A 115,343-nucleotide genomic window follows, 5' to 3' on the forward strand; every position below is an offset into this window, starting at 1 on the left:
CTTCTAATAGCACAAAGTCTTTTTCTGTTTGTTGCTGTCCCTCAGATCCTTTTTCGAAAATCGCTTTTTTAACGATATCTTCGACGGCACGGGCATTCCCAAATGATTGATCAATTTCTAATCGACCAATCTCCGCCTTCACTTTTTGCAATGCTGGTTTTGTAAACACAAAATCAAATTGAAGCGCCTTTTTCTCAGCAATTTGCAAAAGCTCCTCCTCCTTATAGTTTGGTAAATCAAAATGGTTTTGTTCAGGAAATCGACTTGACAATCCAGGGTTCGCTCGGATAAATTCACGCATTTCATTCGGGTAACCTGCAAGAATTACCGCAAATTTCCCTGCATACGCTTCACTTGTCATGGCTGAAACGAGTGTATCGATAACAGCTTGTCCATAATCATTTCCAGACTGACCTTCCCGCTTTAAGCTATACGCTTCATCAATGAACAACACGCCTCCTACAGCTCGGTCAATCGCATTCAGTGTTTGTTCTTCTGTTTGACCAACATACCCTGCCACTAACGATGCCCGGTCTACTTCATAAACAGTCGGCTTCTCTAAAATTCCTAACTCATAATAAATAGAAGCTAACAAACGGGCAATCGAGGTCTTACCGGTTCCAGGATTCCCAGTTACCACCATATTTAAATTTAACAAATTCTCCGTTGAGAGACCGATTTCTTCGCGCTCTCGCTGATATTTTAAAAAGGAGTAAAGCTTTTTCACCCGTGTTTTTACGTGCTCAAGACCAATCATTTCATCTAATTGTTCCAGCGCATTCGGTGCTTTTTGTCCAATCGCCTCATCAATTTCTTTATTAAACTGCGCTTGATGTTCATTGACTTGATCGATCATTTCTTTTAGTTGAGCGAATTGACTCTTCGAATAATAAGTGCCTTGGAAGCTATCCAAAAATTGTTGGCACAACGTGTGCAATTCTTTTAACCGATGGATTAGCGCGTGAACATGACTACTGGCAAGATCTTGCTCTTTTCCTTCCACACGTTCTAACCATTCCATAATCCGCGCTTCCATTTCCTCAACTTTTTGCTTTTTCACACGTGCTTGATCCGTTTCTCTTATTTGCGTCCATGAACTTCGAATCCATTCATCATATGCCCACGTTATAAGGGTTTGCTTTTGAGTTAGCTCATCCAAAAACGATTCAAACCCTTGATAAGATTCAAGTTCCTGCTTCCATTTCTCTGTAAATAGATCAACTTTTTCTTTGCGCTCAAACCGTAGTGACACTAGTTGAGCCAGCTGGGCTGCATCTTCTTTCGTAGATACAGCCTCTGTGCCTTTTTCTAATCGTTCTCTCCACAGGTTGGTTTCTTTCAACATGTGATCAATCGTTGTTGCTGTCATATGTCTTTCCTCCTAGTGAACGTGCCCCTCATGAACAAATTGGCGTTTTTCAACTGTGCGAACAACGTCTCCATTTGCATCAAGCAACTCGTATTCATGTGCTTCCTCAAGGGTCTGATTCATACTCTGTACGTAGAAAAAGACTTGATCTTCTACCGGCACTTCCACCGTCTCATGGGAAAAACGAATCCGCACGTCCTCGATTTCTTCTGTTACATATCCTAACGTGACATAGGTACTTATGGTTTCTACATCTACCCAGTCATTTTCAATAAACATAAATGTATCCATAAATTGATCGCCACCTGTTAAAAAGCCATTTTCGATCTCGACTTCAGCATCTAAATATTTCCGATACCCGTCAGGCTCTTCTTTTAACCGTTCAGCGACAAGATGGCGTTCATTTTCCATAAAGATGACGGCAAAGGAATCCTCTGTTAATGGCCACGTCGTCATAATCTCTAACTCCTCATCTTCACGATTGACGTTTACCGCTTCCTCAATCGTGTCATGAACGGTTAAATTTACAGGAATGTCGCCAGGTCCGGTGCTTGTCATTAAGCCGACATAGAAACTTATGACAAAGGCAATCGCTACAACTGCTGTCACCCACGTTCGCTTAAACCACCAGGCGACAAACAGACCGACAAAGAATAGTAACACTGCAGCACCTAATAGGAGCCCAGACCACACGGAAGGGGAAAATGCAATCAGTTGATTTTCAATTAAAGGTTCCGTTAAAAAGACATTCATGATTGGACTAAATGGTTCATTTTGTAAGGTGCGCAGTACATTATGAGGAGGCTCACTTTCTGTTAACATCGCCGTTACGATAAATACTGCTAATACAAAAATAGATTCAAATCGAAAAGACCGTTGTCTCTCCTCAATTGATAAGGTCGCCCTTTTCGCCCCTTTCCCACTTAACGTAAGTAAGTGTCGAAAACCAAAAATGAGTAAAGGAGCAATAAGAATGTGCTTCATAACAAGAAGCTGACCATACGTTAGCATCCAGCTGTTTACGTATTCAGGTGCGATTTCTCCCATCATGACAAACCCACTTGTGGATACAAGCAATAAACTGAATACCGCAAGCGCTGAAAACCATTGATGAAACTTCTTTCCGTTTGTTAAATGCTTTGCATACAGACTGACAATAAATAAAGGGCCTGTCCATAAGGCCATCGAGAGAAGATGAATCGCATTTGAAATAGCGCCTGATACATATCCGTCTGTTAAAGACGCACTGTGACTAGACAGACTTACCGCAAAAATGATACCTAAAAACAAAATGATCTGCAGACTCGCTCGAATAATTCGGTTAAGTTTTCGTGTGATGATAATGAGAATTAAAATAAGCACCGCAAACAGCAAGACAAGGAAAAAACTTGTTCCTAATATATGCTCCCCCATTGCTGTTGCAACCCCATCAAGCAAAGAGATCGAAAAGAAATTTGCGTACGTTCTCCCTAACCCAATTAAGTACCCTAATTGAATAAGCGGTATGAGCATTGTCACAATGAGCATAAATCGATTCGGTATGACTCGATCTAACCCACGTTCTGTTGGTACCATTTGAATAATAATCAAACCAGCTAACAAAGCCAGACATATATACATAAAACTATTTAAAACAATCTCCAGCATGATCTTCTCCTCTTAAAAACGATAATCACTCTTATCCTAACAGGCGAAGCATGATTTGAATATGGTTTTGCTTAAATGACAAAAAACCGTCGAGAACTCGACGGTTTATCCTTTGGGAGGAATATAATCAGGTTGACGATTTGATTTATTCGCCACTTTCTTCCCGTTGTTTCGGTTCGATTTTCGTGGCTGCGTTCCTAAATGATCCGGTGTATATTGGGCAAATCGATTTTTCTCACTCATGAACACCCCTCCTCTGTCTTACTATCCCACAAAAAAGGGTTTTTACTTTAGTTTATTTTGGAAGCGCATGCTTTTGTTCAAAACGCTCCTCTAAACGGTTCACTTCTGTCTGATCTTGGGTTAAACGCTCTTTATTTTGCTTAACTAATTCACTAAAAGGCAATCGTCCGACTCGTCTCATAGTTTTTTCACCTCGTTTTTACTTCTAGTATTTCACCAATTTAAATAGTTTAAACCTTCTTTCTCTACTAAAAGATGAATATTCAACAAATTTTGCACATAGTTTTTATAAAAGGAGTGAGCTGAATGACAGAAAGCCAATTAGTTAAAGAATTTGAAAAGGGATTAAAGCGACCACTTAAAGAAAAGGAGCGCCAACTTTTAAAGTGGATAACCCAACAACAACAACGCACTAGCTAAAAAAGCCCTCTTCGGTTTTTGTCCGAAGAGGGCTTTTAATCACTTACTGCTTATCGTCATCTTTCTTTGTTCTTGAAACAATGGAATCAAGCAATTCAACAATTTCATCTCGGCTTAATTCTGTTTTACCTTTTGCCTGAGAAGACGAGTTTTCTTCATCGTTTGCTTGCTCATTTGCATGACCAACATCTTCTTTAGATTCATACACTTCATCTGAAATCTGTTCGTTTTCTTCACCTTCTGGCAATGCTTTTACAGCTTGATTGTTTTCGTCTACTTCATAGTATTCACCATCAATCGTAACCATTTGCGGTGTGCCTTTCTTTGAACGTGTTTCCTTGTCAAATAGGCTATAAAGAACAGGAATGAAGATTAACGTTAGCGCCGTACTACTAATAAGTCCGCCGATAACCGCAATCGCCATTGGTTGCTGAAGTTCAGCACCTTCACCAAATCCTAAAGCAATTGGGAACATACCCAAAATGGATGTCAAGGACGTCATAATAATTGGACGCGTTCTTAACTGAACGGATTCCACTAAAGCATTGTAGGTTGACATCCCTTTTTTCTTTTGCTGATTAACGAAATCAAGCATCACAATTCCATTGTTTGTCACGATCCCAACTAAGATAATGATCCCAATAAAGGTTGTCACACCAATCGCTGTCTGCGTAAGCGTGAGAGCGAGTGTTACTCCAATCAAAACAAGTGGTACCGTCATAATCATGATAAATGGCAATTTAAAGGATTCAAATTGAGCTGCCATGATCAAGTAAATGAAGATAATCGCCAAGACAAGCGCTAGAACCATACTTCCAATCGCATCTTCAAGAATTTCTTGTTCTCCTCCAAAGGAGAATTGTGCACCATCTGGTAGTTCTATTTCATCCACAGAGTCCTCAATTAAAGTAGAAACTTCACTTAAATTTGTACCCGCTGTGTAACCAACTGTAAATTCAACTGCTTCTTCTTGATCAGCACGTTGAATCGCAGCAGGTGACTCCCCTTCTGAGATCTCAGCGACTTCGTTTAAAGCTACCGTTGCGCCTTCTTGTGAAACGATTTGCAGATTCTCAAGTTCCTCAATCGTTTCTGTAAATTCAGGAGCGAGTCCTACTTGCACCTCATAAAATTGTGCTTCTTCATCATCACTAGACAACTGAACAGTCATAGCGGTTTCGCCTCGCGTAGCCTCGTTCACTTGTGACGCAATTTCAGCAGGAGTTAGTCCAAATTCTCTTGCCTCCTCTGCATTTACATCAACAGCAATTTCTGGCACTTGATCTTCAATACTTAATTGTACTTCTCGAATAAGCGAAGAATCGAGAAGCTCTTCCTCAAGTTCGTAGACAGTGTCATAAAGCGTACCTCGGTCTGAATGTGTAATCGTAAATGGAACCGTATTGGCTTCTCCGCCCATCGCAGCTGTTTGGGTGAAAGCTCGAACATCAGCAGCGTCATCTGCACGTTCTAAATCACGCTCAATTGACTCAATAAACTCTGAAGTAGAAATTGAGCGATCTTCTAGAGGCGTCATTGCTACTGTAATTTGTGCCGTATGTGAGCCACCCGTTGCACCAGGTTGACCATTGGACCCAATCACACTGACATAATCATTTACTTCTTGATAATCTGACAGCACGTCTTCAATTTCCACTACTGCATCGGTTGTTCTGGATAAACTCGTGCCTGTTTCCATCTCAACTTCTACTGTAAACGAACCTTGATCACTTTCTGGAATAAGCTCAAGTCCAACTGTCGTTAAACCAATTCCGCCGATTAGCAGTAAACCAAATGTACTTGCAATGACGGTTTTTCGATGGCCAAGTGACCAATGCGTCATTTTTTCCAACCCACGCATCGTCTTTGTTTCACGACGTTTTGATTCATTTATAGCTTGTGATGGTTTTAATACACGACTTGCAATCATTGGAACAACAGTTATCGCAACAAGCAAGGAAGAAAGTAAACTGAATGAAACCGTTAATGCAAGTTCTCTAAACAAGTTTCCGACGATTCCACTAATAAAGACAATCGGTAGGAATACAGAAATGGTTGTTAACGTTGATGCAAAAATAGCTGCCATGACTTCTTTTGTACCGTCAGAAGCTGCTTGTTTCGCACTTTTTCCTTTTGATAAGTGTCGGTATATATTCTCAATAACAACAATGGCGTTATCAACGACTAGACCAATACCGAGCGCTAGACCACCTAGCGTCATAATATTTAAACCTATATCAAGGAAAAACATAAAGGCAAATGTAACAATGACAGAAAATGGTATCGCTAAGCCAATAATTAGCGGCGTTTTAAGATTTCTTAAAAAGAAGAATAAAACGACCATGGCTAATGCACCACCGATTACTAATGCGGTAGCAACGCTTTGAATGGCTGAATTAATAAAGTCTCCTTCATCATAAAGAACCACAAGATCCAAGTCTTCATAATCAGCATCATCTTGTAAATCATTCAAGCGCTCGTTAACCGCATTTGATGTTTGGGTCGTATTAGCACTTGATTCTTGCATAACCGATAAACTAATAGCTGGTTCTTGATTCGCTCTTGTTAACGTTTCTAATTCTTCCGAGTCAATTGCTACGTCAGCAATGCTATCTAGCGTAATGTCATCACCAGTTTGTGGATTAGCACCGACAACGAGCTCTTCAATCTCCTCAAGACTTGTTAATTCATGTATAATCCGCGTTGTTAAACTTAAATCATCTTGTTCGACTACGCCACCTGGTACAGTTACATTATTTGCTTGTAACGCACTCACTATGGTTTCTTGATTCACACCAGCGTCAATCATCGCGTCTTGATCAAGTTTAATTGACACTATTTCAGTAACCGTTCCAGATTCATTCACACTTGCTACGCCTGGAACCTGTAAAATTTCTTGTTCAAGGTCCATGACATCGTCTTGAAACGCTTCAATTTCGTCATTTGACGTGACAGCAAGCTGCATCATAGGGAACATGGACGGATCAAACTTCAGAAAGCTTGGCTCGCCAGCACCGTCTGGTAAATCAATTTGCTGTAAGGCGTTTATAATATCTAACTCAACGTCTTCAATTGAGCTACTCCAATCAAATTCAAGAAGCACAATAGATGAACCTTCTTGGGAATTTGATGTCATGTTTTGCAAGCCAGATAAACTTGCCATTTGATTCTCAACCGGAATCGTAATTTGGTCTTCAACTTCTTGCGGATTTACGTTTGGATAACTCGTTGCAATTGCCGCAACAGGCGGGTCAATCTCCGGCAAGAGTTGTAGTGGCAATCGTGTTAACGAAACAATCCCCATAATGATAAAGAAAATCATTCCGACAATCGTAAACACGGGCCGGCGAATCGAAAAATTTGTCACGTTGGTTCCTCCATCATCCCAAGTCTATTTATTTTGCTATACACACCTTACACAAAACGAAGGTTAAAAAGCAAGCAAAAACAATTTAGACCTCTAAACTATTTTCCTAAAAGAAAAACTTGCCTGATTCACATCAAGCAAGTTTCATTATGCGGTTTACGCTGGCTGTAGTTTATCTCTAAGCACCATTTGTAAGATACCGCCGTGACGATAGTAATCAACATCAACATCACTATCAAAACGTACTAATACGTCAAACTCTGTTTTTGTTCCATCTTCAGCTACAGCTGTCACTTTTACATGATCACGAGGTTTTACAGAATCATCGATTGCAACAGAAATGCTTTCTTTTCCAGTTAATCCAAGAGATTCTGCACTTTCTCCAGCTTTAAATTGAAGTGGCAACACACCCATTAAGACAAGGTTAGAACGGTGAATACGCTCATAGCTTTCTGCGATAACCGTTTTAATGCCGAGTAGGTTTGTTCCTTTTGCAGCCCAGTCACGAGATGAACCCATTCCGTAATCTTGACCAGCAAGAACAACAAGTCCCGTTTGGTCTTCCTTGTACTTCATTGCTGCATCATAGATGGACATCACTTCACCAGTTGGCCAGTAAGTCGTAAAGCCGCCTTCTGTTCCTGGAGCGATCTGGTTACGGATACGAATATTCGCAAACGTCCCTCTCATCATCACGTCATGGTTTCCTCGACGAGAACCGTAGGAGTTAAAGTCTCTAGGCGCAACACCTTTTTCAATTAAGAATTTGCCTGCTGGGGTATTCTTGCCGATGGCCCCTGCTGGTGAAATGTGGTCAGTCGTAACAGAGTCACCAAACTTCCCAACAACACGAAGATCTGAAAGTGGTTTAACCGCTTCTGGATCTTTCGCAAGTCCTTCAAAGAACGGTGGGTTTGCAATATAAGTGGATTCATCATCCCATTTATAAAGCGCATCATCTGTTGTATCAATTTGATTCCATCGCTCGTTACTAGTAAAGACATCTTGATACTCACGACGGAATAGTTCTGGTGTGACAGTTTTGTCCACAATCGCACGAACTTCTTCCGTAGAAGGCCAGATATCTTTAAAGAATACAGGCTTACCATCTTTATCTGTTGTAATCGGATCATTCAACAAGTCAACATTGACTGTTCCTGCAAGTGCATATGCGACAACAAGTGGTGGAGATGCAAGATAGTTTGCTTTGACAAGCGGGTGAATACGACCTTCAAAGTTACGGTTACCAGATAAAACAGATGTTACAGTTAAATCATTTTCTGCAATTGCATCTTCAATTTCCTCTTCTAATGGACCAGAGTTTCCGATACAAGTCGTACACCCATAACCTACAAGATGGAAGCCCATGTCCTCAAGGTAAGGCATTAACCCTGAGTCGTTCAAGTAACCTGTAACAACTTTTGAACCTGGTGCAAGAGATGTTTTTACATACTCAGGCACTTTAAGCCCTAGTTCACTTGCTTTCTTTGCAACTAGACCAGCCGCCACAAGCACGTATGGGTTAGACGTGTTCGTACAGCTCGTAATCGCTGCAATCGCCACTGCACCTGTTTTCATGCTTGTTTTACGTCCATCTTTATACGTAACGTTAACAGTCTTGTTGAACTCAGACTGATCAAGTCCAAGACCTTGGTTGCCTGCTGGTGCTACAACAGCTTCTTGGAAAGATTTTTGCATTTTCGGAAGTTCAATTAAATCTTGCGGGCGTTTTGGACCAGAAAGATTTGCATGAATTTGCGATAAGTCAACTTCAACCACATCTGTATACGATGGATCTGGCGTTTCGCCTGGAACATACCATAATCCATTTGCTTGACAGTAAGCACGAACTAAATCGATTTGCTCTTCAGAACGACCTGTTAAGCGCATGTAGTTCATTGCTTCCTCGTCTACTGGGAAGAACCCGCACGTTGCACCGTATTCAGGCGCCATGTTTGAAATCGTTGCTCGATCTGCAAGCGGCATATCTGCTAAACCTGGACCGAAATACTCAACAAATTTCCCAACAACGTTCTTTTGGCGAAGTACTTGTGTTACTTTAAGCGCCACATCAGTTGCCGTTGTTCCACTTGGTAGAGAGCCTGTAAATTTCAATCCGATGACTTCTGGCACTGGGAAGTAAGAAGGCTGACCAAGCATTCCAGCTTCTGCTTCAATACCACCAACACCCCAACCTAGTACACCAAGGCCGTTAATCATCGTTGTATGAGAATCCGTACCTACGAGTGAATCAGGGAACGTTAACAGTTCGCCATCTTTCTCTACAGCGTGGACTACATTTGCTATGTACTCCAAGTTTACTTGGTGAACAATTCCTGTTGCTGGTGGCACAGCGTTATAATTATCAAACGCTTTCTTAGCCCAGCTTAAAAATTCATAACGTTCACCGTTTCGCTCAAACTCACGGTTCATGTTATAAAGCAAGGAATCATCTGTACCGAATTTATCAACTTGTACAGAGTGATCGATCACTAAATCTACAGGAATCTCTGGATTAATTTGATCCGGATCTCCACCTAAATCAGCCATCGCTTTTCTTAATGCTGCCAAGTCAACAACTGCTGGCACCCCTGTGAAATCTTGAAGAATAACACGAGATGGTTTGAATGGAACATCAATTTCTTTTTGTTCAGCAGTTCCCCACTTCGCTAAATTTTCAACGTGCTCTTTTTTAATAACATAATCATCATATTGACGTAAAACTGACTCTAGCAATACCTTTACAGAGTATGGTAGTTTACTAACTTTCCCATAACCTGCTTTCTCTAACGCATCAAGTGCATAATAATGATACGTTTTTCCATTTGACTCAAAAGAAGACCGCGCTTTAAACACATCTAAGTTTTTTGACATCTAAGACCCTCCTTATCAACTTCATCATATCGCATTGTTCCCAACTTGTCTAAGGAACGCACTTGAGTAAGCGCTTTTAATGTAAGCGATATAATTGCCCTTCATTAGAATAGCAAAAGTTGACGAAAGTTTAAATCTTTTTTCGACATATTTTTAAAAAAGGATAAGAAAAAGTGGATTCCATATACTGAAGAATGAAAGCGAGGTGGACGAAAAATGAAGGGAAATTCTAAGGCGAGACGCAATCAACCCCAGCATCCTGAAAGCAATCAACCACAGAAACAAAGTGGTTCTCATAAAACAAAAAAAGCCAACCATGTTAGCCAAACGAACGGAGAAGGCTAAATAGCCCAAACCTTTTTGGAGCCATCGCATAGACTGTAATCATACCGGAACAAAAGGAGGTTACACAATGAGCGGTGGATTCGGAACAGGCGGAGGTTTCGCTTTAATTGTTGTTCTATTTATTCTTTTAGTAATTGTTGGAGCAAGCTGGTTCTAAAAGAAGGACTGCATCGCAGTCCTTTTTTCTTTTTTTATGAGACGTTTTTGTGAGTGCTGTCATTCAGCTACATAAGGTAGCGACTATATTTCAACAGAAACATGGCGCCAATGCTAATAGCAAGAATGAGGCTAGCTTTTCTCAACGGTTCTTCCGCGTTTTCATCACCCTTTTTCATCAGGCGAAGTGACTTACTTGTAATTCCTAAGCTTACGCCAATAACAAGTGTTAAAGCAACAACACCCCAAGTCCACCAAGACCCCCAATTAAAGACAAGCGGAATCCCTGTAGCAATCAACATTAGTAAACCGATATGTGCGAATACAAACAGGACTCGATAGAAGTTTATTAATCCTTCTTTGAATCGTCCGCCTTCTTCAAGCCTTGCAGCATAATATAAAAACGGGAACGGCATACATAGAAATAAAACAATGGAACTAAACATATGAGTCGCAAAAAGAATAATTTGAGACACCTTTTTCTCCCCCTCCATAGAAACCCTTCTCATTTTATGCTAAAGTAACAGCTAAGAACAAGTGAAAAGGAGGGCTGAATGTGGGTGACTGGTTTATGAACCTGATTGTCATGTGGACATTTATTTTGCTCGGATTGATGTTTATTGGTGGCTTTTTTATGTTTCGAAAATTTCTTAAACGAATGCCTAAAGAAGACGGCAAATCGATCTTAGATTGGCAAGATTACTACATAAATCAAGCGCTTCCTTTATGGCAAGATGAGCAGCGACAATTACTTAATGAACTTGTCGAGCCTGTACCTGAGCTCTTTCGCGATGTCGCTAAAGAAAAAATTGCTGGAAAGATTAGTGAGATTGCGTTAAGAGAAAATGCGTCTAGCCTAACACTCGATACGATTATCCGTGGATATATAACGGCAACCCCTAAAAAGGACCATCGTTTTCTCATAAAAAAATTAAAGCAAAAACAGATTGATTTAACACCGTACGAGCATTTGCTCGATCGACAATCAAAATCCCGTAGCAAAAAAGAGTTTCAAGAAGCAGTTGAGAAAAAGAAAACGATCTAAAAAGATGCTCCCTTCAACGTAGACACTTTTAAAAAGTGAATACAATGAAAGGAGCATTTTTTGTCAGGCAAGATGATCGCAGCAGGTAACAAGGATGTCTAGCGCTCATCCTCTCTTCGTTGACACATTCAATCGCATTAGAAGATGTTAAGACTTATGCAAAAAAAACGTATTTGAAAAGGGAAGATATTCATTTAGGCAAAGCGATTGGATCTCTTAAACGAAAAAAAGCTTGCATAGTCGGCTTTCGCCTACTAAACCAGCTTTCTTTGTCCTTGTCATGATGCTGTAGTTTGTTCTCTTGCTTGTAGCAAGTACATTTTATGATACAATCCTTCGCGCTTGAGCAAGCTTTCGTGGGTGCCACTTTCGACTACTTCACCTTGGTGGAGCACTAAAATAAGTTGAGCATGTTTAATCGTCGACAACCGATGCGCAATTGCGATTGTCGTTCGATTTTGCTGCATTTTTTCTAACGCCCTTTGAATGGTTTCCTCCGTTTCAGTGTCAATACTAGCTGTTGCCTCATCTAAAACGAGAATATCCGGGTTTCCGAGCATGGTTCTTGCAAATGAGAGTAACTGGCGTTCTCCACTTGAAAAGGTTGTACCTCGTTCCCCCATCACCGTATCGTAGCCATTAGGTAATGCTTCTATAAAGCGATCCGCACCAACAAATTCACAAGCGGCTCGGACATCATCTCTTGTGAAGCCTTCACGGCCTAACGTAATATTGCTGGCAACCGTTCCGCTATATAAAAAAGAATCTTGTAACACAAGCCCTACTCGCTCTCTTAGTGTATCCTCTCGAAACGAATAGAGGGATCGACCGTCTATATAGATTTCCCCATGCTTTAATGGATAAAAGCGCATGAGCAAGTTAATAATTGAGCTTTTCCCACTTCCAGTATGCCCTACTAGCGCAATCGTTTCACCCCGGGATGCTTGAAAGGAAATGTTATGAAGCACGTTTGTCGTACCATCGTACGAAAACGAAACATCTTTAAATGCAATTGAACCACCTAGTTCTTCAGCGCGTTCACTTTCGTCAAATGTGGCTCCTGGCGCGTACTCTTCACGATCCATTAAACGAAAAACTCTTCCAGCCGAAACAATTGCTTGCTGAAACAACGATAACCGTTGCATGATTTGATTCACAGGTTCAAAAAAACGGTCAAGCAAATTAACAAACGCATAAAGTACTCCGAATTCAATAGGTCCTGCAAAAGATTGAAAGCCAAAATACAGCAAGACAATTGAAATAGCCATTAAACTTAAAATATCAACAATCGGCCTTAACAACAGCGCATCTGCTTTCATCGCTTTCATACCAGCTTGATAATGAGCTTCATTAATTTCGGCAAATTCTTTTTTCATTCGTTTTTCCTGCCGAAAGGCTTGTATGATTCGCATTCCTTGTACAGATTCACTCATTTTCGCATTGATTTCACTTACTTTTGCACTGACAGTTTCATAGAATGAGGAGCTTATTTTTCGATAAACTCGAAAAACAAGAAATAAAAATGGCAGAAAGATGAGACAGTAGAGTGCTAATGTTGCATTTAAATAAAACATGGCGACAAAGGTGCCAATCATGAATATTCCATTTTGAACAAATACGGCCAGCACTGTTACATACAATTCTTTGATTGATTCTGTATCATTTGTAATACGTGATACAAGTCCACCACCGGGCATTTTATCAAAAAAAGACAGTCCAAGCTTCTGCACATTTTTAAAGACATCTACCCGTAATGTTTGAATGATTCGCAAAGCAACTTTTTGAAAAAAAAGACTTTGTATATATTGACTAATGATTGCAACGATTAAGAGGGAAATAAAAATCGACACTAGCCATGTCAGCGGTTCAGTTGGGAAGTTTCCTGCTGTTAAATACGTATCAATAAAGTGCGCAATCAAAATTGGCTGAAGCAACTCTGCTGTTGCAGCGATCATCATAATAATAAATGCTACAATCAACATTTTCTTGTGACCTTTTGCATATCGTAACAGCCGTAGGAAAATGGCACGCTGCTGCTTTCCTGAAAGTACTTCATCTGTATGTTTCAATCCCTAGCCCCCTTGCTCCACAATCGTTTCTAGCTGTTGGCGTTCGTACATTTCTTTGTACCAACCACCTTGCTCCATCAACGTTCGATGCGTGCCTCTTTGCTTTATTGTCCCTTCATCAAGGACAAGGATGAGGTCTGCATGACTCACTGCGCTTAATCGATGCGCACTCATAATCAACCCTTGATTCGCCTGTTTTTCCTTCAGTCCAGATAAGATGGCTTCTTCTGTTTTCGCATCAACTGCCGATAATGAATCATCGAGCAATAATACATTCGGTTGGCTTAAGATCGCTCGCGCTATTGAAATACGCTGTTTTTGACCACCTGAAAGGGTTACGCCTCGTTCTCCGACAATTGTTTCATAGCCTTCGGGAAATCGATTAATATCGTCATGTACACATGCAATCTGGCAGGCTCTGACAACATCTATGAACGAGGCGCTCGGATTTGTAAATGCAACGTTCTCTGCAATCGTTGCGGAAAACAAGAAATGATCTTGCGGCACAAACCCAAACAACTCTTTTATACACGTAGGATCTAGTTGCCTACTTTCTATACCGTCGAAGCTAATTGAGCCTTTTGTAACATCTACCTCTCTTTGTAACAAAGACATCAAAGTTGATTTTCCACTTCCAGTTTTTCCTACTAAAGCGATCGTTTCTCCTTGCTTAACTTGAAAATAGATGTGCTCCAGCGTTCGTTTAGAAGTCGTTTCGTATTGAAATTCGTCAATGGACACGTCTATTTCTCCTGTTAACGTTTGTTTTACCGGTTGATTAACTGGCTGTAAACTTGAATCTGTATGTAAAAGCGCCATAATCCGTTCATACGAGGCTCGCCCTCTTTCCACAACATTAAAAAACATTCCTAGTGCCAGCATCGGCCAAATTAATAAACCTAAATAAAACACAAAGGTGGTTAACTGTCCGAGAGTCATGGTTTCGTCAATAACAAAAGTTGCGCCAAATGATACGGCAAGTAGATAACACAATCCAATTACACCTGTAATCGTTGGATCAAATAACGCATCAATTTTTGCGACACGAATATTTTTCTCAACAACCACAGCGGATTGATTCTGAAATTTTTGATTTTCTTCCTCCTCTTGACCGAATGCTTTCGTCACTTTTATGCCGTTAATAGTTTCTTGAACCGTTTGATTTAAAGAACTGAACGCCGCTTGGGCATACCCAAACCGTTTATGCAGCATTGCTCCGTAAAGGCTAGTTAAAATTGCCATTAGCGGAAGAGGAATCAATGTAATGAGCGTTAATTCCCAACTAAGCGTTAGCGCCATCGTCCCAACGACCATTCCACCGAGCAGCACAGCATCCACAATGGTTAAGACGCCTTCCCCTGCTGTTGCCTGAACAGCACGGACATCATTTGTTGATATGGCCATAAGATCGCCTGTTGACCGTTTTTGATAAAACGATACTGGCATGGTCGTATAATGGTGATACAGCTGATTACGTAGCTGTCGAGCAAGTTTAAACGATGCACCATAAATGAGTAGTCGCCACAAAAACCGTAGCACATATAAAATGAGACCAATGATTAAAATAACAGCTATGTAACGGATTAATATCGCTTGAGTTAACGTATCTGTTTGAATGAAATCGACAACACGACCAATGATTTGCGGTGGGACAAGAGATAATAAAGATACAATCGCTAAGATGAGCGAACCCCCGACATATGCTTTCCAATGGGTTTTAAAAAACCATGCTAAATCAATAAAAATCCGCATATCTTTCCCTCTCTTATCAATCGAAAAAATTTTCTAACAATAATGAACAGTTTAACAGGCACTCCGCTTCTAACGAAGTGCCTGTACTTATTTAGACTGTTGCTTTTGCATCGCTTTCATCATTTGAGTGATTTTCTTTTGTGATGGGTTTTGCCCCATTTGCTGCATCATCACGCGTAGCATTTGCTCATTAATCGGTGGGTTCTTTTTCAAATAAGACATCATCGTTTTACGAGCAATAAAAAAGCCAATTGCTACACCTGCTAAAACTGCAACGGTGTACCCTATAATATGCCAGATCAATGTTAAACCTCCTTCTCACACGTTCTACTTCTACTGAACCTTATCTATTATACACGAGCAAGCTTTGATTTTAAAGCACTTAAAAAAGCATGCTTTACAGCACGCTTTGTTTTTCATACGGTTTTAACCATCCAAAACGGCGATCATGAATATTTACTGCAAAGAAAAATCCCTCTACATCACGGAGCGCATCAAAAACATCGGTCTCTGCTTGTAAATCGCCTTCTGCTTCTAAACAGATTTTCTTTGCATCAATCATTAAGGCACATTGATTATCTGGATTACTTTTTGAGGCAGCTACATACCGATTCGACGCTTTTTCTTTATACTTTTCCATGAACAACTGCTTAATTTGTTCTTCTGGCATAGAAGTCGTAATATAATTAATTTGGCGATCGTAAATCGGCTGAGTATGTGCCCTTGCTTTTTCCCGTTCTTCAAATAGCTGAAACAACTTCATTTCCTTTCCAAGGTAAGAGGATGCAACATCTTCCGTAACATTAAAAAGTTCATAGTATCTCATCTATCTTCTCCTCCGGCAAATGAACATTAGGAAATATTTAGTTTTATTATACCCATTTTTTAAAAATATACTGTCAATTCATCGGGGAGAAGCTCACTAGTTTTGTCGAATTCGGTGAAAAACAGCTTTTTTTTAATTAATTGCCCTTTTCAGTACAAAAATTTCCGTCAAGTCCACATCTCTGTGTAAAATCACAATACACTGCTTTTATCATTTGATTAGGTCTGTCTAAAAACGGTCATCCTTTATCCAAAAATGGGAACGTTCAATTCAAATGATGTTCATCACTTGTCGCGCGGACGGACGCTTTCACCACAGGCATAAGCGCGACATCCGTTTGCGCTACGTTATCACTTGCGCTCACGGTGTCTTCTTTGCCGTGGGCAACGCCTCAACTCCTTCGATAACATCACTCTTTGATTTTCGGACTGTTGCTTTTCCCGTCGGAGTCGCCACCTGCGCTAATGAGTGAGCCAGGAGAGAAAATAAGGTTTACATATACGCTAGTGCCATTCACTATATTTTCTAGTAGAATCAAGCCCGTATTCGTGGATGTCCATAAGCAGTGCACTGATCAAACGATTGGCGGATTCCTTGTCTTAAAAATACGAATGACTCCTTCTCAACGTCTGACTTCTTCATTGTTGGGCTAGTTATATTGAGCTTTTTTACACAATGATATGGAATCTATCAAAAAAATTCAGTCTATATGTAGGGTTATTGGTTATCTTACTATAAAAAACTAATTTCAGACGATCAAAAAACACGTTGACGCGGCTCTTCATCATCCGTTTCACAAATGAGGCTATTTAAAGCGCCATTGCTTACCGATGGAAAACCCTCGTCACACGTGTTTCATGGATGTTCCCTTATTTCCAGCTTACGCAAATTACTTTAGCAAAGCTTTGACTTTGTTCACGACATTCTCAACGGTGAAGCCATACTCAGCAATAATTTGATCTCCTGCGCCAGAAGCACCGAACGTATCAATTGTTAACGTATCGCCTTCATCGCCAACGTACTTCGCCCATCCCAATGAAGCACCCATTTCGATTGCAAGGCGCGCTTTCACGTTTTTAGGGATGACCGCGTCTTTATATTCTTTCGGTTGAGCTTCAAAGCGATCCCAGCTTGGCATGCTCACAACAGATACATCAATCTTTTCTTTAGATAAGGCTTCTTTTGCTTTCATAGCAAGCTGGACTTCTGAACCTGTAGCAATTAAAACCGCATCTGGCTCGCCATTTGCTTGAGAAAGAACATAAGCACCTTTTTTCACGCCTTCATAAGCTTTCGTCGTTGTTTCTTCTTGCGTATCAACATTTTGACGGCTTAATACAAGTGCAGTTGGTTCTTTTTGTGATTCAAGAGACAGCTTCCATGCAGCAGCCGTTTCATTTCCATCACCAGGACGAATAACTGATAAGCCAGGCATCGCACGTAATGCAGCCAATTGTTCAACTGGCTCGTGGGTTGGACCATCTTCCCCTACAGCAATACTATCGTGAGTTAATACGTATGTGACAGGAACGCCCATTAACGCTGATAGACGAATCGCTGGTCTTACATAATCAGAGAATACAAAGAATGTTCCTCCAAATACTTTTAAGCCACCATGAAGCGCCATTCCGTTTAATGCACAACCCATCGCAAACTCACGAACACCAAACCAGATATTGCGACCAGCATAGTTGTCTCGACCAAAGTTGCTTTCGTTATTTAAATTGGTTTTATTTGAACCAGCCAGGTCTGCAGATCCACCAAATAATTCAGGAACATGTTTTGCAAGCGCATTTAATGCTTCTCCAGAAGATGCACGAGTTGCTAGACTTTTTCCAGCTTCAAAAGTTGGCAATGCTTGGTCAAAATCTGCTGGTAAATCTCCTGAGAATGCACGCTCATACTGTTTTGCTAGCTCTGGATTGGCTTTCTTATAAGCAGCAAAAAGTTCGTTCCACTCATCTTCTTTTTTCTGGCCTTGTTCCTTAACAGATGTAAAGAATTCACTTACTTCTTCAGGAATATGGAAATCTTTTTCATACGTCCACTTATACGCTTCTTTTGTAAGAGCTACTTCATCAGATCCAAGCGGCGCACCATGGGATGCAGATTTGGCTGATTTATTTGGTGAACCGAAGCCGATCACTGTTTTCACTTCAATTAATGTCGGGCGATCAGACGTTTTCGCTTTCGTAATCGCTTTATTAATTTCAGCTAGATTCGTCCCATCTTCAACAAAAATGACGTTCCAGCCATAAGCTTTAAAACGATCTTCAACACTTTCTGAAAACGACTCATGTAAATCTCCATCTAAAGAGATATCATTTGAATCATAAAGAACAACAAGACGGTTTAATTTTAAGTGACCCGCAAGTGACGCTGCTTCTGCAGACACACCTTCCATTAAATCGCCGTCTCCACAAATCGCATACGTGAAATGATCAACAATCTCGTGGTCAACTGTATTGTACGTCGCAGCTAAATGACGCTCCGCCATTGCCATCCCTACTGCCATTGCAACCCCTTGCCCAAGTGGACCTGTCGTTGCTTCAACGCCGGCTGTATGACCGTATTCAGGGTGTCCAGGCGTACGACTTCCTAACTGACGAAATGATTTCAAATCATCCAACGTCACATCATAACCTGTCAAATGAAGAAGGCTATATAAAAGCATGGAACCATGTCCAGCTGATAAGACAAAACGATCTCGGTTTGTCCACTCAGGGTTTGCTGGGTTATGATTCATGTGATTCGCCCATAAATCTAACGCCATTGGCGCTGCGCCCATTGGCATCCCCGGGTGACCTGAATTGGCTTTTTCAATGCTATCAATTGAAAGTGTTCGAATGGTATTTACCGCTAATTCTTCAATATTGTTTTTCATTTGTTACACCCTTTCATTCTTCGTACGTTTCCATCATAAACAAAATAAAAAAAATGTACAAGCCTGACGGGAGCTTGTACATTTAGTGAGGTGGGTTTTGTTTTTGTGCTTTACTATCTTTTAGCTTTTGTGGGGTCACATCTGTGCCCTCTTCATCAACAACTTTAACGGAATGCAGTTGATTTTTAAATGTGGAACGGAACGTATTTAAATATTCTTTTCGAAGCGCTTGCTGTTCGTCTTTTTGCTGCTTCGTTAATCCTGATGTCTTCGCTAGTTGAGACAGTTCATTGATTCGGTCTAATTTTGATTTTGATAACAACGACATTCACCTATCCTTTGGTTGTCATCATAGCATCTTCATTTCATTAGATCAACTCATCTGATTTCGTTTGCTCGTACTGCTGAAAACGCCGATGTACCGTTGCTTTTGAACAATGATAACCTAACCCATTTAACGTTACTGCAATGTCATGAAACGTTAGCTTTTTCTCTCGTAATCTAACAATTTCTTCGATCGGAAGGTCTTTTTTACTCCGTCCTCCACTACCCGTATCTTTTAAGTTACGCTCTGGATGAAACCCTTTTTCAATCGCCCTTCTCATCCCGCGTTTGATCTTCAAGTTATGTAATTTCCGCTGGTACTCTTCCACGATGGCTACGATTTCAAAAACCATCTCGTCTGCTTCTGATAAATGTAACGCACCATCGTTATGACATGTATAAATCGTAATGCCATACTTTTGAAGTTGATATAGAATAGCAGTCCTCGCTCTTCCCCTACCAATCCTCGTCTCGTCTGTTACTAGCAAATGCGTGAACGTTTGTTTCTTTGCTTGATCTAAAAGGAATAGAAGATTATCGCGGTCCAATTCATACCCACTAGCAACCTCAGAAAGACAATCGCTCACTTCTATTCCATGTTGCTGAGCCATTTTCACTAATTCATCTTCTTGACGAGCTAACGACGTTTGTTGACTCTCTTTATCCGTACTGACTCGACAATACAAAATGGCTTTATTTCGTTTCATACTGTGCCTCCCACTGCAATGTTTCAGCGACTAACGATCATTTAAAAGGATTACGTGACTGTCTGTATTGCTGCTTCGATCCTCTACCTGCTCGTTCTCATCACTATCAAAGGATAACAAACTACTAAACATAAATAAAACAGTAATAATACCAGCAATAATAATCCCTTTTTCTTGACTCTTCTTCATCATCGATCACCCGTTCGCAAGAATATTTGTTCTTACTTTAAGATACTTCGAACTTTTGTTCGTGTCAAGCATTTTTAGAACTTATGTTTGCGTTCGTATGTTCGATGTGCTAAAGTAAAGATAACGAATACATAGATAAAGCAGGTGAAGAGGAGTGTCTAAATTATCTACTAGACAAGAAGAGATTTTATTATTTATTAAAGATGAAGTAAAAAAGAAAGGCTATCCGCCTTCCGTACGTGAAATTGGGGAAGCAGTAGGTTTAGCATCAAGCTCAACCGTACATGGTCATCTTGCTCGTCTTGAAAAGAAAGGATACATTCGTCGCGATCCTACGAAACCTCGAGCAATTGAAGTACTTTCGCTTGAAGAAGCGCTGGACGAGCCTTCCATTATTCGTGAACGCGCACGCTATATTCCTGTAATTGGTAAGGTTACAGCAGGTAGTCCAATTACAGCGATTGAAAATATCGACGACTACCTCCCCCTTCCAGATCATATGTCTGGTCATGAACAAGTGTATGCCTTAGTTATTCAAGGTGAAAGTATGATCGAAGCGGGCATTTTCGATGGGGACCAAGTCATTGTGAAGCAGCAGCAAAGTGCTGATAATGGTGACATTATCGTTGCAATGACTGATGAAAACGAAGCCACAGTCAAACGATTTTTCCGAGAAAAGAACTACATTCGCCTTCAGCCTGAAAATTCAACAATGAAGCCGATTATACTCGACAATTGTACGATTCTAGGAAAAGTCATTGGTGTTTTCCGAACGATCCATTAACCATAAAGAAAGAGCACCGGAAAACCCAGTGCTCTTTTTTTGCGCCTTTATTGATGGTGGACTTGACTGTCAGCCTCATTCTCTTCTTTTTTTCTTTCGCTATTTAACATGATTTTTAAGACAATTGCAGTAAGAAGAAATAAGACGCCTGCACTAATAAATACGTAAGGAATACCAAAGCTCGCTGCAATTAAACCGCCTGAGACCGGTCCTAATACATTTCCTAAAAAACGAAAACTCTGATTATAACCGAGTACTTCCCCTTGCATCGATACTGGACACGCTTGACGAATAAACGCTGTCGTGCAGGGAATTAACCCTCCGACCGCTAATCCAAAGACAAAACGCAATACAATTAATTGCCAGAGTGAATCAACGAATGCTTGCGGAATAAAAAACACACCAGACAAAATAAGTAAAATGAGCATTACCTTTTCGTGGCCCATTCGGTCACCTAACTGCCCCCATTTTCGAGTTGATAATAAGTTCCCTAAACCCGTAATCGAGAATGCTAAACCAGCTAAAAAAGCCATATTTTCAACTGGCCCGACTAAATCATTAACAAATAGAGCTAAAAGTGGCTGGACGCTAAACAATGCCATTTGAATAATGAGCGCCACAACCATTACCATTATTAACATAGGCGAACGTACAATAAATGCCAATACCTCTTTTGCTGCATACCGTCGCTTTTTCTCACCTTTTTCCTCATAAATCACTTCTTTTACCCCAAAAACAACAAGTAGAGATGCAAGGGTTAAGATTGACGCAGTCAATACAAACGTTAATTCCATTCCAACAGTATCTGCAATCAAACCGCCAAATAATGGCCCTAGCAAACCTCCAGAAACAGTACCTGTCTGCAAAGTTCCGAGGGTTTCTCCAGCTGTACGCTTACTACTTTGTGCTGCTATTAATGCCATTGAAGCCGGGATAAACCCTGTTGCGAGCCCCATGAAAGCGCGCAGAATAAACAATGCCTCAACAGATTGAACATATCCCATAAGAAAAACCGAGATGGCAATCCCAAAACCAGTCCCAATGAGGACCTTTTTTCGTCCGTAACGATCGCCAATTCGTCCCCAAATCGGCGCAACGAGAAAAGCAACTAAGAAAGAAATACCGAAAACAAAGCCAGACCACCTTTGAACATCTTCACCTGAATATTGTCCGAATGATTCAATGTAAAGAGATAAAAATGGAATCACCATTGTCATACTTGCACCAACAAACAAGTTGGCAAACCACATAATCATTAAATTACGCTTTTCCGCTTTTATACTGATCACCTTCGTTGTCTAAAGATCTTCCTTTTTATTTCGCAACTCTAAATATATGCGAAAAAAAAACAGCCGTCAAACGCTCTCTCCTAGCTAAATCTGTAAAAAAAGAGTCTAAACAGCCCGTTTTCTTTCATTTCATTCTATTTTCACACATCCGAAAAAATTTCATAGGATGACTATAACCAATACATAGGAGGCGAATGGAATGAATCTTTCAGATGAAATGGTATTGCTTATCACCATTCTTGTACTGTTTTTGTTACTCGTCATTGTAGGGATTATTTTGTTTTATCTTTAAATCGCTTCAAAAAAGCGAAAGTGTTTGGTACCGAATTTCGACTAAATTCGTTACACTTAACCCAAGCAAACGAACGTGGCGACGAATCTCTCCATATTCAAACCACAATTCTTGCACATACTGAAACAACGCTTCACTGGTGTGAACGTAATCTGGTAAACTAATTCGCCTCGTTATCGTCTCAAACGATCGATAGCGAATCTTCAAGACAATGGTTTTCCCTTGTTTTTTTACTCGTTCAAGGGAACCTTGCACTTCATCTGCTAGACGTCTTAGTTTAAATAAAACATCTTCATCGGTCACAAGTGGTTGTGCATACGTGTGTTCTTTTCCAACCGACTTTCGATCACGATGCAATTTCAACTGGTTGTTATCAATTCCTCTTGCTCGTTTATAATAAGATAAACCAGCTTTACCGAAATGATGAACAAGGTCAAGCTGACTCATCTTGTATAAATCATCGCCTACATAGATATTCAAACGATGCATTTTTTCAGCAGTTTTTGGGCCGATACCCGGAAACTTTTCTACGGCTAGTTCTTTAATAAACGTCAGTGCTTTATCTGGTGGAATTACAGTGAGTCCAGCAGGCTTCTTTACATCGGATGCGATTTTAGCTAAAAATTTATTATAGGAAACGCCAGCAGAACTTGTTAGTCCCGTTTTTCTCCAAATATCAAACTGAATTTGACGGGCTAATTTACTCGCACTTTTTTCATTGTAATGATTATCCGTCACATCTAAATAGGCTTCATCAATGGACATTGGTTCTACTAAATCTGTATAAGTGAACATAATTTTTCGTATAGCGAGAGAAGCTTTTTGATAAGCTTTGTAGTTGCCTGATAGAAAAATCCCTTCAGGACAACGTTTGTACGCTTCATACGCACTCATTGCAGAGTGAATGCCATATTTTCTCGCTTCATAGTTAGCGGTGGAAACAATCCCTTTTCCACCAGTTGTTCGAGGATGCTTTGCGATAATAACCGGTTTGCCTTTTAGCGCCGGATTATCTCGTTCTTCTACTGACGAAAAAAAGGCATCCATATCAATGTGAATGATTTTACGAGTGGTGTCTCGATTCGGTTCAGGAAGCTTAAAATCTTGCTCATCCATAAAAACGACGCCTCTTTCATTCTCCTTGTATATATTCCTAGTGTATACGAACGTATGATCGAAGTCAATAAAACAACCTGATTTTACGAGGCTTTTATACCCGCTCTTATTGTAAATAGGTTCATTTAAACGTTTTTTACTTACACCTACCGTATTTGAGGTAATGCATTCCACTTAGCTGTTTTGATCATAAAAAAACCTTTTAGAACACGTACCTAACAAGCTCTAGGTGAATACACTGGTTTTAGAAAAAGGAGTGAAAGAGATGAATACTTATTCTAATGGGTATTTTCCTCAATACCCCTATCAAATGGGCATGCCGCACTATCATTCGAATCGACATTCACATGAAGCAATAAATGGGTTTAATGAATTCATTCCTCACCAAACAAATGAAAGTCAGCAGATGCATCACATGCAGCAAAATAACAATGATTACTCTTCTCTACAGTCGAATCAACATTCATATGTTCAAGCGAATAGCCAGCATCTTCATGGAAATATGAAAAATCAATGTCAACAAATGAAAGATCACCATGTCGAATTAAAAATGACTGATGGCCAAACTTTGGACGGCATCTTAACAGAAGTTCGCGAGGATGGCATTACGCTGTTGATTGGCGAAGACATTCATCAAGAAGAAGCTCGACAATTTGGTGGTTGGAGATACCGTCGCTATCGACCAAGATTTTTCCCGTATGGAAGGTTTGGCGGTATAGGCTTTTTCCCGTACTTTTATCCACCTTTCTTCTTCTAAAAAATTAAGAAGTGTATTGCGCTACAAGAGGAATTTTTCGTGTGCGTGACTCATCACATCTACTTTGTAGATTTCCCCTTGAAACCTCGCTAAAAAGCGGGGTTTTACAATTAAATAAAGTTATTTCTGAAAGGCGTCACTCAAAAGCTTCCTCTTTTTACAGTCGAATCTCTGTAACTGCTTTTAACGTGTATTTTGTCCCGTCCCCCAAAACAAAAAAACCCTCAACACAAAATGTGTCAAGGGCTTCCTCTTTTAGTAGTTCTGCATGAATTGTTCGCGTTCCCACGGGTGGACTTGCGTACGGAACATATCCCATTCAATTTCTTTCGCTTCAATAAAGTGTTCAACTGCGTGCTCGCCTAATGCTTTCACAAGGACCTCATCTTTTACAAGGCTCTCAAGTGCCTCGCCAAGTGATGCCGGTAGAGCTTTAATGCCTTCTTCAACACGTTCTTCTTTACTCATCACATAAATATTGCGATCGGTCGCTTCTGGAGGCGTCATTTTCCGCTTGATGCCATCTAGACCAGACGCAAGCATCACCGCCATCGCAAGATAAGGGTTAGCAGAAGGATCTGGACTACGAACTTCAACACGTGTTGACACACCGCGTGAAGATGGAATCCGAATAAGCGGTGAACGATTACGCATCGACCATGCGATGTAAACAGGTGCTTCATAACCTGGCACTAAACGCTTGTACGAATTCACGATTGGATTTGTAATTGCTGTGAACCCTTCCGCATGTTCCAAAATGCCGCTTAAGAACTGCATCGCTGTTTTACTTAATTGACTTTCCGTTTTCTCATCGTAAAACGCATTGCCATCTTTTGTGAACAACGACATGTTTAGGTGCATACCCGATCCATTAACGCCAAATAAAGGTTTTGGCATGAATGTTGCGTGAAGACCGTGCTTACGTGCAATCGTTTTGACAACAAGTTTAAACGTTTGAATATTGTCACATGCTGTAATGGCATCTGCATATTTGAAGTCAATTTCATGCTGTCCTGGAGCAACCTCGTGGTGTGAAGCTTCAATATCAAAACCCATGTCTTCTAATTCTAAAACGATGTCACGTCGACAATTTTCTCCAAGATCTGTTGGAGCTAAGTCGAAATAGCCACCTTTATCATTTAGTTCTAACGTTGGTTCACCTTTCTCGTCATTTTTAAACAAGAAAAATTCAGGCTCTGGTCCGATGTTAAAACCAGTAAATCCAAGCTCTTCAGCTTGCTTAAGCACGGACTTTAAAATTCCACGTGGATCCCCTTCAAATGGTGTTGGCTCTTCCCCAGGTTTTCCAGGCTGGTAAATATCACAAATGAGTCGAGCGACTTTCCCTTTTTCTGGTGTCCAAGGAAAAATAACCCATGTATCTAAATCTGGATAAAGATACATATCCGATTCTTCAATTCGAACAAATCCCTCAATGGAAGAACCGTCAAACATCATTTTGTTATCAAGTGCTTTTGACAATTGATCCACTGGGATCTCAACGTTTTTAATCGTTCCGAGTAAATCGGTGAACTGTAAACGAATAAAACGTACGTTTTCATCTTGTGCAATACGCACAATATCTTCTCTTGTATAATTTGGCAACGTAACTTGCTCCTCTCACTCTGTTTGTCTATGTAATAAGGAATAAAATCCTTTTCACATGATGAATTACGATTACTATGTAAATATCGTACTAAAGGCTTTTTTGTACGTCAAGAAAAGTCCTTATTCTTTATCTTCCTCTTCTTCTTGATTCATAAACGTCTTTTGTACAGCTTTTGTGACAGCGAGCTTCACATGTTCATACGTAAGCCCTCCTTGCACGTAAGCTGTATATGGTGGACGTAGTGGTCCGTCCGCTGTTAATTCAATACTCGCACCTTGCACAAACGTGCCAGCTGCCATAATGACATCATCTTCATAACCTGGCATGTAGCTCGGCATTGGTTTAACGTGAGCGTTCACTGGGGAAGATTGTTGAATTGATTGACAAAAAGCAACCATTTGTTCTGCTGTTTGAAAATAGACAGCTTGAATTAAATCTGTACGGGTTTCATTCCATTTCGGCGATGTGTGCATCCCTACTTCTTCAAGCAGCGAAGCAGTGTAATGTGCCCCTTTTACACTTTGTGCGACGACGTGAGGAGCCAAAAAGAATCCTTGGTACATGTCGGTCAATGTTCCAAGCGTCGCGCCCCCTTCTGCGCCAATTCCTGGTGCAGCAAGTCGGTAAGACGCAAGCTCAACGTATTCTTGTTTTCCAACGATATATCCACCTGATTTTGCAATGCCGCCACCTGGATTTTTAATTAATGAGCCTGCCATTAAATCAGCGCCAACGTGACAGGGTTCCCTTGTTTCCACAAATTCCCCATAGCAATTATCGACAAAAACAACCACGTCTTCTTTAATTGATTTAACAAACGAAATGATTTCCTCTAGCTCAGCAATTGTAAAAGATGGACGATCGCCATAGCCACGAGATCGTTGAATCCCAATGACTTTTGTTCGCTCATGAATGGCAGCACGTATACCAGCCTTGTCCATTTTCCCATCTACAAGATCGACTTTTTGATAATCAATTTGATAATCACGCAGAGAGCCTTTGCCATTGCCACGAATCCCTACAATCTCTTCAAGAGTATCGTACGGTGTTCCGCTAATATACAAAAGCTCATCTCCAGGACGCAAGACGCCAAATAAGGCGACGGCAATCGCATGTGTACCCGAGACGATTTGATGTCGCACTAAACTTGCTTCTCCACCGAAAACGTCTGCATAAATCGCCTCAAGTGTATCTCTTCCAGTATCGTCATAGCCGTACCCGGTTGTTGGCGTAAAATGAAAATCAGCAACCTGGTGGTCTGAAAAACTCTCCATCACACGATTTTGATTCATTAATGCAATCTGATCGACTTTTTGATGAATGGTGTAGATTTTTTCTTCTGCGCGTTCTACAAGTTGGCGCATTTCTGTTGAAAAAAGTGATTCCATGTTTTGCGTCTCTCCTAGTTATATTCAATCTGTTCTAGCTTATCACGTCAGAAAAAAGAAAGAAATAAGATGAGTCCTTTGCCTCACTTTATTTCTTAAAAGTAAAATCTTCTTTTCGTAACGTTTCTAGTTCCGATTTAGTGAATTTATCTTCTTTTAACACTCGAACCGCTTGTAATCGAATCGCTTCTTCAATCATGTTCCGCATGTAGCGTCCATTACTAAATGAATAAGCTTCTTCAGCCAAAACATGCTTAATTTGGTCTCGACATCGATTCAACGCATCTTTTTCAATGATGTAATCGCGTTCTTTCGCCATACCAATTAACATTTCAATTAGCTCTTCTACGGCATAATTTGGGAAGGTGATGGAAATAGGAAACCTCGAAGGTAGACCTGGATTTAGCGACATAAAAAAATCCATTTCTTTCGAATAGCCTGCTAGGATCAACACGAATTCATTCGCATGATTTTCCATTCCACGAACAAGGGTATCAATTGCTTCTTTTCCAAAATCTTTCTCTCCGCCTCTAGAGAGAGAGTAAGCTTCATCAATAAATAGCACGCCACCCTGAGCCTGCTTTAAGACATCTCTTGTTTTTTGCGCAGTATGACCAATGTATTCACCAACGAGATCAGCTCGCTCCATTTCAATGAAATGCCCTTTTGATAGCACATTCATTTCATGTAAAAAAGAGGCAATCAATCGAGCAACGGTTGTCTTCCCAGTCCCCGGGTTGCCTTTAAAAATCATGTGCAGCACTTGTTTAGGAGACTTTAATCCTACCTCTTTACGTCGCTCACTTATATAAATCCATGCGTACAATTCTTTTACAAGTGATTTAATTTCTTTTAAGCCAATGTAGTTTGCTAATTTATTTTCAAAACGTACGAGAATCTCATGTTTTTCTTTCTCTTCAACAGAAACAAACCAATCCGTGCTCGCACGCTTTTCAGGAGATTTATTTAATACGACGCTTATCCGCGCATTATTTTTAGTATGATGATTCGACATGGCTAGTGAGACCTCCCTCTAAACCCTTATCACTTTTACTATACGTGTAAGAAGAGAAAACGTGATAAACACCCAGATCTACATTCTTCTTATCTATCTTATGGTTCATCGTTAAAAACCATTCCTCGATGTCTTGATTTGATTACGATGGACAATCTCACTATTTTTGATAGAATTTAATGAAGAGGAGGGCGTTTATGGAACAGAACCAGCTAAAAGATGCGTTTTTAAACCAACTCATTCTCAAAGGTCGTAAGGCTACAACGATTAAACGCTATCACTATGATTTGAACGACTTTTTTCAATGGTTAAACGATCGTTCATTCATCCATTTAACGACGGAAGAGATTGAATCGTTTTATCAACATTTAATGGTCACACGCTCGTATCAAGTTCGTACCATTCGACGAATTTCTTCTGTTCTTCGTCGCTTTACGCTATTTTTATTTGAAGAGAACGTCCTTCAAGACCATCCATTGCTCCATCATGAACCACCCTTACTCACTCTTGAGCCATTAACCCGGGAAGAGTGGATTAGTAAGCGTGAAATGGACATTCTTTTACAGACAACACATTCAGAAAAAGGTTTAACAGAAAATCAACTTATGGCTCGTCCTTACTTAACAGAACGAAATTATGCCATCCTATTACTTTTGACCGAATATGGAATCACATTAAGTGAAGCATGTGAAATAACAATGAATGATACGTCATTCGTACAGCAAACCATTCAGATTAAAGATAGCGTCGAGCGAACCTTAGTGCTCGAATCAGCTCATTCGCAACAGCTTTACGTTTACTGGAGTAGTATCCCTGAGGCAGTTCGCCCAAGACTTCACACAAGCGATCCGTTGTTCGTTGCATTTGATTTTACTAGAAGAACGTATCACTGGTCCTATGAAAAGGATGCGCCAAAAACGTTAACAGCCATTGCTTTGCAAAAAATGATTCGGACGGAAGTCGCACGATCCGGTTTACGCAAAGGCATTTCAGCGCAACACTTCCGAAATGCTTATTTACTACGTACACTGCTAGATCCACTCGGCGAACATGATCTGCAACAACATCTAGGATTAAAAAGTCCATTATCCTTGCGGAGGTATGCCTTAACCCTCGCCCATTTAACAAAAAAAGATCAACAAGCTTTACTCGTCTCGTCCATATAAAAAGATCTCGTAACCGAATGGTCGCGAGATCTTTTTTTCTTCTATACGTCTGTTTCGCTTTTTAGCTGCACGTTTTTTTGCGGTGCAAACGTTGAGATTGCATGCTTATAAACAAGCTGTTGCTTTCCCTCCGTCTCAATAATAACCGTAAAGTTATCAAACCCTTTTATTGTGCCACGAAGCTGAAATCCATTTAATAAAAACATCGTGACGGGAATCGATTCCTTCCTTAATTGATTTAAAAATTGATCTTGAATGTTCACAGTTGACTTCATGACGATAGCCCCTCTCTCTCTAAGTGTTTCTACTCTTAATTATTCGAGTTCACTTTTAAATTTCCTGCAAGAAAAATCGACGACTTTCGTTAAGATTTCATCCATTGATTGACTCGTTACATCAAACCATTCCACATCACTTTTATTTTTAAACCATGTAATTTGTCTTTTTGCATATTGTCTCGATCGGGCTTTAATTCGTTCAACGGCTTCAGCTAATGATACGTCCCCATCAAAGTACTCATATAATTCTTTATACCCGATCGCTTGGATGGCTTGTCCGGTGATGCCTGCATGATACAGTTTCTCCACTTCGTCCACTAAGCCTTGCTCCATCATATGCTCAACCCGTTGATTGATTCGCTCATACAGCATTTTCCGATCCATATTCAATCCAATCATGACATAGTTAAAACGGGGAATTGATTGTTCTTGCTCTCGTTCCGAAAACCGTTTTCCAGTTGTATGAAGGACTTCAAGGGCACGAATGACGCGGCGCTCATTATTTGGATGAATGGATTCCGCCGCTACAGGATCACGTTCTTTTAACTGATGATACAAAGCATCCGCCCCTAATTCCTGTGCAAGATGCTCTAATGTAAGGCGATAAGCCGTGTCAGTTTCTGCATTTGAAAAAGAAAGCTGATGGGTAACAGCTTGAACATAAAGCCCCGTTCCCCCAACCATAATTGGCATTTTTTCTCTAGCTTTTAAATCGGCGATCGTTTGCAACGCTTTTTCTTGGAAACTAGAGACTGTCCACGGTTCTGATGGCGGCAAGAGATCTATTAAGTGGTGCGGCACTTGCTGTCTTTCATCAATTGACGGTTTAGCCGTTCCAATTGACATCTCTTTGTACACTTGCATCGAATCCGCGTTAATGATTTCACCGTTTAGTTTTTTAGCTAATCGAATGCTTAACTCTGTTTTTCCAACTGCAGTTGGTCCAACAACAGCGATAATTGGATCTTTCTTCACCATGTTTCTTCCTTCCAAGCTTTATAAATTCTTTTGAATGATCCCATATTGAAAGGATGCATGTGGTCGATAGTGGACAGAGAATCCCAAACGAGCAAACAATGGACTGGATGACTGATTTTTGAGGACAATTTTCTGTTTGGCCACTCGTTTGGCTTCTTCCACCACTTCTTCTGTTAACGGTTGGTAAGATGCAAACTGTTTTAAACCAGCAAGTCCTGGAGAGTGCATACTCACCTCAAACATTGGGTCAAAATAAACGACATCGACGCTTTCAGATGGGCACTCTTTTAAATAAGCCAAATTCTCTGTTTGAACAACGTGAATGTTTTGAAGGGATGTCGTAAACTGATCGTCGCCTTCTGCCCAGTTTGCTAAACCATGCTTCACAATAAAAGCAATGTAGGGATTGGCCTCCAACCCTGTCACACTTCCAGAACTACCAACAGCGACTTGGGCTAGTATGGCATCAGCACCCATCCCTAACGTTGCATCGATCATTGACTCTCCTTCTGATAATCCAACAACTGATAAAAATGGGTCATGTCCTGTTTTTTTCCACTGCTTATACCTCAGCAGTGCCGCATTTGGATGGTAATAAAATGGTGCTGCATGGGCATCTCGATGCAGAATCAACTTATCTTTCGCTACAATTAACAGTGGTTGTTCACCGAACTCACGGTAAAAATCTTCAATAGAACGCTGCTGTCGCTCAATAAAAACACCATTAAACTGCGCGACATAGGCTTGCGCTTTTTCTTTTAATCGATCCACTTGTTTTCTTGCGGTGGTTACAATCACGTTTGTTGCTCCTCTACATCACACGTTTGAACATTTTTTCTAATTCATAAGTGGTAAAATGGATAATAATTGGGCGTCCATGCGGACATGTATACGGTTCTTCACATCTTCTTAACGTTTCTAACAGCTCAAACATTTCGTCGTGGCGCAAGTGGCGATTTGCTTTAATGGCAGCTTTGCAACTCATTAAAATGGCAGCTTCTTCTCGTAAGTTGTAAAGATTAATTTGTTTTGTTTGTAGCAACTGGTCTATGATCTCGCGAATGGACGATTCCTCGTCTCCCTTTGGAAACCAAGTTGGATGAGAACGTACCATATACGTATGAATGCCGAAAGGCTCGAGGATCAGCCCAACCGCCTCTAATTTTCCCGTCGATTCTTCAATCACTGCCGCTTCCCTTGCAGTGAATTCGAGTGTTAACGGCACAAGTAAATCTTGTATCGTTGAGATTGGTTCGTGCAGTTTTTTTCGGAAATACTCATACTTAATGCGCTCTTGCGCCGCATGTTGATCAATGAGATACATGCCATTCTCGTTTTGCGCAACGATATACGTCCCGTGCATTTGCCCTACGGGGTAAAGAGGCGGGACAGTTGATACATGCTCTTCTACTTTCACAGCCACCTGATGCACATCTTCAATAGATAAGTCTGTTGTTTGATCTTGTTTCTCCAAAGTCTCTTGACCCGAGTCATTTCCTTTATTAGGCTCTTCACGCTCTCCAACTTCGCTTTGAACTGTTTCTTTCAGCGAAGCCACTTTAGGCTGATCGTTTTCCACATAGTTCGGTGTTGGTTCGTAAATCACCGGTGCTTCCGGCTCTGTAAAGCGCTCCTCTTTAGGTTGGGCCGGATAATTGAGCGAAAACGAAAGTTGCTCGGACGGCTTTTTATCAGCGTCTGGTTGCTTCGTTGATTGAGGAATAAGTGTTTCCTTCGCGAAGACATCTTTAATGGAACGGGTAATGACTTCTGCTAACGCTTCTTCTTTACTTAAACGCACTTCAAGTTTTGCAGGATGGACGTTGACATCAATTAACGTTGGATCCATTTGTAATTTAAGGATGGCTAACGGATACCGACCAATTGGTAACAGTGTATGAAAGCCTTGTTGAATCGCTTGCGCTAACTTGTAATTTCGAATATAGCGACCGTTGATAAAGATAGACATGTACTGACGACTCGCTCTTGTTAATTCAGGCTTTGCCACATATCCTGTTAATTGATAATCGAGGGATTCGCCCTCTACTGAAACCATCGTGGATGCGGTTTGTCGACCGTACACTTCTGCGATCACCTGCAGCAATCGATCGTTTCCAGTCGTTTTAAGAACCGTCTTTCCATCACTCGTATAGTGAAACGCGATAGATGGATAAGCAAGCGCCATTCGATTAACCACATCACTCACATGTCCGGATTCTGTCAGTTTCGTCTTTAAATATTTTAACCGCGCTGGCGTATTGTAAAACAAATCTTTAATGAAGATGCTTGTCCCTTTTTTTGCGCTTGAAGGCTGACGTTCCACCACTTCTCCTCCATGAAGTGTAAGTTCAACTCCCTGATTTCCTGTACTCGTTTGCATGGTCACCGTTGAAACGGAAGCAATACTTGGTAACGCCTCCCCTCGAAATCCTAATGTGCGGATGGAAAATAGATCGCGATCATGCTGTAATTTTGAAGTGGCGTGGCGTAAAAATGCGGTTTCTACTTCATCTGCTTTAATGCCATGTCCATTGTCAACGATTCGAATGGACTCCATACCACCTTCTACGATCTCAATTAATAATTGAGTTGCTCCAGCGTCAACTGCGTTTTCTATTAATTCTTTCACAATTGATGCAGGTCGCTCTACGACTTCTCCAGCAGCAATTTTATTTGATAATGAATCATGGAGCTGTCGTATCGTTTGCATGTGATTCACCTCATTTTCGTTTTAGTTCCATTTGCCATTCATTCATTTTTTGAATGGCTTCAAAAGGCGTCATATTCATAAGATCGACGTCTTGAATAGCTTTCATGATGGCTTGCTCTTTTTTGGAGGTATTCTGCTTTTTTTCATCAGCTACATGAAACAGACTTAATTGTTCTGCCTCTTCGCGAATCGCTGCTACTTCTTTTTTCGCAACCGATTCCGGTGTGGCTTCACTCGTTTCTTTCGACTCGAACGTTTCTAATAGGACATTCGCTCGATCCGTAACCGATTTTGGCAAACCTGCTAACTCTGCCACATATACACCGTAACTTCGATCTGCTGCACCTTCTATAATCTGGTGTAAAAAAACCACTGTGCCATCTTCTTCTGCTGCAGAAACATGCACATTTCTCAATGTCTTGATCGTGTTCGCTAGCGCCGTTAATTCATGATAATGCGTGGAAAACAATGTTTTCGCACCGATCGATTCATGAATATACTCAATGATTGCTTGCGCCAAAGCCATCCCATCATAAGTGGACGTCCCTCGACCAATTTCATCTAAGATAATTAAGCTGTTCGCCGTTGCTTTTGTTAACGCATCTTTTGTTTCCATCATTTCAACCATAAACGTACTTTGACCGCTCGCTAAATCATCCGCAGCACCAATTCTCGTAAAAATACGGTCAAAAATAGGCATCGTTGCCCGTTCAGCCGGAACAAAGCTACCAATTTGTGTTAAAATGGCGCATAATGCGAGCTGGCGCATATACGTTGATTTCCCGCCCATATTCGGTCCTGTAATAAGCAACATATCTCTGTCTTTTGTTAAATCAATGTCATTCTCCACAAAGGTTCCACGTTGAATAACGGTTTCCACCACTGGGTGGCGACCTTGGACGATATCAATATCGCGTGTTTCTGTCACTGTTGGCTTCACATAGCTTTGAGTTTCAGCGACTGTCGCAAAACTTGCCAACACATCCATTTCACTAATTTCAGTAGCTAGTTTCTGTAAGGAAGGTACAAAGTTTTGGACGATCGTGCGAATCGCAATAAACAGTTCATACTCTAACGCGGTTAAGGACTCTTCCGCTTCCAAAATAAGCGCTTCTTTTTCTTTTAAATCAGGCGTAATGTAGCGTTCTGCGTTCGTTAACGTTTGTTTTCGTTCGTACCTTCCCTCTGGAAGCAAATGGGTATTCGCTCGCGATACTTCGATATAATAGCCAAATACTTTATTGTAGCCAACTTTTAATGAGCGAATACCAGTATACGAGCGTTCCTGCTGCTCAAGTTCAGCAATCCATTGCTTGCCATTTCGACTCGCATCACGGAAGCGATCAAGTTCTTCGTGATAACCATCTACAAGAATGCCTCCATCGGTGAGCGATAAAGGTGGATCTTCCACAATACTTTTTGATAAAAGCGTTACAAGCTCGTCATAAGAATCAATTGCGGATAGCCAGCTTTTTTTTATGTTCATTTCTTCTAACTGCTCTTTAATGGCTGGTAGCTTCGTTAGAGACCGTTTTAACTGAACGAGCTCACGGGCATTGACACTCCCGTATGCAATTCGGGCTGCAAGGCGTTCAATATCATAAACTTCTTTTAACAAATCTCGTAAAGCTTCGCGCTGAAAGAAAGCATCGTAGAATTGCGTCACAAGCTGTTGGCGGGCTCGAATCTCATGGGCATGTACTAAAGGACGGTCCATCCATTGACGTAATAAACGTCCACCCATTGACGTGACAGTTTGGTCAATAACCGATAATAATGACCCTTGTTTTTTCTTTTCTCGTAATGTCTCCACTAACTCTAAGTTGCGCTTAGCGTGGATATCAAGTTTTAAATAGTCGTCCGTAGAAAGATAAACGGCTTCTTGAATATGATGGAGCGACTGTTTTTGTGTTTCCACTAAATAATGAAGCAAACGATAATACGCTTTACATAATACCTCGTGCTGAATTGATTGTAGGAGATGTGTATATTCTGGCAGCGGTTCTTCTTCCTGACGATACGAAACGAGAAATGATTTGTTGGCATCTAACATCGTTTTAAGTTTCTCATCAACATCGACTGGCGCGACAATCTCTTTTGACTGACTTGTGACGATTTCTTGCATTAATTCATCGAGAGAACCATTTATAAGCGTGACATCACTCTCACCTGTTGATAAATCACAGCGTGCAAACCCGTAAGTGTCCCCTTCTGCTGCAATTGCAAGTAAGTAGTTGTTTTCTCGCTCAGCCAGAAGTTTGCTATTCATTAACGTTCCAGGAGTCAACAGTTTTGTCACTTCTCGCTTGACAACGCCTTTTACCATCTTCGGGTCTTCCACTTGTTCACAGATTGCAACTTTGTACCCTTTATCAATTAATTGCGTCATATAGCTTTCAGCAGAGTGGTGGGGAACGCCACACATCGGAATGCGGTCCTCTCCTTGCCCTCTCCCTGTTAACGTTATTTCCAGTTCTTTTGCAGCGGTTTGTGCATCATCAAAGAACATTTCATAAAAATCCCCTAAACGAAAAAAGAGAATCGCATCTTTATAGTTTTCTTTTATAGCTAAATATTGTTTCATCATTGGCGTAATACTCATAATTGCCTCCGTTAATCCTAAAATCTTACGTTATTATATCATAGGAAAGCCCTCTCCTTCATTCAAGAAAAAAAAGCCAGCTGTACAATTCAGCATGGCTTACGATTTATCAACTTCTTCTTGTAAAAAATTCGGATCAATTTGCTCATAATCGTCATCTGATAGATCACCTGAAATGGCGTCCAATGGGTATTCTTCAATAACACCATCAGGGTTAACAGCGACAGCGACTTTTGTTTCACCAATACACTCGACAACAAACTCTCTTTCTACTTGCACATCAACAGAGTGTCCGTTTTCACTAATAACGGCTTCTAACGTGTTTGGTTGTTGCACCGCTTTTGCCACAACATCAAGTTCTTCTGAAATAACGTTTTCGTCTTTCATTGTTAAAGGCACAATATCCGTATAGGAAACGGTCTGTGTGGCCACTTCTGTCTTTGTATTGTTTCCGTAAGAATACCACACATTAATGTCATACGTGCCGCTTACTTCAATCGTATCTCCTCGTTTTTTCGCACTATACGTATGATTAATAATCCAACAACCTAAGATACTTGACGGACGTTCTGTTGGTCGAATATGATGAGTCGCTTCCGAAAATTTCCGCCCTTTTCCACAGACTGCTTTCGTAATAATTTCACGATAACTCCTTGGATCAGCCATCCTGTTCCCTCCATTCACAATTCACCTAATCAAATAGGCAAACGTCCTAATTCCACACCGTATGCACATGGCAATAAAAAGGTGCAAGGCTTTCAGTAGACGCTTCTCTATTAAGCTATGTGATGTAGAACTTGTTTAGACCACAAAAAACACGCCTATGTCAGAACGAATCTAACATAGAGCGTGCCTGTTATTAGCAGCTATGGAAAGGACTTTTGGACGTGGTTCCACGCATAACGTCGCCATCCATTGAACGGACGACTTCATCTGTCACGCGCTTTGATACGGTATTCGTAACAATTTGCAGCAACTCATTTACTTCTACTTGGCTTCGCTTAAACTCTTGAACGAGTGGAATCTCATCAATCTCGTTATGAAGCGCATCAATTTTGGCTTCTACTTCTTTTAATGCTTCCATTTTGCCGTAGTGTCGCAAATTAACGGCTTCTTTTTGATGTCTTTTAATTTCTGCAATCATTTCTTGTACACGTAAATGTTCATTAATTTGCTTCTCTGCTTTTTTAAAGAAATCCACTTCTTCCGTTTGCGCAAGCATTGTTGCTAATTCTTTCGCTTTTGCACGGATATCCTTTTTTGTGTATAGTGTGCTCATTAAGCACGCACCTCCGCCGTTTCCACAATTTTTCCATTTAGTGACCATGTTCTTGCTTCGGTTACTTGTACATAAATAATTTCGCCAATAACTGACTTTGGTCCAACAAAGTTTACCAGTCGATTGGTACGTGTTCGTCCAGCTAATACGTCTGGATTCTTTTTACTCTCACCTTCAACAAGCACTTCCACAATTTTATCTTGATAATCTAAGTTCCGTTTTTCCGAAATCTCGTTTACAAGTGCATTTAAACGAGCCAAACGCTTTTTCTTCACTTCCATTGGTACATTATCTTCCATCCGCGCTGCTGGAGTTCCTTCGCGTGGAGAATAGATATACGTGAATGCAGCATCAAACTGCATCTCTTCCACTAATGTGAGCATGTCTTCAAATTGCTCATCCGTTTCATTTGGAAAGCCGACAATTAAATCGGTTGTAAACGAAGCATTCGGAATAGCAGTTTTAATTTTCTTCGCCAGGATTTCATACTCTTCACGAGAATATTTTCTACCCATTAATTTCAAAACATCACTATTTCCGTGTTGTACAGGTAAATGAATATGCTCGACAAGATTTCCACCTTGCGCAAGCACGTCAATTAAGTGATCGTCAAAATCGCGCGGATGGCTTGTTGTAAAACGAACGCGAGGAATGTCAATTTTATGAATAGCATCCATTAGTTCACCAAGGCCACCGTAGTCACCAGGAAGATCTTTGCCATATGCATTGACATTTTGACCAAGTAACGTTACTTCTTTATAACCTTGACGAGCTAAATCACGCACTTCATGAATGATGTCTTCCGGTAAACGACTGCGCTCTTTTCCTCGTGTATAAGGCACAATACAATACGTACAGAACTTATCACAGCCGTACATAATATTTACCCAAGCTTGGGTTTTATTTTGACGTTTTCTCGGCATGTTTTCTACTACGTCGCCTTCTTTAGACCATACTTCAACGACCATTTCTTTTCCAAAAATGGCTCCTTCTAGAAGGTTCGGCAAACGGTGAATATTGTGCGTGCCAAAGATTAAGTCAATATGATGGTGCTTTTGTAAAATGCGATTTACAACCGACTCTTCTTGCGACATACATCCACAAACACCAATAATCAGTTCGGGTTTTTCAAGCTTTAGTGGTTTAAGATGGCCAATCTCACCAAAGACTTTGTTCTCCGCGTTCTCACGAATGGCACATGTGTTTAAAAGAATGACATCTGCTTCTGTTGTTTCTGTCGTTTCTTCAAACCCCATCTCTAGCAACATACCTGACATGTTCTCAGAGTCATGTACATTCATCTGACATCCATATGTACGTATCATAAATTTCTTCCCTGCACCAAGATTAGCTAATTCGTCAGGAACAATTTTATCGGGACGTATCACTTGAACGTCTTCACGCTTTCGCTTTCGACCTGACCGATAGTTCGGCTGGTCGTAAATCGCAATTTCACGGCCTTTTATTTTCACGACTTGCTTTTCATCGTCTTCTGAAACAATTCGTGCATCACTAAAATCAAAGTAATGGCTGTAATCTTTCGCCTTCTTTTGATCAGTCATATTCAATTAATCTCCTTCCTTGCAAACAATCCATACCCTTCATATTATACGTGGCTCAGCAGTAGAACACAATGACAACGCGCATTTTCATCTGCTCCTATTGTTCATGCGCATAATTCCTGCATTTCTATCATTGATTAGTAGTAATCTTTCTTACCGCATTGGAGGGAACATCATGATTACGATTGGGGGAGACCCGCTAGACGCAACAACTTTACCAGCTTTATCGACAGTGGAAACAGCTATTATTCAAAGTTTAGCAGCTCAAAACGTAACGTACGACTACTCAAGCATTCGCGATTTAAGCTTTGAACTAGCCCTACGTAAGCATACCATCCAAGCTTCGATTCAATTGTTACAAAGTGGCGCGCGTTTTGAATCATTTATGCGCTCTTATTGCAATCCTCATTATTGGAACCGAATGCCTAACGGCGCGTTTCAATTAAAGCCTTACGTGAGCCCATCTGATGCGATTGACGATATTTTTCGCAATGGGCAACTTTATGGATTTGAGTGCGCAACGGCGATTATTATGATTTTTTATAAAGCTGTTAAAGACTCCATTGACCAACAATCGTTTGATCAGCTATTTCAACAACTCTATTTATATTCGTGGGAACATGATGAAGATTTACAGCTGGAGACCCGACCAGGTACCGATTATGTGATTGGCGACTGTCTCTATTTTGACAACCCTGATTTCGCACCGCAACATTCTGTTTGGCGCGGAGAGAACGTCATTAAACTTGATCAAAATTTATATTATGGTCACGGGATTGCGGTTCGAACAGCAGAAGAAATTATATATCATTTAAATCGATTACGTCGCCCTGGCTCGAGAAGGCCTGCTCATTTGCTTCCCCAAGTAACACGATTAAACTTTAGACTCGTGCGAACATTCTCACGTAGTGGCTATACCCCACGCACGTCACTTGATTCCGCGATACACGTTCGTCATAGCGGGCGGTCCCACTTAACGTAAAAAAAGAGAGAAGATGTCGTTGGGACACCTTCTCTCTTTTTATCTTGGTTCAATAATTAATTTAATGGCTGTTCGTTCTTCTCCTTCAATCTCTATATCCGTAAATGCTGGAACACAAATGAGATCAATTCCGCTTGGGGCAACGAACCCTCGGGCGATCGCAATTGCTTTTATGGATTGATTTAGTGCGCCTGCACCGATGGCTTGAATCTCTGCAGCTCCTCGCTCACGAATAACGCCTGCCAAAGCTCCTGCTACTGAATTTGGTGTCGACTTTGCTGATACTTTTAACACTTCCATTTCTACCCCTCCTTTAGCAAATAACAGTTCAATCACTTCAAAAATGAATGCTTGATAGCAATCAGGCGATTTGCCTTATTACATCTATATTTACGGAGAGGGACAGATATGCCTTAATAAATGACTTGCTCGTCTGTACGTGTGATTCGTGAGAGCTGAGTGGCTTTATGTGTTTTATCATTAATTGTAATCAGACAGGCATTTAGCTGCCTTTTTCCTTCTGCTACCTCAAACTTTGCTGGGAGGCTTGTTAAAAATTTATGCAGCACAGCTTGACGATCCATTCCTAAAATGCCGTCAAGAGGACCAGTCATTCCGACATCCGATAAAAAAGCGGTCCCACCAGGTAAAATACGCTCATCCGCTGTTTGAACATGAGTGTGCGTCCCAATTACCGCGCTCACTCGCCCATCTAAATACCAGCCCATCGCTTGTTTTTCACTCGTCGTTTCAGCATGAAAATCAACAAAAATCACATCTGCTTGACCATCAATTTCTTCTAAAATGTCGTCTGCCTTTTGAAACGGACAATTAACAGGATTCATAAATGTTCTGCCTAGCAAATTAATAACAGCCAATTTCACTTGATTAATATTAATAATACGATAGCCAACACCAGGCGTCCCTTCTGGGTAGTTTGCTGGTCGGACAAGCGATGTTGCGTCATCAATAAAGGAGAAAATTTCCCGCTTATCCCACGTGTGGTTTCCAAGCGTCACCATTTGTGCACCTTGAGCTAAAAAGCCTTTATAAATTTTTTCCGTAATGCCTTTACCATGCGCCGCATTTTCACCATTGATGATCGTGACTGTTGGTTTATATTCTTGCTTTAACTGTTTAATATGCTCGGTAATCATGTCTCTTCCTGGAGAGCCAACCACATCGCCGATAAATAAAATTTTCAAAAAACCCCTACTTTCTATTCATTTAAAACTCGTTCTCATTCCGTCAATTTGCGTTCATTATCGTATGAAACCTCAAAAAAATAAAGTGGCTTTCGCCACTTTATTTTGCATATTCAACTGCACGAGTTTCGCGAATAACCGTAACGCGTATATGACCTGGATAATCTAGTTCTTGCTCTATTTTTTTCGTAATATCTCTTGCCAGACTATGAGCAAGTGTATCATCTACTACGTCAGGCCTTACCATAATGCGAACTTCTCGACCTGCTTGAATCGCAAACGTCTTTTCAACACCATCAAATGACTCAGAAATTTCTTCTAGTTTCTCAAGTCTACGAATGTATGTTTCAAGAGTTTCACGTCTTGCACCAGGTCGTGCAGCGGATAATGCATCTGCTGCTGCAACAAGTGTCGAGATAATAGACGTTGCTTCTACATCACCGTGGTGGGAAGCAATCGCGTTCACGACAACTGGGTGTTCTTTGTACTTCGTTCCTAGTTCAACACCAATTTCAACGTGACTTCCTTCTACTTCATGATCAATGGCTTTCCCAATATCATGTAGTAACCCGGCACGTTTTGCTAGTTTAACATCTTCACCAAGCTCCGCAGCCATTAACCCCGTTAAATGTGCCACTTCAATGGAATGTTTTAAAACATTTTGACCGTAACTTGTACGGAAACGAAGACGACCTAAAATCTTAATTAAATCAGGGTGAAGTCCGTGAACACCAACCTCAAACGTTGTTTGTTCGCCGTACTCTCGGATCGTCTCATCTACTTCTCTTCTTGATTTATCAACCATTTCTTCAATTCGAGCTGGATGGATACGACCATCCTGCACGAGCTTCTCTAAAGCCGAACGTGCAATTTCTCGACGAATTGGATCAAATCCAGAGAGAATGACTGCTTCCGGTGTGTCATCAATGATTAAATCAATTCCTGTTAGTGTTTCTAACGCACGAATGTTTCGGCCTTCACGCCCAATAATTCGTCCCTTCATTTCGTCATTCGGTAAATTTACGACAGAAACCGTAGTCTCTGCAACATGATCTGCTGAACAACGTTGAATGGCGAGGGAAAGAATTTCTCTGGAGCGCTTGTCCGCCGTTTCTTTCGCTTCAGCTAACTTTTCTTTCACTAAAAGCGCTGATTCTTGGGCAACTTCCTGCTCTACTTCTTGGCGAATGATCATGCGTGCTTCTTCACGACTTAAACCAGACACTCGCTCTAATTCTTGTTTTTGGTCCAGCAGCAGCTGGCTCATTTTACTTTCCATCTCTTCAACTTGTCGTTGTTTTTTGGCGAGAGATTCTTCTCGTTTCTCTAATGATTCTTCTTTCTTATCGAGAGTTTCACTTTTACGATCCAGAATCTCTTCTTTTTGAACCAAACGATGCTCTTGTTTCTGAATCTCATTTCTTCGCTCACGTACGTCGCGCTCTGCATCACTTCTTAGCTTGTGCACCTCGTCTTTTACTTCGAGTATCGCTTCTTTTTTGTTCGTTTCTGCTTCACGCGTCGCATCATCAATGATTTGCTTCGCTGCTTGCTCCGCACTTGAAATTTTTCGTTCAGCGATTGATTTTCGAACAAGATATCCAACAACTGCAAAAACTACAGAGACAGCAAGTACAATGAGGCTCAGAACCAAGAGATTTAATTCTATGCTTGGCATCGTTACACCTCCCTTGCTATCCAATTGTTGGTTTAAATGTTTCACATTTGTTAATCAATAATGAATATATACATAAAAATACAACAGTGATACATTGGTATCATCCATTATTTTACGCTTCACACCTTTTAATGTCAAGGGCTCGTCGCTTCTACAACATGACTGATTCCGTCTCGAATTGTTACCATTAATGCTCGATCACTTGATTCTGTTAAGTGATGATTATGAGTAATCATAATGATCTGTCGTCCAAACATTGTCGATAGCGATTTGAGAAATTCATAGAGGTAGTGTGTATACTCACCGGACACATGTTTTCCAGGTTCATCAAGTAAAAGCGGACCAGCTTGTTTTGGCTGGGTGGTTTCCATTAACGCAACTCGTAGTGCAAGCGTAACAATGTCTACTACTCCGCCTCCACGGGCATCTTGTGGTTTTGTTTTCACCTTCATACCATCATAATCAGATACGACATACATCTCAGCAACAGCTCGACTCCCATGCTCTTCTAATTCAATTTCGAACGAGATCATTGGTCCAAATACATATTGTAGTGCATTCGTAACGAGTGTTTCCATTTGTTGCTTGGCTTGTTTTCTTGCATATTCAGCGGATTGCTGTAGCAGAATCCGGGCTTTTTCATACGTATCAAGCGTTTCTGCATATTCCTCTAAAGCGACTTTGGCGTCATTTACTCGCTCTTGAATCACATTTCGTTTCTCGTCTAAACGCGTCCACTGCTCTTCTTTCTCTCTTAACGCTCGCTCAAGCGCCTCAATTGTATCTAGATTAGTCACGGGCAATCAGTTCTTTTGGAATGAGCGACCATGCTCTCTCCATTGATTGTTCAATTTCAGTTTCTAGTTTCACAATCTCTTCATCTAGCTGTTCAGGCTTGACACCAAGTTCATCTAATTCTTCAAGTAAGCGTTTCTTTTGATTTTCCAGCTCTTCTAATTTCGCTTCCGCTCGATAGCGAAGATCCTTTGCTTTATCAATCGCTTGCTTCATTTTGTCTAAATCTTGCTCTACTTGCTTCAATGCGATTCCTCCTCTGTATGTATCGTTTGTCCACAAGTCGGACAAATTGGCAATGCTGTTAATGCTTCATTATAATGCTTCAGCTGTTCTTGTTCTTGCTGCTTTGAATGCTGAACAAACGATGTTCCCTCTTCTAAACGTTTTGTGAGCGCTTGTACTTTCTCTTTGTAGGCTAAAAGCGTTTCGTAACGTTTTGATGTTTGCGAAACCGTTTCTGCGACTTGCTGAGCTTCCAAAACGCCGTCTACATGCTCTTTTTGCTTTAAATACCGCTGTTTCTCGTCTTCCATTTGCTTGGAACGTTTAGCGTGAGTCATTAGTTGTTTCCAAGCAGTAGCTTGCTGGCTGATTTGTTGTAGCTGGGTCTCATTAAACGTTTGTAAAAACTGTGTCTTTTCTAAACGAGTGGATACATCTTCCATGTCGCTAGAAAGCTGCTTATTTTGTTTTTGCAGGCGATCAAGTTTCAACCACATCGTTAAACGCTCTTGAACCAAGCGTGACTGTTGATCGATTTCCGCAAGATCTTTTGTTTTATCAAGCCATAATTGACAGGTCTGTAAATCTTTTATGACACGTTGCCACTGGGTCTGGACCGAGCTCAACCGCTGTCGTTTTGAAACAAGCTGCTGCAAGGTTTGATAAAGAAGTTCCCATGTATCAAGCGCTTTGACCGTTTCTAATGACTGCTTAAGCCGCTGTTCTTGCGCATTTAGCTGGTTGACTTGTCCCTTTCGTTGCTTCAGGGCTAGAACTTGCTGTTGCTGCTTTTTCACGTCTGCTAATAGAGAAAACCCTTGATCCAGCCCTTTTCTCGCCTCATTCAACGGTTTATAAGGCTCTAGCGCTTTCGTTGCTTCATCTAATTCATTTTCTTTCCATTTTACTCTTTGAGAAAGCTGCGAAACATCCTTTGACGTGTCGCGAATGGCCATATCTAAATAATGGGCACCACTCATTCTCCCAATCGTTTTTGCCCGAATAGAGCCTGTTTGCTCAAGTAAAAATGGCCCTTCTAATTGCTGCGCCACTTGTAGCTGCCATTCATGATCAGCATCAATTCGAAATGGCCGCATTTGATGGGCATTCATTACTTCTTCAGGAACGATTGAACCAAATCCTTCTAACACAAGATCTGCTTCTTCTTCCTTTTTAATGATGTACCGATTTTTAGATGATGTCCGCTCTCGAACGATTGTTGCCCCATTGGCCAGAACAAGCGTGACGCGCACAAAATCTGCGCCTACCTTTAAAAAATCTGTTCCTCTTGGCTGATTAAATAACGCCCAGCGAATCCCTCTTAATACAGCGGTCTTCCCGCTATCAGACTGACCAACAACAACATTTAATCCATTAGAAAACTCAATTTTCGTGTCTAAATGGGACTGAAAATTTTCTAGTCTGACGGATACAATATTATTCAGAATCATCACGCTCCCAACGCTCTTCAATAACTGTCATCCGTCTTAACGCTTCTTCTCTTACTTTTTCCTCAACGTTTGACATTGCGGCGATTTCTTTAATAATGTCTCCCATTTGCAACGTTTCAAAATTTGCCTTTTCTTTTACTTGTTGGACAAAGGCATGAAGCTTTTCTTCTTGATGACTCGCTTTTTCCACATAAGAACGATCTAGTACGCGTTCACCTTTTTCAGCTCGAAGTCGATGCTCAGTCAATTGAATACCCGACGCTAGTACTTCACCAATTACAACTGTCGGCATTCTTTCCATTTCAGTCCAATGGTTGTTGATACGAGCAATGGCACCTGGATTGCAAATATATTTTCCATCTCGCTCTTTAATTCCAAAGCCACTATGAAAGTGACCTGTAAATAATACATCCGCAGTTGTCCCCAAAATATGATCAATCAACGTATGCGGAATTCCTTCTGGTAACGCTTTTTCAACAAGCATGCTGTGGGCAACATGAATGAGAAACGTTGCGTCTGTTTGATTAACTGGATAGTAGTCGAGCTTTGGATCACGCTGGTCAAGATCATAGTGATATGGTTGACCAGATAACTGCACTCGAATGCCATCTTTCTCAATAACTCGTGGTTGATCTGGATGAATAAGCGTCATGATGCCAAACGCGTCTAACAGCCCTAACATGGTTCGTGTGACCGTTGCGGGATTATGCCCAAACGTATCGTGATTACCGGAAATCGCATAAATCGGGGCGTGCGCTTGCCGAAAAATTTGTGCAAATTGCCCCACTGTGCTCGGCGATAGATCAGGTCGATCAAACACATCACCTCCGTGAAGCAAAAAATCAACCTCGTGTTCATTTGCTAATGTTATAATTTGTTCGATTTTCGCTTTTATCGTATCCGGAAATTGATCCAAACGATTTTTAGGCGTGGTTCCACGTATATGTGTATCTGTAAAATATAGAAATTTAATCATTTCTATGCCCTGTCCTTTCATCGCTTCTTTCTCTTTTAGTGTAAAGGATAAACACCTCTTTTTAAAAGAAAAGACTTTCCTTGGAAGAGGAAAGTCTTTATCAGCTTCTTATTTTAAATCTAGTGGAACATCCTCAAATGATTCCTTGTCTTCTTCTTCCACTTTCACATCGCCATCAAGACCATGGCTATCGCGGATTTTCCGTTCAATTTCTAATGTGATTTCAGTGTTTTCTTTTAAAAATTGCTTCGAGTTTTCACGACCTTGGCCTAAACGATCTCCGTTATAGGAATACCATGCACCGCTCTTATCAACGATTTCCAAATCAGTCCCAATATCAAGGATTGAGCCTTCTCGAGAAATCCCTTCCCCGTACATAATATCCACTTCTGCTAAACGGAACGGTGGCGCAACTTTGTTTTTAACGACTTTAATTTTCGTACGGTTTCCGACAATGTCGTTTCCTTGCTTCAACGCTTCCGCACGGCGAACTTCTAAACGAACAGATGAATAGAATTTAAGCGCTCGTCCACCTGGTGTTGTTTCTGGGTTCCCGAACATTACGCCGACTTTCTCACGGATTTGGTTAATGAAGACCGCCACGGTTTTTGATTTATTAATCGCACCAGATAGTTTTCTTAGCGCTTGAGACATGAGACGCGCTTGAAGACCGACGTGCGAATCGCCCATTTCCCCTTCAATTTCTGCTTTTGGAACAAGAGCAGCCACACTATCGATTACAATCATATCCAGGGCTCCGCTTCGTACAAGTGCTTCTGCAATCTCTAATGCTTGTTCTCCTGTATCTGGTTGAGACAATAACAATTCATCAATGTTTACGCCAAGTTTGCCAGCATAGACCGGGTCCAATGCATGCTCAGCATCAATAAAGGCAGCTTGACCACCTTGACGCTGAACTTCTGCAATTGCATGAAGAGCAACAGTTGTTTTACCAGAAGATTCTGGACCGTAAACTTCAATGACTCTTCCTTTCGGATAGCCGCCTACACCTAACGCAATATCTAGTGCGAGCGCACCACTGGAAACGGTTGAAACCCGCTGTTCTGCTTGTTCACCTAACTTCATTACTGAGCCTTTCCCAAATTGTTTCTCAATCTGGCGTAATGCCATATCTAGCGCTTGTTTACGATCACTCATTCTTCCATCTCCTTCATGTTCATCTTCATGTATTTGTTCAGACATACGACGTTCATGTCATGTTGATCCATTCGTTAACTTTCTTGTTCTATCATACCTCTTTTTCAGCCATTTGCCAATAGGTTTTACGAACATTTATTCGGTATTTTTAAATAGAAAAAGACCGGGTTCTCGTTCCCGATCTTTTTGCTATGTTTTTATGAACGACGAGTAGCAGCCTGTGGGCGACGCTCTCGTTTTGGACGTGGTTTGGCAGGCTCAAGATTTACTCTTGCGCCGTTGATTCTTGAATAACGTAGTCCTTCGTAAGCAAAAGGTGCACTCTCTTCTGGTACATCCACAAAAGAAAAATTATCAAATATATCAATTCGACCAATTGTTTTTACAGGAATACCAATTAATCGGCTAATTTCTTCCCCTAAAATCTTCGGTGTTAAATTCACATTTCGACCAACATTAATAAAGAATCGAACCATGCCTTTTGCTCCACCGGTTTCTCCAAAGCTGTAGCCAGCGTCTTCTGTTGCTGTTTCAGTAGAGAACTTTAATTTAAGTAAAGCAGAGATAATTTCCTTTGGATCTTCTTCATCTGCTAACATCTGATCTGCAAGAGGGCGGAACAACTCCATTTCTTTTCCACCAGTCTCAATCGTTTCTTTAATCAAGTTCTTCCAAGAGCTTTGTTGCTTTTCAACGACATCTTCAATCGTTGGTACTTCTTGAGAAGGAACATGCATTTTAATTTCTTTTTCAATAGAACGTAAGTGTTTCATCTCCCGTGGCGTGACAAGGGTAATGGCAACGCCGGTACGCCCCGCACGCCCTGTACGACCTATACGGTGCACGTAACTTTCTGGATCTTGTGGAATATCAAAGTTAATTACGTGACTAACATTTTCCACATCAATTCCTCTAGCCGCTACATCTGTTGCAATTAAAAACTCAATTGAAGCATCACGGAATTTTTTCATGACAACATCACGCTGTGACTGCGTTAAATCACCGTGGAGTCCATCAGCTAAGTAGCCTCTTGCTTGTAACGCTTCTGTTAGCTCAGCCACACCTTTTTTCGTTCGACAAAATAAAATCCCAAGCTCCACATCGTCGCTATCAATAATGCGACAAAGAGAATCGACTTTATTTCGCTCTAACACTTTGTAATAAACCTGGTCTATGGAAGGTGCCGTCACTTCGCCTTTATTAATTGTCACCGTTGCAGGGTTGTTCATATATTTGCGTGAAAGTTTACGAATTGCAGGTGGCATTGTTGCCGAGAATAAAAGCGTTTGTCTAACGTCATTCACTTCTTTTAAAATCGATTCAATATCATCAACAAACCCCATATCGAGCATTTCATCTGCTTCATCAAGCACAACCGTGTGTACAGACTGTAGTTTTAACGTACCGCGACGAAGATGATCCAGCATTCTGCCTGGTGTACCGATAACAACTTGAACACCTTGCTTTAAGGCTTTAATTTGATGCCCAATAGATTGACCGCCGTAAATTGGTAACGTACGGATATTCTTGTGAGTGGATAGTTTTTGTAGCTCACCAGAAACTTGAATCGCAAGCTCTCTAGTCGGCGTTAAAATAAGTGCTTGAATGGCACGATCGTTTGTAACTTTATCAACAACAGGAATTCCAAAAGCTGCGGTTTTCCCTGTTCCTGTTTGCGCTTGGCCAATGACGTCTCCACCAGTCAAAATCGCCGGAATGGCTTTTTCCTGAATCGGAGATGGCTCCTCAAAGCCCATATCCTGAATTGCTTTTTTTACTTGATCTGAGATCTCGAAGTCTGAAAAAAATGTCATCTACTACCATTTCTCCTTTTTAATTCGTCCAACAAATAGAAAAATCCGTATTTCACTGCTCGGGTACGAACAGCGTTTCTGCCCCCAGATAATGAAAGCTTAATCGCTCGCACCTCTTGTCCAGGCATAGCTAACCCAACTATAACGGTACCTGGTTCCAAGCCCTCTTGTGTGTCTGGACCAGCTACTCCAGTAAACGAAATCGCAATGTCTGACTGCAAATGCCTTTGTACGCCAGTTGCCATTTCAATCGCGCAAGCTTCACTAACCGCGCCTTTTTCCTTTAATGTTTGCGGTGAAACAGAAAGTAATGCTTGTTTTGCATCATTTGTATATGCCGTAATACTTCCTTTCAAAATAGCGGAAGCATTAGGTAATGCAATCAACTCACTCGAAAATAAACCGCCGGTCAAGCTTTCTGCACTTGCCAGTGTAAGCTGTTGCTCATGTAAGTACCTAGACACTTCTTTTACGAGGGTAGTCTCATCATAGCCATATAAATACGTTCCTACCCGTGCCATGATAAGGGATTCTGTTTCATCTAGCAAACGCTTGATTTCAGCTTGATTATCATGCTTCACAGTAAGACGTAATTTCACTTCTCCATCACTTGCCAAAGGTGCAATTGTTGGGTTTACTTGGTTTTCAATTAAGTCTTCTAAATCCGTCTCAAGCTGCGATTCTCCAATGCCAAAAAAGTGAAGGACTCTGGAAGTAATCGATGTTTTTTCATTTGTACCTAATAAAAGAGGCAAAAGTTCATTTTCAAACATCGGTTTCATCTCACTCGGTGGTCCAGGTAGCAGAACGATCCGTTTGTTATTCGTTAATTCGACCACCATACCTGGTGCCATGCCATAACGATTTGCGAGTACATGTGAACCTTCAATGACATACGCTTGCTTTTTATTATTCGGTGTCATCGTTCGATTGTGTCGCTTAAAATAAGCTTCAATATGGGCTAACGCTTCCTCATCGTACACAAGTTGTCGCTCACAAAACTTTGCGACAGTATCCTTAGTCAAATCGTCTTTTGTAGGTCCTAACCCACCTGTAAGGATGATTAAATCCGCACGGTGAAAGCCATCACTAATGGTTTTATACAGCCGATCCGCATTATCGCCAACAACGGAATGAGCATAAACATCAACACCTACACTTGCTAACTGCTTCGAAATATACTGCCCGTTTGTATTCGCAATTTGCCCGAGCAATAATTCTGAACCAACGGCAATAATTTCTGCATTCATAGGATCAACCCCTATACTGACTTTAAAATAATATGTTTGTTTTTCATAAAGTAATCAACACCAGACCAAATCGTTAGAATGGCCGCGATATACAACATCAAATCAGCGAAAGGAAATGACAACGCTGTAAAAGGAATATTATGTAGTAACGTTGCAATGATCGCAATCATTTGTGTCAGTGTTTTCCATTTCCCTAAATTACTTGCTGCAATCACGTCTCCTTCAGCAGCTGCCACTAAACGTATTCCCGTCACAATAAATTCACGGCTAATAATCACAATGGCAATCCAAGCTGGAATTAATTGAACTTCTACAAGACCAATTAATGCAGCCGTTACAAGCAATTTATCAGCTAGAGGATCAATAAATTTACCAAAGCTTGTAATGAGATTGAACTTACGGGCATAATAGCCATCTAACCAGTCTGTGCCGGCAGCAATGATAAAAATAAATGCCGCAATTAAAAGAGACACAGAAATTGTTTCATTTAAAAGCTCTACCTCTCCTAAGGGTAAATCGACGAGCAAAAACAGCATGAAAATAGGAATTAAACAAATGCGCGCGATTGTAATCTTGTTAGGTAAATTCAAATTCTTCCCTTCTTTCCAACTACGATAAGCGAATCCTTATATATTGTAACACAGTCAAAGCCTTACTGAAAAAATCGAGCTCAAAAAAGAAATGATGTTTTGTTTTTTTATGTAAACATGTGAAACCATTGTAACGGTGCTTTAATTGAGTTAGAGGTCTCCTTAAGCGCGCTTAACGTAGAACCGTTTGCTTTAGTTTTCGTGTTTGGAGCAAAAAAACCCTCCTACGTTTTCACTTTTTCGTGTCTACGTGGGAGGGGCATCATAAATGGTCCAACCTAAAGAAGAACCTTTAAGTCTTATTCACTTTCGTCATCAAGCAACACTTCAATGACTTGAACACTCGTTGTATCTAAAAGCTCAATTTCAAGGTCATTGACAGAAAATGTATCTACTTCCGCCCCAAAGCCAATTCGAACGTAAAGGGAGTCTAATTCCGATACATCAGGATTAAAGGTTTCCCCGAATGGTGGGTAGTTTTGTTCTACTGTACCAGTATCTTCGCTTTCACGTACTTCAACGTAGGTGCCCTCGCCATTCATCTCAATGACAAGCGATTCAAACGAATCGGCATTCGCGAGCGTGTACGTTTGCGTCGTATCTCCTTCGTCTTCTAGCACGAGCTCAGGCTCAACGTCTTCTTCTTCAGTCGCTTCATTGTTTTCATCTTCGTCTGTACCTTCGTCATTGTCAGTACCTTCATCTGGACTTGCTTCATCCTCTTCTTCCTCATCAGGTGATGGTCCATCGTAGGTTGAGCCTTCTTGTGGCTCGTCTACCGACTCATCGTTGTTACTTCCAAAATCAAGGTTCCACACAAAATAGACAATCGTCCCAATCACAAGCAAAATTAAAATTGGTACAAGTATTGTACTTATAGGACGCCCCCCATTTTTGGATGGGCTGCTGCTTGCCTTAGCTGGCTTCGTTCGTTCAGCACGTGAAGGTAAATCAACCGTCTCACTTTGAGTACTTGGTAATTCATTTTTATACGTGTGAAGGACTTCTTCCGCATTTAAGCCAATCGCTTCAGCATATGTTTTCACGAAAGCGCGAGCATAAAAAATTCCTGGAAGGGTATCAAAATTCCCTTCTTCAATTGCGACTAAATAGCGCTTTTGAATTTTCGTTGTTCGCTGCAAATCATCAAGAGACATTTCTTTTTCTTCACGTTTCTCTTTTAAATAATTTCCTAGTTCTGACATCTTTACACCTACCTAAAAACGTTAACTAATATCAAATGAAGAAAAACCTGGTTCAACTACATCATAGGTGATTTCTTCATTATCATCGTTACGTAATTCAATGATACAGTCAAAGTCTTCAAGTTCATACTCTGTCTCGCGAATAAAAATATCCGGATGCTCCACCACTTTTACAGCCGGTAGGCGCATAATATCATCTACAAGTAAACGATGTTTTTCCGTTGCTCGCATGGTTGAGACAATCCCATCAATTATGAAAATATTGTCTCCATCCATTTCATCTTCAGCTAGCTGGCTTCGCACGGTTTGCCTAAGCAGCGTCGAGGAAATAAAGGACCAACGCTTATTGGCACATACACTTGCTGCTACAACTGATTCCGTCTTTCCTACCCTTGGCATTCCACGAATTCCAATTAAGTAGTGCTCGTCTCGCTTCATCATCTCTGCCATAAAATCAACAAGGAGACCTAATTCCCGGCGAATAAAGCGAAACGTTTTCTTTTCGGTTACATTCCGTTCAATATAGCGTCCGTGTCGAATCGCTAATCGATCTCGCACGCGCGGCTCACGAAACTTTGTTACCGTTACGCTGCCAATCGTATGTAAGATTGCTTTAAATCGTTTTACATTGTCATCATCAGAACTTCGAAGTAACATGCCTCTTCGTGTATCATCAATGCCGTTAATCGTTACAATGTTGATTGAAAGCATACCAAGAAGAGAAGAAATATCTCCAAGAATTCCTGGCCGGTTTTCATGTAGTTGGTACTCAAAATACCATTCTTTCACCGTGCCACTCCCTTTCTCTAAAAAATTGACAAATAAAGCTAATCTTCTTGGCTTTAATGATATAGGATTCACTTTTAAAAGAAAAGCTTTTTCCATTAGAAAACATAAAACTACAAAAAGAAAAACCGCTTGTTCGTGTTTACGAACAAGCAGTTCCACTTATTTATGACCGACTAGTTTCACCATCATGTTTGCAATGGCATGTTGCTCTTTCTCATCAGCCACTTTCCAAAGCTCAGCAAGTACACGCTCTTGCTCGTTTTTAGGCTCAACTTGCTCCGCTAGATACTCACCGACTTGGTAAGCAACATCGCTCACAATGTTCTCGTTCATTCCTTCGTGTGAAGCTTGCTCAAGACGATCTCCTAAAAATTCTTTCCAATGATCCCAGTTATCTAATACAGACATGCGAATCCCTCCTCTAAGTTTTAAAAAAGATTCACACCTAGTATGCCTTGCTTATAATCAATTATACATTTAACAATGCCACGCACCGTTAACCGATAAAATTTGACCATTAATGTATGTAGCTTGGCTTTGGCTTAAAAATGCAACAGCGTGCGCAACTTCCTCCGCTTTGCCTAGTCGCCCAGCAGGAATGTCTTCGGCTAATTCAATCAGCTCATCTTTTGAATAAATGGAAAGCATGTCCGTTTCAATAGCGCCTGGGGCTACACCGTTTATACGCACGTTACTACGGCCAGCTTCTTTTGCCACGCTTTTTATTAATCCATGTACACCGCTTTTTGCAGCGGCATACACACTTTCCATACTCGCGCCCTCAAGTCCCCATACGGATGTAACAAGGGTAATGACGCCGGCTTGATTTCGAATCATTTGCGGGAGAACGGCACGAGTGAGCTTGATCACATTCGTTAAATGAAGACATAGCGTTTCATCAATTTCCAGATCGGTCACATCTTGAAGTAGCTGTGGTGATGATTTACCTGCACAATAAATCACAGTATCAGGAACGTGGAAGAGTTGACTCATTAAAGCAGTCACACCATCTGCTTGACTTAAATCAGCCTGAACAGGAAAAGCGTCACCAGTCAGCGACTGACAAATGGCTTGAGCTTTTTGTTGATTACGAAAATAGTGCACGTATAAACAAGTTGACGGTGATTGTAAAGAGCGACAGATGGCTTCACCAATCGCCCCTGTCGCTCCAACTACGAGAATACTCTTCATTATTGTTGATCATCTTTCACGATCAATGTTGTTTTTGTCTCTTCACGAAAATGTGCGTGTAAAACCTCTTCAAGATCTTTTGCTGTAAGGCGTTCTAAAGTAGGTAAAACCTCAAACAAATCCATGTCGTTAAATCGGTAACGTGTAAATTCATTTGCAATAAATTCTGGAGAATTTAATGCTTTTAGAAACCCGCCAATTTTTTTCTTTAATGCGCGCCCAGTATCTTCTTCACTTAATGACCCTTTTTTAAAGGATTCAATCGTCTCTTCGACAATAGCAATCAATTCCTCAGGCTTCTGACTTTCTCCACCGATTATAGAAAATCCAAACCCTTTTTCAGATGTATGATCAAATGAAAATGATTCATCTGCTATGCCTTGTTCATAGAGTCGTTCATAAGCTTCTGAGCTTGGCCCAAACATAAGATCCAATAATACATTTAAAGACAGCTCGTATTGAAGCAATTCTTGCCCTTGACGATCTGGTTTTGTTTCTTTATAGCCAATAAATACCTTTGGCGTTTGAACAGGCATATGCAAAACATTCGTCGCTTGATCGACTTCTGAAGGCTCATCTGGGAATGCGCGATCAATAGACTCTGGTTCTGGGAACGACTTGCTGCTTTGATTGTCACGCACAAGCTTCATCACTTCTTCAGGCTCAACCGATCCAACGATAAAAAGAAGCATATTATTTGGATGATAAAACGTGTGGTAGCAAGTGTACAAATCTTCTTTTGTAATTTCGTTGATGGAAGGCACTGTCCCAGCTATATCAATTTTCACAGGGTGGGATTTGTACATATTTTCAATCGTACCGAAATACGCACGCCAATCAGGATTGTCGTCATACATCGTAATTTCTTGTTCGATAATTCCTTTTTCTTTTTCCACCGATTCGTCAGTAAAATAAGGGTGCTGAACAAAATCTAATAGCGTCGTTAAATTTTCATTGACATTTGTCGTACTTGAAAACAAATAAGCTGTACGGGTAAAGCTCGTGAACGCATTCGCCGATGCCCCTTGTTTGCCAAATGTATGAAACACATCGCCTTCTTCGCTTTCAAACATTTTATGTTCAAGAAAATGGGCAATTCCATCTGGCACACGAACGCGCTCTTTTTCACCAAGCGGTGTAAAGTGGTTATCGATTGACCCATATTTCGTTGTAAACGTAGCAAACGTTTTATGGAAACCTTTTTTCGGTAATATATACACATCTAAGCCGTTATCTAATTGCTCATGGTAAAGCGTCTCTTCTAACTGTTTATATTCAATCGGTTTCATGCTTCATCCCCCTGTCCTTTTAAAAAGTAAATGGTGTCAAGTTCCCACTTATTCACTGCGCGGACAACATCTTCTTTCGTTACTTTTTTGATGTTCTCAATTCGCTCTTGAATTGATTTTTTATGGTTAGCAATAATTTCATGATAAGAGAGTTCAACAATTCCTCTAGGAGCATCCATCGCTTCAAAAGCTTGATTCAGCAACATCCCTTTAGCTTGCTCTACTTCCTCATCCGTGAAATCTCCATTCTTCATCGCTTGCTCTTGTTCTTGAATAATTTCTACCGCGCGCTCATATTTATCAAATTCAATGCCTGAAAGTACCATTAACACGCCTTTATGGCTTTCAATTTGTGACGCAGCATAGTAGGCAAGACTTTCTTTTTCTCGTACATTCATAAATAATTTCGAAGACGGAAACCCACCAAATAGTGCATTTCCTACCCGAGCTGCTTCATAATCGTCATCACGGAACGTGGAATGAGTTCGATACCCAAGATGTAATTTCCCTTGCTTTACTTTTTGAGCATCGTGCACAACATTAACGTTTTTCACATGTTCACTTGCTTTTGTCGGAATCATTTCTCCGCTCAATTTACGTGATGCTGTAAATACTTCACGTACCTTCTCTTTAATTACGTCTTCCTCAAACGAACCGATCATATACAAATCAAAGCGATCTTGTTCCATCATTGTTTCATACGCTTCATAGAGCGTCTGTGGTGTTAATGACTCTAGATCTTTTTCTCTCCCGTATGGAGCTAACCGATAAGACTCATTTTTGAACATCTCTTCTGTCATTCGCACATTCGCATAACGCATTTTGTCATCATAAATTGACGCAATTCGTTGTTTTAATGCTCGTTTTTCCTGATCTACGATTTGGGAAAGAAAAGCATTCTTTTCGAGAACGGGCTGATATAACAGTTCATGCAAAAGACTTAGCGCCTCTTCAAACAATGAAGTAGAATTATCGCTTAAAAATTGTTCGGCAGCCACATCGAGTCGAAACGTAATGACTTGGTTTTCCCCTTTTTTCTGAACATCAGACGTTAGGGTCGCTCCATACATGTCTTCAAGCTTTTGCTTTAGTTTTTTTCGATTTGGATAATGCTTCGTCCCACCCTGAAGAATATGGGGAATTAACGCTCGTGCAGTAACGGTCTCTTCCTGCAGAGGGGCGTTAATCATGAGCATCATGCTAATGGTCTTAAATTTATCCGTTGCACCTAAATGGAGGTTTAAGCCATTTTGTTCCATTGATTTCACTTGTATATCCGTCAATTGTCATCTTCCTTCCGTATCCTTCTCGTGCTTTTTACTTAGGATGTCGCCTCTTCATCAGATCTATTCTGAATCAGTACTTCCCTCGGTTTGCTGCCTTCATACGGACCAACTACGCCTCGTGCTTCCATTTCATCGACAATTCGAGCCGCTCGTGTATACCCAATACGGAAACGTCGTTGTAACATTGAAACGGATGCTGTCCCAATTTCAATAACCAGGTCCACCGCGTCATTATAGAGGGCGTCCTCCGGTGCACTTGCTTGAGATTCTACCGCCGTAGGCTCCATCTCTTCTACATATTGCGCTTTTTGTTGCGACACTACGTAAGAGACGACCTTCTCGACTTCATCATCTGATAAAAAAGCCCCTTGTATGCGTGTTGGTTTTGTAGCGCCCATTGGTAAATAAAGCATGTCACCACGACCAAGCAGCTTTTCTGCCCCACCTGAATCTAAAATCGTTCTTGAATCTGTTTGAGAAGACACACCAAACGCAATTCTGGAAGGAATATTCGCTTTAATAACGCCTGTGATAACGTCAACAGAAGGTCTTTGGGTGGCAATTATCATGTGTATCCCTGCTGCCCTTGCCATTTGTGCAAGCCTTGCAATTGAATCTTCTACGTCTCCAGAGGCAACCATCATTAAATCAGCAAGTTCATCAACGATCACAACAATATAAGGCAACTCTGGCTGTTTTGCTTCGTTTTGTTCGTTTTGGCGTTTAATGTACTCATTGTAGCCTTCCATATTTCGTGTTCCTGAATGGGAAAACAAATCATACCGCCGTTCCATCTCAGCAACCACTTTTTTCAACGCTTGTGACGCTTTCTTTGGTTCTGTCACAACAGGAGTTAGTAAATGGGGAATGCCGTTGTAAACATTTAACTCAACCATTTTTGGATCAATCATCATCAGTTTGACTTCATGAGGCTTTGCTTTCATCAATATACTCGTAATAATCCCGTTAATGCATACACTTTTTCCACTTCCGGTTGCACCAGCAACGAGAAGATGGGGCATTTTGTTTAATGGGGCAAGTACAGGCTCACCAGAAATATCTCTACCAAGCCCAACAGATAACACTTCATGTTGACGTTCCATTGAACCACTTAACACTTCTTTTAAAGACACGATCGCTACTTCTTGGTTCGGCACTTCAATCCCTACTGCGGATTTTCCTGGGATTGGCGCTTCAATTCGTATATCTTTTGCCGCTAGTGCTAACGCTAAGTCGTCTGCCAAGTTGACGATTTTGCTTACTTTCACGCCGACATTTGGGTTTACTTCATATTTCGTGACGGCTGGCCCTAAATGAACTTTCGTCACACGAACTTTCACGCCGAAACTTTCCAACGTTTTCTCTAACTTCCTGGCATTTGACGTTAATTGTTGTTTTTCCGAAAGCTGGTCGGGCTTTACGGGTGTATGTAATAAGTCAAATTCCGGTAACGTATAGGCCTCATTTGATAGTGCTTCGTTAATCAAATCAGTCGATAATAGAGCCATTTCATTCGGTTCTTTTTCTTCCCTACTCTGATCGTTAGAAACTGCTTGATTAGCCGCTTTCTCAGTTGCACCATTGGTTGTTTGTCTTGGCTCTTCTTCATCAGCTGGTTGCTCCCGCTGAGAAAAATCGACAATTTCCGGTTCTTGTTTACTGTCCCATCGATCTGGGTCTCTTGTTTCTTGTTCAGGCTCTTCATGCTTCTGTTTTGTTCGCGCTTGTTTATCTCGTCGCTCATCATCCATTTTTTCTTTTGCGTCTCTTCTCCATTGTATGAAATCAGACCATGTTGATTTTATAAAGTCAGTAATAAATAAATAACTTCGACGATAGACTTTGCCAATCATGTCACTTAACGATCGACCAGATATTAATATGGCTCCTACTACAACGAGCATTAAACAAAGTAAGTATGTTCCAGCATTATCAAACAGGAAATGACTAACGGAATACCCAACTGCGCCAAGCATGCCTCCACCTAAATCTTCCGTTTGACCAGTAGTAAGCTCTTGCCAAAATAACGCCCACGTACTCTGAATAACCGATCCACTTTCTAATGTACCCTCAACAGATAGTTGTCTAAACAAACTTACGTGTGCAATGATGACAAGGGCAAGCACAACCGTATACATTCCACTTAGTTGCCGATTCCATATAGTTGGTTTTTTTCGTTTTATCATGATGTAAAGCGCTGTGATCAAAAATCCTAAAGCCAGTAATATAAACCACTCTCCAAGGAATAGGCGAAATAAGCGAACAAACGCTTCTCCGACACTTCCTAAACGAGCGAGTGTTACAAGAGAGATGACAAGGAGACCTAATCCAACTAACTCAAACGTTAATTGCGACTTCCATTGTGTTTTTTTTCGTTTCTTACGTTTTGCCATTTTGTCACCTTCTACGTCATACTCGAACAAGCAGTCTAATTGTAGACTGCTTGTTTCATCCCTATCAGTATAACATATCTGCTTTTTAATAGCGTAGGGTACTGGATAAAATTGTCCCTGGTTCATATGCAGGATTTAAGAAAGCATTAGGGTCACTCGAAAGCAAACGAATGATGCGATAATCTCCGTCTTCTTGTTGTTCAACCATTAATGATCCTGCTTCACAAGGTACCGTCATTTGCTTATTATACGCTTCTTGGTCGGTTGCAAAAACTTGTTCTGGAGGGGTCATTGTATACAAGATCATTGCACAACCTCCGACGATTTTTGTTCGTCAATCAATTGGTTTAGTTTTTTTAAGGCTTGACCAATTCCACCGACTTCATTAATTAAGCCATATTCCACCGCATCGGTGCCAATAACATTTGTCCCTATATCACGTGTTAAGTTTCCTTTTGAGAACATTAATTCCTTAAACTTATCTTCCGTAATGGATGAATGGTGCGTAACAAAGTTAATCACTCGATCTTGCATTTTATCAAGGTATTCAAAGGTTTGTGGTACACCGATAACAAGCCCTGTTAATCGAACCGGATGAATCGTCATTGTTGCAGTTTGGGCAATATATGAATAATTCGCTGCTGTTGCAATTGGAACACCGATAGAGTGCCCTCCACCTAGTACGAGCGTAACGGTTGGTTTTGAAATAGATGCAATCATTTCTGAAAGAGCAAGACCTGCTTCGACATCCCCACCGACTGTATTTAAAATAATTAACAACCCTTCAATTTTTGGGTTTTGTTCCACAGCAACGAGTTGCGGAATCATATGCTCATATTTTGTTGTTTTATTTTGCGGGGGCAACTGCATATGCCCTTCAATTTGTCCAACGACTGTCATGCAATGAATATTCGTTTGACCCATGTCCGGCACACCGGTTTGACCTAATGCTTGAATCTTCTCTACTAAGGAACCTTTTTCTTCTTTTGGTTTGGTTGGTTCCGCTGCTGGTTGTTGTTCATCTGCCATTACATCCACACTCCCTTTTCGTTATCATACGACTAGTATGGACGGTCTCTACGTTATTATGTGCGCTGAATCAAACGCAAGCGAGTCCGTTGAACATAGACGCTTTTGCACTTACTCCATGTACCCATTCTTTAAATAGGCATACAAAAAGATCCTTGTGTTAAACACAAGGACCTCTTTATTAGCTATTTGTTACACTTCCATAATGATCGGCAAAATCATCGGGCGACGTTTTGTTTTATCAAATAAGAAACGGCTTAATCCTTCACGAATGTTGCTCTTTAAGCTTGACCACTCACTCACATTTTCTGTCACACATTTTTGTAAAATCGACGAAACCAGTTCATTCGATTGTTCTAACAAAGCTTCAGATTCTCTCACATAAACGAAGCCACGTGAAATAATGTTCGGTCCTGATACAATGGTGCTTGTCTTTTTATTAAGCGTGACGACCACAACCAAAATACCATCTTTTGAAAGCAAACGACGATCTCTCAAAACAATATTGCCAACATCGCCGACACCTAAGCCATCTATTAATACATGGCCAGAAGGAACCTTGCCTGCGCGACGTGCTTGCTTGTTTGAGAACTCAACAACTTCTCCTTTTTCCACGATGTAAATGCGCTCAGGTTTTATTCCTACACCTACACCTAACTCTCGATGTGCGTGCTGCATACGAATTTCACCATGAATCGGTAAAAAGAATTTTGGACGCATCAAGTTAAGCATTAACTTCAGCTCTTCCTGCGACCCGTGACCTGAAGCATGCACCGCTTGCGAACCGTATACAACATCTGCGCCAATTCGATGAAGCTGATCAATCACAGTTGAAACGCTTTTTTCATTCCCTGGAATCGCAGAAGCTGCGATAATGACAGTGTCGTTGTTCGTAATCGTAATATGACGGTGTGCACCTCGGGCCATTCTTGTTAAAGCAGACATGGGTTCGCCTTGACTTCCTGTTGTTAAAATAACAACTTGTTCAGGCTTGTAGCGGTTCACCTCGTCAATATCGATCACTAGATCCTTAGGCATTTTTAAATACCCTAACTTTGATGCAATCGTAATAACACGCACCATACTCTTTCCAACAATGGAGAGTTTACGATTAGCAGCCACCGTTGCTTGAATAACCTGCTGTAAGCGGTGCACATTCGAAGCAAACGAGGTGACGATCAATCGACCTGAAGTGCGAGCAAACACGTCTTTAATGCCTACACCTACTTCAGCTTCTGATTTTGTCGTACCAGGACGCTCTGCATTTGTTGAATCTGACAACAAGCAAAGCACACCTTTTTGGCCAATCGCAGCCATTTTTCCAATTTCAGCATGTTTTCCGTCTACAGGCGTTTGATCAAACTTAAAGTCTCCAGTGTGTACGACCGCACCTTGTGGGGTTTCTACACAAACACCTACACAATCCGGGATACTATGGCTTGTACGGAAGAATGTAACAGGTGTCTTCCCTAATTTCACTTTTGAATTAGAATCGATTAAACGAAGCGTTGTTTCTTTATGAATGCCTGCTTCTTTTAATTTTTCCTCCACAAGGCCTAACGTTAGTTTCGTACCATAAACAGGCACATTAATTTTTTTAAGGACATAAGATAATCCTCCAATGTGATCCTCATGGCCGTGTGTTAAAATAATTCCTTTTACTCTTTCTTCATTTTCAACAAGATACGAAACATCTGGAATGACAATATCAACACCAAGCATGTCGTCATCTGGGAACATTAATCCAGCATCCACAACAATGATGTCTTCATCTACTTCAATTCCGTACATATTCTTTCCAATTTCTCCAACGCCACCTAGGGCGAATACCCGCACTTTTCCTTTATCTATTTCTTGCTTAGACAATGATTCATCCTCCTAAATATAAAATAAACATTCAGTCTAGTTGTATTTATTTTTAAAACGTAATCACGCGTATACTAGGTTCATTATTATGTTCATAGCATCAAACACCGTGGAAAGAGCAACGATACACATCTTAAGAAATCCTTATTAGCATTTGCCTGGAACGCCTGCACGAAAACGGCAATGTTCATGCTTGATAAGCTTCAAAAGATAGTCACGCAGTCTTTCTTGAAGTTACAGCTAACTATGAGAAAAAGAATAAATGGTGATCTTTTTCACCTTACCCGAACGCATCACTTGAAAACTAGTATACCTTAATTTTCTAGTTAAAAACAAGAGTCTTTCGGTTATCGGCGTTTCTCCGACAAAAAATGAAACGAGCCGTGTAAATAGACAGTGATTCGACAAGAGGCTTGTTGTGGTTCGTATCGGATTAGCAAAAAACAAAAAACGCTGGTCATTCGTATTGCTGACCAACGTTTTTCTTCATTATTTTTTTATTGTCGACAAGGAGGCTAGCACCATATCAACTTGCTTTTTTTCCATATCATTTAAAGGAATTAGTGGCAGCTGTACCTCACCTACCGCTACCCCGATTTGATTTAATGCATATTTGACACATGATGGGTTTGGTGCTAAAAACATCGTTTTCATGACTGGTAGCAATTGACGATGAGCGTTCGCTGCCTCTTCTTTTTGGCCAGACAGAAAGGCTTCAACCATTTGCTTCATCTCATCCCCAATTACGTGTGCAGCGACTGAAACGATTCCATCTCCACCAATGGCTAGGACTGGAAGTGTTAACCCGTCATCTCCGCTATAAACAGCAAATGTTTCAGGCGTTCCCTCAATTATCGCTGCAATTTGTTCGAGATCGCCACTCGCTTCTTTAATTGCTGCAATGTTTTCGATTTCGGCAAGACGTATAACGGTTTCTGCTTGTAAATGACAGCCTGTTCGACTAGGAACATTGTAAAGCATAACTGGTAGGGATGTTTTTGAAGCAACATGCTCAAAGTGTGCATAGAGTCCATCTTGTGATGGTTTATTATAGTATGGCGTAACAAGCATGATCCCATCGACACCCGCAGCATCTGCCATTCTTGTTCGCTCAACAGTAGATTTTGTTGAATTTGTTCCTGTACCAGCCACAATAGGTACACGTCCAGCAACATACTCTACACAAAAATGAAAAAGTTTTTGGCAATCGTCAGCGGTCAAATAAGGAGATTCTCCCGTTGTTCCGGCGACAACTAACACATCTGTTCCTGTTGCAATTAAATGATCAATCAACCGCTCACATGCTTGAAAATCGATTTCTCCCTTTTCATCAAACGGCGTGACCATGGCGGTCCATAGAGGTCCATACTTTCCTGTAGGTTTCACTTGCAATCCCTCCAATTGATGTGTAACGGAATTACGCGATGACTTCGTTTAGCTGAAACATTTTGTGTAGCGCATTTACTGCTTTACTCATATCTTGATTTTTCACAAGAACCCAAATCGTTGTATGTGAATCGGCGGACTGTAGAATTTGAATATTTTCTCCGCTTAACGCAGAAACAATACGAGCAGCTACGCCAGGTACTCCTGTCATACCAGCCCCTACCGCTGACACTTTTGCACAACCTTTTTGCAGCTGCGGTTTATATCCTAAATTCGTTAGGATTTCTAGCGCATCATCAGCCGCTTCATCCATCACCGTATACATAACACCACTAGGACTTATATTAATAAAATCAACGCTAATTCCGGCTTTCGCCATCGATTTAAATACATTTTCTTGTAGATCAAACTGCCCTTCTTTTGCAGAGACTTTAATTTGCGTGACATTTGCAACATGAGCAATTCCCGTAATCATTCGCTCATGGATGTCCATTCCATGACTCAATATTCCTGAATTCACAAGCGTTCCCTCTGACTCAGAATAAGTCGAACGTACACGAATCGGAATTTTAGCTTGCATGGCAATTTCGACTGCACGAGGGTGAATCACTTTTGCCCCTTGATACGCCATATTACAGATCTCGTTATAAGACATCGTTTCAAGCGCACGGGCATCTTCAACAATTCGAGGATCAGCGGTCATAACCCCTTCAACATCTGTAAAAATATCGACATATTCTGCTTGAATGGCTGCACCAATCGCTGTGGCAGATGTATCGCTTCCACCTCGACCGAGGGTTGTTGTTTCACCACTTTTCGATTGCCCTTGAAAGCCAGTTACAACGACAACATCGCACGATTCCAACGTCTTTAAAAGATGCTCACATTTCATTTCTTTGATTTTTGCATTTTGAAACTCTTCGTTCGTCACAAAACCTGCTTTTGCACCTGTCATGGCTTCAGCATGCACACCATGAGCATTCAATTGCTCTGAAAATACGACAGAAGATATGGTCTCCCCACAAGAAACAAGTAAATCTTGTTCGCGCTTAGAGATGTGTGCTTTATGAACTAAAGAGAGCAATGTGTCGGTTGCATACGGATCGCCACTACGACCCATTGCCGATACAACAACAACCACTTTATAGCCTTCATTAACCGCTTTTTGTACGTGCTTAATTGCGTAATCTCTTGATTCTTTTGATTTTACGGATGTACCACCGAATTTTTGTACAATAATTTTCATCTCTTATGCCTGCTTTTCTAACAAGTTCAATTTAATTAGACTTTCTGCAATTTGAACAGAATTCCATGCTGCACCTTTTAATAGATTGTCAGAGACGACCCAAGCATGAAAGCCATTCGCTCGATCTAAGTCTTGGCGAACGCGTCCAACAAATACATCTGGTTTGCCAACAGCTGTTGTCACCATCGGATACACTTGATTGGTCGGATCATCTTGAAGGGTTACGCCAGCCGCGTCACTTAAACGAGCTTTCACATCTGCTGCTGTCGCACCTGCTTGCTCCGTTTCAAAATAAATCGATTCAGAATGACCTGTCTCAATTGGCAAGCGCACGCACGTAGCCGCTACTTCTAAGTTTGGTAGATGCATGATTTTCTTCGTTTCATTGATCATTTTCATCTCTTCGTACGTAAACCCATTATCTTGGAATACGTCAATTTGTGGAATGGCATTAAAAGCAATTTGATAGTGCTTTTTATCGCCTGATACTGGTAGCACATTTGCTTCTGCCGTTTCCCCTGCTAAAATGGCTTTTGTTTGTTCTTCCATCTCTTCAACCGCATCAAGACCAGCACCTGAAACGGCTTGATATGTGGAAACAACCACTTTATTTAAGCCATAAGCTTGGCGAATAGGCTCAAGTGCTACGACCATTTGAATCGTTGAGCAGTTCGGATTGGCAATGACGCCATTATGATGACGTAAATCGTCTTCATTTACTTCAGGTACTACAAGGGGTACGCCTTCATCCATACGAAAAGCACTCGTATTATCCACACAAACGACGCCACGTTTAATCGCTTCTGGAATTAATGCTTTTGATACCGAGCCGCCTGCGGAAAACAATGCAATATCTACGCCTTCGAATGATTCAGGCGTTGCCTCTTCCACTGTATACGATTTCCCTTGAAAAGAAAGGGATTTCCCTGCAGAACGTTTTGACGACAAAAGCTTTAATGTTGAAATTGGGAATTGTCGCTCTTCTAGTGTTTTTAACATTTGTTGGCCGACAGCGCCAGTTGCGCCTACTACAGCTACTTGATAGTTTTGCTTTGTCATGATTTTTCTTCCTCCCTAAAGTTCAGCACTCTATCTCTTTATCCTCTACTAAACTTTACGGGATTTGCGCGCAAGACGCAACTGTCCTGCGCCTATTTTTACCCTTCCGTTGTAAGAACGGGCTGGAGTTGAGTGTATGTGAGTGCCGCTTCTGCCGCTGGAATCAGTTGATTCATATCTGCTACAAGGGAATTTGGTTTCTTTTTAAAATCATCTTGACCATAAGGAATAAAAAAGATATTTTTTGTTGCCATTAGTCTCATAATGTTGACACCATTCAAACCAAGCCCGTCATTTGTCGAAATTCCAAGTAAGACTGGTTTCCCATTTCGTAACGTTGATTTTGCGCCCATCAAAACAGGACTATCCGTCATGGCATTGGCAAATTTCGAAATAGAATTCCCTGTTATCGGTGCAATAATCATAAGATCTAATGGCGTCTTTGGTCCAAACGGCTCTGCCTTTACCATGGAATTTACGAACGGTTCCGCTGTAATGCTTTGTAAGCGCGTCATCCAGTCGTCGCTATCTCCAAATTTCGTATCTGTGTGTTCAACTGTATACGTTAAAAATGGCGAGACCTTTGCACCAAGCTGTACGAGCTTTTCAATTTGCGGGTAGACCGCTTCATACGTACAATGAGAGCCTGTTAAACCAAAGCCTATATGTTTACCTTTTAACATGAGCGTAACTCCTTTTTCCGTCTTATTGGGTCCGTGTTTGTTCAAGCAGCAAATCACTTAACACATTTGCAAGAATCTTCCCTGCTGTTTTTGGTGCAACCATTCCGGGAAGTCCTGGAACAAGCATGGATTTTAAGCCGCGTTTTTCAGCATAATCGTGGTCAATTCCACCTGGTTTTGATGCTAAGTCAAGTAAAAATGCGTGTTGCTTCATTTCTGTTAACACACTTGATGTGACTACTTTTGCCGGAATCGTATTGATCACAACGTCTGCCTGTTCTAACGCTTGCTTGATTTCGTCTAAATGAAACGGTTTTAAGCCAAGCTCAAACGCACGAGCTAAAGAAGCAGAGTCTCGATCACCGATTGACACATGTGCACCTAGCTCCTTAAAGGTTCGAGCGATTGTCATGCCAATTCTTCCAAGTCCAAGTACAGCAATATTGGCCTGATGGATCGTAGAATCTGTATGTTGAATAACGAGCATAACTGCCCCTTCTGCGGTTGGAATGGAGTTATAAATGGCCACATCGTTTCGATTCATTAACACAACAACATGACACTTCGTTTGACTAGCCATTTTATCTAAGCGACTCGATGTAATGCCTGTATAGATCGTGCAGTTATCCGGTGTTTGTTTAAGATGCTTCGTTTCAAGCTTTATTTTTTCAGATGAAAACACACTGTTAATAAATCCATCACTGCCAATACCTCCAACTGGAAGTAAAATGGCTTCGACTGTTTTCCAATCAATGTCTTCCATTTCTTGTTTGCTAACCCCGATAAATCCCACATCTATTTGTTCAAACCCAACGAGCGAAACCCTCGCATCTAATGTTGATAACTTACGTACGATTTCAATCTGCCTTGCATCGCCACCAATCATAACAACATGAATCCCCGTTAGCATGCTTGATCCTCCTACTCTTTCAGTGCTCTGTAGCTCCATTCAGTTAAGAGCGACATCCCTACTCGTGCTTCTTTACCATATGTCTAGAAAAACAATTCCGTGCAAAAGAAAAAGCCTGTCACAATGACAGGCTTTTTACACGTCTTTTTAATCTTATGAAGGCAAGGTTACGTATACATGTCTATCTCTTGAGCAAAAGAGGATCAATACGTCAAATTCGTTGTGTCAATAATAATCATATCTTGGCCAATTTTTTTAATCTGTTGCCAGTAAACCGTGACTTCTTTATCTTTACGGTTGAACTGATACCATTTTGACACTGGCACGACAAAAGCGTGGATATCGCCAGATTGCTCGTCAAGTAACACGTCCGTTTGTCCGAGAATGCCGAGACGTTCCCCTTTTTCAAAATCAATAATTTCTTTGTTTGCAATTTCGCTTAATCGCACTGGAATCACCTCTTTATACATCGTATGAGGCTTGTCGCTATTCTAGACTATTTCGTAAAGATTGTCTCTGGCATATGGTCACTTACGGAAACAATTGATAACGCAGGCTCATCTTGGAAGAGCGTTGCAGCTAAGTGATTCACTTCTTCTAAAGAAATATCGTTAATTCGATTAAGGAGTTCATCTAAACTTTGATGTTTCTTTAATAGAAGTTCATTCTTTCCATTTCGACTCATCCGGCTACTCGTACTTTCTAATCCGAGCATAATACTTCCTTTAAGCTGTTCTTTGCCATTCTCTAACTCTTTTTTTGTTAATCCGTCTGCTTGAACTTGTTCTACTATCGAACTCATCGATTTAGATAGCTGTTGAAGTTGGTTCATCTGTGTTCCTGCATACACGGTTACCGAGCCGATCTTCTCATAAGCTGAATGATAGGAAAATACGGAGTAACAGAGCCCTTGCTCTTCACGGATTTCCTGAAACAGACGGCTTGACATACTTCCCCCTAATGCGTTGTTTAAAAGAATTAGGTTAAACATTTGGTCTGATCCGACTTCAAGACCTGGGTAAGCTAAGCACAGGTGCGCTTGTTCCGTTTCTTTTTGACGGTATTTTTGAACGGGTATAAAAGATGCTTCTGGTGGCTCATAGGACGCTTTTGCAGCCTTAACCGCTGAAAAGATGTCTTCTAACTGCGACAGTAATTCTTCTTGATAATGACCTGCAACTGAAATGACCACATGTTCCCCAACATAAAATTTGTCCATATACGCTAAAATTTGCTCTCTCGTAAACGATGCTAACGTCTCTTCTGTACCTAGAATGGGGTTAGCTAGTGTAGATGAGCCAAATGATGCTTCACTTAACAATTCATGTACAAGATCATCCGGGGTATCTTCTACCATACGAATTTCTTCAAGGACGACATTTTTTTCTCGTTCAATTTCTTGTTCATCAAAAACAGAATGAAAGAACATATCTTGAAGAACATCCACAGCAATATGAGCATGTTCGTCTAATACTTTTGCGTAATAACAGGTATATTCTTTTGCGGTAAAGGCATTCACTTGTCCACCAATTCGATCAAATGCTTCTGCTATATCTTGTGGAGATCGTGTTTTTGTTCCTTTAAACAGCATATGTTCAATAAAATGTGACATACCGTTTTCAGCGTTACGTTCATTACGAGAACCGGTTTTCACCCATATACCAATGGCCACAGAACGAACTGTGTCATTTTTTTCAGCCATGATGCGGACACCATTTTCTAGCTTTTTTTATTAATCACTACTTGAACCCCCATTGATGTCTACTTCCATGTTTCTTGGTAACCTCGTTTCATTCATAAGTTCTGAAACCGTACCTAACATTAAATTTTTCTCTTTAATCCCCGTAATCATCGCATCTAGCCCTTTTGCTGATGATTCCGTTGGATGCATGAGTAACATAGACCCAGCTTCCATTTTAGGGACAACCCGTGAAATCATTGAATTGACTTCAGGGTTCTTCCAATCAATTGTATCAACTGTCCACATGATTGTTTGCATATCATGTGCGTGAACACGCTCAATGACAAGCTGATTATAGTCACCACTTGGCGGGGCGAACCAGATCGGTGTTTCATCAAGAGTTGCTTCGATAACGTCGGTTGTTTTTGAGAGTTCTTCGTCTATTCTTGCTTCTGTTAACTTGCTCATTTGTGGATGTGAGTAAGCATGGCTCCCAATTTCGTGCCCTTCTTCTTTAATCATAATCGCCATTTGAGGATTTTTCTTCACCCAAGAACCATCTAAAAAAAAGGTCGCTTGCACTTGATGCTCGCGCAGCGTGCTAAGCATATCAGGTAAATAGTCATTACCCCATGCGACATTGATAAGCAAGGCGGTCATCGGTTTTTCTGATACGCCTCGGTAGATTGGAGCAGGGTCTAAATCACTTAAATGAATGCTCGGTTTTGTATCTTTAAATATCAACATGGACTGGTTAAATGTGCCAGATTCTTTCATCTTATCATAGGATTTTTCAACGTCAACCTCTAGTCCATTGTAACCGGGCATTGCCTTCCAGACACGGTCAATTTTCGCATCTATTGCAGGAATATTCACTTTATTTGCATGCTCTACAATAGTCTCATACAGCGGATCCTCAACGGTTTCAACCATCATCGAGGCATTTAGCTTCACTGTTTCAATATACTGAGTTGCAAATGGATTTTGAATCGCACCTAAAGCGAGTATAACAACTGTACAACACAGGATCATATGAACCATCTTACGCTTCATCTATTTCCCTCCTAAACCATAAAAACTTCTCTTAGCATGTCTATGTTTTAGAAAAGGAGACTAGAATACACAAACAAAAAAGACTAGGAATTCTCCTAGTCCCGTTTTATTGCTCTTGTTCAGATGTTGTTTCTTCTTCGCTTTTTTGGGCTTGCTCTTCTTTTTCACGCTGTTCTTTTACTAAGACTTTGCGAGATAGATTCACGCGCCCTTGATTATCCACTTCGGTAACACGAACTTCAAGCTCGTCACCTAGTTTAAGAACGTCCTCTACTTTGTTTACTCGTTCTTCGGAAATTTGCGAGATATGAAGCAATCCGTCTTTTCCTTTAAAGATCTCGAGGAATGCACCAAACTTTTCAATTCGTTTTACTTTACCTGTATACGTTTTGCCCACTTCAACTTCGCGAACAAGGTCTTCAATAATTTGCTTCGCTTTCGCATTCATTGTGGCATCAAGTGAAGAAATGTACACTGTACCATCTTGTTCAATGTCAATTTTAACATTGGTTTCTTCGATGATCTTATTAATGACTTTCCCACTTGGTCCAATTACATCACGGATTTTATCTGGATTAATCGCTAACGTTAAGATTTTAGGTGCATATTCAGAAAGCTCTGTCCGAGGCTCATGAATTGCTGTAAGCATATTATCAAGAATTTTCATTCGTCCTTGTTTTGCCTGCTCAAGCGCTTGTTCTAATACTTGACGGTTAATCCCAGAAATCTTGATGTCCATCTGTAAAGCCGTAATTCCTGTTGCTGTACCTGCAACTTTAAAGTCCATATCTCCAAGGGCATCTTCCATTCCTTGAATATCCGTTAAAACGGTCATATGGTCTCCCTGTTTTACAAGTCCCATCGCGATTCCTGCTACAGGCGCTTTAATCGGAACACCAGCGTCCATCATTGCAAGGGTGCTCGCACATATGCTTGCTTGAGACGTAGAGCCATTTGATTCTAATACTTCAGATACGAGACGAATTGTATAAGGAAACTCTTGCTCTGAAGGAATTACTTGTTCAAGTGCTCGTTCCCCTAATGCACCGTGACCAATTTCTCGACGTCCTGGTGCGCGAATTGGACCTGTTTCTCCAACGCTAAACTGCGGGAAATTGTAATGGTGCATAAAGCGTTTAGTTTCTTCAATTCCTAGACCGTCCAAGATTTGGACATCACCTAGTGCCCCTAACGTACAAATGCTTAACGCCTGGGTTTGTCCACGTGTGAACAAGCCTGATCCATGGGTTCTAGGTAACATGTGAATCTGTGAATCAAGCGGACGAATTTCATCTGCACCACGACCATCAGGACGTACCTTATCGACCGTAATCAGACGACGCACTTCTTCCTTGACGAACATTTGTAAGATCGCTTTAACTTCACTTACTTGAACGGTTTCGTCCTCTTCATAGTGCTCTACTTGCGCCTGAATCACTGCATCAATCGCTTCTTGACGCGCATGTTTTTCCTCTACTCGCACAGCTTCTTTCATTTGCGCTTCCACAGAACCTCTTAGCGTATTTTCGAGATCAGCATCAAACGTTTTTAGTTTAATCTCTCTCTTTTCTTTTCCACACGCTTCGATAATTTTTTCTTGGAAGGCAATCATTTCTTTGATATTTTCATGACCAGCTAGAATCGCTTCTAACATCACTTCTTCAGGTACTTCTTTTGCACCTGCTTCAACCATGTTAATCGCTTCTTTCGTTCCAGCAACCGTTAATTCAATATCACTTTCTGCTAGTTGTGCAGGCGTTGGGTTCATAATAAACTCACCGTCAACACGACCAACCGTTACACCAGCAATCGGTCCGTCAAACGGAATATCCGATACTGATAACGCTAGTGATGAACCAATCATTGCCGCCATTTCCGACGATGCATTTTGATCCGAACTCATAACAATGCTAATTACTTGTACTTCGTTACGGAATCCATCAGGGAAAAGTGGGCGAATGGGACGGTCAATCAAACGACTTGTTAAAATCGCTTGTTCACTTGGGCGTCCTTCTCGTTTAATAAATCCTCCAGGAATTTTTCCTGCTGCGTATAATCGCTCTTCATAATTGACCGTTAGTGGAAAGAATGGTAGATCTTTTGGCTCTTTCGAAGCGGTAGCTGTCGATAGAACTGCAGTCTCACCATAACGGACAAGAACTGCACCATTTGCTTGTTTTGCGAGTTGACCAACTTCAACGGTAAACGTGCGCCCCGCCCAGTTGATTGTAAACTCGTGACGTTCTTGTTCCATGTATGTGTACTCCTCTCGTACATCTAAAAAAGTCTCATTCTTTATTATGACCGAAACGGCGCAAGTTTAAAAGAGTGAATTACAACCGTTTCATTGTTTTTTAGATTCATTCATATGTTCGCATGAAGAAAAAAGCGGGAGAACATCCCCCGCTTTTACAATCCTTATCGACGTAAGCCAAGCTTGTCAACTAAGTTACGGTAACGCGTAACATCTTTTTTACGCAAGTAAGTTAACAAATTACGGCGTTGTCCAACCATTTTCAAAAGACCGCGACGTGAGTGGTGATCTTTTTTGTGTGTACGTAAATGATCGTTTAATGAATTAATTTGCTCAGTAAGAATTGCAACTTGAACCTCTGGAGAACCAGTGTCCGTATCATGTGTTTTGAATTCTGAAATTAGTTCATTTTTACGCTCTTGTGTTAAAGCCATTAGAGCCACCTCCTTATAATGTACCCCTTTTTCCGAGCAAACGTTGGTGAATCGTCTTGCCAAGAAGCGGGATGTTCACTTGAATAACTTCAGTGAACATTAGCTATTATAGACGTTAATTTATAAAATTGCAAGTGCCTTACTGCGCATGTTTTTCGAGCCATTGGAGGCTTGTTTCTCGATCGCGTCCAAGTTGCGCTTTGATTTCGTCGATGCCATTAAATTTTTGTTCCGCGCGAATCCATTCTAGAAACTCCACTTCAACCATTTCTCCATAAATGTCTTCTGAAAAGTCAAAGAGATTCACTTCAACACTCGGTTCAGGTAAGTTGTCCACAAATGTTGGTTTATAGCCAACGTTCGCCATTCCAGTCCATTTTTTTCCTTTCACGTAAAACGCGACTACGTATACGCCTGTTTTTGGAATATGAAACCGTTCGGTAGTTGCCACATTAGCAGTCGGAAAACCTAATAAGCGTCCCCGAGCATCTCCATGTACAACTTCCCCTTTCACTTTAAACGCGTAACCAAGCAGAGCTGACGCTTTCTGGACATCTCCTTGTTCAAGCTCTTCGCGGATTCGGGTAGAAGATATTTTCTCCTCTTCATCGACCACTTTGTTGATGATCGTATACGTGAAGCGATCTTTTGCATAGGTTCCAAGTTGCTCCATTGTCCCTGCACCTTTTACGCCGTATGTAAAATCAAAACCTGCAACAACGTGATCCACTTGTAACGAAACAATAAAATCATCTACAAATTGTTCTGGTGTTAATTTAGAGAATGATGGTGTGAAACGAACGGCATAAATCCTGTCTATACCTAGCGCTTTTATCCTGTCAATCTTTGTTTCGAACGGGGTTAAATAACGCATCGGTTTTTCAGGATTGCCGAGTACTTCTTTTGGATGAGGAAAGAACGTCATAACCGCGCTTTCCACGCCTCTTTTCTTCGCTTCATCAATGGCGTGCTGAATTACGGTTTGATGCCCTTTATGCACTCCGTCGAAATAGCCAATGGCCATTACAGAGGGAGCGGCTTCTTTCATCCAACCTTGTTTGTCTGTATGATCAAGATCAATCATTACTAGCTTCAATTTCAAAACCCTCCTAAAGTCCTGCTGCCTGAGTGAAAAGCTTTTCTGGCTTAATCCAGCCTTCCTTTTTAGGGTGAGGTTGATATAAAGCAAGACACTCTCCCTTTTCATTATAAAATAAAAAGCGCTCCGCTCCAAAACTTTGATCTTCATTGTTTATAACCGCACCATTTTTAATACGTGCTTCAAGCTCTTGATTTGCTACTTTGCGAGGAAATTGACTTAATGCATGTTCGAGTGCATAAAGCTTGTCATAACGTTCTTCTAACGTCATCTCTTCCAACGCTTCAAATGTTACCGTATGACTGGCTTCAAAGGAACCTGATGCGACCCTCGTAAGTGACGACATATGCGCTGGAAAACCAAGACGCGCGCCGATGTCTACAGCCAACGTTCGAATGTACGTCCCTTTGCTACACCGAACAGTAAACGAAAATAGTTGTTGACCATCAGAAGCCTTTGCCACATTCGTCAACGTTATTTCGTGAATCGTCACTTCTCGAGTAGGACGCTCCACTTCAATCCCTTTTCGTGCATATTCATAAAGTCTTCTTCCATTCACTTTGACAGCTGAATAATACGGCGGTGTTTGTTGAATTGCCCCTTTAAATTCGTTCATTACTGCTTCCAGATCAGCTTGTGGAATCGTTTGCGACACTGCTCGAGTCTCCACAACCTCTCCGTGGGCATCTTCCGTTGTCGTTGAAAAGCCAATCGTTACTTCGCCTATGTATGTTTTATCAAAATCGGACATATACTCCGCTACTTTTGTAGCTCGCCCAATGCAAATTGGCAGTACGCCATCTACTTCAGGATCAAGGGTTCCTGTGTGACCGACTTTTTTTGTTTTAAATAAACGGCGAATGCGATTTACACAGTCATGGGAGGTCATGCCTCTTGGTTTATATAAAGCTAAAATCCCTGAATCCATACGTGCCCATTCCTTTCCTACAGTCTTCATAACAAAAATAGGGGATAGCAACTGAATTGCCATCCCCACATTTTTTACTGATTTTCATTATCGCTTTTTACTTCTCGTAAAAGCGATTCAATTCGATTGCCGTATTGAATCGACTCATCAATTGAAAAACTAAGTTCTGGGGTTTTTCGAAGACGAATTCTCTTTCCGATTTCAGAGCGAATAAAACCTTTCGCCTTTTCTAAACCAGCAAGGGTTGCTTTTTGTTCTTCATCGTCACCAAGTACAGTAATAAATGCTGTCGCTTGTTGTAAGTCTCCCGTTACATCGACACCTGTCACAGTAACAAATTTTACTCGAGGATCTTTAATTTCACGTAGAAGAATATCACTAAGTTCTTTTTTCATTTGTTCGCCGACTCGTTCAGCACGATTGTTCGCCATGATCTACACCTCTATCTCTCTGACTATAGACAACAATTCCGAACTACATGTCGGTAGTTCTACTCTTGTTTTTCCTACCCATTTAATGGGATGCCCTTTTATTAAAAGGATTAAACCCATTCCCAGTCTGTTTGTGTTCGCTCCACCTGATCGTGTTGGTCAATCAGATGGAGCGCTCTCTGTATTTCTGCTTCTAAGCTTTGTTTTGAAGAATTAACGGCTGCAATCGTTAGCTCTGCTCGTTGCCATAAATGTTGATGATCAGTCTCAGCAACACTAACATTAAATCGCTGCCGCATTCTCGTTACAATGCTTTTTAATACAGACCGCTTTTCCTTCAACGACTGCGCCATAAAGATAAAACACTCACAACGGACAACCGCTACGTGCATTAGCGCTTAATTTCTTCCATGACGTAAGCTTCAATAATGTCGCCTTCTTTAATGTCGTTGAATTTCTCAAGCGTAATTCCACACTCATAGCCTGCAGCCACTTCTTTAGCATCGTCTTTAAAACGTTTCAAGGCATTTAATTCACCTTCATACACGACAATGCCATCGCGAATTAAGCGAACAGATGAGTGACGGGTAATCTTTCCTTCTGTTACGTAAGAACCAGCAATTGTACCGACTTTTGATACTTTGAACGTCGTACGGACTTCAACTTGCCCGATTACTTTTTCTTCAAATTCTGGGTCTAATGCACCCTTCATTGCTTGTTCAATCTCATCAATTGCGTTGTAAATAACACGGTGCAAGCGAATATCTACATTTTCAACTTCCGCAACGCGCTTAGCGTTCACATCCGGACGAACGTTAAAGCCGATAACAATCGCGTTTGATGCAGAAGCAAGAATGATATCAGACTCCGTAATAGCACCAGCACCTGTGTGTATAATGTTCACTTTCACACCGGCTACGTCAATTTTTTCAAGAGAGCCTCTCATCGCTTCAACAGAACCTTGTACGTCCGCTTTAATGATGACGTTGATATCTTTAATATCGCCTTGCTGGATTTGATTAAAGAGATCATCAAGACTTACTTTTGACGTTTCAGAAAGGTTTTGCTCACGATAACGTGCCATTAATCCTTCTCCAACTTGACGCGCTTTCTTCTCATCTTTAAACGCTTGGAAGCGATCTCCCGCTTGAGGGACATCATTCAGCCCAGTAATTTCAACTGGTGTAGAAGGTCCAACCGTTTTAACGCGGCGGCCAAGATCGTTAACTAGGGCACGTACGCGACCGAATGTGCTTCCTACAACGACTGCATCCCCTACGTTAAGCGTTCCGCTTTGCACGAGCAGGGTTGCAACTGGTCCTCTCCCTTTGTCTAGCTGTGCTTCAACCACTGTACCTGTTGCAAGTTTTTCTGGATTTGCTTTTAATTCCTCTACTTCAGATACAAGTAGAATCATTTCAATTAGCTCATCAATTCCGTCTCCATTTAATGCAGATACATTAACAAAAATTGTTTCTCCGCCCCATGCTTCTGGAACAAGTTCAAATTCTGTTAACTCTTGCATGACCCGGTCAGGGTTTGCAGCTTCTTTATCCATTTTGTTCACAGCAATAATAATTGGTACTTCTGCTGCTTTCGCATGGCTAATCGCTTCTTTGGTTTGTGGCATAACGCCATCGTCCGCAGCCACAACAATAATCGCAATATCCGTAACTTGCGCACCTCGTGCACGCATCGTTGTGAACGCGGCGTGACCTGGTGTATCAAGGAAGGTAATTTTCTTGTCGTTCTGCTCAATTTGATAGGCACCAATATGCTGCGTAATGCCACCGGCTTCTCCAGCCGTTACTTTTGTGTTACGGATTGAATCAAGAAGCGTCGTTTTCCCGTGGTCAACGTGACCCATAATGGTTACAACAGGCGGTCGTTCTTGAAGTTCTTCTTCTTTATCCTCACTGTCGTACAGCTCAATATCAAGCTCATCCACAAACACTTCTTCTTCTACAGCAACACCATAGTCAGCAGCAAGAAGTTCAATTGTATCTTTATCTAGCTCTTGGTTGATTGTTGCCATGACACCAAGCTTCATTAATTTCTTAATAAGCTCAGACGCTTCACGGTGTAGCTTCGCAGCAAGTTCACTCACTGATAAGCTACCAGAGATCATAATTTTCTCAGGTAAAGGCATTTGCTGGTGGTTCGGACGATTTTGTGGTCCGCCACGTTTCTTTCCTCGCCCTTGATGACGACGATTGTTGTTCCCTGGTCTACCTTGATTGCGGTTTCCTGGTCCTCCGCCTGGACGGTTCCCTTGATTACGGTTTGGCTGGTTGCGATTTGCGCTACCTTGACTAGCATTTCCTTGTTGTCCTGCGGGTTTCTTATCTTTCGGTCGATCATCTGTTTTTTTATTCATACGGTTTTGATCTCCATTTCCTCCAGAAGCCTGTACTTGTTGATTGGCTTTCTTTAATGTCTCCTCTTCCACAGTCGACATATGGTTTGACACGTTTTCACCCATGGCTTTAAGTTTTTCAATCAGTTGTTTGCTTTGAACTTGATTTGCTTTTGCGTATTCATGAATTCGCATTTTTGACATATACATACCTCCATTATTGGTTCAGTAATGCAGCAATTTTCTTAGCAAACCCTTTACTTCGAATACCTATAACGACACGTGCTTCTTTTCCAATCGCTGACCCGAGTTCATAGCGGTCATTTGGTGAATAAACTGGAATGTTGTAGTAGCTACATTTATCTCGTACTTTTTTTTCAGTGTTCGCACTTGCATCATTTGCTAGTAATACAATGGCCACATTGCCTTTGCGAACAGCTTCTAACGTAAGCTCTTCCCCTGTCACAAGCTCTCCTGCACGCATGCAAAGTCCGAGTGTAGATAAATATCGTTGGTTTGGGTTCATTTCTTTTTAACCTTTTTTAAATCGGCTAAAAGCTGATCGTACACTTCAGCCGACACTTTCACTTGTAAGTGTCGTGTCAAACTATCTCTTTTTTTCGCCATCTCAAATACGTCTTCATTGTGTGATAGGTAGGCTCCACGACCGTTTTTCTTACCAGTCGGATCAAGCTCTACAGTTCCTTCAGGTGTTCGAACAATTCGAATCAGTTCACCTTTAGGTTTCATTTCGTTTGTGACGATACATTTTCTAAGCGGTATTTTCCGTTGCTTCATCGACATCTCCCGCCTTACTTAAGTTCATCCAATTCTTCTTCTAGAAGAACGTCAGTCAATTCCTCATCACCATCCAGCAAGCCAAGTTCTCTTGCTTCTGTTTCGTTCTTAATATCAATTTTCCAACCGGTTAATTTTGCCGCTAAACGTGCGTTTTGCCCGCGCTTTCCGATTGCTAAAGAGAGTTGATAATCTGGAACAATCACTTGAGTCATTTTCTCATCTTCGTTTACATTTACACGCATGACTTTTGCCGGACTAAGCGCATTTGCAATATAGACAACTGGATCTTCAGACCATTGGACAATGTCAATTTTTTCGCCTTTTAATTCATCCACAATGGTTTGCACCCGTTGCCCTCTTTGACCAACACATGCACCAACAGAGTCCACTTCAGGATTCTCAGAATGAACCGCAATCTTAGAGCGATCGCCAGCTTCTCTCGAAACAGATTTAATTTCAACCGTTCCATCATAAATTTCCGGTACTTCAAGCTCAAATAATCGTTTTAATAAACCTGGGTGCGTCCGGGAAATTAAAATTTGTGGGCCTTTTGTTGTTTTTTCGACTTTTGTAATATACGCTTTAATGCGGTCGTTGTGTCGATACACTTCATTTGGCATTTGTTCTGTTAGCGGCAGTAGCGCTTCTACTTTTCCGAGGTCAACATAAATAAAACGGTGATCTTGTCTTTGAACAATTCCGTTCATAATATCTTCTTCACGATCAATAAAATCTGAATAAATAATGCCACGCTCGGCTTCACGCACACGTTGTGTTACAACTTGTTTTGCCGTTTGTGCTGCGATTCGCCCAAAGTCTTTTGGTGTCACTTCAATTTCTACAACATCATCCACTTCATAGTTTGGATTGATGACCTGTGCTTCATCTTCTGATATTTCAAGCCGTTTATCAAACACTTCTTCAACAACAACTTTTCGCGCAAATACGCGAATACTGCCGTTCGTGCGATTGACGTCAACACGAACGTTTTGTGCTTGACCGAAATTTCGCTTATAACCAGAAATTAGTGCCGCTTCAATGGCTTCAATGATGACTTCTTTTTTTATCCCTTTGTCAGCTTCAAGGGTTGTTAAAGCTTCCATAAATTCACTATTCATGGATAGCACCTCCTTCATTTTCTTCACTTAGAACAGAATCGATAAACGGATATTTGCAACCTTCTCATATGGAATCGTTTTAATGACTGTACGAGTTTTCACTTTCGTTTCAATCGTTAATTCATCATTGTGAAATGAAGATAGCATACCTTCAAACGCTTTTTCTCCATCTAAAGGTTCATAGGTCGTCACGTAAACGCCCTTTCCAACTGCTTTCTCTACATCAGCTTTTTTCTTTAGCGGTCGTTCTGCACCTGGAGAAGATACTTCAAGAAAATAGGCTTCTGTAATAGGGTCCGCTTCATCTAAACGTTCACTAAGCTTCTCACTGACTTTTTCACAGTCATCTAGATCGACGCCTTTATCAGAATCAATATAAACGCGTAAAAACCAGTTCGGTCCTTCTTTTTTGTATTCTACTTCTACTAACTCAAGCTTCAAATCTTCTACAATTGGAAGGACCAATTGTTCTACTTTACTAGAGACGATTTTACTCAAACATCTGTCCCTCCTTATACATAATAAAAAACGTATACCACTCATAAGCATACGTATCAGGCATATCCAACTTTTCATGCGCCTAGCGAGTTTGCGAACAAAAAGAGTGGGTTGCCCCACTCTTTCATCACTTCGTATGCTAACTATTACCATAAACGATTTTATCACATGAATTGGTCTCACGCAAGGCTTGTTCTCGTTCCTAAAACAACGATAGTTGATTTGACTCGGGTAATTCATGTAAACAACCATGGTCCGATAAGTTTTCCACAACGGTTTTTGTTAATTTTGCTCGTTGTTGTAAATCTTCTTTTGACAAAAAGTGACCTTGTTCACGAGCCTTCACAATGTTCAGTGCAGCGTTTGTACCGACACCATTTAATGAGTTAAATGGTGGAAGTAGCGTGTCACCATCAACGATAAACTCGGTTGCCGATGATTTATATAAATCTACTTTTTGAAAACCGAACCCTCGTTCACACATTTCTAAGGAAAGTTCAAGAACCGTTAATACGGCTTTTTCCTTTGGAGCAGCGTCTAATCCTTTGGCGTTAATTTCATCAATTTTCGCTTTGATTGAGCTCGAACCTTTAATCATAATATCCATTTCAAAGTCATCTGCTCGTACCGTGAAGTATGTCGCGTAATAAAGAATCGGGTGATGGACTTTAAAATAAGCAATTCGAACAGCCATAAGAACGTAGGCAGCTGCGTGGGCTTTCGGGAACATGTATTTAATCTTTGTACATGAATCAATGTACCAATCTGGCACATCATGCTTCTTCATCTCTTCAACCCACTCTGGCTGCAATCCTTTTCCTTTTCGAACGAACTCCATAATTTTAAAGGCAAGCGATGATTCAAGCCCTTTATAAATTAAATAAACCATTATGTCGTCACGACAACCAATTACATCTTTAAGCTCACAAGTGCCATTGTAAATTAACTCATTGGCGTTGCCTAACCAGACGTCTGTTCCGTGGGAGAGCCCAGAGATTTGCAAGAGCTCTGAAAACGTACTCGGCTTTGTTTCTTCCAGCATTTGTCGTACAAAGCGTGTACCGAATTCAGGAATCCCAAGCGTCCCGGTCTTACACATGATTTGTTCTTCTGTTACGCCTAAGATTTCCGGTGACGCAAATATTTTCATTACATCTGGATCATCGGTTGGGATTGTTTTTGGATCAATCCCACTTAAATCCTGCAACATCCGAATCGCTGTAGGGTCATCGTGTCCAAGGATATCAAGTTTGAGCAAATTATCATGAATGGAATGGAAATCAAAATGCGTCGTTTTCCATTCAGCATTTTTATCATCTGCTGGAAATTGGATTGGCGAAAAGTCATGAATATCTTTGTAATCTGGCACAACAATAATGCCCCCAGGGTGCTGACCTGTTGTTCGCTTCACGCCAGTACAACCTGACACAAGTCGATCGATCTCTGCTCCTCTCATTAAGAGATCGTGGTCATTTTGATAGCCTTTTACAAACCCATATGCGGTTTTTTCAGCAACGGTACCAATCGTTCCGGCACGATAGACATACGCTTCTCCAAATAAATCTTTTGTATAAGCGTGGGCCCTTGGTTGATATTCTCCAGAGAAATTCAAATCAATGTCCGGTACTTTATCTCCTTTGAAACCTAAGAACGTCTCAAAGGGAATATCTTGTCCGTCTTTTTGATAGTAAGATCCACATTCAGGACAATTCGCATCAGGTAAGTCATACCCTGATGCAACAGAACCATCATCAAAGAAATGGGAATGTTGACAGCTTGGACATACATAGTGAGGTGGAAGTGGGTTAACCTCCGTAATTTCTGTCATCGTCGCGACAAAGGAAGACCCAACTGAACCTCGAGAACCAACTAGATAGCCATCATCAAGAGATTTCTTCACAAGCTTTTGTGAAATTAAATAAATAACCGCAAAGCCGTGACCAATGATACTGCTTAACTCTTTTTCTAATCGCGCTTCTACAATCTCAGGTAATGGGCTACCGTAAATGGCTTTTGCACGTCCGTAGCTCATTTCCCTCATCTCATCGTCTGCACCTTCAATTTTAGGTGCATACAACTCGTCTGGAATCGGATGAACGTCACCTATTCGATTAGCGATTTCATTTGAGTTCGTTACAACAAGTTCTTGCGCTTTTTCCTCACCCAAAAAGGTAAACTCTCCTACCATTTCGTCTGTCGTTCGAAAATGAACAAGCGGCAGTTCTTGACGATTAAGTGGATTCGCTCCTCCTTGAGAGGCGATTAAAATCTTCCGGTAGATCGCGTCATTTTCATTGACATAATGCACATTTCCTGTGGCAACAACTGGGATTTGCAACTGCTCTCCTAGTTGAACAACTTTCCCAATAATTTCTTGCAAGGCTTGTTCATCTTTAATGAGCTCACGTTCGATTAAATGACGGTAGTTTCCAAGTGGCTGAATTTCTAAAAAGTCATAGAAACGAGCAATCCCCTCTACTTCGTCAGCAGATTTCTGCATCATGCCTTCAAAGACTTCACCTTTATCGCAAGCTGAACCAATTAATAAGCCTTCCCGATGCTTGTTAAGCTCTGAACGTGGAATACGTGGTGTACGGAAATAATAGTTTACATGGGACATCGTTACAAGACGATATAAGTTTTTCAACCCTTCTTGCGAGGTCACATGAATCGTTGCGTGAAACGGACGCTGACGGTGAAAATTCCCTTGTCCCATATGATTGTTCAGCTCATCGTGATACATAATCTCTTTTTCAGCAGAATCTTTTACCATTTTCCATAAGAGATACGCCGTGGCTTGGGTGTCATAAATGGCACGGTGGTGACTAACTAATTCAATATCAAATTTCTTACACAATGTATTTAAACGGTGGTTTTTTAATTCAGGATAAAGAAATCGCCCTAACTCTAATGTGTCGATTACAGGGTTTTGTACTTCCGTGAAACCCATTTTTTTATAGCCAACGTTTAAAAAGCCAATATCAAAACTTGCATTATGGGCAACAATGGTTGCATCTCCAGCAAATTCTTTAAATTGCTTCAAGACTTCTAATGGCTCAGGAGCACCTACTAGCATATCGTCAGTAATCCCTGTTAAATCGATAATCGTTGCTGACAGTGACTCTTTTGGATCGGCAAACGATTCATAGGTATCAACGATTTCGCCATTTTTTATCTTAACTGCAGCTAGCTCAATCACCGTATTGTAAACAGCTGAAAGTCCTGTTGTTTCCACGTCAAATACGACGTATTCTTCATCTAAAAGAGAACGGTGGTCTGAGTTATAGGCAATCGGAACCCCATCATCTACAATGTTCGCTTCCATCCCGTAAATGACTTTAATACCATGTTTTTTGCTCGCATTATACGCTTCTGGAAATGCTTGTACAACGCCGTGATCGGTAATCGCAATGGCGCTATGTCCCCACTTTGCTGCTTGCTCGACATATTGACCAACAGATACCATCCCATCCATTTGACTCATTGATGAATGGGTATGAAGCTCAACTCGTTTTTCTTCTGCTGTATCAATTCGCGCTTTAGGTGTGATTTGATTAAAATCATTCGCGATCATGACAAGATCACGGACGAACGTATCGTTTTGAATGCCACCTCGGACCTTCATCCACATTCCTTTTTTCACAGCTTGTAAAATTGGGATATCCTCTTTATCTCGTGAGAACATTTTTACTAGAATTGAATCCGTATAATCGGTTATTTTAAATGTTAATAAGGTTCGACCACTACGAAGTTCACGTGTTTCCGCTGCAAACACATACCCTTGAACGGTGATTCGACGCTCTTCATCAACGATCGCTTCTAATGGAACCGGATCATCTTTAATGGGGTACCCCATCGAGAGATTAGCATCTGTTATTTGCTTCGTCATCTCTTCTTCCATGCGCTTCTTCTCGAGCATCGCTTCAACCACTTTCGAGTGATCTTCTTCTTGACGCTTGCGCACGAATTCATCATAAGCTTCTTTTGACTCTTCAACAGAAATTTGTAGCGCAATCGATGGTAAGCCGTAACGAACACATATTTCTTTGAACGGTTCCACGAGCTTTCGCTTCATCGCCTGACCTTCCGCATCATTTTGGGCGACAAGGGCAAGGGTATTCTTACTCATATCTGGTGCTTGTTTATGAAGCGCTGCAGCAAGCGGTGGCGATATCAAGGCAAATTCTTGAACAATGATTGGCCAATACCCTTTCCACGATTCTGCCGACATCTCATTCTCATCATACGTGAATGTAGAGGTTGCTTTTGCAATCTCTTTAAACGTCACCTCTAATTTACTTGTGAAAAGCTGGGCAAGTTCCGCTGGTAAGACTTGCTTAAGATGAATATGAAAATGCCACGACTTTGTTTCTCTCGAAATTACTAGCTTTTTAATATAGCCATCTTCAAAATAAGCATGTCCGTCTGTTGGGATCTGTAATTGTTCGAGCAATAAACGAAGGCGTTCTTCTCTCGATCCCATGTCGTTGTTCACTAAAAATCACTCCCCCGTGCAAGGAAATGGACTGACCAATTGGCCAGTCCATCCTCCGTCAATTGGCAAATTCCTTTACCCATTGTACAAGATTTTCTTTTGATAGCTCAAGCTGTTCGCCTGATTTTCTTACCTTCACTTCTACAATGCCTTCAGCCGCTCGCTTGCCAACTGCAATTCGAATTGGTAAACCAATTAAATCTGCGTCTTTAAACTTCACACCTGCGCGTTCAGCGCGGTCATCAAATAACACTTCTACGCCTGCTTTTTTCAATTCGATGTAAATCGATTCTGCCAAATCGCGCTGTTCATCATTTTTCACGTTTAACGCGAGTAAATGAACACGATACGGCGCGATTGCTGTTGGCCAGACTATACCGTTTTCATCATGATGTTGTTCGATGACAGCTGCGATCGTTCGCGAGACACCAATACCGTAGCAACCCATTAAGAACGGTTGTGCTTTCCCATTTTGGTCAAGGTACTTTGCATTTAGAGCCTCGGAATACTTCTTACCTAACTTAAACACTTGACCAACTTCAATGCCTTCAGCAAAACGAAGAGTGCCTGTCCCGTCCGGTGAAGGATCTCCTTCTTTTACCGTACGAAGATCTTTATAAGCTGTAGCTTGATAGTCTTTACCAGGACCGACATTAATCAAATGGTAGCCCGTCTCGTTCGCTCCACAAGCAATGGTTTCCATACCGTGAATACGATGATCGGCATAGATTGGCACATCTGTTACGTTAACTGGACCAATGGATCCAGGTGTCGCACCAAATAGCTCGACCACTTCTTCTTCTGTCGCCATCCGTAGCTCTTTTACACCAAGCTCATGAAGAACTTTTACTTCATTCAGTTCATCATTTCCACGCAGAAGCAACAATGCACTCTCTCCATCTACAAATACAACTAGCGCTTTTAAGATGTGATCTGGATCTACGCCGAGTGCTTCAGCTGCATCATTAACCGTTTTCGCTTCAGGTGTCGCTTTCTTATCAAGGGTTCCGTACACTTGCGCTTGCGGTGGTTCTGGCGCTAGACTAGATGCCATCTCCAGATTTGCCGCATAATCGGAACCATCTGAGTAGGCAATTGTATCTTCTCCAACATCCGCCAACGCCATAAATTCATGTGTATCTTTCCCACCCATTGTACCAGAATCTGCAATAACTGGTCGGAAGGTTAGACCGACACGTGTGAAAATTCGTGTATAAGCAGCATGCATGGCCCAATAGGTTTCATTAAGGCTTTCTTCCGAATCATGAAATGAATACGCATCTTTCATAATAAATTCACGCCCGCGTAATAAGCCAAAGCGGGGTCTACGTTCATCACGAAATTTCGTTTGAATTTGATACACATTTAATGGCAATTTTTTATACGATGTAATGCCATCTTTAATGATTGTCGTAATCACTTCTTCGTGCGTTGGCCCGAGAGCAAAATCGCGATTATGACGATCCTTTAACCGTACAAGCTCGTCTCCCATATCTTCCCAACGACCAGATTCTTGCCATAACTCTGCTGGATGAAGAGCTGGTAACGTTAGTTCTTGAGCACCAATCTCATCTAATTCTTCACGAATAATTGCTTCAATCTTCGTCATCGCTCGTTTTGCTAATGGAAGATAAGCATACACACCTGAAGCAATTTGACGCATCATTCCAGCTCGAAGCATTAGCTGGTGGCTTAATGCATCTGCGTCAGCTGGAAGATCACGCATAGTTGGTACTAAATAAGTAGATTGTCTCATCGCTTCACTTCCTCAATTTCATTATGAAAATAGCTTACTAATATCGTTCCAGGTTACCACAATCATTAATAGCATGACGAGAGCAAAACCAACGAACTGAATCGCCCCTTCTTTTTCAGGCGAGACTGGCTTCCCTCGTATTCCCTCATACGCCAGGAACATTAAACGCCCTCCGTCAAGCGCCGGGATAGGAAAGAGGTTTATGACCCCTAAGTTAACACTTAAAAGCGCAGCAAAGAAAAAGACTTGATAGGTTCCTGCCGCAACTGCTGAATCGGTAATGTTGTATATGCCAACAGGACCTGAAATATAATCAAGCGAAAACTCCCCGGTTAAAATCAATCCAAGTGTTTGAAAGATAGAAGTAGCAAAATCAACAAAAGTTGTTGCTGCTTCGCCAATTGCAGGGACGAACCCTGACTCTCTTAATGGCGCGACTCCGATGACACCAAGTTCCTCATCGATTTCAGAAACATAATTTGAACTTGTTGTTAGCGTGACATCTTGCTCTGCTCCATCCCGCTCAAACGTAATGACAACATCTTGATTTGGTCGTTCCCCAATTGCTTCTTGCATCTGTTGCCAGCGTTCAGTTTCCACTCCATCAACAGCGACAATTAAATCACCTTGTTGAAGACCGGCTTGTTCTGCTGGAGAGCCTTCGACCGGATCAATTTGATTCGTGGAGAAGCCTGCAATCGAAAACAACCCTAACAAAAGGACATACGCTAAAATGAAATTCATTAATGGTCCCGCAAAAATCGCCATCGCCCGTGCCGGTAAGGATTTTGATCCAAACTGACGATGCCAAGGCGCATTCATTTGCGCCATTTCATCTTGAACGATCATTGCTTTTTCATGGACCTCAAATCGAACGAGCTCACCTGATTCTTCGTCCATTGTCTCAATAAAGAGTTCATGCACAAGATCAATGCGCTCAACTTGTACGACATGTGCTTCAGGATGTTTCGATTTGTTGTTAATTATAATCTCGGTTACCTTTTGATCGTTATCAAAGACTAACCCTACTTCATAACCTGGACGAATGACCGTTTGTTCTGGTTCTTCACCAGCCATTCGAACATATCCACCAATTGGCAATAGGCGAACGGTGTAGATCGTATCGTTTTTCTCAAAGGCAAAAAGTTTCGGCCCCATTCCGATCGCGAATTCATAACACAGAATCCCCGCTCTTTTCGCGAAAAATAAATGACCCCATTCGTGTACAAACACGAGCACACTGAATATAGCAATAAAAGCCAGTAACGTATTCAACAGCCATACCGCCTTCCTGTTAGTTGTTCATTACACGTGCACGAACGGCTTGGTCAACTGCAAGAATCTCATCCAACGAAGGATTTGATTGCATCGTGTGTGAATGTAATGCTTGTTCAATTACGTCTTCAATTTGCAAAAACGTAATTTCTCCTTTTAAGAACTGCGCAACGGCTACTTCATTTGCCGCATTCAACACAGTTGGCACGGTTCCACCACTTCTGCCAGCTTCATAAGCAAACTTCATGCAACGATAACGGTCAAAATCTAAATCTTTAAAATGGAGTTTGCCAATCTCAGCAAGATTCAATCGCTCGCCTTCTACCCGCTCTAAGCGGTTTGGATATGTAAGTGCGTATTGAATGGGCACACGCATATCCGGTGTTCCAAGTTGCGCAATCACGCTTCGGTCAACAAACTCCACCATAGAATGGATGATGCTTTCTTTATGGATTACTACATCAATATGGTCATAGTCGATGTTAAATAACCAATTTGCTTCAATCACTTCTAAGCCTTTATTCATCATCGTTGCCGAATCAATCGTAATTTTAGCTCCCATGGACCAGTTTGGATGAGAAAGCGCTTGTTCAACCGTCACATGTTGCAATTCGTCTCTTGATTGATCGCGAAAACTTCCTCCCGAAGCAGTTAAGATTAAACGATCAATTGCTTTACGCGGTTCGCCATTTAAGGCTTGAAAAATAGCGGAATGCTCACTGTCCACCGGTATAAGAGACACGTTATGTTTTTTAGCTGCTGCTATCACAAGATGACCGGCTGTTACGAGTGTCTCTTTATTTGCAATGGCAACAGGTTTCCCCGCTTCAATCGCAGCCAGTGTTGGCAGAAGACCGACCGAACCTGTAATCGCCGTGACGACAACATCGCTTTCAGCCATTCGCGCAACTTCTTTTAACCCTGATTCTCCATAATGTAATTCAACTTCTTTTCCAAATTCCCTTTGAAGACTTTTAGCATCTTCTTCTTTTGCAACGGATACAAGCTTTGGCTTAAACGCTTGAATTTGCTTTCGAGCAAGTTCAATGTTTGCTCCGCATGACATCGCCACTAGCGAAAAAGCTTGCGGATGCTCACGGATCACATCTAATGTTTGTGTACCGATTGATCCCGTCGAACCAAGTAAACTAACTTTTTTCATCGTGCATCCTCCAATTTTCTAACCAGGCATCTTTTTTTAAATTAATTGCAAAAGATGTAAAAGCGGCATGACAAAAAGTAAACTGTCAAAGCGGTCAAGGATCCCGCCGTGTCCAGGCAGCACATTCCCAGAATCTTTTACAGCGTAGTGTCGTTTTAAAGCAGACTCGACCAAATCCCCAATCTGTCCAAAGACTGCGGTGGCAAGCATAATGAATACAGCCGTTATGTATGAAGTAAATGCTGGTGTTAGGAAGAAAAACAAGCTCCCGATGACAACAGCAAGCACAATCCCACCAATTGATCCTTCAATCGTCTTATTCGGGCTGATTTCTGGCCAAAGCTTATGTTTCCCAAAAGCCTTTCCGACAAAATAAGCGCCAGAATCGGTGGTCCAAATTAACACGATGACAAATAATACAAGCCATAATCCAATTTCCGCGATATCTCTTGCTTCAATTAAAAAGTGAAAACCGAACCCAACATATACACTAGAGAGAACGATGAAACCAACCTCATCAAATGTAAATTGATTTTTCGTTAAAACCGTTAACATTAAAAGGATGAGGATAAGAAAAATAAACAATTCTATTTTTGTATATTGTATTGGAATGAATTGATCATACCAAGCCGTCGGAATAAGGAGGAGCCACATGGAAATAAGTCCAACGATTCCTCTTAACGATAAGGCTTGAATCTTCCTCATTTTCAATAATTCAATCATTGCGATGGTTGCCATTAGCGAAACAAATATGGAAAACCACCAGCCGCCAAGAAAAACAAACGTTAAAATGACGATTCCAATAAATAAACCTGTAACAATTCTAGTTTTCATTGACGTCGCCCTTCCTATAATCCTCCGTATCGTCTTCCACGATTTTGATAGGTTCCTATCGCTTCATGGAAGTGATTTTCATTAAAATCAGGCCAAAGGACATTTGTAAACCAAAACTCACTATAAGCGAGTTGCCAGAGCATAAAGTTACTTAACCTTATTTCACCGCTTGTACGAATGAGTAAATCAGGATCTTGTAGCTGACTACTCATAAGATGGGCACCAATGACGTCTTCATTGATTTCCTCTGTCGTTAGACTACCTGCCTCTACCTTTGCAGCAATTTGCTTGACAGCATCAGCCAACTCCGTACGACTTCCATAATTTAAAGCAAAGTTCAAGACTAAGCCTGTATTGTGCTTTGTTTTTTCAATCGCTTCATCGACTGCTTTTAATGTGTGAATCGGCAGTTGATCTTTCGTCCCCATAATGCGTACTTGGACATTCTCTTTAATCAGCGTTGGCAGTTCACTTTTAAGATAACGTTCAGGCAAACTTAAAAGGAAATCGACTTCCGCTTTCGGACGCATCCAATTTTCGGTAGAAAAGGCGTATAGGGTTAGAACTTCTACGTTCAGTCCATTCGCTGCTCGCACGATTTTATTTACATTTTTCATGCCTTCACGATGACCAGCAATTCGAGGCAAGCCACGATTTGATGCCCAACGACCATTCCCATCCATAATAATCGCCACGTGCTTCGGAATTCGATTTAAATCAAGGTCTATATCAAACTGCTTTTCTTCGTCAGTATGAAAAGCTTGCTTCCATTTTGAAAATTTCTCGAGCATTCTTCGCCCTCCGTCTCACTAGCGGTTCGCCCTTCATCTTGCTTAAAAGTGTAAAAAACCCCCTATAAAAGAGGGTCTCCTACTTTTCTTTATCATACACGTAATTTGATCAGACTTCCATAATTTCTTCTTCTTTTTCTTTTGCACGTGCATCGATCTTACTAATATAAGAATCTGTTAACTTTTGTACTTTATCCGTTTCGCCACGTAGCTCATCTTCCGTCATTTCGCCATCTTTTTGTAACTTCTTTAAATCGTCATTTGCATCACGACGGATGTTACGTACAGCAACTTTTGAATCTTCCGCTGTTCTTGAAACAATTTTCCCTAGTTCTTTACGACGATCTTCTGTTAGTGCTGGAATGATGATGCGGATGACTTGTCCATCACTTGAAGGCGTTAAGCCAAGATCAGACTTCATAATCGCTTTTTCAATATTACCGACTGCACTTTTGTCATAAGGCGTAATTAAAAGAAGACGCGCTTCCGGGACAGTTACAGAGGCAATCTGATTTAATGGTGTTTCTGCACCATAGTATTCAACTGTGATTCGGTCAAGAAGCGCTGGGTTCGCGCGACCTGCACGCAATTTAGCTAATTCACGATTAAGCGATTCAATCGCTTTATCCATTCTTCCTTTTGCATCATCTTGAATTTGTTTTGACATGGTTATTTCCCCCTGACAAGTGTTCCAATTTTTTCACCTAAAACGGCACGCTTAATGTTACCTTCTTCCATAATAGAGAATACGACAAGTGGAATGTCGTTGTCCATACATAAGGATGAAGCCGTTGAATCCATTACTTGAAGTCCATCGGTCAACACATCCATATACGTAATCGTGTCATATTTTTTTGCATTTTTATCCGTACGAGGATCAGCGCTATATACGCCATCTACATTGTTTTTCGCCATTAAAATGACTTCTGCTTCAATTTCAGCTGCTCGTAAGGCTGAAGTCGTATCAGTTGAGAAGTAAGGATTCCCTGTACCTGCAGCGAAAATCACGACGCGTTTCTTTTCTAAATGCCGAATCGCTTTTCGTCGGATATATGGTTCTGCTACTTGTCTCATTTCAATTGATGTTTGAACGCGAGACTCTACACCAATCGATTCGAGGCTATCTTGAAGCGCTAGTGAATTCATCACTGTCGCAAGCATTCCCATGTAATCGGCTGTTGCACGGTCCATTCCTTGTGCGCTACCAGCCATTCCACGCCAAATATTACCTGCTCCAACAACAACAGCCACTTCAACTTCAAGTTCAACAATTTCTTTTACTTGATTGGCAATGGAATTAATAATTGTTGGATCAATTCCATACCCTTGTTCTCCAGCTAACGCTTCTCCACTAAGCTTTAAAACGACACGATTGTATTTGTTCATTGTGACCTCCGAATTTGCTTTCTTCCAGATCTTTTCTTGTGAAAAAGGGACACGAACGAATGTTGTGTCCCTTTAATGGGTTTGTTATTTTTTCACTTGAGACATAACTTCTTCAGCAAAGTTATCTTCGCGCTTTTCAATACCTTCTCCAACTTCGTAACGAACGAACGTTTTAACAGAAGCCTTTTTGCTTTGAACATATTTGCCAACTTTTTGATCGCCATCTTTAACGAAAGGCTGATCTAGTAAACAAACTTGCTCGAAGAATTTACTTAAGCGACCTTCAACCATTTTTTCAACGATGTTTTCAGGCTTGCCTTCGTTCAACGCTTGTTGCTTTAACACTTCACGCTCACGGTCAACTACGTCACCTGTTACTTCATCACGAGAAACATATGTTGGATTGATCGCCGCAACGTGCATCGCAACATCTTTAGCAAGTTCTTCGTCACTTGAAGAGCCGATTAGTGTAAGTACACCAATGCGTCCACCCATGTGTAGGTAAGAACCAAAAACATCGCCGTCTTCTTTTTCAACAACAGTAAAACGACGAAGGGAAAGCTTTTCACCAATCTTCGCGATCGAAGAGTTAATGTGCGTTAATACCGTTTCGCTACCGCCTTTGAAATTTTGCTCTAACGCTTCTTCCACTGTTGCTGGATTTTCAGCTAGAACATGCTCTGCCAATTCTTTTACAAGCGCTTGGAAATTTTCGTTTTTCGCAACGAAATCTGTTTCAGAGTTCACTTCAACGATTACTGCTTTATTTCCACTTGTTACAACAGACGCTAAACCTTCTGCTGCGACACGGTCTGATTTCTTTTCTGCTTTTGCAATTCCTTTTTCACGTAAGAAGTCAACTGCTTTGTCCATATCTCCGTCAACTTCTACAAGCGCCTTTTTACAATCCATCATACCAGCGCCTGTTTTTTCACGAAGTTCTTTTACCATACTCGCTGTAACTGCCATTGTAATTCCTCCTGTTTACACATCTTTTTCACAAAAAAAGGGTGGGAAAGGGTTAATCTCCCTTTACCACCCTTTTTGGAGTCCAACATTTATGCTGTCGTCGTTTCCTCAACGTCTTCTTCTGAATCCGTATTTTCCATTAAAGCTTCTTCTTCAGCAGCTGTTGCTTCAATTACAGCATCAGCCATTTTTCCAGTTAGCAATTTAACTGCGCGAATCGCATCATCGTTACCAGGGATGACATAGTCAATCTCATCTGGATCACAGTTTGTATCAACAATTGCTACAATTGGAATGTTTAATTTATGTGCTTCCGCAATTGCAATACGCTCTTTACGAGGATCAATAACGAATAACGCATCAGGAATGCTATTCATGTCTTTAATACCGCCTAAGAATTTCTCAAGACGATCCATTTCTTTTTTAAGAAGGATAACTTCTTTTTTAGGAAGGACATCAAATGTGCCATCTTCTTGCATTTTTTCAAGATTCTTAAGACGCGTAATACGCTTTTGAATCGTTTCGAAGTTTGTTAATGTTCCACCTAACCAACGTTGGTTGATGAAGTACATGTTCGAACGAATCGCTTCGTCACGAACTGAATCTTGTGCTTGTTTCTTTGTACCAACGAAAAGGATTTTCCCTCCGTCAGCCGCAAGATCGCGAACAAAGTTGTACGCACTCTCGACTTTTTTGACCGTCTTTTGAAGGTCAATAATATAAATACCGTTTCTTTCTGTGAAGATGTAGCGATCCATTTTCGGGTTCCAACGACGAGTCTGATGACCGAAGTGAACACCTGCTTCAAGTAATTGTTTCATGGAGATAACTGCCACACCAAACACCTCCTTAAGGTTTTTTTTATCCTCCGCAGTATTCATTTCTTGACGACACACTTATCGATGATAAGAGCACCTTCGCCAAAATCCTCCTGCGTGTGTATTTAACACCGTCAATTATCTTATCACATCTACGAGGGTTAAGCAAGACGGCTCGACAATTATTTTTGTTTACGCTGCGTAAGATCCAAGATAAGCTCTACCTCTCTTACACCAATGCCTAATCGTTTTGCAATTTCTAATGAAGGAACGCCTTCACTTTTAAGCTGAAACACCTCTTTATGCCTGTACTCTACTTCAACGTTGTGCTGCCCAGACGGATCTGGCTCTATCGATCCATCCTTTAGCCGATGTTCAAATGGAAGGATGTTTGAACCCAAACGCTGTTTAGGTTCAGGGGGGCTTATTTCTGTATGTACATGTTTGTGTTGAACGGCATGGACAACGGCTTCATTGTCTTCTTTCACATCTTGTAAAAATCGTTCAAGGGATGCTTCCAGTTCTTCTTTTGTTAAACGTTCGTTCACTTCTCGCTGCAGTTTTGCAACTTTTAAACTTAAATAGCCAAGTGCAATGAATAAAAGCAATAGCGTAACAACCATAAATCCTCCTTATTAGCGGACAAAAGCTTTTTCAGCAAATCCTTGTTTTAACTTTTTGATTGCTTTTGCATGAATTTGCGAAATTCTTGATGTTGATAAATCGAGCACTTTGCCAATATCCGTTAGCGACAATTCTTCAAAATAGCTTAATTGAATGACAAGCTGTTCATTTTCATTTAAAGACTTAATCCGCTCGATAAGCTCCCTCTTTGTGTCGGAATGAATTAACGCTTCGCCTGGCTGTTCCATTTGCTCGTCACGAACCTGCACGTGATATGAAACATCATTTGAGCTTGATAGCACATCATCAAATGAAAGGTTTGTACTATTTAATTGTTCAAATTTAAGATAAGATACTTCCTTTTCCGTAACATTCATCTCGCGTGCAATCTCACTCGCAGCAACAGACCGACCGTGTGATTGCTCAAGCTGTTCCACAATTGTATCCATTCGTTTGATTTTTTCGCGAACCGTGCGTGGCAAACGGTCTTCTTTTCTTAAGCCGTCAATCATCGCTCCTCGTATCCGAAAAGAAGCATACGTATCAAACTTTAAATCTCGGTTTGCGTCAAACTTTTGGATCGCGTCGAACAGACCTTCCAAAGCGTGACTTTTCAATTCATCTTTCGTGACTGAAATAGGTAACGTTTTTGACACTCGCTGGACATGGAATTGAACGAGAGGTAAATAGTGCTGAATTAAAGCTTCAATCGCTGCACTTGATTTTGTCTCGATCCACAATGTCCACAGTTCAGCTTCTGACTTCATACTCTTCCTCTCCTGTCTAAAGCAATTTAATGGTTTTATTTGCCGTTCGTACGCGCATCGTACAGCTAGGCAAATCAAATTCTACTGTTCTCCCGACTGTTCCACCGACTTCTCTTGCCACAATCGAGATATGTGCCTGTTCCAACCAAGTCGTCGCAGCTTCAATATTTCGTTTTCCAATCTGCATAAACTCTTCTCGCATCGCATAGCGAAACATTTGTGCCCCACCAACCATTTTTGCTTGAAGGTTAGAAGCGCCTGCTTTTAGTAGTTTTTCTTGCAAAAGGTTTAGCGCAGTATCCGCATATCGCCAAGGATTAAACGCTCCTTTTCGTGCCTGAGAAGCATCCGGAAGCATAATGTGTACCATCCCTGCTATACCGTGTGCACGATCATAAAGAACAACACTTATACACGAACCTAATCCACATGTCCTCAACGTGCCTGGCTCGGTTAGTAATTTCCACTCACCAATTGAAATCGTCTCCATTAGCTTGATCCATTTACACGCTGCAATGCTGCAGAAAGATCGTTAACAGAAGCGTTGTCAGGTAAAAAAATTAATACCCCTTCTAACCTTTGTTGGCCATTTACAATGGTCATCGTCGTTTCCATAAAAACGAATGTATCGTGATCAACAAGATGATATGTCGCTTCTGCTAGCACGGCACTACCGATATCGAGACTAAGTTCTGTCACCAGAGGGTAAGCTTTAACGTTTGTCAATGAAGCAATTGCAGACAGATAAGAACCGATCATAATGTTGCCAACTTCTTGAAATGCGGATTGAGCCAGCGGCTGCTCCACCAAATTACGTACTTGTTTCTCATTAGGTAGCAATTTGTTCGTTAACTGAATAGCTGTGTCGATGTTTGTTAAAAAAAAGATTGTTCCAAGAATTCCCCCTTCTAAAGGAGAAAACACAACGCCACATGTTTTTTGATGATAGACGCGTAAGCGAGGTAAATCTTCTAGTGGGCGAACGTCGATTTCTGGGACATTCATTGTTACTTTTTCGTTTAACAAAGTGGAAAGTGCTGTAGCTGCGTATCCTGTGCTTATATTTGCTACTTCTTTTAGCATATCAGCTTGACTTATCACAAGAACGCTCCTTTCGAAATGATCCATTTTCCAATTTCCTCGCTCGTCAACACTTCGTCTACATATCCGGTTTTTTGTGCGGCATTTGGCATCCCCGCTATTACTGCACTTTCAACAGATTCAACGGCAATGACGCATGATCCCGATTCTTTCACTCTGGCCAACGACGCTGCCCCGTCATTCCCCATGCCTGATAGAATAATAAGCACTTTTTTCTTAAAACATACAGTGGAAGCAAATAATTCATTAACTGAAGGATGATAAAGGTCACCTTTTTGAGGCTCAACAACCTTTATATAGGCTCCATTTATTTTTTTTATTAGCATCGTTTGCTGACCACCAGGACTAATATAAATCGTGCCATTCTTTAAACGCTCACCATGTTGAGCTTCTTTAATTGTAAATGGAAAACGCTCATTTAAACGACTTGCAAGCAAAGCCGTAAAGTGGGCTGGCATGTGTTGGGCGACAACAATTGGATAAGGAAACGTATATGGAAGTTGTTCAAATACGCGTTGCAACGCACTAGGTCCACCTGTAGAACAGCCGATCACTACAACGAACTCGCTTGAATCTGTTGCAGTTCCACTCATTTCAATCTTCATACGGTTACCAGCCAATCTTGTATGAGTAAACTAGTCGTTTCATAGATTCCATCGGTAAAATCCTCGCGAGAGCGCTCGAGCCAGCCAAGATCGACCACATCCACTTGCATATACTGTTTTACGGTGTCTTTTAGATTCTCAAGCGCCTGTTGATTCCTTCTCTCCTCAGGATTACCTGTCCCGATTACATACGCTCGAAGAAAAGGACGCTGTTTTATTTTTTGATAGGTTTTAAGTAACTGGTCTTCGTTTGCAGAAATAAAAAACAAGCTAGGAAGATCAGCTGTCAGCATTGCTGAGTCGGTCCATGTATGAATATATAACAGCACGTCAATACGCAGCGTTGTTAGCTGCTTCACCTGCTCTGAATGTAGTAGCCGATCTTGAAATTTCATTCGGAAATGCGACTTTGCTGCCGCTGTAGAAATACCGCACGCTTCGTACCCGTAGTCACTTAATGAATGGATTAGTTGCTCGACGATGCAAGCGTCATCTGCATTCGAAATATATAGGTGAAGGGCTTTTCTCTTTTGTAATGAATGTTCCATTGATCGCTGTCGCAAATTATGCGCTTGATCCATGTTGATCTCCCCCAAAGCGTAACCAATTTATTAATTCTTCTGCATGTGGGAAGCAGATATCATTCGGGACAGTTTGCCCGGTCGTTACACCAGAAATAGGTACAGATTGCTGATAGAGCAATTCTGCCAATAATGATAGTGTTCGCGTCTCATCTTTTTTCGTTAAGATCATGCCATGTAAGGTTACATCACGAAACTGCGTGAAGATTCGATGCACGTCACTTGTTTTCATCGTTAAACTTAGCGTTAGATGACATTCAACATCGGTTCGATTATTTAGGAACTGGGTTAATTGAGGTGACAACGTTGAATGAAGATAATTAGCTCCTGGTGTATCAATTAAGATCATATCGGCCACGATTCCATCACAAATTGCGTCTAATTCTGCTGGGTCATACACAACATAGCAAGGACACCCTAAAATATCGCTATACTTATTTAACTGCTCAACTGCTGCAATTCGGTACGTATCAAGTGTAATAAATGCGAGGGATTTGCCATCTTCATATAGCGCTTTAGCAGCAATTTTGGCTAGTGTCGTTGTTTTCCCTACACCTGTTGGTCCTGCGAGACAAACGATACGCTTTTCTCCTAATTTAGTGATTTCAGGCTTAAAAGTGCTATCTAACACGGCATTGAAAATGTGCTGTGGATTTATTTCTCCACGGTCTTGAATCATCTTTGCCGTTAGCAATAACCGTTTTTTCACTGCTGGTGTGACTTCGAGCTGATCAACCTGACGCGATACTGAAACGGGCAAAGTCGAGCTTTGTTCTTTTTCCGAAGTTCGCCTTTGCGTTTCTTCTATCATTCCGACGGTGACTTGAACCATCTCTTTTTGAAAAAAACCAAGCCAGCCCCCTTCTTTCATAGAGCGACTGTGGAGAATAACCGCCCGCTCCCCCATACTTTGCTTCACCTCTGCAACAGCTTCTTCATAGGTCGGCGCTTTTATTTTTTTTATGATCATTGTAATCTCACCACCCCAACACTTTGCACCTCAACACTCGGGTCTATTTCATTGTACGAAATAACTGGTACTTGAGGTAAATAGCGCTCAATTAGTTGTCGCATGTACATACGAACAGCCGGTGAACATAAAATTATGGCTTGTTGACCCATTTCCGCAAGCTTTGTTGTTTCAGTCGCCGTTTGCTGCAAAATGGCCTGTGAGTCTGCTGGTGCCAATGCTAAAAAACTTCCATTCTCATTTTGTCCAACCGCATCAACAAGTCGTTTTTCAACGTCGCTCGCTAAGGTAATAACAGAGAGTTTTCGATTTTCATCAGTTAATTGTTCGGAAATTTGTCGAGACAGCGATTGTCGGACATATTCAGTCACAATATCCATATCTTTTGTACGAGATCCATAATCTGCTAATGTTTCAAATATGATTGGTAGATTACGAATGGAGAGTTGCTCTCTTAATAAATTCTTTAATACTTTCTGGATGTCACCAATTGTTAAAGGAGAAGGTGTCACCTCTTCCACAAGTGTTGGGTACGTTTCTTTAATGTGCTCAATTAATGCTTTTGTTTCTTCTCGTCCTAACAACTCGTATGCGTACGTTTTTAATAGTTCTGTTAAGTGCGTCGAGATAACCGTTGGTGGGTCTACAACGGTGTAACCAGAGAGCTCAGCATCATCTTTGACATCTTCTGTTATCCACATTGCTTCAAGGCCAAATGCCGGTTCAACCGTCGGAATACCGTTAATCGATTCATCTTCTATTCCGGTACTCATCGCCATATAGTGATCGAGCAAAATCTCCCCTTTGGCAACAAGATCGCCTTTGATCTTGACTGTGTATGCATTCGGTTCTAATGAAAGATTATCTCGAATCCGAATAACCGGAATCATGGTTCCAAGTTCCAGCGCCATTTGTTTACGAATCATCACGACACGATCAAGCAAATCGCCACCTTGATTTGCATCAGCAAGAGGAATGAGTCCATACCCAAATTCAAATTCGATTGGGTCCATCTTTATTAAGCCCAGCACGGATTCTGGGCCTGTTGGTTCAACTGGTTCCGGCACATCATCCTTTAACTTTTCTGCGAACTCTTCCTCTTCATCACGGGCTTGTGATAAGCGGTATCCGGCAAATGCTAATAAACCTGCAATTGAAAACGTCACAACCTTCGTAATCGGTGTCGTAACTCCTAATAAAAAGATTGTTGCTGCGGTCACATAGAGAAGCTTTGGATAAGCGAGTAGTTGCTTCGTTAGATCATTCCCTAAATTCCCTTCTGATGCGGCTTTTGTTACAATCACACCTGTCGCCGTAGAAATTAAGAGCGCTGGAATTTGTGTAACAAGACCATCTCCAACTGTTAAAAGCGTATACGTGCTTGCAGCAGTCGTTAAATCCATTCCCATTTGCATCATGCCAATGACCAGTCCAAAGACCAAATTAATAATGACAATGATGATGCTAGCAATGGCGTCCCCCTTTACGAATTTACTCGCACCATCCATTGAGCCATAAAAGTCGGCCTCATTTTCAATTTTTTCGCGTCGCGCTTTTGCCTCACGATCCGAGATTAATCCTGCGTTCAAATCAGCATCAATACTCATCTGTTTCCCTGGCATCGCATCAAGGGTAAAACGAGCTCCTACCTCGGATACACGCTCTGCTCCTTTCGTTATAACGAGAAATTGAATAATAACGAGAATTAAGAAGACCACAAAGCCAACAACCGCATTCCCACCAATTACAAAGCTTCCAAACGTTTCAATCACGTTTCCTGCATGGGCTTCTCCTAAAATGGAGCGTGTTGTCGATACGCTTAGTCCAAGTCGAAAGAGTGTTACGAGTAAAAGCATCGTTGGGAATACTGAAAATTGCAGAGCATTTTTTGTATTTAAAGCGACTAATAAAATGAGCAATGATAACGAGATATTAAATATAATGAGTACATCTAAGATAAATGGAGGGAGCGGTATGATAAGCATGACAATGATTAATATCACACCTACAAGTATACTCAGATCTTTTGCTTTCACTTTCTTCCCTCCTTGTTTTAATGAGCGCCGTTTAATTGATACACGTAAGCAAGCACCTCTGCGACAGCTTGAAACATTTCTTCATTTACTTGGTCGTTTACATTTAACTGCGCATACATTGAGCGAGCAAGCCAGACATTTTCCACCATAGGAATGTCATGATCTTTTGCAATCGATTTTATTCGCTCTGCAGCATAGTCCATTCCTTTCGCTAAAACATAAGGCGCGTCAGCTTTCGTTTGATCGTAAGCAATTGCAACGGCAAAGTGAGTTGGATTCGTAATGATTACGTCTGCTTTTGGCACTTCCTGTGCAAGGCGAGACATCGACATTTCGAGCTGTTTCTGCTTTCTTCTTGCTCGAATTTTCGGGTCCCCTTCACTTGTCTTGTGCTCATCTCGAATATCTTTTTTTGACATTCGAATTTGCTTTTCATGGTCATAACGCTGATAAAGATAATCGGGTATCGCCAAAATTAATAATAAAATTGAAGCCACAATGCCCATAAGCATCGCAAGCTCGCCAACGGTTACGGCACTTACTTCAATATTTTTTTGCGATAATGTTAAGACTTCTTCTATATTAAGATAAAGTACGATGACAACAGCGGAGCCAACGAAAACGATTTTTAAGATTGACTTCGCTAACTCAACTAAGGCACGAGCAGAAAAAATTCGCTTTGCCCCTTTTATTGGATCGAGCTTTTCTAGCTTTAGTTTCAAAGGGTCCGTTGTAAAAAGTGAGCCAACTTGCAAAAAACTTCCAAAAGCACCAGCGAACACCGTAATGACCATAATTGGCAGCACGATAATTGCCATATGCCATGTTAGTTCACGAAATAAACTTGCTGTCGTGCTTGCAGTAACTTGTAAATGAAGAAAACGAGAAAACATATCGGACATCATGCCTTGCAGCCCTTTAAACATATTCGGTCCTGCAAATAACCATAAGATGATAAATGCAATGAATAGCATAAGTGCCGTATTTACGTCTTGGCTCTTCGGTACTTGTCCTTTTTTTCGAGAGTCTTGACGTTTTTTAGGCGTAGCCTTCTCTGTTTTCTCATCAGCAAACCACTGTAAATTCATCTCTAGTCTACGTTTCATATGGTTTCTCCAAACAGTTCTAGCAACGTTCGCATTGCTAAAATCATTTCTTTAAATAAATAGTTCATACTCATAAAGAAAACGCCGATATAGATAAAGAGAATGATTAATCCTGCAATTAACTTAATAGGCAAACCGACAACAAACACATTCATTTGCGGAACCGTTCTTGACACAATACCTAACGCAATGTCAACCAAAAACAGTGAACCAACAACAGGAAAAGCCATTGAGATGCCAAAAGCAAATAAGAACCCCATTAACATGGCGACATGCTCAATAACAGACGCAGATGATAGCGGTAAAAACAATTGGTCAATTGGTACAAATTGAAAACTATAGACGGCTCCATCTAGTAATAAGTGATGGCCGTCAATTAAGAGTAAATATAAAAGTGCGAATATATATAAATAACTACCTGTTAATGGACTTTGTGCGCCTGTTTGTGGATCAACAACATTTGCAAGCATAAAACCCATATGGAAATCAATTAATCCTCCTGCAATTTGAACAGCATACAACAACATCATCGCCACTAACCCAGTTAACACACCAAGAAGAGCCTCTTTTATAATTAATAGCGCATAAAAGCCATCAATCGTTATGACAGGAAAGTCAATTGAAAAAACAAGCAAAACCGCCACCATTCCTGCTATACCGATTTTAAACGGCATTGGAATTGTTCGATAATTATATAGAGGTAGCACAATAAAAAACGATGCAATTCGAATAAAAACGAGTAAAAAAGCTGGATAAGCTTGAATAAACGACTCCATTTAGCCAATATACCTAAATAAATTGTTATAAATGCTGTATGTCATCTCTGTAAGTTGGGATAACATCCACGGTCCAAGGATAACTAACCCTACAAGTACACCAACAATTTTAGGTATAAACGCTAGCGTTTGTTCTTGAATTTGGGTGGTCGCTTGAAAAATACTAACGACTAAACCTAAAATTAACGCAATCAATAACAAAGGGCCCGCAACAAGTAGTACGGTCCAAACACCACTTTGAGCAAGATTTGTTACCGTTTCAAGACTCATTTCACACGCTCCTTCCTATTGGTAGCTAATGAGTAAACTTTGAACAACAAGGTACCAGCCATCCACGAGAACAAATAAAAGAATTTTAAACGGCAATGCAATCATAACTGGCGGCAGCATCATCATCCCCATTGACATTAATACACTTGCGACGATCATATCGATTACAAGAAAAGGAATAAAGATTAAGAAACCAATTTGGAACGCTGTTTTAAGCTCACTAATCGCAAAGGCCGGAATTAACGCAGTAATCGGCACATCTTCCAATGTTTCAGGTTGATCGTACCCACCATACCCCATAAATAATGCCAAATCTTTTTCACGAGTATGCTGTGCCATAAACTCTTTTATCGGTACAATTGCTGTATCTAGCGCTTCTTCACCTGTTAACTCTCCCTCTGTTAGCGGGACATAGGCCGTTTCATATACATCTTGTATGACAGGTGCCATAATAAAAAATGTCATAAAAAGCGCTAAACCAATTAAAACTTGATTAGGTGGTGTTGTCTGTGTCGCTAATCCTTGACGAACAAAAGACAACACAATAATAATTCTTGTAAAACAAGTCATTAAAATAAGAATGCCTGGAGCAATTGACAAAATGGTAATAAGCAAGACGATTTGTAACGTTGTGGCAATCGTTCCTTCATTTGAAAAATCAACCGACAAAAAAGAAAGTACAAGTCCATCAATCATGGAAATTTCGGTCCTTTCGAACCAATTCTAGACGCTTTATCTAATCCTTTTTCCGCTACGTTCAACCGTGTCGCTAAAATATCTTGAAACGATACAGAAGATTGTCGTTTCTTTTCAATTGAACGGAACCACGGGAATACATGGTTGATTCCGCTCTGGTTTATATCAGGCTGATGCTTTTTTAAGATCGCTTCAATCTCATCAGGATCTTCAATTGTATCTAATAACTGCACTTGTTCACTTACGCCAACAACGAGCAACTTTTCCCCCACTTTAATGAGCTGAACGGATCGATTTCCTCCTAGTGAAACGCCTGATAGGAGCGACAACCCTTTTGACTCTTGAAACGAACGAGATCGCTTATTAATAAATTTTAAAATCGTGAGTAAAAGAACGATTACGACTAGGAGCGCACCAATCATTTTTAAGCCACTTAGCCAAGGGGACTCCGCCGTTACAACAGCATCTTGATTTTCTTCTTCAGTCGTAGATGTCGAGCAGTCTTCTGCGACCATAGCTTCTTGCACGCTGCAATCTCTCGCAAAGACGTGCTCATGCTCTGCCAGGGCAAAGCAAAGCACGACCACTACAAATAAAAGAACCTTAACCGATTGCTTTTGAAATCGCATCAATCACTCGTTCAGCTTGAAACGGTTTAACAATAAAATCTTTTGCCCCTGCTTGAATTGCATCAATTACCATCGCTTGCTGCCCCATAGCTGAACACATAATTACTTTGGCGTTTGGGTCATACTCTTTAATCTCTTTTAACGCACTAATGCCATCTTTGTCAGGCATCGTAATATCCATTGTTACAAGATCAGGCGACATTTCTTTGTATTTTTCAAATGCTTCGTTGCCATCATTTGCTTCTGCTACAACCGTGTACCCGTTCTTTTCTAAAATATCTTTTAACATCATTCTCATAAAAGCCGCGTCATCTACAATTAAAATTTGTTTCCCCATTTACATGTTCTCCCTTTTCGTCAATTCATTCGAGCGTATTCGTTCGTATGTACTGTAATTAATTTAAGTGGTTAATGCGTTCTTTTTTACTTACGATATCAGTAATTCGTACGCCAAAGTTTTCATCAATGACGACAACCTCACCTTTTGCAATTAGACGATCGTTCACACGAACATCAACCGGCTCTCCGGCTAACTTGTCCAGTTCGATAATAGATCCTTGAGAAATACTTAATATTTCTTGGATCGTTTTTTTCGTACGCCCTAGTTCCACTTTTACTTCCAGAGGAATATCGAGAAGCATATCAAGATTTTTCATCTCGCTAGTTGGTAAACTCGGTTTTTCAAATTTAGAAAAAATAGCTTTTTCGACAACATGTTCTTGTTCAGCTACAGCCTTTCGCTGACTCTGTGCAGGTCGATCACTCGTGCTTACAGTCTCTTCACGAACTGGCGATGGTTCTGAATTTCTCTGAACTTGTTGAGCTTCAACTACTCCATCTTCTTTACTGCTTGCCTCTTGTGATTCGCCAAGCAAAGCCTGCGCATAGCTTTTGCCAAAAGGGACCCCAATAATTTGCAAAAGCTTCGAATCAATTAAGTGACCTACTTTCAAAGAAAACGAGATTGCAATAAGATGTTCACCATCAGGTACATAATTAGGTCGTTCTTGTTCTTTAAAGTCGACAATTTGAACACGAGGTGGTGAAATATCTACACGACGATTAAATAATGTTGACATTGACGTTGATGCCGAACCCATCATTTGATTCATCGCCTCTTGAACAGCACTTAAATGCATGTCAGTTAACGCTTCATTTGGGTTTTCACCAGATCCTCCAAGCATGAGATCTGCGATAATCGCTGCGTCTTTAATCGTAATGACAAATAAGTTCGATCCCTCAAATCCTTCCGTATAATCTACATATACGACCACATGAGGATGGGGGAATAAATCATTTAACGTTGCTTTATTTATGGAAGACAAAGTGGGAGTGGTAATATCTACTTTTTGATTTAACAATGTCGATAAAGCGGTAGCTGAACTACCAAAAGAAATGTTTCCGATCTCTCCAATCGTATCTTGCTCCATCGGTGTTAAGATGTCGTCGATGTTCACTTCATCATTTGATGGGGTCCCCAGTTCAGACTCTTCTTCTTTTAACCCTTTTAAAAGGGCATTTATTTCATCTTGGGAAAGAGGTTTCTCACTCATCTTCCGTTCCTCCTACAATTTCAGTCACTTGAATGGCCATTCGTTCTCGCTGCAAGCCTGGTTGCCCTTTAAACTTTAACGCGCCACCGACATTAATGTTCAAAGCGGATGTAATCGCTTGACTTAATGGGATAACATCGTCTTCACTTAATTTCAAAAATTCCTCAATCGTGATTTCAGAATCTCCTAATTCCACAGCGACATCAATTGATGTTTTTTTAAGCTGTCGATTCATCACGTCTTCTTCTTCTGGAGACATGGTTCGACGTTGTTCTTGAAACCAGTGATGATTTGTTAACTTTGGTAAGACGCTCTCTAAAACAACGTGAGGCAAGCAAATCGTCATTAGTCCAGACGTTTCAGCGATGCTAGTTGACAACGAAATGACCACAACGGTCTCATTTGGTGAAACCATTTGTAAAAAATGAGGATTTACTTCTGTCGTTTCTGAAACAGGTTCGAGCTTAATAACAGATGTCCATGCCTCAGCAAAACTACGAACCATTGAATCAAATAAACCCGAAAGAATGTTTTTTTCAATGTCTGTTAAGTTATCAATTTTGTTAATGCTCATCCCTCTACCGCCAAGTACGCGATCAAACATCGCATAAGCAATATTAGGGTTGGTTTCGAGTAAAAAGCGACCTTCAAGTGGCCTTGGTTCAACGACATTTAAAAACGTCATCGAAGGAATCGAGCGAATGTACTCTTCATAAGGTACTTGCTCAACGGACGCAACTTGAATTTGAACGAGAGACCGTAGCCTTGCCGAGAAATAAGTCGTTAAAATACGCGCATAATTTTCATGAATACGCGAAAGGTTTCTCATTTGATCCTTCGAAAAACGCAATGCCCGTTTAAAATCATACGTGCGGACTTTTTTTTCGGCTTCCATTTTTAATAAATCTTCTGCATTCATTTCACCTGTTGTTAATGCTGAAAGAAGCTCATCAATTTCCCCTTGTGACAATACATCTGCCATAAGCACACCTCTTTTTATTGCACAACTTTAGTCGTGGTATACACAGCCTCCACACGCCCTGAGTCAAGGTGTTGGTTTAATTGTGTTTTTATCTGTTCCTCTAGTTCTTGTATGCCTTCTGAACCTATCAACTGATCTGCTGAAATCTCTGCAAGCGCGAGCAACACGACATGTTTCACTTGAAAATCACGCTTCTCTAACTCTGCTAATGTTTGTGCCTCATCAAGCTGGATTCGAAATTGTGCCCGTATGAACTCGCCACTTTTTAAATTCGTTGTCATTTCTTCCGTATCAAACGAACGTTTGTTGATCTCGTCAATGGAAGAGCCTGCATCTGCTGTAGATTCTTCAAACGGACCAATGTTCAGTACGTACAGTCCTCCAATTAAAAGGACTGCACCGATTATCAAGCTTAATGTAACTCCTAGAAGCCGTTTTTTCATTCTTTATCAAGCTCCTGCTGTTTATAAGACCCGATGAGACCAATGTCTCGCATTCTTTGATTAATCGCATTGCCCACATCTTCTAACGAGTCCGCAACGATAATTTTCTTTCCACTTACAAGTGTAATCGTTGTATCAGGTAGAGCTTCAACATGTTCAATCAATAAAAGATTTAATAACATTGAGCGTCCATTTAATCGCGTTACTGAAATCATTTACGCTCGCCTACCTTTTTAAATTCACAATTTCTTGTAAGATTTCGTCTGATGTTGTGATCACTCGTGAATTTGCTTGGAAACCTCTCTGCGCAACAATCATCTCTGTAAATTCATCCGTTAAATCCACATTGGACATTTCCAAGAAGCCACTTTGTACTGTGCCTGCTCCATTACCAGCGGCAAAGTTTGGCGCTCCAGATGAAGCTGTAGCAGCAAAAAGATTGCCACCTGCTTTTGTTAAACCATCCGGGTTTGCAAACGTCGTTAATCGTAGCGCGGTCCCACCTGCTTCAGAACCGATAAAATTAATGTTTCCTGCTGAGTCAACCGTCACATCTGTTGCATCTGCAGGCACTTGAATTGGGTTGCCAGCGTTATTTAACAAGTAAGCACCAGAGCTGTTGACAATATTGTTGTTTGCATCAATATAGAAATTTCCAGCCCTCGTGTAATACGTTTCACCATTTGAAGAAACGGTAAAAAACCCGTCTCCATTTATCATCAGATCAAGTGAGCGCCCTGTACTTTGAGCAGGTCCTTCACCATGAACCGTATCAATTGCCCCTACAGTTGAACCAGTCCCAACTTGTTGTGGGTTTACACCACCTTGATTTGCTCCAGGAGCAAGAGGAGACTGCATCTGCTGACTCATCAAATCTTCAAACATTACACGCCCTTTTTTGAATCCGTGGGTATTTACATTTGCAATGTTGTTCCCAATTACGTCTAATTTGGTTTGGAACCCTTTCATACCTGAAATACCAGAATACATTGATCGAATCATTGTTTACCGCTCCTGTTCTTTTGTTTGAGTATGTTCACGTATTTCTAACAGATGACCAGCTTCTATCCAGTTATCCCGGTCAATTTCAACAATCATTTCTCCAGTTTGTGCATACTTTACGGCTGTGACTTTCCCTTGACCTTCTTCACTTTCTTTTTTCCACGTAACGTCTTTGCCAATAATTTCACTTAAATTCATCAATTGCTGGCTTTTTTGGTCCATATACATATATTGCATGGTAGCGTTGAGCTGGGTTAACTGCTCAAGTTGAGAAAAGGTAGCTAGCTGAGCGATATATTCTCGATCTTCCATTGGATTAGTTGGATCTTGATGTTGAAGTTGCGTCATTAACAACTGCAAAAATGCTTCTTGTCCTAATGGATTTGCCGGTCCTTTCGTTTGCTGTTGCTGCGATGAAAGGTATAGACTTGGATCAATTTGCGTCATCTTGCTTCACCTCTGTTTGTAAGATTGCCGCCATCCATTCTTTAAAATTCGTTCTCGGTTTCTTTTCTAACTGTTCAGCGTGCTGTCTTTTTCGATCTTGTTCCTGTTGGCTATGGTGCTCATTTTCTTCAGGTAACTCTTCCTCAATTTGTAGCACTTCAACTTTCGTATCTTGTAAAGCACCTAATTGACGAAGTTGCGGCAGCGAACGTTCAATTGCCTCTTTTGCATACGGCCGCTCAGCAGAAATGCGGACGATATATCCTTGGGCTTGTTGAATAAATTGTATATTGACACGTCCAAGTGATTCAGGATGTAGTTTTAACATCACTTGTTGCTGGCGGTCATTTGTGTAGGTTGTCTTTGCCGCTCGTAAAATACGCAGCAATTGTCTCGCTAATAAAGAATCGACGGGCTCCTGTTGTTTCCCCGGCATTGATGCTGAGCGGACTTCTTGGAGCGCATCGCCCCCCTCTTCTTTTAACTGAAACGCCAATCCATGTTTTTGAGTATCCCCGTTAGGTGAAGGAATGCCTCGCTCATTATTTATATCAGGGAAACGATCGCTGCTATGCGCCGAGCTTTCTTGTGACTGGTTTTGCTCGCTTTTGGACTGGTTAACCTTTTGCGCAGTTTGCTTTTCTACACGCACAACATGCTCGCCTACTTGTTTATCGTCAACTTCTAGCTTATGAACAGGTGTTTGTCTATCATCGATCTTTTGCTCAGTGACAATCGTTTGCTTAAAATCCATTTCTTGCTCAGATTCCATTGTTTGTAGCATTGCCTTATCTTGACTCTTCTGGAGGAGCGCTTGACGATCGTAACGGAGTTCTTGCTGGTATGTATTCTGCGTCTCGCGCTTCTCATTATCAAGCGACGACAACATGTCCGATTGGTGGGAAGACTCATTAGCTGTATGTAGAAAAAGAGAGACATCACCTTGCTTTTTTTCTTCCGATCCATATCCATCTTTATTCAATAAAATTTGTTCTTCCGTTTCAGAGCGCAACAAACGCTCTTTTTGAATAGGAGAGCTACTGGACTCCAGCTTCATGTTTGGACTCCCCAAACGATAGGAGGGTTCTAAGGAAACCAGCGATCCCTGATCCAATGTTCCGACGTCTTTTTTTTCTTTTCCACGATCAAGGTTTGCATTCATTGCCATTCCACTTTCTTCACCAAAAACGCTGTTGTATAAACCGTCCTGCTCCTCTTGTTCATAAGGGCTGTGTTTACGTTGATTCGTGTTTGCTACATGCTGTCCATCCTGTTGAAGAGGACGATACTCATCGTTTATTGGCATAACCCGTTCTCCAGAAAGCAGGGATTCGTATACTTTCTTGCTCAAATCAAGAGCCTGATCTGTTTCTTGATCCGACCTTTCTTTTGCAATGTCGCTTTCTTGATCTTGAACAGCATTCTGTAGTGTGGCCGCAATTGCTTGAGCGAATAAACCAGTACTTAAAAATGTGTCCCTCTCGGGATGTTTCCCATTAGAAGAGGTGTATGAAGAACGATTTTCAGAACCCATGCTCAATAATTGAATCATTCGATCACCCGCCTTCATCTGCTAACTGTTCTAAGAGTTGCGCTGCTTTATCGGCAGGCAATCGCCCCACGATACTCGCTCTTAATGTTTCATCCATTGATCGGACATGATCATAGGCAACATCGATTGCCAATTCGTCAATAATTGCAGCTGCTCGCTTAGATGACATTTGTTGATAGGTTTTGATGACGTTTTGTAATCCATTTTCTTCATCGTTGTTCGTTGCGCTTTCTACTGATACAGGTTCGGTTTCTTCCGTTTGCTGCAAATCGCTTGCACGTTCCTCTTCCATTGAATTCCATTCAGCTTCCTTTACAACCAACTCATTTTCTAACTCTCTTAATTGATCCTGTAACATTATGTTTTCTTGTTCAAGTTCAGCAATGACCGCTTCCGAATTTGTATCGCTGGAGGAATTGAAAAATGAACTCATGCTTGGCATCCCAAACAGAGGGCCGACATAGATAAATCCAATAACGACTAGCAGAATAATTGGGGTAACGAATGAAACTATGAGAAGTCTTGATTGCTTTTTCTTTTGTTTTTTCATTAGACAAACGCTCGATTAAATTGACTTATACTTACTTCATCCATCTCTTGCTGCTCTCGTTTTCGTTCATCAAATTCATGCTGCTGTGCTTGTCTTTGTTTTAAGCGCTCAAACTGCTTATATGATTTTGCACGCACTTTGTATTCCATTTCTTGCTCTACCATCTTTGTTCTAGCCCCGTCCGTCTCCACTTTTTTCTCAGAAATGGTTTTCTCTAAGCGGGAAAGATAGACGTTTTGACTAACATATTGGTCCATCGTCATGCCTTTTAGTTGGCGCTCTTCCATGTTACGTTCTAGTCGTTCTTTTTCTTTTAACAGTTCATAGAATGATGTTGCCACTACCTCAAATTCTCTTTGAGCGTCATCAAATCGTTTTTTAGCTTGATGTTGCTCACGGTTTTTCATGTTCATCGCTTGTTGTAATGAGAATGAAAACGTCATCTGTCACGGCTCACTCCTTTCACTACATGCAACATTTCGGTATAAGTCGATTCGAACGTGCATGTTTCGTCAGTTTGTTGTGACAAAAACTGCAACAGGTGCGGCATGGCTTCTATTGCTCGATCGATAGAAGGTGAGGCACCTTGTTTGTATGCTCCTAGCTGAATTAAGTCTTCTGACTCTTCATAATCAGCTAACCATTTTCGCATTTCTTTAGCTGCTACTTTGTGATCTGCTGAAACCAGTTCATTCATTAACCGGCTCACACTTTTCAAAATATTTATGGCTGGAAACTGACCTTTATTGGCTAACTGTCGATCCAGTATAAAATGCCCATCTAGGATCCCTCGAACAGCATCCGCAATTGGTTCATTCATATCGTCACCGTCAACAAGAACCGTATAAAATGCTGTGATGGTTCCTTTTGCACTTGTTCCTGTCCGTTCCAGTAATTGCGGTAGCTTCGCAAAAACAGAGGGCGGGTACCCTTTTGTTGTTGGAGGCTCGCCAATTGCTAACCCGATTTCTCGCTGGGCCATTGCAAAACGAGTGACGGAGTCCATCATTAGATTGACCGAGAGCCCTTGGTCACGAAAATATTCGGCAATAGCCGTCGCCGTTAATGCGCCTTTTACTCGTTGTAAAGGCGGTTGATCCGAGGTAACAACAACGAGAATTGATTTTTTTAAACCTTCTTCACCTAAATCTCTTTCAACAAAGTCTCTTACCTCTCTGCCGCGCTCACCAATTAGCGCGATGACGTTTATGTCTGCGTCTGATTGTCTTGCAATCATGGACATGAGTGTACTTTTTCCTACGCCACTTCCAGCAAAAATTCCTACTCTTTGCCCCTTGCCCATCGTCAACATACTGTCAATCGCTTTGACACCGACACTCATGACTTCCGTTATGCGTGGTCGGCTCATTGGGGGTGGAGGATCCCGATCGGTTGGGTACATCGCTTCAAAATGCGTTGTATTCCTTTCTAACTCAAGAGGGGTACCTACACCGTCTAGCAACTTTCCAATTAATGATGGTCCTACAGGAATTGTAAGAGCGCTTGTTGTCGTTTCGACCATACTTCCTAATTCAATATGTTCGATTCGATCTAAAGGCATTAAGAGAACGCGGTCATCTTGAAAACCAACAACTTCTGCACGTATCCTCGTTTTCTTTTCACGGCCTGTCCAAATATAGCAGAGTTCGCCAACGAATGATCGTGGTCCTGAAGATTCAATCGTTAAACCCGTTACTTTTTTTACTTGCCCATACCATTTATACACAGTACTTTTTTCAACGTGATTAATAAGTTGTGTCCACATGTTCTCTACCTATCACACTCATGAGTTGATGTTTTAATTGTTTGAGTTGCGTGTCTAAGGAAGCATCTAATCGACCAGCGTTCGTTGTAATCACGCAACTTGATTCAGGACTATGAATATCCGGAATGATTTGAAAATCTTTACAGCTCACTAGACACTGGTACAGTTCTTCTTTTCTATAGACTAATTGCTCGTACCAATGAGGGTGAACATAGACTTTAACCATTTCAAATTCGCGAACTTCTTGTAAAATTTGCTTCATCATAGCAAAGGTGACATCCGCTTCCTCTAACTTTTGCCCTAAAATACGCTCTACCATTGTCACCGCTAAGTCGATTAAAAAAGGTTCATTCTTTTCAATTGAGCTTTGAACTTCCACTTGAGCGTGCTCGAGTATACGTTGGGCTTCTGCAAGCTTAGTTTCATAAATAGCAGAGGCTTGCGACTCCCCAGCAGCAAATCCCGCCTCGTACCCTTCAAGTTGCGCTTGCGCCTTCTGCTCCTCTGCTTCTTGCTCAAGCTGTTCCTTTCGTATCACCAGTGCTTCTTCTATTTGTTTTGCTTCTGCTTTAGCCTTCTCAAGCAACTGATCCGCTTTTTGTCTAGCTTTTCTTTGTTCTTCTTCTAGAAAATCGACTGTAGCAGCATTCTGATTTCTCTCATCTGTTGTGATTGTTTCAACAGATTGTTTTGCTTCCTCTTGGATTGGCTGAATACGAATCGAGCGATTAGAGGATGAGGCTGTATGAGTTCGAATAATCTTAGACAAGGATGTCTTCTCCATTCGTTCGCGCAATCACAATTTCACCTATATCTTCAAGGTCGCGGATTTTTGCAACGATTCGTGATTGTGCTTCCTCCACATCACGTAAACGTACTGGACCCATGTACTCCATTTCATCTCTAAACGCTTCAGACATTCTTTGAGACATGTTTGAGAAAACAGATTCTTTTACATCTTCGCTCGCAACTTTTAACGCTAACTGTAAGTCATCATTTTCCACTTCACGAATAACGCGTTGAATAGCTCGTTTTTCTAACGTGACGATATCTTCAAACACAAACATTCGTTTCTTAATTTCTTCCGCTAGCTCTGGGTCTTGTATGTACAATCCATCTAGAATGGTTCGTTCCGTTGATCGATCAACACCATTCAATACTTCTACAACGGCTTCAATTCCGCCAGCTTCTGTATAGTCTTGTGAGATCGTTTGTGATAGCTTCTCTTCAAGCACTCTTTCAACTTGAGAAATCACTTCCGGAGAAGACCGATCCATCATTGCAATTCTACGTGCCACATCGGTTTGAATCATTTCTGGTAGAGATGAAATGATTTGACCTGCTTGCTTTGAAGGGATATAAGCGAGAATAACCGCGATCGTTTGCGGATGTTCATGCTGTATAAAATTTAAAATTTGTGAAGGGTCTAACTTACGTGCAAAGTCGAACGGCCGTACTTGAATCGTTGACGTTAACCGTTCCATTATTGACGCTGCGCCTTCTTCACCTAATGCCTTTTCAAGGATTGACCGAGCATAAGCAATTCCACCTTGAGCAATGTAATCCTGTGCACTGACAATCGCATGAAATTCTTCTAATACAGTAGCTTGAATATCTTTATCGACTTTTCGAACAGAGGAAATTTCAAGCGATAATAGTTCAATCTCTTCTTCGGTTAAATGCTTGTATACTTGAGCAGCTGAATCAGGACCAAGTGAGATCAATAATATCGCGGCTTTTTGTTTTCCTGTTAATCTTACAATGGCCAAGCGATCACTCCTTTACGAATCCTCAGATAACCATGTTCTAAGTAACTTTGAAAATTCTTCTGGGTTTTGATTAGCTAAATGATTCAACTCTTTCATTTGTTTTTGATCATTTCGCTCTTCTCGTTCTTGAAACGGCACCGAATCAAATTCTTCATGATCGAGTCGTTCTGGTTGCTCATCAACGGCTAGATCTACAGCTTGTTTACGCGTCTTCAGCAAGATTATACTTAGCACGATGATAAACAATCCTAACACACCAGCAACGACGATCATCCAAAGCGGAAGACCTTGTGCTTCTTCTGGTGCTTCTGCTTGAGCTGTGTCTGCAAATGGGATTGAAGAAATTGATACTCTGTTCGCAATAGGCTCATTTTCTCCATCGGCTGACGCTGGAATCGTTGTTTGCACAATTGTATCTAACATCGCCGTAATGTTTTCCATTTGTTGTGCAGGCAATTGTTGAACCCCTTCAGGCGGGTTTATCATGGCTTGAATACTTAAATCTCTTATCCGATAAGGACTTTCTACAATCTCTTTGTGAATACGATTAAACTCATAGTTAACCCGCTCTTCTGTTCGTTCAGATTCGCTATCACCGCCAGGTAAACTTCCTGTATAATTCGGAATTTCGTCTCCTGTTCCGGTTACGCCACCTTCACTAGCCCCAGTTCCTTCATAAAACTCTGTTACGCGTTCTGCACTAACTGCTAAACCTTCCATATCTTCTTCATTAACTGGCTCTACTAAATCTTCCGTACGCTGTTCTTGCGTAAAATCAATGTCGGTTGTGACAGAGACAATTGCATTATTCGGACCTACGACCGCATGAAGCAGCTGCATAATAGTTTGTTCTAAGTCCGCTTCAACTTCTTGCTTAATCTCACGTTGAGATTGATAAGACCCCGTAGGTGATTGTTCTTCTTCTTGGTATGTATAGTTCGTAAAGTTCGAATCAGATAAGACAATGTTTTCTAATGGTAAATTAGGTACACTTCGCGCAATTAAGTGGTAAAGCGCTTTTACTTGATTTTGATCTAACGTTGTTCCAGCCGTTAAATCTAGCACAACTGCCGCGGTCGCTTCCTCTTGACCAGCATTCAACCACACGCTATCTTCGGCTAATGTAATGACCACATTTGCATTTTGCACACCAGAGATACTCCGAATTAATTCTGCTAACTCCGTTTGCATTAAAGACCGCTCGATAACAGTAAACTCATTATCTGTCATGCCAAAGCCCATTTGCTCTTGGAAAAAACTATAATCAATGCTTCCGCTTTGGGGTAAACCTTCAGCAGCTAACTCAACTTTTAAGCGGTCCACCTCTTGTTCAGGAACAAGGATTGTTGTACCATCGTTTGCAACTTCCGACGTAATCCCTCGACCTTCCAGTACCTCTTGTATTTGACCCGCTTCAGCAAGTGATAGATTGCTATATAATGGTGCGTAGTTTGTTCGAAAACTTAATGCAATTAGCGCAGC

At 41.1% G+C, this 115,343-nt stretch carries 112 protein-coding genes (2 of these 112 only partly in view); 7 read left to right on the forward strand and 105 right to left on the reverse strand.

Translation table 11 applies throughout. The features are described from left to right. The 6 genes from ABC361_RS11125 to acnA form a co-directional block, all read right to left on the reverse strand. Positions 1–1,369, reverse strand: partial view of an AAA family ATPase gene (locus tag ABC361_RS11125; RefSeq protein WP_413074049.1) — the 5' portion only. The gene continues 854 nt to the left of window position 1, outside the view; 1,369 of the gene's 2,223 nt are visible here — the first part of the coding sequence; it begins with the start codon at positions 1,367–1,369; the stop codon falls past the left edge of the window. 12 nt (positions 1,370–1,381) lie between these two features. Further along, the gene (locus ABC361_RS11130) at positions 1,382–3,016 is read right to left on the reverse strand and encodes a copper resistance D family protein (RefSeq protein WP_413074050.1); all 1,635 of its coding nucleotides are present in this window, start codon (positions 3,014–3,016) and stop codon (positions 1,382–1,384) included. A 105-nt stretch (positions 3,017–3,121) separates the two neighbouring features. Next, positions 3,122–3,259, reverse strand: coding sequence for an acid-soluble spore protein N (locus ABC361_RS11135; protein ID WP_413074051.1), 138 nt, complete (start codon positions 3,257–3,259; stop codon positions 3,122–3,124). Positions 3,260–3,311: 52 nt separating this feature from the next. Further along, positions 3,312–3,440, reverse strand: coding sequence for an FbpB family small basic protein (locus tag ABC361_RS11140; protein WP_099300966.1), 129 nt, complete (start codon positions 3,438–3,440; stop codon positions 3,312–3,314). 282 nt (positions 3,441–3,722) lie between these two features. After that, the gene (locus ABC361_RS11145) at positions 3,723–7,046 is read right to left on the reverse strand and encodes an efflux RND transporter permease subunit (RefSeq protein WP_413074052.1); all 3,324 of its coding nucleotides are present in this window, start codon (positions 7,044–7,046) and stop codon (positions 3,723–3,725) included. A 156-nt stretch (positions 7,047–7,202) separates the two neighbouring features. Beyond that, positions 7,203–9,920: an aconitate hydratase AcnA gene (gene acnA, locus ABC361_RS11150; RefSeq protein WP_413074053.1), complete on the reverse strand. Its 2,718-nt coding sequence runs from the start codon at positions 9,918–9,920 to the stop codon at positions 7,203–7,205. 216 nt (positions 9,921–10,136) lie between these two features. Between acnA and ABC361_RS11155 the strand changes: the two genes are divergently transcribed. Both ABC361_RS11155 and ABC361_RS11160 read left to right on the forward strand, forming a co-directional pair. Then, positions 10,137–10,265, forward strand: a complete 129-nt coding sequence (locus ABC361_RS11155) for a small acid-soluble spore protein P (RefSeq protein ID WP_099300969.1) — start codon at positions 10,137–10,139, stop codon at positions 10,263–10,265. A gap of 67 nt (positions 10,266–10,332) precedes the next feature. Beyond that, entirely contained in the window at positions 10,333–10,422 is a 90-nt protein-coding gene (locus tag ABC361_RS11160; protein ID WP_035397209.1) for a YjcZ family sporulation protein, read from the forward strand. 67 nt (positions 10,423–10,489) lie between these two features. Here ABC361_RS11160 and ABC361_RS11165 read toward each other — a convergent pair whose 3' ends face one another. Next, complete coding sequence (locus tag ABC361_RS11165) at positions 10,490–10,897, reverse strand: hypothetical protein (protein ID WP_413074054.1); 408 nt, start codon at positions 10,895–10,897, stop codon at positions 10,490–10,492. Between the two features lie 95 nt (positions 10,898–10,992). Between ABC361_RS11165 and ABC361_RS11170 the strand changes: the two genes are divergently transcribed. Further along, complete coding sequence (locus ABC361_RS11170; RefSeq protein ID WP_413075761.1) at positions 10,993–11,466, forward strand: DUF2621 domain-containing protein; 474 nt, start codon at positions 10,993–10,995, stop codon at positions 11,464–11,466. Positions 11,467–11,744: 278 nt separating this feature from the next. Here the strand turns inward: ABC361_RS11170 and ABC361_RS11175 are convergent, their stop codons facing one another. The 8 genes from ABC361_RS11175 to ABC361_RS11210 form a co-directional block, all read right to left on the reverse strand. Beyond that, positions 11,745–13,535, reverse strand: coding sequence for an ABC transporter ATP-binding protein (locus ABC361_RS11175; protein ID WP_413074055.1), 1,791 nt, complete (start codon positions 13,533–13,535; stop codon positions 11,745–11,747). Between the two features lie 3 nt (positions 13,536–13,538). Beyond that, positions 13,539–15,287 carry an ABC transporter transmembrane domain-containing protein gene (locus ABC361_RS11180; protein ID WP_413074056.1) on the reverse strand — a complete coding sequence of 583 codons (1,749 nt, stop codon included), beginning with the start codon at positions 15,285–15,287 and terminating at the stop codon, positions 13,539–13,541. Positions 15,288–15,374: 87 nt separating this feature from the next. Continuing rightward, positions 15,375–15,590, reverse strand: a complete 216-nt coding sequence (locus ABC361_RS11185) for a YneF family protein (protein ID WP_099300973.1) — start codon at positions 15,588–15,590, stop codon at positions 15,375–15,377. 94 nt (positions 15,591–15,684) lie between these two features. Continuing rightward, the gene (sirA, locus tag ABC361_RS11190; RefSeq protein WP_413074057.1) at positions 15,685–16,113 is read right to left on the reverse strand and encodes a sporulation inhibitor of replication protein SirA; all 429 of its coding nucleotides are present in this window, start codon (positions 16,111–16,113) and stop codon (positions 15,685–15,687) included. A gap of 889 nt (positions 16,114–17,002) precedes the next feature. Then, positions 17,003–18,997 (reverse strand): transketolase, encoded by a 1,995-nt coding sequence (gene tkt, locus ABC361_RS11195; RefSeq protein ID WP_413074058.1) that lies wholly within the window; start codon positions 18,995–18,997, stop codon positions 17,003–17,005. A gap of 82 nt (positions 18,998–19,079) precedes the next feature. Continuing rightward, positions 19,080–19,319: a DUF896 domain-containing protein gene (locus tag ABC361_RS11200; RefSeq protein ID WP_099300976.1), complete on the reverse strand. Its 240-nt coding sequence runs from the start codon at positions 19,317–19,319 to the stop codon at positions 19,080–19,082. 46 nt (positions 19,320–19,365) lie between these two features. Continuing rightward, positions 19,366–20,028 carry a YneB family resolvase-like protein gene (locus ABC361_RS11205; RefSeq protein ID WP_413074059.1) on the reverse strand — a complete coding sequence of 221 codons (663 nt, stop codon included), beginning with the start codon at positions 20,026–20,028 and terminating at the stop codon, positions 19,366–19,368. A gap of 30 nt (positions 20,029–20,058) precedes the next feature. Then, complete coding sequence (locus ABC361_RS11210; RefSeq protein WP_413074060.1) at positions 20,059–20,217, reverse strand: hypothetical protein; 159 nt, start codon at positions 20,215–20,217, stop codon at positions 20,059–20,061. A gap of 154 nt (positions 20,218–20,371) precedes the next feature. On the opposite strand from ABC361_RS11210, the gene lexA reads away from it, so the two are divergent. Further along, positions 20,372–21,001 (forward strand): transcriptional repressor LexA, encoded by a 630-nt coding sequence (lexA, locus tag ABC361_RS11215; protein WP_099300978.1) that lies wholly within the window; start codon positions 20,372–20,374, stop codon positions 20,999–21,001. A 47-nt stretch (positions 21,002–21,048) separates the two neighbouring features. Here lexA and ABC361_RS11220 read toward each other — a convergent pair whose 3' ends face one another. Further along, the gene (locus tag ABC361_RS11220; protein ID WP_413074061.1) at positions 21,049–22,257 is read right to left on the reverse strand and encodes an MFS transporter; all 1,209 of its coding nucleotides are present in this window, start codon (positions 22,255–22,257) and stop codon (positions 21,049–21,051) included. Between the two features lie 331 nt (positions 22,258–22,588). Then, the gene (gene dinB, locus ABC361_RS11225; protein WP_413074062.1) at positions 22,589–23,698 is read right to left on the reverse strand and encodes a DNA polymerase IV; all 1,110 of its coding nucleotides are present in this window, start codon (positions 23,696–23,698) and stop codon (positions 22,589–22,591) included. Positions 23,699–23,963: 265 nt separating this feature from the next. Here dinB and ABC361_RS11230 point away from each other — a divergent pair, with 265 nt between their 5' ends. Continuing rightward, entirely contained in the window at positions 23,964–24,455 is a 492-nt protein-coding gene (locus ABC361_RS11230; RefSeq protein ID WP_413074063.1) for a hypothetical protein, read from the forward strand. Between the two features lie 255 nt (positions 24,456–24,710). Here ABC361_RS11230 and glnA read toward each other — a convergent pair whose 3' ends face one another. From glnA to spoVK, 3 genes are all read right to left on the reverse strand, one after another. Continuing rightward, positions 24,711–26,060, reverse strand: a complete 1,350-nt coding sequence (glnA, locus tag ABC361_RS11235) for a type I glutamate--ammonia ligase (protein ID WP_375078434.1) — start codon at positions 26,058–26,060, stop codon at positions 24,711–24,713. Between the two features lie 123 nt (positions 26,061–26,183). Beyond that, a complete protein-coding gene (locus tag ABC361_RS11240; RefSeq protein ID WP_413074064.1) occupies positions 26,184–27,452 on the reverse strand; it encodes a methionine gamma-lyase family protein in 1,269 nt (422 codons plus the stop codon). Positions 27,453–27,540: 88 nt separating this feature from the next. Continuing rightward, positions 27,541–28,467 (reverse strand): stage V sporulation protein K, encoded by a 927-nt coding sequence (gene spoVK / locus ABC361_RS11245; RefSeq protein WP_413074065.1) that lies wholly within the window; start codon positions 28,465–28,467, stop codon positions 27,541–27,543. Positions 28,468–28,664: 197 nt separating this feature from the next. Here spoVK and ABC361_RS11250 point away from each other — a divergent pair, with 197 nt between their 5' ends. Then, the gene (locus ABC361_RS11250; RefSeq protein WP_413074066.1) at positions 28,665–29,633 is read left to right on the forward strand and encodes a tyrosine-type recombinase/integrase; all 969 of its coding nucleotides are present in this window, start codon (positions 28,665–28,667) and stop codon (positions 29,631–29,633) included. 41 nt (positions 29,634–29,674) lie between these two features. Here ABC361_RS11250 and hfq read toward each other — a convergent pair whose 3' ends face one another. From hfq to miaB, 8 genes are all read right to left on the reverse strand, one after another. Continuing rightward, positions 29,675–29,908 (reverse strand): RNA chaperone Hfq, encoded by a 234-nt coding sequence (gene hfq / locus ABC361_RS11255; RefSeq protein ID WP_035397294.1) that lies wholly within the window; start codon positions 29,906–29,908, stop codon positions 29,675–29,677. Positions 29,909–29,947: 39 nt separating this feature from the next. Continuing rightward, on the reverse strand, positions 29,948–30,889 hold the full coding sequence (miaA, locus tag ABC361_RS11260) for a tRNA (adenosine(37)-N6)-dimethylallyltransferase MiaA (protein WP_413074067.1): 942 nt from the start codon (positions 30,887–30,889) through the stop codon (positions 29,948–29,950). A gap of 18 nt (positions 30,890–30,907) precedes the next feature. Next, positions 30,908–31,687, reverse strand: a complete 780-nt coding sequence (locus ABC361_RS11265; protein WP_413074068.1) for a class I SAM-dependent methyltransferase — start codon at positions 31,685–31,687, stop codon at positions 30,908–30,910. A 13-nt stretch (positions 31,688–31,700) separates the two neighbouring features. Beyond that, entirely contained in the window at positions 31,701–33,599 is a 1,899-nt protein-coding gene (mutL, locus tag ABC361_RS11270) for a DNA mismatch repair endonuclease MutL (protein ID WP_413074069.1), read from the reverse strand. A 10-nt stretch (positions 33,600–33,609) separates the two neighbouring features. Next, a complete protein-coding gene (mutS, locus tag ABC361_RS11275; protein WP_413074070.1) occupies positions 33,610–36,201 on the reverse strand; it encodes a DNA mismatch repair protein MutS in 2,592 nt (863 codons plus the stop codon). A 99-nt stretch (positions 36,202–36,300) separates the two neighbouring features. Continuing rightward, positions 36,301–36,867: an outer spore coat protein CotE gene (locus ABC361_RS11280; RefSeq protein ID WP_413074071.1), complete on the reverse strand. Its 567-nt coding sequence runs from the start codon at positions 36,865–36,867 to the stop codon at positions 36,301–36,303. A gap of 193 nt (positions 36,868–37,060) precedes the next feature. Further along, positions 37,061–37,480 carry a YlbF/YmcA family competence regulator gene (locus ABC361_RS11285; RefSeq protein WP_413074072.1) on the reverse strand — a complete coding sequence of 140 codons (420 nt, stop codon included), beginning with the start codon at positions 37,478–37,480 and terminating at the stop codon, positions 37,061–37,063. Next, positions 37,480–39,042 carry a tRNA (N6-isopentenyl adenosine(37)-C2)-methylthiotransferase MiaB gene (gene miaB, locus ABC361_RS11290; protein ID WP_099300993.1) on the reverse strand — a complete coding sequence of 521 codons (1,563 nt, stop codon included), beginning with the start codon at positions 39,040–39,042 and terminating at the stop codon, positions 37,480–37,482. The genes ABC361_RS11285 and miaB overlap by 1 nt, the downstream gene beginning before the upstream one ends. A gap of 175 nt (positions 39,043–39,217) precedes the next feature. Here miaB and ABC361_RS11295 point away from each other — a divergent pair, with 175 nt between their 5' ends. Further along, a complete protein-coding gene (locus tag ABC361_RS11295) occupies positions 39,218–40,024 on the forward strand; it encodes a protein-glutamine gamma-glutamyltransferase (RefSeq protein WP_413074073.1) in 807 nt (268 codons plus the stop codon). 39 nt (positions 40,025–40,063) lie between these two features. On the opposite strand, the gene ABC361_RS11300 is transcribed toward ABC361_RS11295, so the two are convergent. From ABC361_RS11300 to fliF, 77 genes are all read right to left on the reverse strand, one after another. Further along, positions 40,064–40,324, reverse strand: coding sequence for a stage V sporulation protein S (locus tag ABC361_RS11300; RefSeq protein WP_413074074.1), 261 nt, complete (start codon positions 40,322–40,324; stop codon positions 40,064–40,066). A gap of 113 nt (positions 40,325–40,437) precedes the next feature. After that, positions 40,438–41,229: a TIGR00282 family metallophosphoesterase gene (locus tag ABC361_RS11305; RefSeq protein WP_413074075.1), complete on the reverse strand. Its 792-nt coding sequence runs from the start codon at positions 41,227–41,229 to the stop codon at positions 40,438–40,440. A 100-nt stretch (positions 41,230–41,329) separates the two neighbouring features. After that, a complete protein-coding gene (rny, locus tag ABC361_RS11310; RefSeq protein WP_255223335.1) occupies positions 41,330–42,907 on the reverse strand; it encodes a ribonuclease Y in 1,578 nt (525 codons plus the stop codon). 134 nt (positions 42,908–43,041) lie between these two features. Further along, positions 43,042–43,704, reverse strand: a complete 663-nt coding sequence (locus ABC361_RS11315) for an OLD family protein (RefSeq protein ID WP_413074076.1) — start codon at positions 43,702–43,704, stop codon at positions 43,042–43,044. Beyond that, positions 43,697–43,948: a hypothetical protein gene (locus ABC361_RS11320; protein ID WP_413074077.1), complete on the reverse strand. Its 252-nt coding sequence runs from the start codon at positions 43,946–43,948 to the stop codon at positions 43,697–43,699. Before ABC361_RS11320 ends, ABC361_RS11315 begins: the two co-directional genes overlap by 8 nt. Further along, entirely contained in the window at positions 43,945–45,378 is a 1,434-nt protein-coding gene (locus ABC361_RS11325) for an AAA family ATPase (RefSeq protein WP_413075762.1), read from the reverse strand. The genes ABC361_RS11320 and ABC361_RS11325 overlap by 4 nt, the downstream gene beginning before the upstream one ends. Continuing rightward, positions 45,365–46,354, reverse strand: a complete 990-nt coding sequence (locus ABC361_RS11330) for a metallophosphoesterase (protein ID WP_413074078.1) — start codon at positions 46,352–46,354, stop codon at positions 45,365–45,367. The genes ABC361_RS11325 and ABC361_RS11330 overlap by 14 nt, the downstream gene beginning before the upstream one ends. 108 nt (positions 46,355–46,462) lie before the next feature. Next, positions 46,463–47,512: a recombinase RecA gene (gene recA, locus ABC361_RS11335; RefSeq protein WP_413074079.1), complete on the reverse strand. Its 1,050-nt coding sequence runs from the start codon at positions 47,510–47,512 to the stop codon at positions 46,463–46,465. A gap of 197 nt (positions 47,513–47,709) precedes the next feature. Next, positions 47,710–49,326 carry a DEAD/DEAH box helicase gene (locus ABC361_RS11340; protein WP_413074080.1) on the reverse strand — a complete coding sequence of 539 codons (1,617 nt, stop codon included), beginning with the start codon at positions 49,324–49,326 and terminating at the stop codon, positions 47,710–47,712. Beyond that, positions 49,323–50,576, reverse strand: coding sequence for a competence/damage-inducible protein A (locus ABC361_RS11345; RefSeq protein WP_413074081.1), 1,254 nt, complete (start codon positions 50,574–50,576; stop codon positions 49,323–49,325). Before ABC361_RS11345 ends, ABC361_RS11340 begins: the two co-directional genes overlap by 4 nt. An 11-nt stretch (positions 50,577–50,587) precedes the next feature. Beyond that, positions 50,588–51,166: a CDP-diacylglycerol--glycerol-3-phosphate 3-phosphatidyltransferase gene (gene pgsA / locus ABC361_RS11350; RefSeq protein WP_413074082.1), complete on the reverse strand. Its 579-nt coding sequence runs from the start codon at positions 51,164–51,166 to the stop codon at positions 50,588–50,590. Between the two features lie 299 nt (positions 51,167–51,465). Beyond that, positions 51,466–52,371 carry a helix-turn-helix domain-containing protein gene (locus ABC361_RS11355; RefSeq protein ID WP_413074083.1) on the reverse strand — a complete coding sequence of 302 codons (906 nt, stop codon included), beginning with the start codon at positions 52,369–52,371 and terminating at the stop codon, positions 51,466–51,468. Between the two features lie 21 nt (positions 52,372–52,392). Next, positions 52,393–53,160 (reverse strand): DUF3388 domain-containing protein, encoded by a 768-nt coding sequence (locus ABC361_RS11360; protein ID WP_099302118.1) that lies wholly within the window; start codon positions 53,158–53,160, stop codon positions 52,393–52,395. Positions 53,161–53,319: 159 nt separating this feature from the next. Further along, entirely contained in the window at positions 53,320–53,568 is a 249-nt protein-coding gene (locus tag ABC361_RS11365) for a DUF3243 domain-containing protein (protein WP_413074084.1), read from the reverse strand. Between the two features lie 69 nt (positions 53,569–53,637). Next, positions 53,638–54,351 (reverse strand): elongation factor P 5-aminopentanone reductase, encoded by a 714-nt coding sequence (gene ymfI, locus ABC361_RS11370; protein ID WP_413074085.1) that lies wholly within the window; start codon positions 54,349–54,351, stop codon positions 53,638–53,640. Beyond that, positions 54,351–55,640, reverse strand: a complete 1,290-nt coding sequence (gene yfmH / locus ABC361_RS11375) for an EF-P 5-aminopentanol modification-associated protein YfmH (RefSeq protein WP_413074086.1) — start codon at positions 55,638–55,640, stop codon at positions 54,351–54,353. Before yfmH ends, ymfI begins: the two co-directional genes overlap by 1 nt. Further along, positions 55,637–56,923 (reverse strand): EF-P 5-aminopentanol modification-associated protein YfmF, encoded by a 1,287-nt coding sequence (gene yfmF / locus ABC361_RS11380; protein ID WP_413074087.1) that lies wholly within the window; start codon positions 56,921–56,923, stop codon positions 55,637–55,639. The genes yfmH and yfmF overlap by 4 nt, the downstream gene beginning before the upstream one ends. 38 nt (positions 56,924–56,961) lie before the next feature. Then, positions 56,962–59,319: an FtsK/SpoIIIE family DNA translocase gene (locus ABC361_RS11385; protein ID WP_413074088.1), complete on the reverse strand. Its 2,358-nt coding sequence runs from the start codon at positions 59,317–59,319 to the stop codon at positions 56,962–56,964. 85 nt (positions 59,320–59,404) lie between these two features. Beyond that, positions 59,405–59,626 carry a YlzJ-like family protein gene (locus ABC361_RS11390; RefSeq protein WP_413074089.1) on the reverse strand — a complete coding sequence of 74 codons (222 nt, stop codon included), beginning with the start codon at positions 59,624–59,626 and terminating at the stop codon, positions 59,405–59,407. Then, the gene (locus ABC361_RS11395; protein WP_413074090.1) at positions 59,623–60,348 is read right to left on the reverse strand and encodes a ClpP family protease; all 726 of its coding nucleotides are present in this window, start codon (positions 60,346–60,348) and stop codon (positions 59,623–59,625) included. The genes ABC361_RS11390 and ABC361_RS11395 overlap by 4 nt, the downstream gene beginning before the upstream one ends. A gap of 192 nt (positions 60,349–60,540) precedes the next feature. Beyond that, positions 60,541–62,214 carry a ribonuclease J gene (locus tag ABC361_RS11400; protein WP_413074091.1) on the reverse strand — a complete coding sequence of 558 codons (1,674 nt, stop codon included), beginning with the start codon at positions 62,212–62,214 and terminating at the stop codon, positions 60,541–60,543. 489 nt (positions 62,215–62,703) lie between these two features. Next, positions 62,704–63,561 (reverse strand): 4-hydroxy-tetrahydrodipicolinate synthase, encoded by an 858-nt coding sequence (dapA, locus tag ABC361_RS11405; RefSeq protein WP_413075763.1) that lies wholly within the window; start codon positions 63,559–63,561, stop codon positions 62,704–62,706. A gap of 70 nt (positions 63,562–63,631) precedes the next feature. After that, positions 63,632–64,846 (reverse strand): aspartate kinase, encoded by a 1,215-nt coding sequence (gene dapG / locus ABC361_RS11410; protein ID WP_413074092.1) that lies wholly within the window; start codon positions 64,844–64,846, stop codon positions 63,632–63,634. Between the two features lie 3 nt (positions 64,847–64,849). After that, positions 64,850–65,905, reverse strand: a complete 1,056-nt coding sequence (gene asd, locus ABC361_RS11415) for an aspartate-semialdehyde dehydrogenase (RefSeq protein WP_413074093.1) — start codon at positions 65,903–65,905, stop codon at positions 64,850–64,852. A gap of 98 nt (positions 65,906–66,003) precedes the next feature. Beyond that, positions 66,004–66,588, reverse strand: a complete 585-nt coding sequence (dpaB, locus tag ABC361_RS11420; RefSeq protein WP_413074094.1) for a dipicolinate synthase subunit B — start codon at positions 66,586–66,588, stop codon at positions 66,004–66,006. 22 nt (positions 66,589–66,610) lie between these two features. Next, positions 66,611–67,498 (reverse strand): dipicolinic acid synthetase subunit A, encoded by an 888-nt coding sequence (gene dpaA, locus ABC361_RS11425; protein WP_413074095.1) that lies wholly within the window; start codon positions 67,496–67,498, stop codon positions 66,611–66,613. A gap of 203 nt (positions 67,499–67,701) precedes the next feature. Continuing rightward, on the reverse strand, positions 67,702–67,947 hold the full coding sequence (locus tag ABC361_RS11430; protein WP_413074096.1) for a YlmC/YmxH family sporulation protein: 246 nt from the start codon (positions 67,945–67,947) through the stop codon (positions 67,702–67,704). Positions 67,948–67,994: 47 nt separating this feature from the next. Further along, positions 67,995–69,200, reverse strand: coding sequence for a M16 family metallopeptidase (locus tag ABC361_RS11435; protein ID WP_413074097.1), 1,206 nt, complete (start codon positions 69,198–69,200; stop codon positions 67,995–67,997). A 30-nt stretch (positions 69,201–69,230) separates the two neighbouring features. After that, complete coding sequence (locus tag ABC361_RS11440) at positions 69,231–70,232, reverse strand: polysaccharide deacetylase family protein (RefSeq protein WP_413074098.1); 1,002 nt, start codon at positions 70,230–70,232, stop codon at positions 69,231–69,233. A 106-nt stretch (positions 70,233–70,338) separates the two neighbouring features. After that, entirely contained in the window at positions 70,339–72,486 is a 2,148-nt protein-coding gene (gene pnp, locus ABC361_RS11445; protein ID WP_413074099.1) for a polyribonucleotide nucleotidyltransferase, read from the reverse strand. A 164-nt stretch (positions 72,487–72,650) separates the two neighbouring features. Then, on the reverse strand, positions 72,651–72,920 hold the full coding sequence (gene rpsO, locus ABC361_RS11450) for a 30S ribosomal protein S15 (RefSeq protein WP_413074100.1): 270 nt from the start codon (positions 72,918–72,920) through the stop codon (positions 72,651–72,653). A 139-nt stretch (positions 72,921–73,059) separates the two neighbouring features. Further along, complete coding sequence (locus tag ABC361_RS11455) at positions 73,060–74,016, reverse strand: bifunctional riboflavin kinase/FAD synthetase (protein ID WP_413074101.1); 957 nt, start codon at positions 74,014–74,016, stop codon at positions 73,060–73,062. Positions 74,017–74,029: 13 nt separating this feature from the next. Beyond that, a complete protein-coding gene (gene truB, locus ABC361_RS11460; RefSeq protein WP_413074102.1) occupies positions 74,030–74,947 on the reverse strand; it encodes a tRNA pseudouridine(55) synthase TruB in 918 nt (305 codons plus the stop codon). A 74-nt stretch (positions 74,948–75,021) separates the two neighbouring features. Next, positions 75,022–75,378 (reverse strand): 30S ribosome-binding factor RbfA, encoded by a 357-nt coding sequence (gene rbfA / locus ABC361_RS11465; RefSeq protein WP_099301025.1) that lies wholly within the window; start codon positions 75,376–75,378, stop codon positions 75,022–75,024. A 110-nt stretch (positions 75,379–75,488) separates the two neighbouring features. Continuing rightward, positions 75,489–75,770, reverse strand: a complete 282-nt coding sequence (locus tag ABC361_RS11470) for a DUF503 domain-containing protein (protein WP_099301026.1) — start codon at positions 75,768–75,770, stop codon at positions 75,489–75,491. After that, positions 75,770–77,938: a translation initiation factor IF-2 gene (gene infB, locus ABC361_RS11475; protein ID WP_413074103.1), complete on the reverse strand. Its 2,169-nt coding sequence runs from the start codon at positions 77,936–77,938 to the stop codon at positions 75,770–75,772. Before infB ends, ABC361_RS11470 begins: the two co-directional genes overlap by 1 nt. 13 nt (positions 77,939–77,951) lie before the next feature. Next, complete coding sequence (locus ABC361_RS11480) at positions 77,952–78,260, reverse strand: YlxQ family RNA-binding protein (RefSeq protein WP_099301028.1); 309 nt, start codon at positions 78,258–78,260, stop codon at positions 77,952–77,954. Next, a complete protein-coding gene (gene rnpM, locus ABC361_RS11485) occupies positions 78,257–78,532 on the reverse strand; it encodes an RNase P modulator RnpM (protein WP_099301029.1) in 276 nt (91 codons plus the stop codon). Before rnpM ends, ABC361_RS11480 begins: the two co-directional genes overlap by 4 nt. Positions 78,533–78,546: 14 nt before the next feature. Next, a complete protein-coding gene (gene nusA / locus ABC361_RS11490) occupies positions 78,547–79,653 on the reverse strand; it encodes a transcription termination factor NusA (protein ID WP_413074104.1) in 1,107 nt (368 codons plus the stop codon). Positions 79,654–79,680: 27 nt separating this feature from the next. Next, positions 79,681–80,151 (reverse strand): ribosome maturation factor RimP, encoded by a 471-nt coding sequence (gene rimP, locus ABC361_RS11495; RefSeq protein ID WP_413074105.1) that lies wholly within the window; start codon positions 80,149–80,151, stop codon positions 79,681–79,683. A 202-nt stretch (positions 80,152–80,353) separates the two neighbouring features. After that, positions 80,354–84,634 carry a PolC-type DNA polymerase III gene (locus ABC361_RS11500; RefSeq protein WP_413075764.1) on the reverse strand — a complete coding sequence of 1,427 codons (4,281 nt, stop codon included), beginning with the start codon at positions 84,632–84,634 and terminating at the stop codon, positions 80,354–80,356. A gap of 70 nt (positions 84,635–84,704) precedes the next feature. Next, complete coding sequence (locus ABC361_RS11505) at positions 84,705–86,402, reverse strand: proline--tRNA ligase (RefSeq protein WP_413074106.1); 1,698 nt, start codon at positions 86,400–86,402, stop codon at positions 84,705–84,707. A gap of 21 nt (positions 86,403–86,423) precedes the next feature. Then, positions 86,424–87,677 (reverse strand): RIP metalloprotease RseP, encoded by a 1,254-nt coding sequence (gene rseP / locus ABC361_RS11510; protein WP_413074107.1) that lies wholly within the window; start codon positions 87,675–87,677, stop codon positions 86,424–86,426. Between the two features lie 19 nt (positions 87,678–87,696). Continuing rightward, a complete protein-coding gene (gene dxr, locus ABC361_RS11515) occupies positions 87,697–88,839 on the reverse strand; it encodes a 1-deoxy-D-xylulose-5-phosphate reductoisomerase (RefSeq protein ID WP_413074108.1) in 1,143 nt (380 codons plus the stop codon). Positions 88,840–88,875: 36 nt separating this feature from the next. Continuing rightward, positions 88,876–89,673, reverse strand: a complete 798-nt coding sequence (locus ABC361_RS11520; protein ID WP_413074109.1) for a phosphatidate cytidylyltransferase — start codon at positions 89,671–89,673, stop codon at positions 88,876–88,878. A gap of 14 nt (positions 89,674–89,687) precedes the next feature. Beyond that, the gene (uppS, locus tag ABC361_RS11525) at positions 89,688–90,464 is read right to left on the reverse strand and encodes an undecaprenyl pyrophosphate synthase (RefSeq protein WP_413074110.1); all 777 of its coding nucleotides are present in this window, start codon (positions 90,462–90,464) and stop codon (positions 89,688–89,690) included. Positions 90,465–90,573: 109 nt separating this feature from the next. Continuing rightward, positions 90,574–91,131 (reverse strand): ribosome recycling factor, encoded by a 558-nt coding sequence (gene frr, locus ABC361_RS11530; protein ID WP_413074111.1) that lies wholly within the window; start codon positions 91,129–91,131, stop codon positions 90,574–90,576. Positions 91,132–91,133: 2 nt separating this feature from the next. Then, positions 91,134–91,850: a UMP kinase gene (gene pyrH, locus ABC361_RS11535; RefSeq protein WP_413074112.1), complete on the reverse strand. Its 717-nt coding sequence runs from the start codon at positions 91,848–91,850 to the stop codon at positions 91,134–91,136. An 84-nt stretch (positions 91,851–91,934) separates the two neighbouring features. Continuing rightward, entirely contained in the window at positions 91,935–92,819 is an 885-nt protein-coding gene (gene tsf, locus ABC361_RS11540; protein ID WP_413074113.1) for a translation elongation factor Ts, read from the reverse strand. A gap of 89 nt (positions 92,820–92,908) precedes the next feature. Beyond that, a complete protein-coding gene (gene rpsB, locus ABC361_RS11545) occupies positions 92,909–93,655 on the reverse strand; it encodes a 30S ribosomal protein S2 (protein WP_413074114.1) in 747 nt (248 codons plus the stop codon). A 164-nt stretch (positions 93,656–93,819) separates the two neighbouring features. After that, a complete protein-coding gene (locus ABC361_RS11550) occupies positions 93,820–94,260 on the reverse strand; it encodes a DUF6115 domain-containing protein (RefSeq protein ID WP_413074115.1) in 441 nt (146 codons plus the stop codon). Between the two features lie 12 nt (positions 94,261–94,272). Then, complete coding sequence (locus ABC361_RS11555) at positions 94,273–95,028, reverse strand: FliA/WhiG family RNA polymerase sigma factor (protein WP_413074116.1); 756 nt, start codon at positions 95,026–95,028, stop codon at positions 94,273–94,275. A gap of 16 nt (positions 95,029–95,044) precedes the next feature. Continuing rightward, a complete protein-coding gene (locus tag ABC361_RS11560) occupies positions 95,045–95,518 on the reverse strand; it encodes a chemotaxis protein CheD (RefSeq protein ID WP_413074117.1) in 474 nt (157 codons plus the stop codon). Next, entirely contained in the window at positions 95,518–96,129 is a 612-nt protein-coding gene (locus tag ABC361_RS11565) for a chemotaxis protein CheC (protein ID WP_413074118.1), read from the reverse strand. Before ABC361_RS11565 ends, ABC361_RS11560 begins: the two co-directional genes overlap by 1 nt. Beyond that, positions 96,126–96,734: a CheB methylesterase domain-containing protein gene (locus ABC361_RS11570; RefSeq protein WP_413074119.1), complete on the reverse strand. Its 609-nt coding sequence runs from the start codon at positions 96,732–96,734 to the stop codon at positions 96,126–96,128. Before ABC361_RS11570 ends, ABC361_RS11565 begins: the two co-directional genes overlap by 4 nt. After that, a complete protein-coding gene (locus ABC361_RS11575; RefSeq protein ID WP_413074120.1) occupies positions 96,731–97,315 on the reverse strand; it encodes a hypothetical protein in 585 nt (194 codons plus the stop codon). The genes ABC361_RS11570 and ABC361_RS11575 overlap by 4 nt, the downstream gene beginning before the upstream one ends. After that, a complete protein-coding gene (locus ABC361_RS11580; RefSeq protein ID WP_413074121.1) occupies positions 97,299–98,285 on the reverse strand; it encodes a flagellar biosynthesis protein FlhF in 987 nt (328 codons plus the stop codon). The genes ABC361_RS11575 and ABC361_RS11580 overlap by 17 nt, the downstream gene beginning before the upstream one ends. Beyond that, positions 98,282–100,321: a flagellar biosynthesis protein FlhA gene (flhA, locus tag ABC361_RS11585; RefSeq protein WP_413074122.1), complete on the reverse strand. Its 2,040-nt coding sequence runs from the start codon at positions 100,319–100,321 to the stop codon at positions 98,282–98,284. Before flhA ends, ABC361_RS11580 begins: the two co-directional genes overlap by 4 nt. 17 nt (positions 100,322–100,338) lie before the next feature. Beyond that, positions 100,339–101,427, reverse strand: coding sequence for a flagellar biosynthesis protein FlhB (gene flhB / locus ABC361_RS11590; RefSeq protein WP_413074123.1), 1,089 nt, complete (start codon positions 101,425–101,427; stop codon positions 100,339–100,341). Beyond that, positions 101,424–102,203: a flagellar biosynthetic protein FliR gene (fliR, locus tag ABC361_RS11595; protein WP_413074124.1), complete on the reverse strand. Its 780-nt coding sequence runs from the start codon at positions 102,201–102,203 to the stop codon at positions 101,424–101,426. The genes flhB and fliR overlap by 4 nt, the downstream gene beginning before the upstream one ends. Beyond that, a complete protein-coding gene (gene fliQ, locus ABC361_RS11600; protein WP_413074125.1) occupies positions 102,204–102,473 on the reverse strand; it encodes a flagellar biosynthesis protein FliQ in 270 nt (89 codons plus the stop codon). It lies immediately after the preceding gene. Positions 102,474–102,488: 15 nt separating this feature from the next. Beyond that, the gene (gene fliP, locus ABC361_RS11605) at positions 102,489–103,169 is read right to left on the reverse strand and encodes a flagellar type III secretion system pore protein FliP (RefSeq protein WP_413074126.1); all 681 of its coding nucleotides are present in this window, start codon (positions 103,167–103,169) and stop codon (positions 102,489–102,491) included. Continuing rightward, positions 103,166–103,798 carry a flagellar biosynthetic protein FliO gene (locus ABC361_RS11610; RefSeq protein WP_413074127.1) on the reverse strand — a complete coding sequence of 211 codons (633 nt, stop codon included), beginning with the start codon at positions 103,796–103,798 and terminating at the stop codon, positions 103,166–103,168. Before ABC361_RS11610 ends, fliP begins: the two co-directional genes overlap by 4 nt. Beyond that, entirely contained in the window at positions 103,773–104,135 is a 363-nt protein-coding gene (locus tag ABC361_RS11615; RefSeq protein WP_413074128.1) for a response regulator, read from the reverse strand. The genes ABC361_RS11610 and ABC361_RS11615 overlap by 26 nt, the downstream gene beginning before the upstream one ends. 58 nt (positions 104,136–104,193) lie before the next feature. After that, entirely contained in the window at positions 104,194–105,351 is a 1,158-nt protein-coding gene (fliY, locus tag ABC361_RS11620; RefSeq protein WP_413074129.1) for a flagellar motor switch phosphatase FliY, read from the reverse strand. After that, the gene (gene fliM / locus ABC361_RS11625) at positions 105,344–106,333 is read right to left on the reverse strand and encodes a flagellar motor switch protein FliM (protein ID WP_413074130.1); all 990 of its coding nucleotides are present in this window, start codon (positions 106,331–106,333) and stop codon (positions 105,344–105,346) included. Before fliM ends, fliY begins: the two co-directional genes overlap by 8 nt. A 14-nt stretch (positions 106,334–106,347) precedes the next feature. Next, complete coding sequence (fliL, locus tag ABC361_RS11630) at positions 106,348–106,776, reverse strand: flagellar basal body-associated protein FliL (RefSeq protein WP_413074131.1); 429 nt, start codon at positions 106,774–106,776, stop codon at positions 106,348–106,350. Beyond that, positions 106,773–106,991, reverse strand: coding sequence for a flagellar FlbD family protein (locus ABC361_RS11635; RefSeq protein WP_413074132.1), 219 nt, complete (start codon positions 106,989–106,991; stop codon positions 106,773–106,775). Before ABC361_RS11635 ends, fliL begins: the two co-directional genes overlap by 4 nt. A gap of 10 nt (positions 106,992–107,001) precedes the next feature. Beyond that, a complete protein-coding gene (gene flgG / locus ABC361_RS11640; RefSeq protein WP_413074133.1) occupies positions 107,002–107,778 on the reverse strand; it encodes a flagellar basal body rod protein FlgG in 777 nt (258 codons plus the stop codon). Positions 107,779–107,781: 3 nt separating this feature from the next. Then, a complete protein-coding gene (gene flgD / locus ABC361_RS11645; protein WP_413074134.1) occupies positions 107,782–108,225 on the reverse strand; it encodes a flagellar hook assembly protein FlgD in 444 nt (147 codons plus the stop codon). Continuing rightward, positions 108,212–109,777, reverse strand: coding sequence for a flagellar hook-length control protein FliK (locus ABC361_RS11650; protein ID WP_413074135.1), 1,566 nt, complete (start codon positions 109,775–109,777; stop codon positions 108,212–108,214). The genes flgD and ABC361_RS11650 overlap by 14 nt, the downstream gene beginning before the upstream one ends. Positions 109,778–109,781: 4 nt before the next feature. Continuing rightward, positions 109,782–110,327: a MotE family protein gene (locus ABC361_RS11655; protein WP_413074136.1), complete on the reverse strand. Its 546-nt coding sequence runs from the start codon at positions 110,325–110,327 to the stop codon at positions 109,782–109,784. Next, positions 110,327–110,770 carry a flagellar export protein FliJ gene (fliJ, locus tag ABC361_RS11660; protein WP_413074137.1) on the reverse strand — a complete coding sequence of 148 codons (444 nt, stop codon included), beginning with the start codon at positions 110,768–110,770 and terminating at the stop codon, positions 110,327–110,329. The genes ABC361_RS11655 and fliJ overlap by 1 nt, the downstream gene beginning before the upstream one ends. Continuing rightward, positions 110,767–112,092, reverse strand: a complete 1,326-nt coding sequence (gene fliI / locus ABC361_RS11665) for a flagellar protein export ATPase FliI (RefSeq protein WP_413074138.1) — start codon at positions 112,090–112,092, stop codon at positions 110,767–110,769. Before fliI ends, fliJ begins: the two co-directional genes overlap by 4 nt. Next, positions 112,073–112,861, reverse strand: a complete 789-nt coding sequence (gene fliH / locus ABC361_RS11670) for a flagellar assembly protein FliH (RefSeq protein ID WP_413074139.1) — start codon at positions 112,859–112,861, stop codon at positions 112,073–112,075. Before fliH ends, fliI begins: the two co-directional genes overlap by 20 nt. Next, entirely contained in the window at positions 112,854–113,861 is a 1,008-nt protein-coding gene (fliG, locus tag ABC361_RS11675; RefSeq protein WP_413074140.1) for a flagellar motor switch protein FliG, read from the reverse strand. The genes fliH and fliG overlap by 8 nt, the downstream gene beginning before the upstream one ends. A 12-nt stretch (positions 113,862–113,873) precedes the next feature. Then, positions 113,874–115,343 carry the 3' portion of a flagellar basal-body MS-ring/collar protein FliF gene (fliF, locus tag ABC361_RS11680; protein WP_413074141.1) on the reverse strand. Its footprint extends 114 nt past the window's final position, so the window shows 1,470 of its 1,584 coding nt (coding positions 115–1,584); its start codon lies beyond the right edge, outside the window; its stop codon occupies positions 113,874–113,876.

Source organism: Shouchella phoenicis, assembly GCF_047238345.1.
Lineage (GTDB): Bacteria > Bacillota > Bacilli > Bacillales > Bacillaceae_D > Shouchella.

Coding starts and splice junctions, on each gene's coding strand:
- flhB (WP_413074123.1), bottom strand. CDS start 101,427: ATGAAACGTAGACTAGAGATGAATTTACAGTGGTTTGCTGATGAGAAA.
- ABC361_RS11550 (WP_413074115.1), bottom strand. CDS start 94,260: ATGGTTGTTACGCTATTGCTTTTATTCATTGCACTTGGCTATTTAAGT.
- ABC361_RS11355 (WP_413074083.1), bottom strand. CDS start 52,371: ATGTCAGAACTAGGAAATTATTTAAAAGAGAAACGTGAAGAAAAAGAA.
- ABC361_RS11385 (WP_413074088.1), bottom strand. CDS start 59,319: ATGGCAAAACGTAAGAAACGAAAAAAAACACAATGGAAGTCGCAATTA.
- fliJ (WP_413074137.1), bottom strand. CDS start 110,770: ATGACGTTTTCATTCTCATTACAACAAGCGATGAACATGAAAAACCGT.
- ABC361_RS11560 (WP_413074117.1), bottom strand. CDS start 95,518: ATGGAGACGATTTCAATTGGTGAGTGGAAATTACTAACCGAGCCAGGC.
- ABC361_RS11480 (WP_099301028.1), bottom strand. CDS start 78,260: ATGAACCCAAACCAACGATATTTATCTACACTCGGACTTTGCATGCGT.
- ABC361_RS11155 (WP_099300969.1), top strand. CDS start 10,137: ATGAAGGGAAATTCTAAGGCGAGACGCAATCAACCCCAGCATCCTGAA.
- miaA (WP_413074067.1), bottom strand. CDS start 30,889: ATGGTGAAGAAAGATCCAATTATCGCTGTTGTTGGACCAACTGCAGTT.
- ABC361_RS11140 (WP_099300966.1), bottom strand. CDS start 3,440: ATGAGACGAGTCGGACGATTGCCTTTTAGTGAATTAGTTAAGCAAAAT.
- ABC361_RS11610 (WP_413074127.1), bottom strand. CDS start 103,798: ATGCGATTTCAAAAGCAATCGGTTAAGGTTCTTTTATTTGTAGTGGTC.
- dpaA (WP_413074095.1), bottom strand. CDS start 67,498: ATGCTAACGGGGATTCATGTTGTTATGATTGGTGGCGATGCAAGGCAG.
- ABC361_RS11300 (WP_413074074.1), bottom strand. CDS start 40,324: ATGGAAGTGTTAAAAGTATCAGCAAAGTCGACACCAAATTCAGTAGCA.
- mutS (WP_413074070.1), bottom strand. CDS start 36,201: ATGAGTATTACGCCAATGATGAAACAATATTTAGCTATAAAAGAAAAC.
- dpaB (WP_413074094.1), bottom strand. CDS start 66,588: ATGTTAAAAGGTAAACATATAGGCTTTGGTTTAACAGGCTCTCATTGT.
- flgG (WP_413074133.1), bottom strand. CDS start 107,778: ATGATTCGATCAATGTATTCTGGTATTTCAGGTATGAAAGGGTTCCAA.
- ABC361_RS11220 (WP_413074061.1), bottom strand. CDS start 22,257: ATGATTATGTGGTTTGCCAACTTGTTTGTTGGTGCAAGTATGACAATG.
- mutL (WP_413074069.1), bottom strand. CDS start 33,599: ATGCAAACGATACGACAGCTCCATGATTCATTATCAAATAAAATTGCT.
- fliI (WP_413074138.1), bottom strand. CDS start 112,092: ATGTGGACACAACTTATTAATCACGTTGAAAAAAGTACTGTGTATAAA.
- ABC361_RS11365 (WP_413074084.1), bottom strand. CDS start 53,568: ATGTCTGTATTAGATAACTGGGATCATTGGAAAGAATTTTTAGGAGAT.
- ABC361_RS11230 (WP_413074063.1), top strand. CDS start 23,964: ATGAATACTTATTCTAATGGGTATTTTCCTCAATACCCCTATCAAATG.
- fliR (WP_413074124.1), bottom strand. CDS start 102,203: ATGGAGTCGTTTATTCAAGCTTATCCAGCTTTTTTACTCGTTTTTATT.
- ABC361_RS11330 (WP_413074078.1), bottom strand. CDS start 46,354: ATGATTAAATTTCTATATTTTACAGATACACATATACGTGGAACCACG.
- hfq (WP_035397294.1), bottom strand. CDS start 29,908: ATGAAGTCAACTGTGAACATTCAAGATCAATTTTTAAATCAATTAAGG.
- ABC361_RS11435 (WP_413074097.1), bottom strand. CDS start 69,200: ATGGCTGAAAAAAATGACACAGTTCGTTCTGTGGCCATTGGTATATGG.
- dapA (WP_413075763.1), bottom strand. CDS start 63,561: ATGGTCACGCCGTTTGATGAAAAGGGAGAAATCGATTTTCAAGCATGT.
- ABC361_RS11575 (WP_413074120.1), bottom strand. CDS start 97,315: ATGGATCAAGCGCATAATTTGCGACAGCGATCAATGGAACATTCATTA.
- ABC361_RS11280 (WP_413074071.1), bottom strand. CDS start 36,867: ATGGCTGATCCAAGGAGTTATCGTGAAATTATTACGAAAGCAGTCTGT.
- dapG (WP_413074092.1), bottom strand. CDS start 64,846: ATGAAAATTATTGTACAAAAATTCGGTGGTACATCCGTAAAATCAAAA.
- ABC361_RS11500 (WP_413075764.1), bottom strand. CDS start 84,634: ATGGGATCGAGAGAAGAACGCCTTCGTTTATTGCTCGAACAATTACAG.
- ABC361_RS11555 (WP_413074116.1), bottom strand. CDS start 95,028: ATGAAGTCAGAAGCTGAACTGTGGACATTGTGGATCGAGACAAAATCA.
- ymfI (WP_413074085.1), bottom strand. CDS start 54,351: ATGAAGAGTATTCTCGTAGTTGGAGCGACAGGGGCGATTGGTGAAGCC.
- ABC361_RS11395 (WP_413074090.1), bottom strand. CDS start 60,348: ATGGCAGATGAACAACAACCAGCAGCGGAACCAACCAAACCAAAAGAA.
- rbfA (WP_099301025.1), bottom strand. CDS start 75,378: ATGGCGAACAATCGTGCTGAACGAGTCGGCGAACAAATGAAAAAAGAA.
- rny (WP_255223335.1), bottom strand. CDS start 42,907: ATGCCAAGCATAGAATTAAATCTCTTGGTTCTGAGCCTCATTGTACTT.
- ABC361_RS11570 (WP_413074119.1), bottom strand. CDS start 96,734: ATGAAGATTGAAATGAGTGGAACTGCAACAGATTCAAGCGAGTTCGTT.
- flgD (WP_413074134.1), bottom strand. CDS start 108,225: ATGACGCAAATTGATCCAAGTCTATACCTTTCATCGCAGCAACAGCAA.
- spoVK (WP_413074065.1), bottom strand. CDS start 28,467: ATGTCGAATCATCATACTAAAAATAATGCGCGGATAAGCGTCGTATTA.
- dinB (WP_413074062.1), bottom strand. CDS start 23,698: ATGGATGAGCAAGATTTTAAGCTTCCTGAACCGAATCGAGACACCACT.
- pnp (WP_413074099.1), bottom strand. CDS start 72,486: ATGGAACAAGAACGTCACGAGTTTACAATCAACTGGGCGGGGCGCACG.
- ABC361_RS11345 (WP_413074081.1), bottom strand. CDS start 50,576: ATGAATGCAGAAATTATTGCCGTTGGTTCAGAATTATTGCTCGGGCAA.
- ABC361_RS11340 (WP_413074080.1), bottom strand. CDS start 49,326: ATGACATTTTTTTCAGACTTCGAGATCTCAGATCAAGTAAAAAAAGCA.
- fliL (WP_413074131.1), bottom strand. CDS start 106,776: ATGAAAAAACGGCTTCTAGGAGTTACATTAAGCTTGATAATCGGTGCA.
- pyrH (WP_413074112.1), bottom strand. CDS start 91,850: ATGAACAAATACAATCGTGTCGTTTTAAAGCTTAGTGGAGAAGCGTTA.
- infB (WP_413074103.1), bottom strand. CDS start 77,938: ATGTCAAAAATGCGAATTCATGAATACGCAAAAGCAAATCAAGTTCAA.
- fliP (WP_413074126.1), bottom strand. CDS start 103,169: ATGATTGATGGACTTGTACTTTCTTTTTTGTCGGTTGATTTTTCAAAT.
- ABC361_RS11325 (WP_413075762.1), bottom strand. CDS start 45,378: ATGATTCTGAATAATATTGTATCCGTCAGACTAGAAAATTTTCAGTCC.
- ABC361_RS11240 (WP_413074064.1), bottom strand. CDS start 27,452: ATGGAATCACTTTTTTCAACAGAAATGCGCCAACTTGTAGAACGCGCA.
- asd (WP_413074093.1), bottom strand. CDS start 65,905: ATGACAAAGCAAAACTATCAAGTAGCTGTAGTAGGCGCAACTGGCGCT.
- ABC361_RS11390 (WP_413074089.1), bottom strand. CDS start 59,626: ATGATCTTGTATACAATGACCCCTCCAGAACAAGTTTTTGCAACCGAC.
- fliQ (WP_413074125.1), bottom strand. CDS start 102,473: ATGAGTCTTGAAACGGTAACAAATCTTGCTCAAAGTGGTGTTTGGACC.
- sirA (WP_413074057.1), bottom strand. CDS start 16,113: ATGAGATACTATGAACTTTTTAATGTTACGGAAGATGTTGCATCCTCT.
- ABC361_RS11520 (WP_413074109.1), bottom strand. CDS start 89,673: ATGAAAACTAGAATTGTTACAGGTTTATTTATTGGAATCGTCATTTTA.
- fliM (WP_413074130.1), bottom strand. CDS start 106,333: ATGGCAGATGTATTGTCACAAGGGGAAATTGATGAGCTTCTTTCAGCA.
- ABC361_RS11285 (WP_413074072.1), bottom strand. CDS start 37,480: ATGAGCACACTATACACAAAAAAGGATATCCGTGCAAAAGCGAAAGAA.
- frr (WP_413074111.1), bottom strand. CDS start 91,131: ATGTCAAAACAAATTCAAGATGATGCAAAAGGAAGAATGGATAAAGCG.
- ABC361_RS11170 (WP_413075761.1), top strand. CDS start 10,993: ATGAACCTGATTGTCATGTGGACATTTATTTTGCTCGGATTGATGTTT.
- miaB (WP_099300993.1), bottom strand. CDS start 39,042: ATGACTGATCAAAAGAAGGCGAAAGATTACAGCCATTACTTTGATTTT.
- ABC361_RS11250 (WP_413074066.1), top strand. CDS start 28,665: ATGGAACAGAACCAGCTAAAAGATGCGTTTTTAAACCAACTCATTCTC.
- rpsO (WP_413074100.1), bottom strand. CDS start 72,920: ATGGCTTTAACACAAGAGCGTAAAAATGAACTAATTTCAGAATTCAAA.
- acnA (WP_413074053.1), bottom strand. CDS start 9,920: ATGTCAAAAAACTTAGATGTGTTTAAAGCGCGGTCTTCTTTTGAGTCA.
- ABC361_RS11650 (WP_413074135.1), bottom strand. CDS start 109,777: ATGATTCAATTATTGAGCATGGGTTCTGAAAATCGTTCTTCATACACC.
- ABC361_RS11210 (WP_413074060.1), bottom strand. CDS start 20,217: ATGAAGAAGAGTCAAGAAAAAGGGATTATTATTGCTGGTATTATTACT.
- ABC361_RS11130 (WP_413074050.1), bottom strand. CDS start 3,016: ATGCTGGAGATTGTTTTAAATAGTTTTATGTATATATGTCTGGCTTTG.
- ABC361_RS11505 (WP_413074106.1), bottom strand. CDS start 86,402: ATGAGACAATCTACTTATTTAGTACCAACTATGCGTGATCTTCCAGCT.
- yfmH (WP_413074086.1), bottom strand. CDS start 55,640: ATGAAACCGATTGAATATAAACAGTTAGAAGAGACGCTTTACCATGAG.
- tkt (WP_413074058.1), bottom strand. CDS start 18,997: ATGAAAAACAATATTGAAGAATTAGCGGTAAATACCATTCGAACACTT.
- ABC361_RS11295 (WP_413074073.1), top strand. CDS start 39,218: ATGATTACGATTGGGGGAGACCCGCTAGACGCAACAACTTTACCAGCT.
- uppS (WP_413074110.1), bottom strand. CDS start 90,464: ATGCTCGAGAAATTTTCAAAATGGAAGCAAGCTTTTCATACTGACGAA.
- ABC361_RS11135 (WP_413074051.1), bottom strand. CDS start 3,259: ATGAGTGAGAAAAATCGATTTGCCCAATATACACCGGATCATTTAGGA.
- ABC361_RS11160 (WP_035397209.1), top strand. CDS start 10,333: ATGAGCGGTGGATTCGGAACAGGCGGAGGTTTCGCTTTAATTGTTGTT.
- dxr (WP_413074108.1), bottom strand. CDS start 88,839: ATGAAAAAAGTTAGTTTACTTGGTTCGACGGGATCAATCGGTACACAA.
- ABC361_RS11615 (WP_413074128.1), bottom strand. CDS start 104,135: ATGGGGAAACAAATTTTAATTGTAGATGACGCGGCTTTTATGAGAATG.
- ABC361_RS11440 (WP_413074098.1), bottom strand. CDS start 70,232: ATGAAGCGTAAGATGGTTCATATGATCCTGTGTTGTACAGTTGTTATA.
- tsf (WP_413074113.1), bottom strand. CDS start 92,819: ATGGCAGTTACAGCGAGTATGGTAAAAGAACTTCGTGAAAAAACAGGC.
- ABC361_RS11180 (WP_413074056.1), bottom strand. CDS start 15,287: ATGCGGATTTTTATTGATTTAGCATGGTTTTTTAAAACCCATTGGAAA.
- truB (WP_413074102.1), bottom strand. CDS start 74,947: ATGGATTCAGGGATTTTAGCTTTATATAAACCAAGAGGCATGACCTCC.
- ABC361_RS11635 (WP_413074132.1), bottom strand. CDS start 106,991: ATGATTTCAGTAACGCGATTAAATGGACGCTCAATGTTATTAAATCTT.
- ABC361_RS11655 (WP_413074136.1), bottom strand. CDS start 110,327: ATGAAAAAACAAAAGAAAAAGCAATCAAGACTTCTCATAGTTTCATTC.
- ABC361_RS11580 (WP_413074121.1), bottom strand. CDS start 98,285: ATGATCATAAAAAAAATAAAAGCGCCGACCTATGAAGAAGCTGTTGCA.
- recA (WP_413074079.1), bottom strand. CDS start 47,512: ATGAGTGATCGTAAACAAGCGCTAGATATGGCATTACGCCAGATTGAG.
- ABC361_RS11205 (WP_413074059.1), bottom strand. CDS start 20,028: ATGAAACGAAATAAAGCCATTTTGTATTGTCGAGTCAGTACGGATAAA.
- fliY (WP_413074129.1), bottom strand. CDS start 105,351: ATGAGTGAGAAACCTCTTTCCCAAGATGAAATAAATGCCCTTTTAAAA.
- rnpM (WP_099301029.1), bottom strand. CDS start 78,532: ATGAAGCAACGGAAAATACCGCTTAGAAAATGTATCGTCACAAACGAA.
- ABC361_RS11470 (WP_099301026.1), bottom strand. CDS start 75,770: ATGCACGTAGCGGTTGTCCGTTGTGAGTGTTTTATCTTTATGGCGCAG.
- nusA (WP_413074104.1), bottom strand. CDS start 79,653: ATGAATAGTGAATTTATGGAAGCTTTAACAACCCTTGAAGCTGACAAA.